This window comes from Methylacidimicrobium sp. AP8, from assembly GCF_903064525.1.
Taxonomy (GTDB): domain Bacteria; phylum Verrucomicrobiota; class Verrucomicrobiia; order Methylacidiphilales; family Methylacidiphilaceae; genus Methylacidimicrobium.
In genome coordinates, this window is record NZ_LR797830.1 from 1348371 (window position 1) to 1459560 (window position 111190).

At 64.5% G+C, this 111190-nt stretch carries 105 protein-coding genes, 3 tRNA genes, 6 pseudogenes, 1 CRISPR repeat array and 1 riboswitch (2 of these 116 only partly in view); of the genes and pseudogenes, 45 read left to right on the plus strand and 69 right to left on the minus strand.

Translation table 11 applies throughout. The features are described from left to right. Positions 1-1273, plus strand: partial view of a type I-U CRISPR-associated helicase/endonuclease Cas3 gene (gene cas3u, locus MTHMO_RS06270; protein WP_202214023.1) — the final stretch only. Its footprint begins 1688 nt before the window's first position; the window shows 1273 of its 2961 coding nt (coding positions 1689-2961); its start codon lies off the left edge, out of view; it ends in the stop codon at positions 1271-1273. Between the two features lie 11 nt (positions 1274-1284). Continuing rightward, the gene (locus MTHMO_RS06275) at positions 1285-2271 is read left to right on the plus strand and encodes a hypothetical protein (protein ID WP_202214024.1); all 987 of its coding nucleotides are present in this window, start codon (positions 1285-1287) and stop codon (positions 2269-2271) included. A gap of 306 nt (positions 2272-2577) precedes the next feature. On the opposite strand, the gene MTHMO_RS06280 is transcribed toward MTHMO_RS06275, so the two are convergent. Continuing rightward, on the minus strand, positions 2578-3717 hold the full coding sequence (locus MTHMO_RS06280; RefSeq protein ID WP_370568361.1) for an ISL3 family transposase: 1140 nt from the start codon (positions 3715-3717) through the stop codon (positions 2578-2580). Between the two features lie 59 nt (positions 3718-3776). Between MTHMO_RS06280 and MTHMO_RS06285 the strand changes: the two genes are divergently transcribed. Beyond that, entirely contained in the window at positions 3777-4106 is a 330-nt protein-coding gene (locus tag MTHMO_RS06285; RefSeq protein WP_255535447.1) for a transposase, read from the plus strand. Then, complete coding sequence (locus MTHMO_RS06290) at positions 4106-4963, plus strand: IS3 family transposase (RefSeq protein WP_237394804.1); 858 nt, start codon at positions 4106-4108, stop codon at positions 4961-4963. The genes MTHMO_RS06285 and MTHMO_RS06290 overlap by 1 nt, the downstream gene beginning before the upstream one ends. Here the strand turns inward: MTHMO_RS06290 and MTHMO_RS06295 are convergent. Then, on the minus strand, positions 4960-5454 hold the full coding sequence (locus MTHMO_RS06295) for a TetR/AcrR family transcriptional regulator (protein WP_202214027.1): 495 nt from the start codon (positions 5452-5454) through the stop codon (positions 4960-4962). The genes MTHMO_RS06290 and MTHMO_RS06295 overlap by 4 nt on opposite strands. A 45-nt stretch (positions 5455-5499) precedes the next feature. On the opposite strand from MTHMO_RS06295, the gene MTHMO_RS06300 reads away from it, so the two are divergent. Beyond that, complete coding sequence (locus MTHMO_RS06300) at positions 5500-7173, plus strand: NAD(P)/FAD-dependent oxidoreductase (RefSeq protein ID WP_202214028.1); 1674 nt, start codon at positions 5500-5502, stop codon at positions 7171-7173. Here MTHMO_RS06300 and MTHMO_RS06305 read toward each other — a convergent pair. After that, a complete protein-coding gene (locus MTHMO_RS06305) occupies positions 7149-7835 on the minus strand; it encodes a dienelactone hydrolase family protein (RefSeq protein ID WP_202214029.1) in 687 nt (228 codons plus the stop codon). The genes MTHMO_RS06300 and MTHMO_RS06305 overlap by 25 nt on opposite strands. A 199-nt stretch (positions 7836-8034) precedes the next feature. On the opposite strand from MTHMO_RS06305, the gene zwf reads away from it, so the two are divergent. Continuing rightward, positions 8035-9543, plus strand: a complete 1509-nt coding sequence (zwf, locus tag MTHMO_RS06310) for a glucose-6-phosphate dehydrogenase (RefSeq protein ID WP_202214030.1) — start codon at positions 8035-8037, stop codon at positions 9541-9543. A gap of 14 nt (positions 9544-9557) precedes the next feature. Here zwf and MTHMO_RS06315 read toward each other — a convergent pair whose 3' ends face one another. The 4 genes from MTHMO_RS06315 to MTHMO_RS06330 are packed head-to-tail and all read right to left on the minus strand — an operon-like array spanning position 9558 to position 13535. Then, positions 9558-10754 (minus strand): argininosuccinate synthase, encoded by a 1197-nt coding sequence (locus MTHMO_RS06315; RefSeq protein ID WP_202214031.1) that lies wholly within the window; start codon positions 10752-10754, stop codon positions 9558-9560. Positions 10755-10805: 51 nt separating this feature from the next. Beyond that, positions 10806-12695, minus strand: coding sequence for a 1-deoxy-D-xylulose-5-phosphate synthase (gene dxs, locus MTHMO_RS06320; RefSeq protein WP_202214032.1), 1890 nt, complete (start codon positions 12693-12695; stop codon positions 10806-10808). A gap of 3 nt (positions 12696-12698) precedes the next feature. After that, positions 12699-12989 carry an exodeoxyribonuclease VII small subunit gene (xseB, locus tag MTHMO_RS06325; RefSeq protein WP_202214033.1) on the minus strand — a complete coding sequence of 97 codons (291 nt, stop codon included), beginning with the start codon at positions 12987-12989 and terminating at the stop codon, positions 12699-12701. 15 nt (positions 12990-13004) lie between these two features. Then, entirely contained in the window at positions 13005-13535 is a 531-nt protein-coding gene (locus tag MTHMO_RS06330) for a hypothetical protein (RefSeq protein WP_202214034.1), read from the minus strand. Between the two features lie 75 nt (positions 13536-13610). On the opposite strand from MTHMO_RS06330, the gene MTHMO_RS06335 reads away from it, so the two are divergent. Both MTHMO_RS06335 and MTHMO_RS06340 read left to right on the plus strand, forming a co-directional pair. After that, complete coding sequence (locus MTHMO_RS06335) at positions 13611-14645, plus strand: deoxyribonuclease IV (RefSeq protein ID WP_202214035.1); 1035 nt, start codon at positions 13611-13613, stop codon at positions 14643-14645. Between the two features lie 7 nt (positions 14646-14652). Further along, positions 14653-14991: a glutaredoxin gene (locus tag MTHMO_RS06340; protein WP_202214036.1), complete on the plus strand. Its 339-nt coding sequence runs from the start codon at positions 14653-14655 to the stop codon at positions 14989-14991. On the opposite strand, the gene MTHMO_RS06345 is transcribed toward MTHMO_RS06340, so the two are convergent. Continuing rightward, positions 14981-15769 carry a uracil-DNA glycosylase gene (locus MTHMO_RS06345; protein WP_370568264.1) on the minus strand — a complete coding sequence of 263 codons (789 nt, stop codon included), beginning with the start codon at positions 15767-15769 and terminating at the stop codon, positions 14981-14983. The genes MTHMO_RS06340 and MTHMO_RS06345 overlap by 11 nt on opposite strands. Before the next feature lie 10 nt (positions 15770-15779). Further along, entirely contained in the window at positions 15780-16265 is a 486-nt protein-coding gene (locus MTHMO_RS06350) for a nucleoside deaminase (RefSeq protein ID WP_202214037.1), read from the minus strand. A 393-nt stretch (positions 16266-16658) separates the two neighbouring features. Between MTHMO_RS06350 and MTHMO_RS06355 the strand changes: the two genes are divergently transcribed. Beyond that, positions 16659-17384, plus strand: coding sequence for an HAD family phosphatase (locus MTHMO_RS06355; protein WP_202214038.1), 726 nt, complete (start codon positions 16659-16661; stop codon positions 17382-17384). Positions 17385-17478: 94 nt separating this feature from the next. Here MTHMO_RS06355 and MTHMO_RS06360 read toward each other — a convergent pair whose 3' ends face one another. Together MTHMO_RS06360 and MTHMO_RS06365 are read right to left on the minus strand one after the other, a co-directional pair. Next, positions 17479-17637, minus strand: a complete 159-nt coding sequence (locus tag MTHMO_RS06360; protein ID WP_202214039.1) for a hypothetical protein — start codon at positions 17635-17637, stop codon at positions 17479-17481. 217 nt (positions 17638-17854) lie between these two features. Beyond that, a complete protein-coding gene (locus tag MTHMO_RS06365) occupies positions 17855-18424 on the minus strand; it encodes a hypothetical protein (RefSeq protein ID WP_202214040.1) in 570 nt (189 codons plus the stop codon). Positions 18425-19042: 618 nt separating this feature from the next. Then, a riboswitch (SAM riboswitch) is annotated at positions 19043-19162 on the plus strand. 59 nt (positions 19163-19221) lie between these two features. Between MTHMO_RS06365 and thrC the strand changes: the two genes are divergently transcribed. The 3 genes from thrC to MTHMO_RS06380 are packed head-to-tail and all read left to right on the plus strand — an operon-like array spanning position 19222 to position 21070. Then, positions 19222-20490, plus strand: coding sequence for a threonine synthase (thrC, locus tag MTHMO_RS06370; protein ID WP_202214041.1), 1269 nt, complete (start codon positions 19222-19224; stop codon positions 20488-20490). Between the two features lie 29 nt (positions 20491-20519). Then, positions 20520-20816, plus strand: coding sequence for a MoaD/ThiS family protein (locus tag MTHMO_RS06375; protein WP_202214042.1), 297 nt, complete (start codon positions 20520-20522; stop codon positions 20814-20816). A gap of 5 nt (positions 20817-20821) precedes the next feature. After that, on the plus strand, positions 20822-21070 hold the full coding sequence (locus MTHMO_RS06380) for an NIL domain-containing protein (RefSeq protein WP_202214043.1): 249 nt from the start codon (positions 20822-20824) through the stop codon (positions 21068-21070). An 87-nt stretch (positions 21071-21157) separates the two neighbouring features. On the opposite strand, the gene rplQ is transcribed toward MTHMO_RS06380, so the two are convergent. The 8 genes from rplQ to rpsT all read right to left on the minus strand — a co-directional run bounded on the left by rplQ (position 21158) and on the right by rpsT (position 25735). Next, the gene (gene rplQ, locus MTHMO_RS06385) at positions 21158-21577 is read right to left on the minus strand and encodes a 50S ribosomal protein L17 (protein WP_202214044.1); all 420 of its coding nucleotides are present in this window, start codon (positions 21575-21577) and stop codon (positions 21158-21160) included. A 16-nt stretch (positions 21578-21593) separates the two neighbouring features. Beyond that, entirely contained in the window at positions 21594-22622 is a 1029-nt protein-coding gene (locus tag MTHMO_RS06390) for a DNA-directed RNA polymerase subunit alpha (protein ID WP_202214045.1), read from the minus strand. A 95-nt stretch (positions 22623-22717) separates the two neighbouring features. Next, positions 22718-23323 (minus strand): 30S ribosomal protein S4, encoded by a 606-nt coding sequence (rpsD, locus tag MTHMO_RS06395; protein ID WP_202214046.1) that lies wholly within the window; start codon positions 23321-23323, stop codon positions 22718-22720. Positions 23324-23359: 36 nt separating this feature from the next. Beyond that, positions 23360-23866: a 30S ribosomal protein S11 gene (rpsK, locus tag MTHMO_RS06400; protein ID WP_202214047.1), complete on the minus strand. Its 507-nt coding sequence runs from the start codon at positions 23864-23866 to the stop codon at positions 23360-23362. A 41-nt stretch (positions 23867-23907) separates the two neighbouring features. Beyond that, positions 23908-24303, minus strand: a complete 396-nt coding sequence (rpsM, locus tag MTHMO_RS06405; RefSeq protein WP_202214048.1) for a 30S ribosomal protein S13 — start codon at positions 24301-24303, stop codon at positions 23908-23910. A gap of 27 nt (positions 24304-24330) precedes the next feature. Then, positions 24331-24447: a 50S ribosomal protein L36 gene (gene rpmJ / locus MTHMO_RS06410; protein ID WP_202214049.1), complete on the minus strand. Its 117-nt coding sequence runs from the start codon at positions 24445-24447 to the stop codon at positions 24331-24333. Between the two features lie 96 nt (positions 24448-24543). Continuing rightward, on the minus strand, positions 24544-25368 hold the full coding sequence (map, locus tag MTHMO_RS06415; RefSeq protein ID WP_202214050.1) for a type I methionyl aminopeptidase: 825 nt from the start codon (positions 25366-25368) through the stop codon (positions 24544-24546). A gap of 73 nt (positions 25369-25441) precedes the next feature. Beyond that, the gene (gene rpsT / locus MTHMO_RS06420) at positions 25442-25735 is read right to left on the minus strand and encodes a 30S ribosomal protein S20 (RefSeq protein ID WP_202214051.1); all 294 of its coding nucleotides are present in this window, start codon (positions 25733-25735) and stop codon (positions 25442-25444) included. Positions 25736-25767: 32 nt separating this feature from the next. Between rpsT and MTHMO_RS06425 the strand changes: the two genes are divergently transcribed. The 6 genes from MTHMO_RS06425 (at position 25768) to MTHMO_RS06450 (ending at position 31535) form a co-directional block, all read left to right on the plus strand. After that, complete coding sequence (locus MTHMO_RS06425) at positions 25768-26502, plus strand: hypothetical protein (RefSeq protein WP_202214052.1); 735 nt, start codon at positions 25768-25770, stop codon at positions 26500-26502. 39 nt (positions 26503-26541) lie between these two features. Next, a complete protein-coding gene (gene argS, locus MTHMO_RS06430; RefSeq protein ID WP_202214053.1) occupies positions 26542-28278 on the plus strand; it encodes an arginine--tRNA ligase in 1737 nt (578 codons plus the stop codon). A 62-nt stretch (positions 28279-28340) separates the two neighbouring features. After that, a complete protein-coding gene (locus tag MTHMO_RS06435) occupies positions 28341-29468 on the plus strand; it encodes a PAS domain S-box protein (protein ID WP_202214054.1) in 1128 nt (375 codons plus the stop codon). Next, positions 29465-30151: a response regulator transcription factor gene (locus MTHMO_RS06440; RefSeq protein ID WP_202214055.1), complete on the plus strand. Its 687-nt coding sequence runs from the start codon at positions 29465-29467 to the stop codon at positions 30149-30151. Before MTHMO_RS06435 ends, MTHMO_RS06440 begins: the two co-directional genes overlap by 4 nt. Positions 30152-30197: 46 nt before the next feature. Continuing rightward, a complete protein-coding gene (locus tag MTHMO_RS06445) occupies positions 30198-31367 on the plus strand; it encodes a hypothetical protein (RefSeq protein WP_202214056.1) in 1170 nt (389 codons plus the stop codon). A gap of 96 nt (positions 31368-31463) precedes the next feature. Beyond that, positions 31464-31535: transfer RNA gene (locus tag MTHMO_RS06450), tRNA-Glu, on the plus strand. Positions 31536-31687: 152 nt separating this feature from the next. Here MTHMO_RS06450 and MTHMO_RS06455 read toward each other — a convergent pair. From MTHMO_RS06455 to MTHMO_RS06465, 3 genes and pseudogenes are all read right to left on the minus strand, one after another. After that, positions 31688-32080, minus strand: coding sequence for a DsrE family protein (locus MTHMO_RS06455; protein ID WP_202214057.1), 393 nt, complete (start codon positions 32078-32080; stop codon positions 31688-31690). 39 nt (positions 32081-32119) lie between these two features. Beyond that, positions 32120-33748 carry a transposase gene (locus MTHMO_RS06460; protein ID WP_202214058.1) on the minus strand — a complete coding sequence of 543 codons (1629 nt, stop codon included), beginning with the start codon at positions 33746-33748 and terminating at the stop codon, positions 32120-32122. After that, positions 33741-34302 (minus strand): annotated as a pseudogene (locus MTHMO_RS06465) (IS607 family transposase). Before MTHMO_RS06465 ends, MTHMO_RS06460 begins: the two are co-directional and overlap by 8 nt. A 216-nt stretch (positions 34303-34518) precedes the next feature. Between MTHMO_RS06465 and MTHMO_RS06470 the strand changes: the two are divergent. Both MTHMO_RS06470 and MTHMO_RS06475 read left to right on the plus strand, forming a co-directional pair. Further along, positions 34519-35346, plus strand: a complete 828-nt coding sequence (locus MTHMO_RS06470; RefSeq protein ID WP_202214059.1) for a type IV toxin-antitoxin system AbiEi family antitoxin — start codon at positions 34519-34521, stop codon at positions 35344-35346. A gap of 80 nt (positions 35347-35426) precedes the next feature. Further along, a complete protein-coding gene (locus tag MTHMO_RS06475; protein WP_237394805.1) occupies positions 35427-35684 on the plus strand; it encodes a nucleotidyl transferase AbiEii/AbiGii toxin family protein in 258 nt (85 codons plus the stop codon). A gap of 20 nt (positions 35685-35704) precedes the next feature. Here MTHMO_RS06475 and MTHMO_RS06480 read toward each other — a convergent pair whose 3' ends face one another. The 3 genes and pseudogenes from MTHMO_RS06480 to MTHMO_RS06490 form a co-directional block, all read right to left on the minus strand. Then, on the minus strand, positions 35705-37000 hold the full coding sequence (locus MTHMO_RS06480) for a transposase (protein ID WP_237394806.1): 1296 nt from the start codon (positions 36998-37000) through the stop codon (positions 35705-35707). A gap of 326 nt (positions 37001-37326) precedes the next feature. Continuing rightward, positions 37327-37888 (minus strand): annotated as a pseudogene (locus MTHMO_RS06485) (IS607 family transposase). Between the two features lie 61 nt (positions 37889-37949). Next, a pseudogene (locus MTHMO_RS06490) lies at positions 37950-39064 on the minus strand (alkene reductase). A gap of 110 nt (positions 39065-39174) precedes the next feature. On the opposite strand from MTHMO_RS06490, the gene MTHMO_RS06495 reads away from it, so the two are divergent. The 5 genes from MTHMO_RS06495 (at position 39175) to MTHMO_RS06515 (ending at position 44046) form a co-directional block, all read left to right on the plus strand. Then, a complete protein-coding gene (locus MTHMO_RS06495) occupies positions 39175-39447 on the plus strand; it encodes an arylamine N-acetyltransferase (RefSeq protein ID WP_370568266.1) in 273 nt (90 codons plus the stop codon). 437 nt (positions 39448-39884) lie between these two features. Beyond that, positions 39885-40136, plus strand: coding sequence for a transposase (locus MTHMO_RS10955; RefSeq protein WP_255535448.1), 252 nt, complete (start codon positions 39885-39887; stop codon positions 40134-40136). Between the two features lie 117 nt (positions 40137-40253). Further along, on the plus strand, positions 40254-42473 hold the full coding sequence (locus tag MTHMO_RS06505) for a circularly permuted type 2 ATP-grasp protein (protein WP_237394808.1): 2220 nt from the start codon (positions 40254-40256) through the stop codon (positions 42471-42473). Continuing rightward, a complete protein-coding gene (locus tag MTHMO_RS06510; RefSeq protein WP_202214061.1) occupies positions 42470-43339 on the plus strand; it encodes a transglutaminase family protein in 870 nt (289 codons plus the stop codon). The genes MTHMO_RS06505 and MTHMO_RS06510 overlap by 4 nt, the downstream gene beginning before the upstream one ends. A 254-nt stretch (positions 43340-43593) precedes the next feature. Then, positions 43594-44046 (plus strand): VOC family protein, encoded by a 453-nt coding sequence (locus tag MTHMO_RS06515; protein ID WP_202214062.1) that lies wholly within the window; start codon positions 43594-43596, stop codon positions 44044-44046. On the opposite strand, the gene MTHMO_RS06520 is transcribed toward MTHMO_RS06515, so the two are convergent. Further along, positions 44043-45041, minus strand: coding sequence for a DUF6607 family protein (locus MTHMO_RS06520; protein ID WP_202214063.1), 999 nt, complete (start codon positions 45039-45041; stop codon positions 44043-44045). The genes MTHMO_RS06515 and MTHMO_RS06520 overlap by 4 nt on opposite strands. Before the next feature lie 352 nt (positions 45042-45393). On the opposite strand from MTHMO_RS06520, the pseudogene MTHMO_RS11120 reads away from it, so the two are divergent. From MTHMO_RS11120 to MTHMO_RS06545, 6 genes and pseudogenes are all read left to right on the plus strand, one after another. Then, positions 45394-45537, plus strand: a pseudogene (locus MTHMO_RS11120) (cytochrome ubiquinol oxidase subunit I); the annotation flags it as partial. Between the two features lie 67 nt (positions 45538-45604). Beyond that, the gene (locus MTHMO_RS11125) at positions 45605-45952 is read left to right on the plus strand and encodes a cytochrome ubiquinol oxidase subunit I (RefSeq protein WP_255535357.1); all 348 of its coding nucleotides are present in this window, start codon (positions 45605-45607) and stop codon (positions 45950-45952) included. A gap of 3 nt (positions 45953-45955) precedes the next feature. Continuing rightward, positions 45956-47110 (plus strand): cytochrome d ubiquinol oxidase subunit II, encoded by a 1155-nt coding sequence (gene cydB, locus MTHMO_RS06530; protein WP_202214064.1) that lies wholly within the window; start codon positions 45956-45958, stop codon positions 47108-47110. Positions 47111-47221: 111 nt separating this feature from the next. Next, the gene (locus MTHMO_RS06535) at positions 47222-48157 is read left to right on the plus strand and encodes a cupin domain-containing protein (RefSeq protein ID WP_202214065.1); all 936 of its coding nucleotides are present in this window, start codon (positions 47222-47224) and stop codon (positions 48155-48157) included. A gap of 75 nt (positions 48158-48232) precedes the next feature. Beyond that, entirely contained in the window at positions 48233-48982 is a 750-nt protein-coding gene (locus MTHMO_RS06540) for a hypothetical protein (protein ID WP_202214066.1), read from the plus strand. Then, positions 48979-52551, plus strand: a complete 3573-nt coding sequence (locus MTHMO_RS06545; RefSeq protein WP_202214067.1) for an FtsK/SpoIIIE domain-containing protein — start codon at positions 48979-48981, stop codon at positions 52549-52551. Before MTHMO_RS06540 ends, MTHMO_RS06545 begins: the two co-directional genes overlap by 4 nt. Before the next feature lie 177 nt (positions 52552-52728). Here the strand turns inward: MTHMO_RS06545 and MTHMO_RS06550 are convergent, their stop codons facing one another. Then, positions 52729-53568, minus strand: coding sequence for an SDR family NAD(P)-dependent oxidoreductase (locus MTHMO_RS06550; RefSeq protein ID WP_202214068.1), 840 nt, complete (start codon positions 53566-53568; stop codon positions 52729-52731). A 143-nt stretch (positions 53569-53711) separates the two neighbouring features. Here MTHMO_RS06550 and MTHMO_RS06555 point away from each other — a divergent pair, with 143 nt between their 5' ends. Continuing rightward, positions 53712-54212 (plus strand): MarR family winged helix-turn-helix transcriptional regulator, encoded by a 501-nt coding sequence (locus MTHMO_RS06555; RefSeq protein WP_202214069.1) that lies wholly within the window; start codon positions 53712-53714, stop codon positions 54210-54212. Positions 54213-54228: 16 nt separating this feature from the next. Further along, entirely contained in the window at positions 54229-54846 is a 618-nt protein-coding gene (gene wrbA, locus MTHMO_RS06560; RefSeq protein ID WP_202214070.1) for an NAD(P)H:quinone oxidoreductase, read from the plus strand. 67 nt (positions 54847-54913) lie between these two features. Here wrbA and MTHMO_RS06565 read toward each other — a convergent pair whose 3' ends face one another. The 4 genes from MTHMO_RS06565 to MTHMO_RS06580 all read right to left on the minus strand — a co-directional run bounded on the left by MTHMO_RS06565 (position 54914) and on the right by MTHMO_RS06580 (position 59424). Next, the gene (locus tag MTHMO_RS06565) at positions 54914-55567 is read right to left on the minus strand and encodes a M48 family metallopeptidase (RefSeq protein WP_202214071.1); all 654 of its coding nucleotides are present in this window, start codon (positions 55565-55567) and stop codon (positions 54914-54916) included. A gap of 99 nt (positions 55568-55666) precedes the next feature. Next, positions 55667-56860, minus strand: coding sequence for a serine hydrolase (locus MTHMO_RS06570; protein ID WP_202214072.1), 1194 nt, complete (start codon positions 56858-56860; stop codon positions 55667-55669). Positions 56861-56975: 115 nt separating this feature from the next. Continuing rightward, positions 56976-57983 (minus strand): NAD(P)-dependent alcohol dehydrogenase, encoded by a 1008-nt coding sequence (locus MTHMO_RS06575; protein WP_202214073.1) that lies wholly within the window; start codon positions 57981-57983, stop codon positions 56976-56978. 292 nt (positions 57984-58275) lie between these two features. Continuing rightward, positions 58276-59424, minus strand: coding sequence for an ISNCY family transposase (locus tag MTHMO_RS06580; RefSeq protein WP_237394810.1), 1149 nt, complete (start codon positions 59422-59424; stop codon positions 58276-58278). Between the two features lie 201 nt (positions 59425-59625). Between MTHMO_RS06580 and MTHMO_RS06585 the strand changes: the two genes are divergently transcribed. Then, on the plus strand, positions 59626-61233 hold the full coding sequence (locus tag MTHMO_RS06585) for an inorganic phosphate transporter (RefSeq protein WP_202214075.1): 1608 nt from the start codon (positions 59626-59628) through the stop codon (positions 61231-61233). A gap of 295 nt (positions 61234-61528) precedes the next feature. Here the strand turns inward: MTHMO_RS06585 and MTHMO_RS06590 are convergent, their stop codons facing one another. Together MTHMO_RS06590 and MTHMO_RS06595 are read right to left on the minus strand one after the other, a co-directional pair. Further along, positions 61529-62878, minus strand: coding sequence for an IS1380 family transposase (locus MTHMO_RS06590; protein WP_202214869.1), 1350 nt, complete (start codon positions 62876-62878; stop codon positions 61529-61531). Positions 62879-63012: 134 nt separating this feature from the next. Further along, the gene (locus MTHMO_RS06595) at positions 63013-63342 is read right to left on the minus strand and encodes a hypothetical protein (RefSeq protein WP_202214076.1); all 330 of its coding nucleotides are present in this window, start codon (positions 63340-63342) and stop codon (positions 63013-63015) included. Between the two features lie 249 nt (positions 63343-63591). On the opposite strand from MTHMO_RS06595, the gene MTHMO_RS06600 reads away from it, so the two are divergent. Continuing rightward, positions 63592-63674, plus strand: a tRNA-Leu gene (locus tag MTHMO_RS06600). Between the two features lie 724 nt (positions 63675-64398). Beyond that, a CRISPR array of direct repeats spans positions 64399-66428; the repeat unit is 34 nt; unit sequence GTGTCCGTCGATCAGGCCTGCGCCGACCCGAACC. A 320-nt stretch (positions 66429-66748) separates the two neighbouring features. On the opposite strand, the gene cas2 is transcribed toward MTHMO_RS06600, so the two are convergent. The 3 genes from cas2 to cas12b form a co-directional block, all read right to left on the minus strand. Beyond that, on the minus strand, positions 66749-67039 hold the full coding sequence (gene cas2 / locus MTHMO_RS06605; protein ID WP_202214077.1) for a CRISPR-associated endonuclease Cas2: 291 nt from the start codon (positions 67037-67039) through the stop codon (positions 66749-66751). A 16-nt stretch (positions 67040-67055) separates the two neighbouring features. Next, positions 67056-68774 carry a CRISPR-associated endonuclease Cas1 gene (gene cas1, locus MTHMO_RS06610; RefSeq protein WP_202214078.1) on the minus strand — a complete coding sequence of 573 codons (1719 nt, stop codon included), beginning with the start codon at positions 68772-68774 and terminating at the stop codon, positions 67056-67058. 78 nt (positions 68775-68852) lie between these two features. Next, positions 68853-73157, minus strand: a complete 4305-nt coding sequence (gene cas12b, locus MTHMO_RS06615) for a type V CRISPR-associated protein Cas12b (protein WP_202214079.1) — start codon at positions 73155-73157, stop codon at positions 68853-68855. Positions 73158-73600: 443 nt separating this feature from the next. Here cas12b and MTHMO_RS06620 point away from each other — a divergent pair. Continuing rightward, a pseudogene (locus MTHMO_RS06620) lies at positions 73601-74568 on the plus strand (IS481 family transposase). 225 nt (positions 74569-74793) lie between these two features. On the opposite strand, the pseudogene MTHMO_RS06625 reads toward MTHMO_RS06620, so the two are convergent. Together MTHMO_RS06625 and MTHMO_RS06630 are read right to left on the minus strand one after the other, a co-directional pair. Continuing rightward, positions 74794-75944: pseudogene (locus tag MTHMO_RS06625) on the minus strand (IS3 family transposase); the annotation flags it as partial. 84 nt (positions 75945-76028) lie between these two features. Further along, positions 76029-76994, minus strand: a complete 966-nt coding sequence (locus MTHMO_RS06630) for an IS481 family transposase (RefSeq protein ID WP_202213921.1) — start codon at positions 76992-76994, stop codon at positions 76029-76031. Positions 76995-77657: 663 nt separating this feature from the next. Here MTHMO_RS06630 and MTHMO_RS06635 point away from each other — a divergent pair. Next, a complete protein-coding gene (locus MTHMO_RS06635; RefSeq protein ID WP_202214080.1) occupies positions 77658-78242 on the plus strand; it encodes an RNA polymerase sigma factor in 585 nt (194 codons plus the stop codon). Continuing rightward, on the plus strand, positions 78239-80527 hold the full coding sequence (locus MTHMO_RS06640) for a VWA domain-containing protein (protein WP_202214081.1): 2289 nt from the start codon (positions 78239-78241) through the stop codon (positions 80525-80527). The genes MTHMO_RS06635 and MTHMO_RS06640 overlap by 4 nt, the downstream gene beginning before the upstream one ends. Before the next feature lie 180 nt (positions 80528-80707). Here the strand turns inward: MTHMO_RS06640 and MTHMO_RS06645 are convergent. After that, positions 80708-80792 (minus strand) — tRNA-Ser (locus MTHMO_RS06645). Positions 80793-81294: 502 nt separating this feature from the next. Here MTHMO_RS06645 and MTHMO_RS06650 point away from each other — a divergent pair. Then, positions 81295-82017, plus strand: coding sequence for a hydrogenase expression/formation protein (locus MTHMO_RS06650; protein ID WP_237394811.1), 723 nt, complete (start codon positions 81295-81297; stop codon positions 82015-82017). Positions 82018-82041: 24 nt separating this feature from the next. Here MTHMO_RS06650 and MTHMO_RS06655 read toward each other — a convergent pair whose 3' ends face one another. Then, entirely contained in the window at positions 82042-83172 is a 1131-nt protein-coding gene (locus tag MTHMO_RS06655) for a DUF763 domain-containing protein (RefSeq protein ID WP_202214082.1), read from the minus strand. A 166-nt stretch (positions 83173-83338) separates the two neighbouring features. Here MTHMO_RS06655 and MTHMO_RS06660 point away from each other — a divergent pair, with 166 nt between their 5' ends. Beyond that, positions 83339-84934, plus strand: coding sequence for a DEAD/DEAH box helicase (locus MTHMO_RS06660; protein WP_202214083.1), 1596 nt, complete (start codon positions 83339-83341; stop codon positions 84932-84934). 11 nt (positions 84935-84945) lie between these two features. Here MTHMO_RS06660 and pgm read toward each other — a convergent pair whose 3' ends face one another. The 3 genes from pgm to MTHMO_RS06675 all read right to left on the minus strand — a co-directional run bounded on the left by pgm (position 84946) and on the right by MTHMO_RS06675 (position 89387). Beyond that, complete coding sequence (gene pgm / locus MTHMO_RS06665; protein ID WP_202214084.1) at positions 84946-86589, minus strand: phosphoglucomutase (alpha-D-glucose-1,6-bisphosphate-dependent); 1644 nt, start codon at positions 86587-86589, stop codon at positions 84946-84948. A gap of 139 nt (positions 86590-86728) precedes the next feature. Next, on the minus strand, positions 86729-87583 hold the full coding sequence (gene purU, locus MTHMO_RS06670) for a formyltetrahydrofolate deformylase (protein WP_202214085.1): 855 nt from the start codon (positions 87581-87583) through the stop codon (positions 86729-86731). A gap of 127 nt (positions 87584-87710) precedes the next feature. Beyond that, positions 87711-89387, minus strand: coding sequence for a Na/Pi cotransporter family protein (locus MTHMO_RS06675; protein ID WP_202214086.1), 1677 nt, complete (start codon positions 89385-89387; stop codon positions 87711-87713). A 289-nt stretch (positions 89388-89676) separates the two neighbouring features. Between MTHMO_RS06675 and MTHMO_RS06680 the strand changes: the two genes are divergently transcribed. Continuing rightward, positions 89677-91137, plus strand: a complete 1461-nt coding sequence (locus tag MTHMO_RS06680; RefSeq protein WP_202214087.1) for a cellulose synthase family protein — start codon at positions 89677-89679, stop codon at positions 91135-91137. A gap of 6 nt (positions 91138-91143) precedes the next feature. On the opposite strand, the gene MTHMO_RS06685 is transcribed toward MTHMO_RS06680, so the two are convergent. After that, positions 91144-91809, minus strand: coding sequence for a phosphopantothenoylcysteine decarboxylase (locus MTHMO_RS06685; protein ID WP_202214088.1), 666 nt, complete (start codon positions 91807-91809; stop codon positions 91144-91146). Positions 91810-91876: 67 nt separating this feature from the next. Here MTHMO_RS06685 and lipA point away from each other — a divergent pair, with 67 nt between their 5' ends. Then, the gene (gene lipA / locus MTHMO_RS06690; protein ID WP_202214089.1) at positions 91877-92749 is read left to right on the plus strand and encodes a lipoyl synthase; all 873 of its coding nucleotides are present in this window, start codon (positions 91877-91879) and stop codon (positions 92747-92749) included. A 46-nt stretch (positions 92750-92795) separates the two neighbouring features. Here the strand turns inward: lipA and secY are convergent, their stop codons facing one another. The 25 genes from secY to MTHMO_RS06815 all read right to left on the minus strand — a co-directional run bounded on the left by secY (position 92796) and on the right by MTHMO_RS06815 (position 108049). Then, positions 92796-94292, minus strand: coding sequence for a preprotein translocase subunit SecY (gene secY, locus MTHMO_RS06695; protein WP_202214090.1), 1497 nt, complete (start codon positions 94290-94292; stop codon positions 92796-92798). A gap of 120 nt (positions 94293-94412) precedes the next feature. After that, on the minus strand, positions 94413-94856 hold the full coding sequence (gene rplO / locus MTHMO_RS06700) for a 50S ribosomal protein L15 (RefSeq protein WP_202214091.1): 444 nt from the start codon (positions 94854-94856) through the stop codon (positions 94413-94415). Then, entirely contained in the window at positions 94853-95566 is a 714-nt protein-coding gene (gene rpsE / locus MTHMO_RS06705; protein ID WP_237394812.1) for a 30S ribosomal protein S5, read from the minus strand. Before rpsE ends, rplO begins: the two co-directional genes overlap by 4 nt. A gap of 58 nt (positions 95567-95624) precedes the next feature. Next, a complete protein-coding gene (gene rplR, locus MTHMO_RS06710) occupies positions 95625-95978 on the minus strand; it encodes a 50S ribosomal protein L18 (RefSeq protein WP_202214092.1) in 354 nt (117 codons plus the stop codon). Between the two features lie 31 nt (positions 95979-96009). Next, on the minus strand, positions 96010-96552 hold the full coding sequence (rplF, locus tag MTHMO_RS06715) for a 50S ribosomal protein L6 (RefSeq protein ID WP_202214093.1): 543 nt from the start codon (positions 96550-96552) through the stop codon (positions 96010-96012). Positions 96553-96600: 48 nt separating this feature from the next. Continuing rightward, on the minus strand, positions 96601-96987 hold the full coding sequence (gene rpsH / locus MTHMO_RS06720; RefSeq protein WP_202214094.1) for a 30S ribosomal protein S8: 387 nt from the start codon (positions 96985-96987) through the stop codon (positions 96601-96603). 21 nt (positions 96988-97008) lie between these two features. After that, positions 97009-97194: a type Z 30S ribosomal protein S14 gene (locus MTHMO_RS06725; RefSeq protein WP_202214095.1), complete on the minus strand. Its 186-nt coding sequence runs from the start codon at positions 97192-97194 to the stop codon at positions 97009-97011. A gap of 15 nt (positions 97195-97209) precedes the next feature. Next, complete coding sequence (rplE, locus tag MTHMO_RS06730) at positions 97210-97779, minus strand: 50S ribosomal protein L5 (protein WP_370568362.1); 570 nt, start codon at positions 97777-97779, stop codon at positions 97210-97212. A gap of 5 nt (positions 97780-97784) precedes the next feature. Then, on the minus strand, positions 97785-98111 hold the full coding sequence (gene rplX / locus MTHMO_RS06735) for a 50S ribosomal protein L24 (protein ID WP_202214097.1): 327 nt from the start codon (positions 98109-98111) through the stop codon (positions 97785-97787). Next, complete coding sequence (gene rplN / locus MTHMO_RS06740; protein ID WP_202214098.1) at positions 98108-98473, minus strand: 50S ribosomal protein L14; 366 nt, start codon at positions 98471-98473, stop codon at positions 98108-98110. The genes rplX and rplN overlap by 4 nt, the downstream gene beginning before the upstream one ends. Next, positions 98470-98820 (minus strand): 30S ribosomal protein S17, encoded by a 351-nt coding sequence (gene rpsQ / locus MTHMO_RS11130; RefSeq protein ID WP_255535360.1) that lies wholly within the window; start codon positions 98818-98820, stop codon positions 98470-98472. Before rpsQ ends, rplN begins: the two co-directional genes overlap by 4 nt. After that, a complete protein-coding gene (gene rpmC, locus MTHMO_RS06750; RefSeq protein WP_202214099.1) occupies positions 98817-99068 on the minus strand; it encodes a 50S ribosomal protein L29 in 252 nt (83 codons plus the stop codon). The genes rpsQ and rpmC overlap by 4 nt, the downstream gene beginning before the upstream one ends. Beyond that, on the minus strand, positions 99065-99490 hold the full coding sequence (gene rplP / locus MTHMO_RS06755) for a 50S ribosomal protein L16 (protein WP_202214100.1): 426 nt from the start codon (positions 99488-99490) through the stop codon (positions 99065-99067). Before rplP ends, rpmC begins: the two co-directional genes overlap by 4 nt. Before the next feature lie 15 nt (positions 99491-99505). After that, entirely contained in the window at positions 99506-100153 is a 648-nt protein-coding gene (rpsC, locus tag MTHMO_RS06760) for a 30S ribosomal protein S3 (protein WP_202214101.1), read from the minus strand. A gap of 9 nt (positions 100154-100162) precedes the next feature. After that, positions 100163-100510 carry a 50S ribosomal protein L22 gene (gene rplV / locus MTHMO_RS06765; RefSeq protein WP_370568269.1) on the minus strand — a complete coding sequence of 116 codons (348 nt, stop codon included), beginning with the start codon at positions 100508-100510 and terminating at the stop codon, positions 100163-100165. 26 nt (positions 100511-100536) lie between these two features. Continuing rightward, complete coding sequence (gene rpsS / locus MTHMO_RS06770; protein ID WP_202214102.1) at positions 100537-100818, minus strand: 30S ribosomal protein S19; 282 nt, start codon at positions 100816-100818, stop codon at positions 100537-100539. 9 nt (positions 100819-100827) lie between these two features. Further along, positions 100828-101676: a 50S ribosomal protein L2 gene (rplB, locus tag MTHMO_RS06775; protein WP_202214103.1), complete on the minus strand. Its 849-nt coding sequence runs from the start codon at positions 101674-101676 to the stop codon at positions 100828-100830. A 28-nt stretch (positions 101677-101704) separates the two neighbouring features. After that, on the minus strand, positions 101705-101992 hold the full coding sequence (gene rplW / locus MTHMO_RS06780) for a 50S ribosomal protein L23 (protein ID WP_202214104.1): 288 nt from the start codon (positions 101990-101992) through the stop codon (positions 101705-101707). Then, on the minus strand, positions 101989-102612 hold the full coding sequence (rplD, locus tag MTHMO_RS06785) for a 50S ribosomal protein L4 (RefSeq protein WP_202214105.1): 624 nt from the start codon (positions 102610-102612) through the stop codon (positions 101989-101991). The genes rplW and rplD overlap by 4 nt, the downstream gene beginning before the upstream one ends. A 29-nt stretch (positions 102613-102641) precedes the next feature. Next, positions 102642-103346, minus strand: coding sequence for a 50S ribosomal protein L3 (rplC, locus tag MTHMO_RS06790; RefSeq protein ID WP_202214106.1), 705 nt, complete (start codon positions 103344-103346; stop codon positions 102642-102644). A 36-nt stretch (positions 103347-103382) separates the two neighbouring features. Next, complete coding sequence (gene rpsJ, locus MTHMO_RS06795) at positions 103383-103691, minus strand: 30S ribosomal protein S10 (protein ID WP_202214107.1); 309 nt, start codon at positions 103689-103691, stop codon at positions 103383-103385. 15 nt (positions 103692-103706) lie between these two features. After that, on the minus strand, positions 103707-105875 hold the full coding sequence (gene fusA, locus MTHMO_RS06800) for an elongation factor G (RefSeq protein ID WP_202214108.1): 2169 nt from the start codon (positions 105873-105875) through the stop codon (positions 103707-103709). A gap of 151 nt (positions 105876-106026) precedes the next feature. Continuing rightward, positions 106027-106491 (minus strand): 30S ribosomal protein S7, encoded by a 465-nt coding sequence (gene rpsG, locus MTHMO_RS06805; protein WP_202214109.1) that lies wholly within the window; start codon positions 106489-106491, stop codon positions 106027-106029. Between the two features lie 17 nt (positions 106492-106508). Then, complete coding sequence (gene rpsL / locus MTHMO_RS06810; RefSeq protein WP_202214110.1) at positions 106509-106937, minus strand: 30S ribosomal protein S12; 429 nt, start codon at positions 106935-106937, stop codon at positions 106509-106511. A gap of 251 nt (positions 106938-107188) precedes the next feature. Beyond that, a complete protein-coding gene (locus MTHMO_RS06815) occupies positions 107189-108049 on the minus strand; it encodes a diacylglycerol kinase family protein (protein WP_202214111.1) in 861 nt (286 codons plus the stop codon). Positions 108050-108090: 41 nt separating this feature from the next. On the opposite strand from MTHMO_RS06815, the gene MTHMO_RS06820 reads away from it, so the two are divergent. The 3 genes from MTHMO_RS06820 to MTHMO_RS06830 form a co-directional block, all read left to right on the plus strand. Beyond that, complete coding sequence (locus tag MTHMO_RS06820; protein ID WP_202214112.1) at positions 108091-109434, plus strand: AsmA-like C-terminal region-containing protein; 1344 nt, start codon at positions 108091-108093, stop codon at positions 109432-109434. A gap of 28 nt (positions 109435-109462) precedes the next feature. Then, positions 109463-110011 (plus strand): RsmD family RNA methyltransferase, encoded by a 549-nt coding sequence (locus MTHMO_RS06825; RefSeq protein WP_202214113.1) that lies wholly within the window; start codon positions 109463-109465, stop codon positions 110009-110011. Between the two features lie 371 nt (positions 110012-110382). After that, a protein-coding gene (locus tag MTHMO_RS06830) for a molybdopterin-dependent oxidoreductase (RefSeq protein ID WP_202214114.1) crosses the window boundary here: on the plus strand, positions 110383-111190 show its 5' portion. Its footprint extends 506 nt past the window's final position; 808 of the gene's 1314 nt are visible here — the first part of the coding sequence; it begins with the start codon at positions 110383-110385; the stop codon falls past the right edge of the window.

A 111190-nucleotide genomic window follows, 5' to 3' on the forward strand; every position in this document is an offset into this window, starting at 1 on the left:
GCCGCTCTGGGCGGTGCGCCGTTGGTTGGAGGAACGCGGGCAAGCCCTGGCCGATCTGGCCGACATTCCTACCGCCGGGCCGGAGGGAAGGGACGACGGCGCCCGAGGGGAAATGAGGAGAGCCTTTCGCTGGACAGGGGATACCGAACGTTCACGTTGGATTACGCCTCCTGAGCTTCGTCCAGGAGATACAATCGTCGTGCCCGCTTCTTATGGCGGTGTCGACCAGTTCGGCTGGAACCCCGCGTGCCAGGAACCTGCCACGGACGTTGGGCGAAAGGCCGCCGAACCTTTCTCCGGGCGCCGATTTGCGGTTCGCGTAGCGCCCGGTCTCCTGGAAGCATCCGTAACCGGGGATGCATTGGCCGACGCGTTGGCCGGTGCCGTCTCGGAGCAGTGGCAGGATTTGCGGGCCGCTCTCTTCGATCTCGATCTGCCGGAAAAAGTCCGGAGCGATCTCGAGGTGCTCGACAACGCCAATCGGAAGGAAAGCGTTGCTGCGTATCTCGACCTTTATGGAGAGGAGGATGGTCGCCCGCGTGGCGTGGTCTTTGTGGCGCCGTTCGGAATCCGAGGCTATCGGCAAGAAGAAGACGGCCGCCCCAACACGACTGAGGACGACACGACCGGTTCCCTTTTTGGTTTCCCCTTATCCCTTCGACAGCACAGCCAGGATGTCGAAAAGAAGGCCGAAGCTTTCGCCCAAGCCGCCGGCCTCCCAGGGGCACGTGTCGCGGACCTCAAACTCGCCGGCTTCCTCCATGACATCGGCAAGGTCGATCCTCGTTTTCAGGCATGGCTGAATTCTGGCGACCCCCTGGGGCCGGACCCCGAGGAACCGGAAGCCATCCTCGCCAAATCCGGTCGTCCCCTGCCGCGGGCGGCGCATGCCGCTTCGGGCCTACCGGAAGGATGGCGGCACGAAGCGTTTTCGGTACGGCTGTCTCGCTATATTGCGCGCTTCACGGAAGCCAAGGATCAAGATCTCAAACTCGTGCTCTGGCTTGTCGGCACCCACCATGGGCATGGAAGGCCTTTCTTCCCGCATTCGGACCCGGCCGACTCCCTGTCGCAACGCTTCCCCTCCGTGCTTGGCCTGCCTTCTCTATTGCCGCCCGGACCAGGACCCCAATCGCTTGCCTTCGACTGGCAGGGCCTCGACTGGCCGATGCTCTTCGCGCGGCTCAAAGCTCGCTATGGCACATGGGAACTCGCCAGGATGGAGGCCATCCTGCGGCTTGCCGATCATCGCGCATCCGAAGAAAGCGCCTAGGAGAAGTGCGAATGACTGCTGACACCTCCCACCGGCTTGACGGTCTGGAGCCGGACAATCTTCTGGCCTTCCTGGCCCTCCTCGGGCTTTTGCGGGCACTGCAGGCTGCCGATAGCACGTTATCTCCCCGCGCCGCCTGGGACATCCACACCCCGCCCTTAAGGCCCAGGCTCATTCTGGCACGCGCCCTCACGCAGGAAGAAGTGACCGAAAGCGCGGTCAACGGCGTCAATGCGCTTTCGGTCAGCTATGGCTTCGGAAACCGGAAAGACTTGAACTATTCGCGGGAAGAGTGCCGCGCGCTTCTGGAGCAGGAAGCCAGAGCTGCCCGTTTCGATGCGCGGGAACGTGCCGATCTGTTAGCGGCCTTGATGAGCGACGCCGCCGCCAAATCGGACAACGAAGAACTCATCGATCCGACGCCGCTCTGCCTGCTGCTCTCCCAGGGTCATCAGCATTTTCTGGAACGACTGGCCAGGGTGCCGCGGGAGTTGGCGCCGCCTCTGCGCCGGAGGGGGAGAAGGACTGTTCGATTGTCCGCCTCCAAATGCTTGGGCGAAACCCTGTTTGCGCCTTGGCGTCGCAACGACCCGACCTCGTGTTCTTCCTTCCGTTGGGATCCGGAAGAAGATGTTCGCTATGCCCTGATGGCGGGCGATCCCACACAATCGGCATACAAGAAGGGTACCCAGCTTGGCGCCAACTGCCTCGCCGTGCTCGGTCTTGCAGGGCTCACTCTCGTTCCGGAAACCCGAGCCGGCCGCGTGCGTCCCAATATTGTTGGGGGCATACCCGGAGCGGACGGATTTTCCTTCGCTTGGCCGATCTGGCGTGACCCGGCGACGTATGCTGCGATCCGCGCGTTGCTCGCCCATCCCCATCTGCTCACGCCCGGCGCGCTCGCCCACCTTGGAGTCGACCACGTGATGGTCGCCCGGCGCATCTTCGTCGCCCGGTACTGGAATTTTTCCCGCGCTCGGCCCTTGTCGTCCCCGTAGATCGAGCCAATCCACACAACCGATTGAACGGATCCCCCTCTGTCGCCCTGCGCCGCCCGTAGCCCGACCGGACGCTGGTGCGGGGCGCGCGGTTCGTGAGCGAATTTGCTCATTCCCCGTGCCCCGGCTACCGGATTGGAGACCCAGGCGGAACGGCGGAAAGTGGTGACGTAGTCGAGGGTCGGCCTGCCCATGAACGCGGTGTCAGAGCCGTCTTCCTCGGTGGCGAGGGCACCCGCTTCAATGAGGCCGAGGCGCGAACGCCTCGGATACCGTGGCAAACTGAAAAAAGGCCTCTTCGCTATTTCATGTGGCCAAGGCGGGAACATCCAACCTCAGCCTTCCGGCTTTGAGGAAAGCGGCGATCCGCAAGCACCGGAAGCTTCGGAAGCCTCTGGCCATCCTTTTGGCAAGCTGGATGAGTCCGTTGATCGCCTCGATGAGACCATTGGTCACCCGGCTCTGGAGGAAAGCAAGGACGCCGTCCAGATGGTCTTTGATCGTCTTGGAAAGCTTTCGGAAGGGAGCAAGCCGACTGCGGTGGGCCCACTGGAACCACCAGCGGAGCTCTTGGGGATCCTCTTGGGCGAGGATCTCTTGCAGAGCCTCCCGCAACCCAATGGCTCTTCCCAGTCGGGGGTAGGCGGCGCAAAGGGAAGCGCGCAGACTCTTCTGCTCCCTGCTTCGCGTCCATTCGTTGCCTCGCAGTGCCCAGAGGCTTCCCTTCGGCAGCAGCCCCTGACGCACGAACTCCTTACGCACCTGGTCGACCGCCTCCCCCGCCATCTGCATGAGGTGGAAGCGGTCAAAGACGATCTGCGCCTTGGGGAAGTGCTCCTTGGCTCCGCAAATGTAGGAAGGGCTCATGTCCATGCAGATTAGCTCGATCTGCTCGGGACTCGCTCCATGCTCGCGCATCTCCTTGGCAAATGCCTCCAAGGCCTCCTTCCCTTTGCCTTCCGCGAGGAAGAGGAGCTTCCGGCTCTCCGCGTCGGTAACGGCGGTCACGTAGCGGTGACCCCGCTTGCTGCTGGTCTCGTCGACCAAGATCCGCTTCACCCCGCTCCAATCCTCCTTCCGATAGGCCTTTTCCACGTAATGCTCCAAGATTCTCCACAGCCGGGTGTCCTGCTCCTTGAGCATCTTGGCCACCTGGGAAACCGGCATCTCCTGGGAAAGCATCAGGATGACCGCCTCCATCATCAGGGTAAACCCGCTCCCCGGTCTGGCCCAGGGAACTTCCGCCAACCGCACTCCGTGCTCCGGACAGTCCACCCGAGGAACCCGCGCCACCAGCTCGGTCTTGTACTGCCAGAAGTTCATGTGCCTCCACCGCTTCTCCACCGTGTCGTGCGCAGGAGAAGGACGCCCGCATTCCGGACAGGGGAACCGATGGCCCTCGCGAAAATCGAGCCAGATCTTCAAGGTGTGATCCACCGCAGACAGTTTGAAGTTTCTTCGATTTTGCGGACAGGGGCTTTGGGGGTTAGAAAGGAAAACTCCAAATAAACAACGGAAAGAGCAGCAGCAAGTTCGCGCGGCGTTATGACCGCGAGTGTAAAGAGAATGCGGTGGCCCTGGTGCGAGGGGGGCGTTCGATTCACGAGGTAGCTCGCGATCTGGGCGTTTCCCATTGGTCGCTGAATCTGCGGGTCAAGGAAGCCCAAGGCGGTCGGGCTTTCAGCGATCCCAAGACGTTGGCGGCCGAATCGCCCGAGCAGCGCGAGCTGCGGAGGTGGCGCCAGGGAAACGACTATCTGCGCCCTCAGCGCGACATTTTACAAAAAGCATTGGGCATCTTGTCGGCCGAGATGCCTGCCAGCGATATGCGGTGATGCAAAAAATGACCAAAGATTATTGCCTCACCGAATTGGCCGAAGCTCTGGAGGTTTCCCGGAGCGGCTTCCATGCTCACCGGCACAAGGACCGGGGAAGCCGTCTACAACGGGACAAGCAACGGCTTGCGGCCATCCATTCAGTTTTCCTGGAAAGCCGGAGAAGCTATGGCAGCCCGCGCATCACCTGGGCACTGCGTAAGGCCGGAGAGCCTTGCGGCAAAAATCGCGTGGCCCGCTTAATGCGGGAGCTCGGTCTGCGCGCGAAACAAAAACGCCGCTTCCGTCCCCAAACCACCGATAGCGCCCATCGCCTTCCGGTCGCCGACAACTGGCTGGCCCGGATGCCCGCGCCGGATCGCCCCAACCAGATCTGGATCGGTGACATCACCTCCATCCTCACCGCCGAGGGCTGGCTTTATCTTTCCGCCATCCTCGATGCTTGTTCCCGCCGGTGTGTCGGCTGGCATGCCGAGGACTCGCTCTCTACCTCTTTGGTGACAAGAGCCTGGAAGAAGGCCTGGAAAAGCCGACGCCCCGGCCCAGAGCTCTTGCACCATTCCGATCGCGGCGTCCAGTATGCCAGCGGAGAGTTCAACGCGCTACTGCACTCCTGCGGTGCCGTCGCCTCCATGAGCCGCAAGGGACAGTGTTATGACAATGCCATGATGGAATCCTTCTGGGCCACGCTCAAAACCGAGTGCTTCGGCTCCTTCCTCCCGAAAACAAAACAAGGGGCCAAGATCGTGATCTTCGATTACATCGAATGCTTCTACAACCGCCGCCGCCTTCATAGCGGCCTCCATTACCAATCCCCGCTGGACTTCGAAAATAATCTCGCTAACCTAAACAACTAAACCCTCCGAAGCCCCGTCCACGTTTTCGAAGAAAGATCAAGGAGAGCGAAGGCACGGTCCGCCGCCTCGTGGGCCTCCGGGTGGCGTTCGATCTCCGCAAGCTCCGGCCCGAACATCAGGCGGAAGTGGTCGGGATGGCTCATGGCGAAGGAGACATAGACGCGACCCAGGATGCAGAGCTGCTCCCACGCATCGGCAATCCGGGCGCCCGCCTCTTCCATCTCTCGGGGCATCTCGACAAATCGCTCCGCCGCCAGGGCCGCTAACAGGCCCTCCTTGTTCCGAAAGTGGCGATAGGGCGCGGTCGGCGACACCCCTACCCGCGCGGCGACGGCACGAAGGCTCAGGCCCTTCGGCCCGCCGAGCCGGATTTCTGCCAAGGCGGCCTCACTCAGGGCCTCACGCAGGCGGCGGTGGTGATAGGCGCGCGCGGTGGACGGCGGAGCACGCTTTCCTCGATGTGGGGTCGACCCGCAATTCGGCTCTTCCATAGACGGAGAATGGAGAGAAATGTTGATTATGTTATCGCTGATTACATGAGCGCTCCTGATCGTTTCCGCACTCTTCGGAATCATACTTTCGATGTCATCGTGATCGGCGCCGGCACCGGTGGCTTGACGGCGGCCGCTCTTCTCGCCCGAAGAGGGAAACGGGTGCTGGTTCTCGACCAGCACACGGTCCCCGGAGGGAATGCCACGACCTTCTCGAGACCCGGATATACTTTCGACGTCGGCCTCCATTACCTTGGAGGCTGCCACCCAAATGGCCTTATCCCCCGCATCCTGCGGGCGGCGGGAGCGGACCCGGTCTTCTTCGAAGAGATGGATCCCGACGGCTATGACATCCTGCTCTTCCCCGATCTGGAGTTCCGGGTACCCAAGGGGATCGAGGCGTTCCGGGAACGGCTGCGAAACGCCTTCCCCGGCGAGCGGCGGGGGATCGACCGCTACTGCTCTCTTCTCCGGTCGCTCGAGCGGCTTGTGCACGAGTCGGCAAATCCCGCCAAAACCCTTTGGAACCTCTTGCGCTCACCACTCCTGCTCCGCTGGGCCAACCGCTCGTTTGCAGACTTCCTCCAAAGCTCTACCCGGGACGTCCGGCTCCGGGCGCTCCTTGCCGGCCAACATGGCAACTACGCACTTCCTCCCAGTCGAGCCTCCCTGCTCATCGGCGCGGGAGTCGCCGAGCACTACCTCGAGGGAGCCTACTATCCCCGCGGCGGCGGCCAGATCCTTTCCGACTGCCTGGCCGCGTCGATCGAGGCGGTGGACGGGAATATCCTCCTCCGGAGTCGCGCCCAAGAGATCCTGGTCCGAAACGGAAGGGCCGTCGGCGTCCGGTTCCAGAACCCCTATCTAGGCGTCCAGGAGGTCGGGGCCCGGTATGTCCTTTCCAATGCCGATGTAAAGGAAACACTCTTACGGCTGATCCCCGAGGGGGTGCTCCCCTCGCGGACCCGGGAGCGAGCCCGCCGCTGGGAAATGGCACCCGCCCTCTTCGTCGCCTATCTCGGAGTCCGCCGCGCAGCCTTGGAGAACCGGCAGACCCGGAGCAACTATTGGATCCACTCCACCTACGATCACGAGGCGCAATACCGGCAGGCCGCGCGGGGAGAGTTTCCGGAAGCGCCTTCGGTATTTGTTTCGATCGCTTCGCTCAAGGATCCTAGGAACGATTCCCTGGCACCCGCGGGGATCGTCAATCTTCAACTCATGGCGGTGGCTCCCAGCCGACCGGAAGCGTGGGGAGTCTCCGCGGAGGCCGAAAGCGGCAGCCGCTACCGGAGCAGCGCCCTATACCGGGAGAGAAAGGAGGCCTTCGGCCGGAGGGTCATCGAGCTGACACGCCGCGCATTTCCCTGTCTGCCCGAGGAGATCGTCTATCAGGAGTTCTCCAGCCCGCTCACGCATAGCCGCTACACGCTCTCGACGGGCGGTACCGGATATGGGATTGCCGCCAGCCCGGGGCAATTTCTCTTCGGCCGCCCGGGGTCACGGACGAAGCTGCCCGGCCTGCTTCTTTGCGGAGCGAGCTGTCGCACGGGCCACGGAATTGCGGGAGCCATGATGTCGGGCTTGATGGCGGCTGCGGCCATCCTCGGTCCGCGCCTGATGCTCGAGGTGCTGGGAAAGGCCAACAGCGTGGGGCGCTGCATTCCCGACATCGCCACCGTCCCACCACGGGTTTACGACTCGGAACGGACGGGATGACTCTTGGGCCAATGGCGGCGAAACCAGTCGGCGGCCAGGCGGGCGACCTGCTCAAGAGCGCCCGGCTCCTCGAAGAGATGGGTCGCCCCGGGAACGACGGCCAGCTCTTTTTCACAGCGCAGCTCCTGAAGCGCTTCGCGATTCAAGCGGAGGACCGGCGAATCCGCTCCTCCCACGATCAGCAGGGTCGGGCACCTCACGCGGGCCAACGCGTCCCCGGCAAGATCGGGCCGACCTCCCCGGGAGACGACGGCCGCGATCTCCGAGCCCTCTCGGGCGGCGGCGACCAGGGCCGCACCACCGCCCGTGCTCGAGCCGAAATAGCCGAAAGCGCGCCTTGGCTCTCCCAGGAAGTCCCGCAGCCACCGCGTGGCGCCGAAAAGCCTCTCGGCCAGAAAGGCGATATCGAAGCGGAGAGAGGCGGTCCGCTCGTCCTCCTCTTCCTCTTCGGGAGTCAACAGGTCAAAAAGCAGCGTGCCCGAGCCGTTCTCCTGGAGGAAACGAGCGACGAAACGGTTTCTCGGGCTAAACCGGCTCGATCCGCTGCCGTGGGCGAAGAGGACGATCCCGTCGGCCTCGGGAGGCACCTCGAGCGTCCCGGGCAAACAGATCGCGTCGATGGTGATCTCGACCTCCTCCTTCCATTCCGACTTTTTTGACATAAGGGACTGAAAACCCGCCGCGACATTTGGTAAAAAGGTTAGCTTTAGATCTGCTCCTCCGCAAGCCGCTTCCCGGCTTGCGCTGTCCGGGGCCGATCCCGTAATCTTCGCGAAACCGGCCGGAAGAGAAGCGCCGGTATGGTCGTCCGCCGGACGGCCGCGCCGGAGCCGGCATCAATCACCAATAAGGAGCCCCTTCATGAATCGCACCTCGCTCTCTCCCACCGTCTTGGTTATCTTTGGCGCCGCCGGGGACCTGACTTGGCGCAAGCTGGTGCCCGCCCTCTACTCCCTCTCGGCAGAAGGTTGGCTTCCCGAGAAGTTCGCCGTCATCGGTGTCGATCGAAAGGAAATGACCAAGGACGAGTTTACCGCGCATCTCCGTTCCGGGGTGGAATCCTTCTGCCGCCGGAAGCTCGACGACGCTTCCTGGTCGGCGTTCGCTGCCTTGCTTTGCCAGTACCATTCCGGGGACCTCACCCATCCCGACACCTTCGAGATTCTGGCCAAGGCGATCGCCGACCTCCGCCAGCAGTGGGGCGGGGACGCCAACCCTGTCTTCTACTTAGCCACCTTGCCCTCGCTCATTCAGGCCATCGCCACCGAACTGGGCAAGGTAGGGCTGGGGAAAGGCACCCCCGGGAGCCGCATCGTCGTCGAGAAGCCCTTCGGACGAGATCTCGCCTCGGCCCAAGCGCTCAATCGCTCTCTGGCCGAAGTCTTCGAGGAGAAGCAGATCTTCCGGATCGACCACTACCTCGGCAAGGAAACCGTTCAGAACATTCTCGCGCTCCGTTTCGCGAACGCCTGGTTCGAGCCCATTTGGGACCGGCGCTATATCGACTCTGTCCAGATCACGGTCGCGGAAACGATCGGAGTCGAACAGCGAGGAAGATACTACGATCAAGCCGGCGCCCTGCGCGACATGGTCCAGAATCATCTGCTTCAGCTCTTGTGCACGGTCGCTATGGAGCCGCCTGTCTCGTTCGAGGCAGAAGAGGTGCGCAACAAGAAGACCGACGTGCTCCACGCGATCCGCCCTTTTCCCACCGAAGCCGTCCACCGGCTGGCCGTGCGCGGCCAATACGGCGCCGGCTGGGTGCGCGGCCAGCATGTGCCCGCCTACCGGAGCGAGCCCGATGTCTCCCCGGACTCCTTGACGGAAACCTTCGTCGCTCTCAAGGTCTTCGTCGACAACTGGCGCTGGCAGGACGTTCCTTTCTATCTACGAACAGGCAAGAGGCTGCCCCAGCGCATCTCCCAAATCGTGATCAGCCTTCGGCCCGTCCCTCACCAGGCCTTTCCTGAAATCGCGGTCGATCAGTGGCATCCCAACCGGATGATCCTCAACATCCAGCCGAAGGAGAGCATCCTGCTTAGCTTCCAGGCGAAACGGCCCGGACCGACCATCCGGCTCACCCCGGTCGACCTCCGCTTCTCCTATTCCGAAGCCTTCAAGTCCGAATCGCCGGAAGCTTACGAAACCCTCCTCCGCGATGTCATCCTCGGAGACGGCACGCTCTTCATGCGCGCCGATCAAGTCGAGGCGGCCTGGGCGCTGGTCGACCCGATCCTCCAGGTCTGGGAATCCAATCCCCCGACCGATTTCCCCAACTATTCGGCCGGAAGCTGGGGACCGGAGGCGGCACAGGTTCTGATCGCCCGCGACGGCAGGAGCTGGTACGAAAGCCCGGAAGACGGGGAGTGAAGGGTCGGCCGCGGCTAGGAAGCCCGCCCTCGTCGCGCCGCCGTCCGCAGCCGGAGGGCATTCAGCCGGATGAAGCCGCCCGCATCGCGCGGATCGTACGCCCCGTGATCGGCCTCCATGGTCGCCAGCTGCGGGCTGTAGAGGGAGTAGGGACTCTTGCGCCCCAACGTTTGCAAAGCTCCTTTGAAGAGCCGGAGGCGGACCGTTCCGGTTACGTACCGCTGGCTCTGCTCGATCGCCGCTTGGAGAAACTCCCGCTCCGGCGAAAACCAGAAGCCGTAATAGACCAGCTCGGCATAGCGCGTGACCAGAGAATCCCGCAGATGCATGACCTCCCGATCGAGCGTCAAAGTCTCTACTTGGCGGTGGGCGAAGCGGAGGATTGTCCCCCCCGGGCATTCATAGACTCCGCGCGATTTCATTCCGACAAAGCGGTTTTCGACGATGTCGATACGGCCGATCCCGTGCCGGCCCCCGATCTCGTTGAGCGCGGTCAGGACTCCCGCCGGGGATAGGCTCTTCCCGTTGACGGCTACGCAGTTCCCGGATTCAAAGTCGAGGTCCACCGTCTCCGGCTCGCCCGGGGCGTGCTCCGGATCGCACGTCAGCCGGAAAAGATCGGCCGGGGGAGGTTGCCAGGGGTCTTCGAGGATCCCGCTCTCGTAGCTAATATGAAAAAGGTTGCGGTCCATGGAGTACGGCTTGGCCTGCGTGACGGGCACCTCGATCCCGTGCGTTTCCGCATAGCGGATTAGATCGGCCCTTCCCGCAAACTCCCACTCCCGCCAAGGAGCGATGACGCGCAGATCCGGAGCCAGCGCCGCGAAGGTCAGCTCAAAGCGTACCTGGTCATTGCCTTTGCCGGTTGCCCCGTGCGCGACCGCGTCGGCCCCGAGCTCCCGCGCGATCTCGACCTGCTTCTTGGCGATCAGGGGACGAGCGATCGCGGTGCCCAAAAGGTACTGCTCCTCATAAAGCGCCCCCGCCCGTAGCATGGGGAAGACGTAATCCCGGACGAATTCCTCCCGGAGATCGGCGATGAGGCAGCGGGAAGCGCCGCTGCGGCGCGCCTTTTCCTCAAGACCGTTCAGTTCCTCCCCCTGGCCGATGTCGGCGCAATAGGCGATGACGTCGGCCCGGTAGCGCTCCGCCAGCCACTTGAGGATCACGGAGGTATCGAGTCCACCGGAGTAGGCGAGAACGATCTTCATGGAAGCTTCCGTCGCAGACACCGCGCCTTTTGCGAGCCGGCGGGTTTGCGCCTACGCGATCTCCCCGAAGGACCGTTGCCTTCCTTTAAGGATGGGACGCAGTTTTTCCAGAGCCGCTTCGACGGTCAGGCCGTATTTTTTCCGCAGCTGATCGACCTTGCCGTGCTCGATGTACTGGTCCGGCCAACCGATCCGGACGACGGGAACCGCAATCCCCATGTCGGAGAGCGCCTCGAGAACTAGGGATCCGAAGCCTCCGGCCAAGACGTGATCCTCGATCGTCACGATCGCCTCGACCCTGCGTGCGAAGAATTCGAGGGTTCCCCGGTCGAGCGGCTTCACGGTTCGAGGATTGATCACCGCCGCCGAAACCCCCTCGGCTTCGAGGGCATCGGCAAGCGCGCGGGCCATCGGAATCATCATGCCCAGTCCCAGGATCGCCACATCCCGGCCATGCTGGAGGACTTCGGCCCTCCCGATCGGGATCAGTTCGGGGAACGGCTTGACGGTTGCGCCCGGACCGGCTCCGCGCGGATAGCGGATCGCGACCGGTCCCGGATGATGCATGGCCGTGAAGAGCATGTCGGCCAGCTCGTCCTCATCCTTGGGATGGAGAATCGTGATGTTGGGCACGCAGCGGAGGTAGGAGATGTCGAAGAGGCCGTGATGGGTCGGCCCGTCGTCGCCGGATAGCCCGCCCCGGTCCATGCAGAAGACCACGGGCAGATTCTGCAGGCACACGTCATGGACGATCTGGTCAAAGGCGCGCTGCAGGAAAGTCGAATAGATCGCGCAATAAGGCTTGAAGCCCTTGGTCGCCAGCCCGGCTGCAAAAAGCACGGCGTGCTCCTCGGCGATTCCGGTATCGAAATACCGGTCGGGGAACTTCGGCTGGAAGCGGTCGAGTCCGGTTCCGTTCGGCATGGCCGCCGTGATCGCCACCACCTTGCGGTTCTGATCGGCAAGCTTGATCAGGGTGTCGGCGAAGACCTGGGAGCAAGTCACGGTTTCGCTCTTGGGCGTCTCTCCGGTCACCGGATGGTAGGGACCGAGGCCGTGGAACTTCTTCTGCTTCTCCATCGCCGGCGCGAAGCCCTTCCCCTTTTGGGTGAGCACGTGGAGCAGGACCGGATGTTCCTGCTGCTTTAGGAACTCGAACATCGAGATCAGCATCCCCACATCGTGGCCGTCGACCGGACCGTAGTAGGTCAGACCGAGCTCCTCGAAAATCACGCTCGGCAGCAGCAGGCTTTTTACCGCCTCTTCCGCCTTCCGCGCCGCCCGAAGGACCCCGCGATTGGGAATCTTCTTGAGGAACTCCTCCGCCCGGTCGCGAAGCCAGGAGTAGGCCGGGTGGCTGACGATCCGGCTGAAATAGCTCGCGATGGCTCCGACGTTCTTGTCGATCGACCATTCGTTATCGTTGAGGACCACGATCAGCCGCCGGGTCTGCTCGCAGACGTTGTTGAGGGCCTCGTAGGTGATGCCGCAGGTAAACGCCGCGTCTCCGCAGACGGCGATCACGTGCTCCTTTCCCCCACGGCGGTCGCGGCCGACCGCCATGCCCAAGGCGGCGGAAAGAGCGGTGCCCGCATGGCCGGCCCCGTAGCAGTCATGTTCGCTCTCCGCACGGTTGAGGAACCCCGACAGCCCGTTGGGCTGGCGGATCGTCGGAAAGAGTTTCCGGCGGCCCGTCAAGAGCTTGTGGACATATCCCTGGTGGCTAACGTCGAAGACGATGTTGTCTTGCGGCGTCTGGAAGACGTAATGGAGCGCGATGGTCAGCTCGACGACCCCGAGGTTAGGCCCGATATGGCCGCCGTTCTTCGCCAGGACCGTGATCATCTCCTGGCGAATCTCCTCGGCCAAGCGAGGCAGCTCTCCGATCGGAAGCTTTTTCAGATCCGCCGGCGAATCGATCTCATCGAGTAGACGTCCCAAGGATTACCCCTCTTTTTCCTCTTCTCCTCGGAGGGCGGAGCCCTTCGGATCCGCCTGCGGCGTTCCGACCGCCGGCTCCTGGCCCCCGGGCCCTTGCCCCAAAACGGTGATCTTTTGCTCCGCCAGGGAAAGTTTGTCACTACAAAACTTCACAAGCCGCATCCCTTCCTCATAGCGATCCAGCAGGTCCTCGAGAGCCAGATCTCCGCTCTCCATCCGGGTCACGATCTCCTGCAGCCGCCGAAAGGCCTCCTCGAAGGAACCGGCATTCTCTGCCGCATCCGTTTTCGCCATGAAGAGCCCCCCTCGCTATCCTCTGGCCTCCGCGGCTTCCGTACTTTCTCTTCCGATCCGTAGCCGCTCATCGCCCGAAAGGATCTCCTCGAGGCCTTCCCAACCGACCTCATCGATCTCGTTGAAGAGCCGGAGGTAAATGGCGACGTCTAGCCGGGGGAAGCAGGCGAGAAGCCGCTCGAGCGCCTCCCGCAGCTTTTCCGGGGAGGGCTCCTCCCCGAACTTCTCTACGACCCCCCGGCCATCATGGGGGATCTCGAGGGCATCCAGCCAGGCGCAGAGCATCGGCGCGCGCGTGTGCACCAGCCAGCAGGTGAAGAGATGGGAGGAGATCTCCTCGCTCTGCGGCAGGGAGAGCACCCGCCGGGCGAGCTGATGCCTCTGCGCCTTCGGCATTTCCAGGAGCTTCCCCTGCCGGATCCCCAGGCGGCGGCTCGTCAGCTCGATGGCGACCCGGTAGAGCCGCTTATCGGAGTCGCGAACCGCGAGGAGGATCTCGTGAACCCATTCATCCGGAATCTCCCGCCAAAGAGTCCACGTGGCCATGCTCGTCGTCCAAACTCATCTTGCCCCCGCCGCTTAAAAAGACAATCGTTTTTCACAAGTCCTCGGAACCCAACGATGCCGGGAAGTTCAAGGAAGGAAGCGGAGGGAGCCGCCCCGCCATCGCGAGGACGGCAGCCTCCCGTTTGCCCCCTATCCGCCCCCGAGCTTCGGGGCCGGCTTCTGGGTGCGCACGTCTCGATCGCCGGGGGGATCGAACGTGCAGTGGAGCGTGCGGCCCAATGCGGTTTTTCCGCCGCGCAGATCTTCCTCAAGAACTGCCGGCAATGGACAGCCCCTGCTCTTGGAGCCGAAGAAGCCTTGGCCTTCCGCCGGGCCGCTTCCGCTTCCGGCATCTACTTTTTTGCCCATGCCGGCTACCTCCTCAACCTGGCCGCCTCTTCGGATCCCCTGGCCGAGCGATCCTCGGAAGCGCTCCGCGAGGAGGTGCGGCGCGCGGCGCGGCTGGGCCTTCCCTTCCTCGTCCTCCACCCCGGCGCCGCAGCGCCCGGCGAAGATCCCGACGCGGCCCTGGCCCGGCTCGTCCGGCGGCTCCGAGCTCTCTTTCCGAAAGAGGCATCGCCGGCGGGCGTGCGCATCGCCTTGGAGACCATGTCCGGACAAGGAAACCAGCTCGGATGGCGGCTGGAGCAGCTGCGCCGGGTTCTTGAGGAGCTGGACGACCCGGAGCGGTTCGCCATCTGCCTCGACACCGCCCATCTCTGGGCGGCCGGCTATCCCCTTGCGACTCCGACCGGATACCGGGCCTTCATCGGGATGCTGGAAGGCCTGGGGCTCGCCGATCGGGTCTGCGCTATTCATCTCAACGACTCGGCGGCCGCGTTCGGATCCCGGCGGGACCGCCATGAGCACCTGGGCAAAGGATCGCTAGGGCTCGCCGGCTTCGGCCCGCTTCTTCGGGACCCGCGCTGGTCGCGGATTCCGATGGTTCTGGAGACTCCGAAGGTGGAGGGCGTAGAGGACGATTGCCGCAACCTCCGCGCGATTCTGCCGTTTCTCTCCGGAACGAGACCGGAGCCGCTGCGGAAAGGGCCGGAAACGGACCCCGTAGCGGAAAAAAGCATTGGCGTTCCTCCGACTGCCGACCTATAGGATAAACATGAGCCAACCCAAGATTATTGCCTATCTGAAGCCCACCTGCGGCTGGAGCCAGGGCGTGCGGGCGATCCTAAGGAAATATCAGCTCTCCTATGAGGACCGCGACATCATCAATGTCCCGGCGTATCGGGAAGAGATGATCCGGAAAAGCGGACAGCCTTTCTCTCCGTGCGTCGAGGTGGACGGAGAGATGCTTGCCGATATCAGCGGCCAGGAGCTCGAAGAGTGGCTCATCGCCAAGGGTCTGGTCCAAGCCAGCGATCGTCCGGTGGACGTTCCGACCGACCAAGGGTGCTCGGGCGAGCATCATTCCGAGATCCCCGTCCGCATCAACTTTTGACGCTTTCGCCGCCGGAAAGGGTTCCTTCGCGGCCGGCTTCGAGCAGCGCACGCGCGCGGGAGAAGACCGCGTCGAACATCGCCTCGGTCAAGCGACCGGTGAAGGTGTTCTGCTGGCTCGGGTGGTAGGAGGCGAGCAGGGTTCGCCCTTCCGGGAGGGTGAATTCCGCTCCGTGGGCGAACGTAGTCCGGCTGCGCGGCAAGGAGGAGGCCGCCTCCTCCGGCCAGCGCTGCCGCACCCAACGGAGCAGGGTTGCGAAGGCCAATCCGCCTAGTGCGATCAAGACCCGGATTCTGACGAGGGCGTCGAGTTCCCGAGCGAGAAAGGGATAGCAGTTGCGCCGTTCGGCGGGTGACGGCCGGTTCTCCGGCGGAGGGCAACGGACGGCGGCGGTCACGAAGCAGTCGAAGAGTTGCAGGCCGTCGTCGCGGTCGCGGGAGATCGCTTGGTTCGCAAAGCCGAAGCGATGGAGAGCGCGAAAGAGCCAGTCTCCGCTCCGATCTCCGGTAAAGATCCTGCCGGTCCGGTTTCCACCGTGAGCCGCGGGAGCCAAGCCGACCAAGAGAAGGCGGGCCTGCGGGTCGCCGAATCCCGGAACCGGCCGGGCCCAATAACGGAACCCTGCATAGCGCTTGGGAGGGTGCGCGGCCGCCTCCTCCCTCCACGCGACCAGACGCGGGCAGCGGCGGCAGGCGACCACCTCCTTTTCGATCTCCGCGATACACGAAGTGGGCGGAGCCCCCTCCCCGAGCCGCCGCCGCTCCGCCTCTCCCCGCACCCCCGCTTCCTCACAAGCCGGAAATCAAGCCGCCCGCCCGCTCGTCCGCGACAAGCCCGATGTCCTCATCCCACGCGGCGGGCGACCGGCGGATGAATTCGGCGAGCAGCCCCCGGCACTCGGCGTCATCCCTCACCTCGATAATCACGCCATGCCGGCGCAGCAGCTCTTCGGAGCCGGGGAAGGTGCGATTCTCTCCAATGACGACCCGCGGAATGCGGTAGAGGAGGATCGCCCCCGCGCACATCGGACATGGCGAGAGAGTGGTGTAGAGGGTGCACGACCGATAGAAGGAGGCGGGCCGGCGCCCGAGATTTTCCAGCGCGTCCATCTCGCCGTGGCGGATGACACTTCCCCACTGGATCCTTCGGTTCCTACCGCTCGCCAGGATTCGACCGCCATGGACGATGACGGCCCCGACGGGGATCCCGCCTTCCGCCAGCCCTGCGCGCGCCTCCGCGATCGCTGCCTCCAGAAACGGATCTGGCTCGGGCATGGTCCCTCTCCTGCCGACTTCTCCCTAACAGCGAAAGCTATGCCAAGAAGAGAGGCGATGAAAATCCTTTCGTCCTTTCGGCTGCCTTTCTCTTGCTTCGTGCGGTTTCGCCGGTCGTTTCCCTTAGCCGGACCGATCCGGCTCCCAAGCGATTGACCGGGCGCGCTCGTTGACGATATGCTCCTGATCAAGCGACCTCGGCAAACCGGGGCGCCCGCTCGCTTCCACCCGATCCGCAGCATTCGGAACGCAAGGAGCATCTCTAGTCTTGCTCCGGATCGCGTTCTTGTTTCTTTCCGGACCCCGGTGGGAACGTTCTGCGGTGGAGCCCCGAGCCTTTTCCGGCGACCGCGCCCCGGGTCGAGACGAACCGATTCAGAGAGGGAGAAAGCCATGAACGAAAAGGAACGACAGCAGACATCGGCGCAGGCGGACGGCTCGGCGACCGGAGCCCCCGGCAACCGGGACTGGGCGGCCATCTTCGACTGGGACGGCGTGCTGGTGAACTCGGCGGCCGCCCACTTGGAAAGCTGGCGCCGGCTCGCCCGGGAGGAGGGGAAACCGCTTCCTCCCGACTTTTTTCTTCCCTCCTTCGGCAAGAAGAACGATTGGGTCATTCCGCATCTGCTGCACTGGACGGAGGACCCTGCCGAAATTCGCCGAATCAGCGAGCGGAAGGAAGAGCTCTATCGCGCGATCGTCGCGGAACGAGGCATCGATCTTTATCCCGGAGGGATGGCGCTGTGCGCATCCCTCGCGGAGCGATCGGTCCCGATGGCCATCGCGTCGTCCACCGCCCGAGCCAATATCGAGCTCACCCTCCACCAGGCGAATCTCCGCCATCGCTTTCGGACGGTGATTTCCGCCGAGGACGTGCATCGGGGCAAGCCGGATCCGGAAGTCTTTCTTCTTGCCGCCCGCCGCCTAGGATTCCCACCCGAGCGATGCGTCGTTTTCGAGGACGCCCCCGTCGGCGTGGAAGCGGCCAAGCGGGCGGGAATGCGGGCGGTCGCCGTCACCACGACCAATCCCGCCGAGGCCTTGCAGCTGGCGGACCGGACGCTGCCAGATCTCGGGATGGCGACCCCCGAACGGATCGCGCAATGGTTTTTCTCCTGAGCGGAAGCCAACCTCCGGGCATCCCGATCCGGTCTCCGGCCGAGCGGTTCCCGGGCACGGCGCCGGGCGCCCGGGCTCCTATTGGCGGCGCGGCTTACGCGGCGGCGTTCCCTTGGAACTTCCAGCCCGTCCCCCGAAGGAACTTCTCTTCCGGAATGGCTCCGCGATTCCTCTCGATCTCCTCGATCAAGTGCGGAGAGCGCTCCTTGACGAGCTGGTTGAGGAGGCGCATCCCGGTCGCATAGATCGCCATAGCCCGAACCTCCTTGTTTATCCCTGCTCAGATGGAAGGGCATATCCGCGATGAAGTGGACCGCCTCGTTGAACCAGGAGAGCGTCGCCACGTCTTCCTGCTCCGCGTGCCGGGAGAGGATGCCTTCCAGAGTTTCTGCAATGCGGTCGTACTTCTCGCAGGCGGGGGTCGGCAGGAATTGGAGGTCGACATCGACTCTCTTCTGCGTGTTCGCCTCCTAGTCCAAGCGAAACTCTCCCCGGGGGATGAGGTCATGCTTGCCGCGAGCGGAGTGGTAGAGCTTTCCGGCGGCGTACCAGGGATCGCACAACTCGTAGCCGCGGGGATCGGCCGGGCCGAACGAGCCGGTGTTCCGATCCACCAGGATGGTATCGAAGTGGAGGTCTCCATGGGCGAAGGGAGAGACCCGCTTCGGCCTTAGCCGCCGGCGGAGCGGCTCATCCTTCTCGAGGGCCAGGAGGATCGCCGGCGCGTTGTAGCACTCCTCTCCTTGGATCGTAATTCGATCCGCGTAGATGACCCTTGCAAAAAGGGGCGCCTTCCGGATCCTTTCCGAGAAGCGCGCCCAGGCGCGCAGGAAGTGGAGCTGCTCCCAATCATCCTCCGGAGGCTGTGTTGCAGCCCGGTCGTACGCGTGCTCGAAAAGGAAATCGAGGATTCGCTGAAGCCATGCGATGGCCTCCTCGGCGCTGGCGTTCTCCTCGCCGAGGATCTTCCGCAAGGTCGGCATCGCGATGAACTCCTGCTCCATCGCGACCGCCGAGGACGATGCGTAATACCGAACCACCCTGGGGAATTTTTCCGCCAAGTCTGCGGGAAGCTGTTGCAGGAAACGGACTTCGTCCCGGAGCTTACGGGCGCCGTCCCCCTTGGCCTGCTTATGCAGGTACGAGATGACCTTGGTCCCGGCATGCGACCCCCCAGATTCTCCCGATGCCTCCGTGGATCCGGTCCGCAAGCAGCTGCTTTTCTTCGAACACACCGTCACCCACCTGGACTTTGATCATCGGATTCTCCGTCTTCTTCGGCTTGGTTGCCGAGATCCTTAAGTTTCCGAAACGGATGCCTTCTCTTTCCGGAATTCCTCCACGACGCGAGCGATCGAGTCGCGCAAGGGACGGAACCGAACCGGCCGCAAATGGCCTGGAGGAACTTCTCGTTCGAAAGCCGCATCGAGGGCGGCCGAGGAGCCCGCGCGCCCCCGTGACCAGGATTGGCTCCGCGCTGCGCCGATGGCCTTCTTTGTCTCTTTTCATGCCGGCTTGCACTTCCTGCTGCGCTTTTCTTTCTTTTCGTCCGGGCTCGGCTCTCCCCGCCGCCGAGGAGCAGAACTTGCCGGTTCGGGTTTGTGCAAATCCGCTCTTTTGCATTGACCCCCGGCCAAGTGCGGATATCGTTACGACGACTCTTATCGAGAGCGGCGGAGGGATCTGGCCCTGCGAAACCGCGGCAACCGGGGTGAGGCGAAAGCTGATCCCGTCAGGTGCCAATCCCAGCTCCGGGCGGCCTCGGAGAAGGATGAGAGGGATGAAAATCCCTACCTATCCTGGATTGTCGCATCGGTGAGAGCCAGAAAGGCAGCCGATGCAATCCGACTTGTTCACGAATCTCCGGTGCCGCGAATGCGGGCGGCTCTATCCCAAGGAGGCGATTCACGTCTGCGAATGGGATTTCGGGCCTCTTGAAGCGGTATACGACTACGATGCCATCCGCCGGCGGATCTCCCGCAGCCGGATCGAGTCCCGACCTCCCACGATGTGGCGCTACCGGGAGTTTCTCCCGCTCGACGGAGAACCGAGCGTTGGGATCCAGGTCGGCTTTACCCCGCTCGTCCGTGCGGATCGCCTGGCAAGGGCGCTCGGCGTTCGGGAAGTCTACATCAAGAACGATACGGTCAACTATCCGACTCTCTCCTTCAAGGATCGGGTCGTGGCGGTCTCCCTCTCGCGAGCCAAGGAGATGGGGTTTTCGGTTGTCGCCTGCGCGTCGACGGGCAATCTCGCTAACAGCGTTGCCGCCAACGCGGCGAGCGCCGGCCTCGAAAGTTACGTTTTGATTCCGGCCGACCTCGAGGCCTCGAAGGTGTTGGGAAGCCTCGTGTACGGAAGCCGGGTGATCGGAATACGCGGGCCGTATGACAAGGTTAACCGCCTCTGCTCGGAGATCGCCGGAAAATACCGGTGGGCCTTCGTCAACGTCAACCTCAGGCCCTACTATGCCGAGGGATCCAAGACCATGGGCTTCGAAATCGCCGAGCAGCTCGGCTGGCGGCTGCCTGCGCATACCGTGATCCCCATGGCGAGCGGCTCCCTCTTAACGAAGATCGCCAAAGCCTACAGGGAGATGATCGATACCGAGCTGGTCGAGGAGATTCCCTTTGCCATCCACGGCGCGCAAGCTGCGGGGTGCAATCCGATCGCCGACGCCTTTCGGAAGGGAACGGAGCTGATTCGCCCGGTGCCGAAGCCGCAGACTATCGCCAAGTCGCTTGCGATCGGCACTCCCGCCGACGGATACTATGCGATCCAGACGATCCGGAAAACCGGGGGGGCGGCGGAGGATGCCACGGATCCGGAAATTCTTGAAGGCATTCGGCTCTTGGCGGAGGCCACGGGAATCTTTGCGGAAACGGCCGGAGGGGTGACGGTGGCCTGCGCCCGCAAGCTCATCGCCTCCCGGAAGATTCCGGAAGACTCTTCAGTGGTGCTCTGCATCACCGGACACGGGCTGAAGACGGCCGAGGCGCTTTCGGGGTTCTTGCCTTCTCCCCGCGTGATCGATCCCAGCTTGCGGGAATTTGATCGCCTGGTCTCCTCCGACATGACGCCTTCTCCCCTTCCCAAAACAACCTAGTCGGTACATGAGAAAGGAAAAACAAAGCCATGAGTGAAGCAACGACGCAGCGTACGATTCCCGTGAGGATTCCCACCCCCTTGCGGGGACTGACCGGCAACAAGGATCAGGTGAGCGGGCGGGGCAGCACAGTCGGAGAACTCCTCAAGGATCTCCAAGCTCAGTTCCCGGGCATCGGCGAACGGCTCTTTGACCAGACGGGCGCGCTCCGCCGGTTCGTCGCGGTCTACGTCAACGGCGAGGACATCCGCTTCCTGCAAGACCAGCAGACTCCGGTCGGCCCGGAAGACGAGGTCAGCATCGTCCCGGCGGTGGCGGGAGGCTGAAAATCGTGGCAAAGGAAAAACAGCGACTCTGGCTGACCTTCGACGAGGCGCTCTGCCAAAGGCCGATCATCTGGGAGCTCGGCCGCTCGTTCGAGTTGGTCTTCAATATCCGAAGCGCGCAGGTTACCCAGACAACCGGCATCGTCGCGATCGAGCTCGAAGGAGAGCGGGAGGTCCTCAAGCGGGCGATTCAGTGGCTCGAAAATTTGGGGGTTATCGTCGAGCCGGTCGAGCTCAGCACGATCGAGGGATAGTCCGCCGATTTCCCGAGCCGGTCGGCCTATGCCGAACGGCTGACCGGCGGCTCGAGGAGAATGGCTACAGCCGGACCGAGCCCGTGCTCATGTCTCGGCCTTTTCGGAAGAGGCCGTCTTCGACGGCTTTCCGCCTTCTTTCGCCGAAGCCATCGGCTCGGTCCACTCGATCACCGCCATTCGCGCCGCGTCGGAAAGGCGATGCCCGATCTTCGTCACGCGGGTATACCCGCCGGCGCGTCCGGCGAATCGCGGTCCGATTTCCCGAAACAGCGTTTGCACCGCCTCCTTGCCATACAGGCGGGCGGCCGCCAGGCGCCTGTGATGGAGTGAACCCTTCTTGGCCAGGGTGACCAGCTTTTCCGCATAAGGCTGCAATGCCTTGGCTTTGCTCAGCGTAGTCTTCAGCCGGTTGTGCCGGATCAGGGCGGTCGCCAGATTAGCGAGAAGCGCCTCCCGATGCTTCGAGAGTCTTCCCAGCTTGCCGCGTCGTTTTAAATGGCGCATACGTCGTCTCTCCGGGTTATTCCTCGCTTCTCGCTTCCGAAGACGAAGACGTAGGAGCTTCCGATAAAAGTCCCGGATCGAATTTCATTCCGAGCGATAGGCCAAGCTGGGCCAGCTTGCATTTGATCTCGTTCAGGGACTTCTTCCCGAAGTTCCGATATTTGAGCATCTCCGCCTCGGTCTTTTGCGCAAGTTGGCCCACCGTGGCAATATTGGCGTTATTGAGGCAGTTTGCGGCCCGAACCGAGAGCTCGATTTCATTCACGCTCATGTTCAATATCTTACGAAGCCGGCTCTCCGCTTCCTGAACGGGCGGCTTCGGTTTTTCGAACTCTACTGCTTCCTTGCCGTAGCTGACAAAAAGATCAAGGTGGTGGCGCAGGATCGCCGCGGCCTGCACGAGCGCGTCGTCCGCAGCGATACGACCGTCGGTCCAGACTTCCAAAATCAACCGGTCATAATCGGTCCGCTGACCGACGCGGGTGTTCTCCACCTCGTACTTGACGCGGCGCACCGGCGAGAAGAGGCAGTCGATCGGGATGACGCCGATAGCCTGATCCGCCTTCTTATTCTCGTCCGCGATCAGGAAGCCTCGGCCCACCTTGACTTCCAGCTCCATCCGCAACGCCTGCTTCTTGTCGAGGGTGCAGATGAGCTGCTGCGGGTTCACGATCTCCACGCCGGTCTGAAGCTGGATGTCCCCAGCGACTACCGGTCCCTCCTTGACCACCTCGAGCGTCAACGAACGAGGATCCCGGGAAGCCATCCGGAACAGAATCTTTTTGAGATTCAACACGATCTCGGGAACGTCCTCTACGACACCCGGCAGGCTCGAAAACTCGTGGAGAGCCCCTTCAATCTTGACCGCCGATATAGCCGCACCTTCCAGCGAGGAAAGGAGGACCCGTCGCAGGGAGTTCCCGATCGTCTGCCCGTAGCCGGCCTCCAGCGGCTCAACGACATACCTTCCATACGTCTCCGTGGAAACTGCTTCATCCTTCGCCAAGGATTGGGGCATTTCAAAACGTCCTAAGCGCACTGCCATAGAACCGATTACCTCCTAGATCCAGCCGACTTCCTGCCCCGGCAACGTCGAAGAATCCCGTGCCGGCGGCGACCGGACTCCGATCTTTGCGAGCGTTACGAATAGAACTCTACCACCAGCTGCTCGTTGGCGATCGGCCGCAACTCCTCCTTGCTGGGGAGTCGCTTCACCTCGCCGCGAAGCTTCTCCTTTTCCAGCACGAGCCAATCCGGGACTCGAGCGGCCTGCATAGCCTCGAGGTTTCGCAAAGCCAGCTTTCGCGATTGCGGCTGATCGCGCACCTCGATCCGGTCGCCCGGGCGCGTCCCGAAGCTCGGCGTCGTCGTTCGGCGGCCGTTCACTTGCACATGACCGTGCACGATCATCTGGCGCGCACCGAACCGCGTGGTTGCAAAACCGAGCCGATGGACGATGTTGTCCAGCCGGGATTCGAGTAGCTGGAGCAGCACTTCCCCGGTGACACCCCGTTTCTTCAAGGCGGCCGCGAAGTAGCGCCGGAACTGACGCTCCGTCACCCCGTACATGAGCCGCAGCTTCTGCTTTTCGGCCAGGGCGAGCGCGTAATCGGACTGCTTGCGGCGGCTCTTCTCCCCGTGAACGCCCGGCGGGTATGGCCGCTTCTCCAATGCCTTGCACGGCCCGAAAAGGGCGACGTTGTACCGGCGCGCCTTCTTCGCCCGGGGACCAAGATATCGTGCCATAGAAATTCTTCCGTTACGCTGGCCGAACGCTCCGCGCTAGACTCGTCGCGGTTTCCGCGGCCGGCATCCATTATGCGGCACCGGCGTAACGTCGAGGATCGCCGTCACCTCGATCCCGACCACCTGCAAGGCCCGAATCGCCGACTCCCGACCCGTCCCCGGCCCCTTGACCTTGACGATCACTTCGCGCATCCCCTGCGCAACTGCTTGCCGCGCGGCGTCTTGAGCCGCCAGCTGTGCGACATAGGCGGTCGATTTCCTCGATCCGTGGAACCCGCACCGGCCGGCGCTCGACCAAGCGATCGTCCGCCCGTTGAGGTCGGTAATCGTGATCACCGTATTGTTGAAGGTGGCCAAAATGTGCGCGATGCCGGAATGAATCCCCTTGCCGCCCTTGCCCTTGTGTCTCCTTTCCTTTTCCTTATCCGCCGGCTCGGCCGTCGCCTTCTTGGCCTCCGCGTTTTTTACCGCAGCGTTGGCGGAGGGCTCCGCCGGTCGCCCCGCTTCTTCCGCAGCAGGCTTGGCCTGTTTTTCGTCCGCCATAAAATTTCTCCTCCGCAATCTACCGGCAGCAAGCCGAAGCCCTACACCTTGCCCTTCTTTGCTTCCTTCCTCCGCACCACTCCAACCGTCCGCCGCGGACCCTTGCGCGTCCGCGCGTTGGTCGAGGTCCGTTGTCCCCGAACCGGCAAGCCGCGGAGATGCCGGATCCCCCGATAACACTTGATCGCTTGCAAGCGTTTGATGTTCTGCTGGATCTCCCGGCGTAGATCGCCTTCGATCACGAAGTTGTTTTCCTGGATGATCTGCACGATCCGATTAATCTGCTGATCCGTCAAATCCTTGGCTCGTAAGCCCGGATCGATCTCGGCCAGCTCGCAGATCAACTTCGCGCGCGAAGGGCCTATGCCATAAATATAGGGCAGAGCCGCGACGGTCCGCTTGGCCCCGGGGATTTCCACTCCAAGGATACGAGGCATGTTTCTATTCTCCCTGACGCCCGAATCTTATCCCTGCCGCTGCTTGAGCCGAGGGTTCTTCTTGTTGATGATGTAAATCCGCCCTTTGCGGCGTACGACTTGACAGTTGGCGGTGCGGCGGCGGACGGAAGCCCGAACCTTCATGAAGCTCCTGTTGTTGGCAACGTCGACTGGTTTCTCATCGCTAACACGATGAAGAGGTCGATTTAAATCGGAGCGCCGTGTGGTTGACAAGTCTTTTTATTTCCGAGCCGCCTCCGCACCCGCCCCCTCCTTCCGTCCGACGGCCGCCGTCCCTTTGCTTGTCACCGAGTCGCTCCCGCAATCGGTGAGGACTTCGGGCTCCCCGGCCGTGATGAGCACGGTGTGCTCGAAGTGGGCGGACCGCCGCCCGTCGCTCGTCACGACCGTCCAACCGTCTGCGAGGAGCCGGACCGCCGCCCCGCCGGCGTTCACCATCGGCTCGATGGCGAGGGTCATGCCCGCCCGCAAGCGGGCGCCGGCTCCCGCCCGACCATAGTTGGGCACTTGCGGATCTTCGTGCAGCTTTCGACCCACGCCATGACCGACAAATTCCCGGACCACTTCGAACCCTTCCGCGCGGACGCAAGCCTCGATCGCCGCACCGATGTCCCCGATCCGATTGCCCGGATAGGCCTGCGCGATTCCTTCCCACAGCGCCCTCTTCGTAACCTCGATCAGCTTGAGGTCTCCGGGCTCCGCCATCCCGACCGGAAAGGTGACCGCGGTGTCGCCGACCCAACCGTCCTTGACCACACCCACGTCGAGCTTCACCAAATCCCCATACTGCAGTACCCGATCGCCGCCAATTCCATGGACGACTTCTTCATTGACCGATATGCAGATGCTTCCCGGAAATCCCCGATACCCCAGAAAGGCGCTCTTGGCGCCGCGCGCCGCGATCAACTCCGCGGCGTAGCGATCGACCTCGCTCGTCCGGATGCCGGGGACGAGAATCGAGCGCAAGGCATTCACCACTTCGGCCACAAGGCGGCCGCTGCGGCGCATTCCTTCGACCTCTTTCCCTCGCTTGATCGGGATCATAGCGACGATAACGAAAGCGAAACAGCCGGCCCCCCAGACGGAGCTGTAGGCGGAGTCCTCACGGGAACGAAACTTACTCCCCCGTCACGCTCTCCCCCCCGGAAGGGGCAGAAACGAAGAGTTTCCTGGCTACCCGCTGCTTCCGCCGGGCGGCCGCACGGGGCACGAGCCGTCCGCGCTTGACAAGCCGATCCAAGAGGGACTGGTACTGGGAAAAAAAGCCGATGGCATCCGCCTTGTCTCCGGAAGCCATCTTTTCGCGCATCTGGCGCGTGGCCTGCTGCAGCTCTCTTTTGGCCCTCAAGTTGTATGCTCGTTTGCGGAGGCTCTTCCGCGCTTGTTTTGCCGCTGACCGAGTGTTAGGCATAAGGGTGTTTTAATAAGAAGCTTCTATCGGCGGTGTCAAGCCTAGCGAAGATCTTTACCTTTTTCCTCGGCCTCTGCGCCTTACCCCTGATCGCGGCCGAGCTTCTTCTCCTCAAGGATATTCTCGAAAGCTATTTCCGGGAGGGACGGTGGACGTCCACGCCCGTAGCGAGCTTCGGCGGGGGTCTGCTCCTTTGGTCCGCCGTCTACTTCTTCGGAAGGCTTCCCAAGCGCCCGTACATCTTCGCCCACGAGCTGACCCACGCCCTCGCCGTTTTCCTCCACGGTGGCGACGTTTCCCGGTTCCGGGTCGGCAGTCGAAGCGGCAGCATCCGCTGCAACCGTTCGAACCTATGGATTGTTCTCTCCCCGTACTTCGTACCCTTCTATATGCTGCTCTGGCTCGGCTTGTGGACCATCGTTGACTTTTACCGGCCGATCCGATCCCATGAGTGGCTCCTGTACGCAGGAACTGGGTTCACATGGGGGTTCCATCTTTTCTTTACCGTAGAAGCCGTCCATCGGGAACAGCCGGATCTCCACGTGGCGGGATGGTTCTTCTCGCTTGTGGTAATCGCAGCGCTCAATTTCGGCATCCTATCCCTCCTCCTAGGCTTCCTCTCGCCGACGTGGACTCTTCCCCGTCTTCTTACGCGTTTCGGGGATCATCTCTACTGCAGCTACCGGCTTTGCGGTCAGGGATTCGCGACCCTCTACTCCTGGGCAAGCCGCTCGACGCCGGTGTCCGCACCCGCAGGTCATCGCTGATCTTCCCGTAACGCGCGCCTCTTTCTCCTGGGTTTCACCATGCAGTTTCCCGCCGACTTCCTACGAAATCAGCTGGTTTCCGTTCTCGAACGCCGCTTCGGCGAACGTCCGCCCGAGCCCCTCATCGAGCCTTGCGCGGATCCTCGATTCGGCGACCTGCAGAGCAACGCGGCCCTGGTTCTCGCCAAGCGCGTGGGGATCGAGCCGCGCGCGCTCGCCGCCGAGCTGGCCGCCGCCGTGGGCCAGACCGAATGGTCCCTGCCCCCCGAAGTCGCCGGTCCGGGGTTCCTCAACTTCCGCCTCAAGCCCGAGCGCTGCGCAAAGGCCTTCTTTTCTCTTCTTGGGGATCCCCGGCTCGGCATTGAAAAGGCGGACAAGCCGCAGACGGTGGTTGTCGACTACTCGAGCCCCAACATCGCCAAGGAGATGCATGTCGGCCACTTGCGGAGCACGATCCTCGGCGAGGCCCTCGCCCGCGTCTATCGTTTCCTGGGGCATCGCGTGATCACCGTCAACCATCTAGGCGACTGGGGCACCCAATTCGGGATGGTTCTCCTCGGCTTCAAGCGGCGCGGAGAGGAAACCGGACTAGAAAACGGCCCTCTCGAATACCTGGAAGAGATCTACCAGGAGATTCAGGCATCGGCCAAGGCGGATCCGACGATCCGCGAGCAGGCCAAGGCGGAGCTTCGCAAGCTCCAAAACGGAGATCCGGAGAATCTCGCGCTCTGGAGCCGGTTCGTCGAGGCTTCGAAGGCGGAGCTCGCCCGCATCTACGAGGAGCTCGGCGTCCGTTTCGACTTCACGATGGGAGAGAGCGCGTACCGCGACCAGCTCGCATCGGTCATCCGCGAGCTTTGTGCCGCCGGCATCGCCAAACCGAGCCAAGGAGCGATCTGTGTCTTCTTCCCGAACGATCCCGAGTTGCAGGACAAACCCTTCCTGATCCGGAAGAGCGACGGAGCCTATCTCTACGCGACGACCGACCTGGCGGCCCTCCGCTTCCGGGTCAAAGAATGGCGGGCCGACCGCATCCTCTACGTCACCGACGGCCGGCAACGTCTCCACTTCCGGCAGCTGGCCGCAACGGCCAGGCAATGGGGCTTGCCCGTGGTGATCGAGCACGTCTGGTTCGGATCGGTGCTGGGCGAAGACAACAAGCCGCTCAAGACCCGGGAGGGGAAGCCGATCAAGCTGCGGGAGCTGCTCGCCGAAGCCGTGCGGCGCGCCTACGCGATCATCGCGGAAAAAAGGCCGGATCTGCCGGAAGCCCGAAAGATGCAGATCGCGCGCGCCGTCGGCATCGGGGCCCTCAAGTACGCAGACCTTTCCCAGAACCGCAATCTCGACTATGTGTTTCGATGGGAAAAGCTCCTCTCCTTCGAAGGGAATACTGCGCCCTACCTGCTCAACGCCTATGTCCGGATGCGGGCGATCCTCCGCAAGGCGGAGGCGGCGGGATTTTCCCCCGGTCCGGGTCCCCTCTCGTCGGAGCCCGAGATGCGGTTAGTCAAGCTCCTCCTCGACTTTTGCCCGACCCTGGAACGGGTCGAAAGCGAAGGGCGCCCGCACTTTCTCTGCACCTACCTCTATGAGGTCGCTCGCGCCTTCCACCGGTTCTACGAATGCTGCCCGGTCCTGCAACCGTCCCCGCAGGCGGGCGGGGAAGGGACGGAGAGCCTGCGCGCGGCGCGCCTGGCGCTCTGCCAAGGAGCGGCCGCCACCTTGGGCACGGGTCTCGACCTTTTGGGGATTGAGCGCTTGGAAGAAATGTAGGCCCGGCGCGAGGAAAATCTTGCGGCAGGCAACTTTGGGTGGAAACGATGGCTTCAGCAGCCATGGATGAGAACACGAGGCAATTCGGCGAGGAGAATTCGGGGCGTCGCCCTTGTCGTCTTTCGATCGCCAACTGCCTGGGCCCCAACCACCTGCAAGGCTATTGCTCCATCGCCGGATGGATGCAGCAGATGCTCGACCAGATGCTCGAAGGGATGCTCGTTTTGGACACCGCGTTCTCGATCGAGATCGTCAACCGCGCAGCGGCGGACATCTTCGGCTATCTTCCGGGCGAGCTCTTCGGCCGTCCCCTGGCCACGCTCCTGCACACGCCGGATCAGATCGTCCCCTCGTTCGGCCTGCCGCATCGGCCAGACGGGCATGCCTCCTTCGCCAGGGGGCGCCACGAGGCTCTTGGACGGCGGAAGAACGGGGAGGTGTTTCCCCTCGAGCTATCGCTTAGCCAATCGGCCGTGGAAGGGGGCTCCGCGATCACCGTCCTCGTGCGGGACCTGAGCGAACGGAGAGCCTTGGAACGGGCTCTCTTCGAAGCGGAAACGAACGAACGGCTGCGGATCGGACAGGACATCCACGACAGCCTCTGCCAGATGCTGATCGGAATCCACTACCAGGCGGAGCTCCTGCAATCGCGGCTCCGGGACCGTTCCCTGCCGGAATCGGCCCTCGCCTTGCGGATCGGGGAACTGGTGCGGGAAGCCGGCGACTGTGCGCGAACCCTTTCGCAAGGGCTGATGCCGCTGGCCATCTCGCCCGCCGAGTTGCCGCAGGCGCTCGCCGATTTCGCGCGAAAGAGCGAAGAGCGCTCGGGAATCCGCTGCCGTTTCGCGCTCCTCGGCCAGCCGTCGCTTCAGGATTCGGCCACCGCCGTCCACCTCTACCAGATTGCGCAGGAGGCGGTCCATAACGCCATCCGGCACGGAAGGCCCCGGCGGATCGAAATTGTCCTGGGCGAACGAGCCGATTCGACTTATCTTCTTGTGGCCGACGATGGGGAGGGGATGGGACCAAAAAGCGCGTCTCGCCCGGGCCTGGGTATGCGGTCGATGCGGTACCGAGCCGGACTCATCGGAGGCGTGATCCGCTTTGAATCGAAGCCGAAAGGAGGAGTTACCGTTCTCTGCACGGTTCCTGCCGGCAGGCGGAGGATGAAGAAAGGCAGCCGGAAATGAACGAGCCCAAGGGCAAGTCGGGACCGCCGAAAAAGGTGCTTATCGTGGACGACCATGCGCTGGTGAGCGAAGGGATCGCGCAGCTCATCGGCACGAAAGGAGGACTTACGGTCTGCGGAACCGCGGCGACCGCGCGCGAGGGATTCGATCTGGTCACAAAGACGAAGCCCGACTTGGTCATCGTCGATCTCTCTCTACCGGGGAAAAGCGGCTTGGAACTCATTAAGGATATCCACGCGGCTTATCCCGAGGTGGCGATCCTCACCCTTTCGATGCACGAGGAATCGATGTATGCGGAGCGGGCCCTCCGGGCAGGAGCCAGAGGCTATCTTATGAAGAGCGAGGGGGGGCAAAGGCTCCTCGAAGGCATTCAGCGCGTGCTCGAAGGCGGAATCTTCGTCAGCGAATCGGTCGCCTCCCGAGTCCTCGAGCGGTTTTCCGGTCGGCGGGCCAAGCCCACGCTAAACCCGGTGGAAGCGCTCAGCGACCGCGAGTTCGAGGTCTTCCTGCTTATCGGACGGGGATTCGCCACCCGACAGATCGCCGAACAGCTCCACTTGAGCGTCAAAACCGTCGAAGCCTACCGGGGCAGCCTCAAGGAAAAGCTCAAGCTCGCTTCCGGACCCGAGCTCGTCCACTACGCGATTTCCTGGCAGCATTCCCAGGCCATCCCCTCCGCCTGACGCTTTCGCCGGTATTTTTCCCGCACGCGGTCGCAATCTTCCTCTCATGGATGCGCCAAACTGGGTGAGCGAAGGCGTCCTCAAGTCCGCCCGCTCCCTCGGAGAAGCTTGCTGGCTGGCCGGCCTACTCGGACGGTTCACCTTTTGGGAGCCGATCGAACGGAGCTTCAGCAAACGGCTGCCCGCCAACGCCGCGCCCTTGACGGAGAGAGCCCTCGTCGCCTTCCTCGCCCTCGGGGCCATCCCGGTCTTGGCTTCCCTCATTCCCGCCTTCGGGAGAAGTCCCGCTCCGGCGACCTTCGGCGCCTTCCTTGGCGGGCTTTTCGGCTTCGGATTCCTCCTGTCCTTGCCCCTGCGGAAACCGACGGTTCCCTGGTCGGCCCTCCGATGGGCACTCTGGGGCTTGCTCGGGTGCACCCTCCTTCTTGATCCCGCCGGGAAGCCCGCCGCCCTCCCGGGGCCGGAAGCACCCCTGCTCTGGCGGGCGCTCCTGCGGCTTCTTCTCCTCTCCCTCTCCCTTTGGCTGGCTACCCTCCTTGCCGAGCTGCTGATCCTAACACCGGTCCTGGCGCGCACCGGCAGGCGCGATCCCTTCATTTTACTCCTCGGGACCGGATCGCTGGTGAACAGCTATGCGATCACCGTCTTCGGAGCGAGCGGGCTCGGGTTGGCCTGGCTGCTCGCCCTCCATCCCCTCTCTTCCTCTCTGGGCGCTTCGGGGTCGCTGGGGAAGGCGATCGGAGCTTTGGCGCTCTTCGCCCTCCTTCTTCGGTCTTTCCACCAGGTCTTGGCCGAGCCGGCGGCGACAGCCGTGCTGATGCGCCCCCGGGCCTGCCGCTCCCCGGAAGCCGCCCCATCCGCGTGTCGCCTCCCGCTCACCACCCATGCCCTCGAGCTCTTCGCCGTCGCCGGGACCCTGATCGCGGGCAACTTCCTGGCCGCGCAATCGGCGGCGAGCCCGCCTTCGGCCGTGGCGTTCCGGCGGATCGACCTTCTCTTCCTACCTCTGCTGGCTCTCCTCGCTGCCGGCGGCCATCGACTTTTCCGTTTCAGCCGGCAGCTTGTCGACGCCTGTCTCGATCTGCCGCCCGCCGAGGACCCCCGCCGGGTGCCCCCGGTGCTGGTCCAGCTCGGATGGCGGCAATGGCTCTGGGCTGGAGGGGTCTTTTCCCTGACCGCGCTGGCAATCCTGCTGGTGACAGGCCTTCCGCATTGAAAGGGAAAGCATCCGGCCGCCGCCTTTCCCGCTTGCCGCTCCCGGCCCGATCTGCTTTGCTCCATCCGTAGGCGTTCGCGCAAGCAGACCCGGACCGACCCCATTGTGTAGTGGTTAGCACACCACCCTTTCAAGGTGGTAGCACGGGTTCGAATCCCGTTGGGGTCGCGAGCCCCGGCGATACGCCGGGTGCTTGGCCCCGCAGCCGTGGCATCGAGCTCCTTGCGTTTTCCGAACGCGGCCGGAGGTGCCGCCGCGGCTTCGCGGCGAATCCGGAACAAGGGCGTTTCGTCCGCTATCGGCTTGAAGGCGATCGTTCCTTAAAAAGTGAGCACCGTCGCGCCCTCGCCGATACATCGCCGAATTTCCACGGCTCCTTTCACCAGCCTCGCCGGAAGCATCCGATCCGCCTCGACCCCGTAGGCTTCCAAGGAAACCTCGCAGGCCGTAATGTCGACTCCGCATCGGCGCAGGTGATCCAGCGCCTCCGCAATGATCGGAGGCGATTTCTGGTTCGAACGCAGCAATTCGACTCCCGGACCCAGCAAGAGAAACTCGACCTGGGTGTTCGGCTGATTCGCCAAAACTCCCGCCATGTGCAAAAGCGAATTCGCCCGCGGAAAGGCCTCTTTCCCCGTTGTTACCACGATCAGTAGCGCCTGCTTCGAGCTGGCTGCCGCCGGCCCTCCTGGATCCACACCGCTCTTACTCATGATCGGGAACCGTTCCTAAAACCATAGACAACCGTTCCCCTACCAGGGAAGATCGTCCAGGACGTCGGCCGAACAGTGCTGCCGACGGTTCGCGTGCCGGGGTTTCGCCGGCAAAGCCCGCGTAGCGCCCAATGCCCGCGATTTCGGGAGCAGAGGCGCGGGAGGCAAGCGATTGCCTCCCGACCGGGCATGCGCTGCATGCGCCGCTTTGAGCCCCTTCCGAACGACCGCCCAGAACGACCATACATGCTTCGTCCGATTCCTCGCGGGTAGGGCGAAGGTGAGATGGCCGCCATTGCGGGTCGGCACGACCGCCTCCCGCACGGACGGGCGCTCGGATAGGCCCAATCCTCTCCGGGCGACGGCGTAGGCCGCGCCCTGGTGAGAACCGATGCCATGACGGCGCGCGTGGTTGACCGCGCCGATCACGGAAGTGTAGGCCGGGTCGACTTCGATCCATTTGACTCCGGCACGAAAGGAAGCCGCCTTGAGCATGGAGATCGTCTTGGCGTAGGCGAAGGATGAGAGCGAGCGAGCCCGGACGCCATCGACCGCCTCCAGCTCGGCCCTCCGCTTGCGAAGATCCAATCGCTCGATCACGAGCGGCTTGCCCGATTCGGCGCAGGCCCGGGCGATCTGCCGGCACGCATCGCCGATCGCGGCTTTCGCTTGCTCCTCGCTCTTCCCATAGAGATGCAATCCGATCCGGCGGACTTCCACGAGGTTGCCGAAGCGGTCGGTTTCGGCTACGGCCAGATGGTCCTCGTTCATGTCGATGCCAATCGCCCCAGCCAGATGGCTCGTCCTCAATAAGACCGGTTGCGCCTCGACGCTTGCGAACAGCCGCCAGCCCTTCCGGTCCCGCACGAAGCGGTAGCTTACGGCAGCTCCCTCCCGCTTGCGGAAGAGCTTCCCCGTCTTGGTTTGTGCGGTCACGACCCGGCCGGCGGAGAGGGCCTGGAGGATTTCCTCCTGGCCGTAGGCCAAGCGCACGCCCTCGAGCACCAGGTGTTTGCTCGTGCTTCCCCATCCGTACGGCAGCCGCAACCGCAGCCGCAGGCTGCCGTCCGGAGCGACTGCGGCTTGGCAGGACTGGTTGCCCGAGGCCTCGTCCTTCGATCCGAGCACGAAGAACTGGCTGCTCCGCTCCGCCTGCCAATCCTTCTTCCATGCGGCATGGTCCGCATAGCCGTTCTCTTCCCGGGAAAACTGCTTGCGGAAGAGGCGTCGGGAACCGAAACAGAGCCGGACCCGGCCGGACTCCTGATCGGCCAGAAGCGCCTCGAGCTTCGCCCGCAGGACGGCAAGCCGCCGCTTTTTCTGGTGCACGACATTCGATCCCGGATGCTTCTTCTCCAGCCGGCCGACCGCCTCTTCCGCTTTCCGGATCCGCCATTTGGCTTCCTCGATCAACTCGGGCCGCCTTTCCCGGATCGAGGCGATCTTGCCCTCAAGCTCGACCCGAATGGCGTTGAGCTGCCGGGCGGTGAGGCCGAATCGGCGCAGGAACGACCGCTTGAGCTCGTTTAGGGGAACGCCCGCCCGCATCCTGGCCAAAAGAGTCCGCTGCGCCCGCCCGTAGAGCGCCGTATAGGCGTCAAGACACGAAGTCTGCTCATGCGTCAACCTCAACCGGGTCTGGTAGGTGAAAACAGGGCGCTTACTCATGGATCGCTTCAAGCGCCTTCTCGGCGCGGTCCTGAGCGGATCGCTTCCCGTAAAGCCTGGCACACATCGAAACGATGACCTCATGCAGGTCGCCCACGATGTCATCAGTCCTGTCGTCCGACTCCACCACCAGGACCGATCGGCTCTGCGCGGCCAATGCCGCTTCCACGTACTCCAAGCCGAAGCGCATCAGCCGGTCGCGATGCTCGACCAGGATGACGCCGATATTGGGATCACGGAGCAGCTCGATCAGGCCCTTCCGATGGACGTTCATTCCGGAGCCGACCTCCTTGACGGCCTTGACGATCGGCAACCGTTTGCTTGAGCGCGAACTCGGTCAGCCGAGCCAATTGCCGGTCCAGATCCGCTTTCTGATCGGAGCTCGATACCCGTGCGTAAAGGGCGACCCCATTGGGTTGTGAGGGCTCCGCATGCACGATCACCGTTCCGGTCGGCAACTGCTCGGCCGGGACGGGCAAACGCCCTTCCTTCCACATCCGCCAAGCTGTCTTGTAGCAAATGCCCTGCCGCTTGGCCCAGACACTCAACTTCACTCGGACATACTGCCATTAAACTTGCTATGTGTCCATATATTTTTTAGCTGCTGGCAACCCCTTAGTGGATTGGTGGCGACAGGACCACTGCTCTCGCGGGATCTACTCAGCTTCGCTGCGGTGGCGCATCGTTCCCGCCACCCTACCATTGCTAGCCTTGTTAGCCCGCGTATCTTATATATAAGCGCGAAACGCACCCTTCGGAGAAACGAAGCGATGACACACAGCGCACCCCTCAAGACCTTGGGCGCCCAGTCGGCCAGGCTGGTAACTGAGCTCCACGAGCGGAGACGAATGATCTTCCGTCTGGACGATGTCCGGGAGATCACGGGATTGTCCAGGAACTCCGCCAGAAGCCTTACGCACAAGCTCGTGGCTCGCGGCGTGGCCGATCGGCTCAGATCAGGCCTCTACATCCTGGCGCCGTCCGAGACCGGCGAGCATCATTATTTCGGAGATCCCTTCGTCGTCGCCCGCGAGCTCATGCGCGGGGAGGATTACTACATATCGCATGGCAGCGCTCTGGAATTTCACAACATGACGACGCAGCCTCAACTGGTGATTACGGTCAGCATACCACATCCCAGACGGGCTATATGGATTTCCGGAGTGGAATTTCGCTTCGTGCGCTGCCCTCGCGAGCACTTCTTCGGAATCGTCGAGGATTGGTCAACCGCGGAGGAGAAGGTGCGCGTAAGCGATCTGGAGAAGACGGTCGTCGACGGGCTCAAGCAGCCACAGCACTGCGGCGGGCTGACGGAAGTGGCCAAGGGCCTCTGGATGCGGCGTGATGACATCAGCGTTGACCGCCTCATCCAGTACGCTCAAAGGCTCGGCGTCGGAGCCGTCGCGCGCCGGCTGGGGTATGTGCTGGAGACCTATGAGATGGCGTCGGAGACGGATCTGGCCCGCCTGCGCGCCGGCTTGACCGAGACTTACGTGCTTGTCGATCCAATCCGCCCGCGCGAGGGGAGACGCCTGCATCGGTGGCGTCTCGTCTTGAACGTCGAGCCGGAAGAACTTGTCGCGGTTGTCAGCACGTAATCATGATCACTTGTCGCGCTCTTTCGGAGATCTCAAAACGCATATCCAAGCAAGGCGGCCGGCAGATCGCGGAAGGCGTCTTGGAGCACGATTACTGCCTCGCGTGGATTCTCGTCGGGATTGCGCGCAGCCCGTTGCGCGACATCCTCGCGTTCAAGGGAGGGACGGCGCTTAAGAAGTGCTACTTCGCGGACTACCGGTTTTCCGCGGATCTCGACTTCACCTTGCTTAAGGAAACGCCATGGGCGGAAATCCAGTCTCTCCTCGCGACAGTGGCTAACGATGTGGAGCGCGCATCCGGCATGGAGATCCGCTTCGACCGTCTCGACCGTTCCTAAAACCATAGACAACCGTTCCCCTACCAGGGAAGATCGTCCAGGACGTCGGCCGAACAGTGCTGCCGACGGTTCGCGTGCCGGGGTTTCGCCGGCAAAGCCCGCGTAGCGCCCAATGCCCGCGATTTCGGGAGCAGAGGCGCGGGAGGCAAGCGATTGCCTCCCGACCGGGCATGCGCTGCATGCGCCGCTTTGAGCCTCTTCCGAACGACCGCCCAGAACGACCATACATGCTTCGTCCGATTCCTCGCGGGTAGGGCGAAGGTGAGATGGCCGCCATTGCGGGTCGGCACGACCGCCTCCCGCACGGACGGGCGCTCGGATAGGCCCAATCCTCTCCGGGCGACGGCGTAGGCCGCGCCCTGGTGAGAACCGATGCCATGACGGCGCGCGTGGTTGACCGCGCCGATCACGGAAGTGTAGGCCGGGTTGATCTCGACCACTTCAACACCAGCGCGAAAAGAGGCCGCCTTGAGCATCGCGATCGTCTTGGCGTAGGCGAAAGAAGAGAGCGAGCGAGCCCGAACGCAATCGACCGCCTCCAGCTCGGCCCTCCGCTTGCGAAGATCCAATCGCTCGATCACGAGCGGCTTGCCTGCTTCAACGCAGGACTGTGCGATGTCCCGGCACGCATCGCCGATCGCGGCTTTCGCCTGCTCCTCGCTCTTGCCATAGAGGGATAATCCGATCCGGCGGACTTCCACGAGGTTGCCGAAGCGGTCGGTTTCGGCTACGGCCAGATGGTCCTCGTTCATGTCGATGCCAATCGCCCCAGCCAGATGGCTCGTCCTCAATAAGACCGGTTGCGCCTCGACGCTTGCGAACAGCCGCCAGCCCTTCCGGTCCCGCACGAAGCGGTAGCCCACGGCAGCTCCCTCCCGCTTGCGGAAGAGCTTCCCCGTCTTGGTTTGTGCGATCACGACCCGGCCGGCGGAGAGGGTCTGGAGGATTTCCTCCTGGCCGTAGGCCAAGCGCACGCCCTCGAGCACCAGGTGTTTGCTCGTGCTTCCCCATCCGTACGGCAGCCGCAACCGCAGCCGCAGGCTGCCGTCCGGAGCGACTGCGGCTTGGCAGGACTGGTTGCCCGAGGCCTCGTCCTTCGATCCGAGCACGAAGAACTGGCTGCTCCGCTCCGCCTGCCAATCCTTCTTCCATGCGGCATGGTCCGCATAGCCGTTCTCTTCCCGGGAAAACTGCTTGCGGAAGAGGCGTCGGGAACCGAAACAGAGCCGGACCCGGCCGGACTCCTGATCGGCCAGAAGCGCCTCGAGCTTCGCCCGCAGGACGGCAAGCCGCCGCTTTTTTCTGGTGCACGACATCCGATCCCGGATGCTTCTTCTCCAGCCGGCCGACCGCCTCTTCCGCTTTCCGGATCCGCCATTTGGCTTCCTCGATCAACTCGGGCCGCCTTTCCCGGATCGAGGCGATCTTGCCTTCGAGCTCGACCCGAATGGCGTTGAACTGCCGGGCGGTGAGGCCGAACCGGCGCAGAAACGACCGCTTGAGCTCGTTTATGGAAACGCCCGCCCGCATCCTGGCCAAAAGAGTCCGCTGCGCCCGCCCGTAGAGCGCCGCATAGGCGTCAAGACACGAAGTCTGCTCATGCGTTAACCTCAACCGGGTCTGGTAGGTGAAAACAGGAAGCTTACTCCTGGATCGCTTTGAGCGCCTTCTCGGCGCGGTCCTGAGCGGATCGCTTCCCGTAAAGCCTGGCACACATCGAAACGATGACCTCATGCAGGTCGCCCACGATGTCATCAGTCCTGTCGTCCGACTCCACCACCAGGACCGATCGGCTCTGCGCGGCCAATGCCGCTTCCAGGTACTCCAAGCCGAAGCGCATCAGCCGGTCGCGATGCTCGACCAGGATGACGCCGATATTGGGATCACGGAGCAGCTCGATCAGGCCCTTCCGATGGCCGTTCATTCCGGAGCCGACCTCCTTGACGGCCTTGACGATCGGCAACCGTTTGCTTGAGCGCGAACTCGGTCAGCCGAGCCAATTGCCGGTCCAGATCCGCTTTCTGATCGGAGCTCGATACCCGTGCGTAAAGGGCGACCCCATTGGGTTGTGAGGGCTCCGCATGCACGATCACCGTTCCGGTCGGCAACTGCTCGGCCGGGACGGGCAAACGCCCTTCCTTCCACATCCGCCAAGCCGTCTTGTAGCAAATGCCCTGCCGCTTGGCCCAGACACTCAACTTCACTCGGACACACTGCCATTAAACTTGCTATGTGTCCATATATTTTTTTAGCTGCTGGCAACCCTCATGCCCCGATCTCATCGAGGGTCGGATAGTCGGTATATCCCTTTTCTCCGCCGCCGTAGAAAGTCGACGGATCCGGAACATTGAGCGGCGCGCCGCGCCGGAATCGCTCCGGCAAATCCGGGTTGGCGAGAAAGAGCTTGCCGAAGGCGATCGCATCAGCGATCCCGGCCGCGATCGCCGCCTCGGCCCGCTCGGCCGTATACCCGCCGCAAAAGACCAGGACGGAAGAAAAGGTGCACCGCAAGGAGCGCCGTTCCTCCTCGGTCAACGGCGGGCCTCCCGCCCAATCGGGCTCTTCGATATGAAGATAGGCGATCTTCCGCTTATCGAGCTCGGCCGCCACGTAGAGCGCGGCTTCCCAACTCCCTTCGACCTCCATGTCGTTGAACACCCCTTGGGAGAGAGCCGGACGCCCACCCTCTCCCGCCCGATGGCTTCGGCGACCGCATCGACGACTTCGAGCAATAGCCGCGCCCGATTCGGGAGCGAGCCCCCATATTCGTCGCGCCGTCGATTGGCCCGCAGGTCGAGGAACTGGTTGAGAAGGTAGCCGTTGGCCGCGTGGACCTCCACCAGGTCGAATCCCGCACGCCGGGCTCGGAGGGCTGCGGCGGCATATTCCCGAACGATCCTATGGATTTCGGGAATCTCGAGCTCCCGCGGTGTGTCCACCGGGACGCGCGCGGGAGTTCCATCCGGGAGCACGACGAAGCATTCGGTCTTCTCGGCCCGGACCGCCGAGGGCCCGACCGGCGGCCGCCCCCCCTCCTGAAGAAGGTGGTGGGAGACTCGGCCCACATGCCAGAGCTGAAGGGCCATGCGTCCCCCGGCGCGGTGGACCGCTTCGACGACCTGCCGCCAGCCCGCTTCTTGGGCATCGGTGTAGATTCCCGGCGTCCAAGCATACCCCTGCCCTTCCCGGCTGATCTGGGTCGCTTCGCTGATAATGAGGCCCGCCGAAGCCCGCTGCGCATAGTAGCGGGCGTTCATCTCCGTCGGAACGTCTCCAGGCTGCCCCGCCCGGGATCGGGTCAAAGGAGCCATCCAGATTCGGTTGGGGGTAACCAGAGGGCCGACGGTGAGGGGAGAAAAGAGATGGACTAGAGATGACATGATGAGAATCTCCCTGGTTGGATCACCAACCATCGGAAATTGTTCTAACGACTTTACCCGGTCGGAGGCAAGCGCCGAGCGGCAGGACGTTCAGAGGATCTGCTTCCCCTGTGCCTCCCGCATTCCTCGACCGCTACTTCGCCCGCATCGGCTATGGCGTTCCGGCAAGCGCTACTCTGGATACCCTGAGCCGGCTTCACGCTCTTCACCCCCAGGCCATCCCGTTTGAAAACCTCGATCCGCTGCTCGGCCGGCCGGTCCGCCTCGACCTCGACTCGATCGAGCGAAAGCTCGTTCTCGCAGGCCGCAGGGCTACTACTTCGAGCACAATTTTCTTTTCGCCGAAGGCTTGCGCACGCTCGGCTTTCCGGTCACCGGCCTAGCGGCCATTTCTCACAAGCTTTCTCCTACGGCTTGCAAAACGGGCTCGTCTGCTTCGCTCCCGCTTGGTTTTCCATCCTCGCAGTATGTCTTCATACAGCTCCGGTGGAAAACCTGCGCCCGCCTCGCACCCAAGCCCATTTGCGGCGCCTCGGCTACGAAATTTGTGAGAAATGGCCGTTAGCGGAGGGCAAAAAATCCGACAAAAGGGCATAGGAAAGGCCGTCTTTCCCTAGTATAAGTGCGTTAACGACACGTTATTACAACCAGAAAAAAGAAACGGCCTTCCCTGGCAGGGTGTAGCCAAGAGACCTTTGTTGCGTTTACAGCGCATGTTTCGCGACGGGTGGAAGCGGGATGTACCGCGGGTCGGATCTCCAGCGATGGGGGCGCGATCCTGTTGCGGGAAGCCGATCGGAAGATCGGTTGGTGAAGACGGCTGGAGGGCTGCTTTCGGGATCGACGCCATCCGAAACGCATTGTGCATCGGCTACGGGAGATGCTTGCCCAGCGCGTCTTCGGGATTGCGCTGGGCTACGAAGACCTCAACGATCATGAGCAGTTACGGACCGATCCGCTGGTTGCTCTCCTGAGCGGGAAAAGGTCGTACGGAAGTTCGTATCCGAGAAGCCGCCGGCGAGCCTGGATGCCAGGGCCAATTCGAGTTCCCCGCGGAGCTGTCTCCAGATAGGGCGAGAAGAACCCTCGGCCGCGTCCATGGCGCGAGCCGCAAAAACAGGATGGTTCAGCGCGGCTGGAGCCGGTTTTTTGGATCGGCACCGGCGCGGGGCTTTGTTAAGCGGGTTGGATGCAGCCACCGGAGGCACGAGCAGGACAGGACGAGACGCTCGATGCCCACGGGCGCCTTCGCGACGTGTGGAGGCCGGTGATGGCGGCAGTCCACCGGCTGGGGCCGGAGGAGCTCGCTCGGCGCGCTACGGCACTCAACCGGATGACCGGCCTGGCGGGACCGTTCGGCGATGCGCCGCGCCTCATTTATGACCCGCTGCCGGTTCTGCTGACCGCCGGCGAGTTTGCCGAACTGGAGGGCGCGATCCGGCAGCGCGCCCGCTTGCTGGGCGCGGTGTTGGAAGACCTCTACGGCCCCCAGAGGTTGCTTCGAGAGCGGTGGATCCCTCCCGCGCTTGTGCTCGGAGACCGCCGTTTCTTGCGCGGCCTCCACACTTCGGCCCCGTTGGCCTACCCGCGCCTGGCGCTCTACGCCGCCGACCTGATCCGCACCCCGGATGGATCCTTCCGGCTGCTCCGTGAGCATGCCGGCGCGATTTCCGGTCTGGGCCACGCGCTGAGCCTCCGCCGCTTGGCCGCCGCCACCCTTCCGGAGATCTTTCCCGCCGGCGGCTTGCGTTCTTTGCGCCCGGCACGCGAGATGCTGGTCGACCGGCTCTACCGAGGAGCCGAAGGAAGGCTCGTGGCGGTCCTTTCGGCCAGCACCGCTTCCTCCCGCCCGAGCCCGGCAGCGGTCGACGAGGCCCTGCTCGCCCGCTCCCTCGGTCTGCTGCGGATCGGGCCCAGCGACATCGCCACGCGCAAGGGCGCCTTGCACATGAAGACGCTAAGCGGCCTCCTTCCGATCGCAACCTTGATCCGCGGGATCTCCGGCATCGACCTCGATCCGCTGGAGCAGACCGGCCGCCTGGCCCTGGGCGTTCCCGGCGCCTTCGGCGCGCTGCGCGCCGGAGTCCTCTCCATGTGGAACGCCCCCGGGACGGCCCTGGTGGAGGCGGCCGAACTCCTCCCCTTCCTCGACCGGCTCTGCGAGCCGTTGCTGGGCGAGGATCCGCTGCTCCGGCGGGCCACCGAAGAGGATCGGGCGCTGGCTTCCCGAGCGGCCTTCGCAGGCGGCCCGCAGCTCGTTTCGCTTCCGATCGCCTTTCGGTTCTTCGCTTGGAATGACGGAGAGCAATGGCGGGTGTTGCCCGGCGGGCTCGGCCTGCCGCTCGAGGCTTCCGCAAGCGATTCTCCGTCCTTCGGCTGCAAGGACATCTGGGTGCTCGAACCGGAGGAGGAGGAGGATTACCGCATCGTCGGTCCCCCTCCGGTGGAACCGCCGAACCTCGGCTTCTTCCTAGCGGCCGCTCACCTCCCCTCGCGGTTGGCCGACAATCTCTTCTGGCTCGGACGTTCGGTCGAGCGGCTGGAGGCCGCCTGCCGGCTGCTGATGCTCGCTCTGCCCCGGCTCGAATCGGGCACCTCGCTGCCGCGCGATATCGCCGAGCGCACCCTCCTCATCCATTGTCTGGCCCGGGCCGGGCTCATATCCTCGGAGATCGCCGGCGGCACCGTCTCCGGCCGCCTGCTGCGGCAGACCTTGGCGCGCGGCCAGCGGATCGGCGGACTGGTCGCGGAGGTCGACCGGCTGGTCGATGCCTCCTCCGAGCGGCTTTCGCCCTCGATGCTGGCGACGGTCCGCTTCGCCCTCCGCCAGGCGACCGAGAGCCTCCCCAAGGAGGAGATGGCGCTCCCCGTGCTGTTGAGCTTCACCGCCACCTTCGCGGGCATCGCGGCGGAGAACATGTCCCGAGACGGCGGCTGGCTCTTTCTAGAAATAGGTCGCCGGCTCGAGCGGGGAGTAACCATGGCCGAGAGCTTCGCCATCCTGCTCGACGCGCCGCCCGAGCGGCTCGAGCCGGGCATGGCGCTCAGCATCGAGCTTGCGGATTCGGTGCTTAGCTACGATCTGCGCTACGCGGGCATCCTCTCCCCCGGCCCTGTCCTCTCGATGGTCCTGGCCGACCTCTTCAACCCGCGGTCGCTCGCCTTCCAGTGCGCCGCGCTGCGCGCTTGCCTCGAGCGGTTGGCCGCCGAGGACGAAGCCGAGTCCGCCTACCGGCTGCAGCGCGAGGTCACCAACCTGGTCGGAGCCGCCTCGAATCTGGGGGAGCCTCTCCGGGAGGTCGCCGCCAAGCTCCGCCTCCTCTCCGATCGGATGCACCGGCGCTTCTTTGCCCTGCTCCCCGAGCCGCGCTCCCTGGAGGAAGACGAAGTGGCCAATTCCGCGCCATGACGTGCTACCGGCTCCACCATGTGACCGTCTACGAGTACAGCGAAGCGGTGGTCCTGGGGACGCATTTCCTCCATCTCCTGCCGCGCGAACGACCTGGCCAGAGGGTCCTCGCCGCCCGGCTCGAGATCTCGCCGGCTCCCGACACCCGCCGGGACGAGATCGATCATTTCGGGAACTTGACCACTACGGTCTCGATTACCGGAGAGCACCGGGAGTTCCGGGTGGCGATGAGCGCCACGGTCGAAGTCGAGCTGCCGCCCCTTCCCGCCACGACCCCGGCCTGGGAGGAGATCGCCGCCTGCGGCTTGGACGATGTGGACCTAGTGGAGTTCTGCTTGCCCAGCCCGCTGGCCGCACCCGACGGGGAGATCGCAGCCTATGCCGCCGCCAGCTTTCCGGCGGGCCGACCGATCTTGGAGGCGCTCCTCGACCTGGGCGGGCGCCTCTACGCCGACATGAGCTATGTGCCCGGGGCCACCGGCAGCGCCACCACCGCTTCGGAGGCCTTCGCCGGCCGCCGGGGCGTCTGCCAGGATTACGCCCACCTCATGATCGCCTGCCTCCGCGCCCTCCGGCTGCCGGCGCGCTACGTCTCCGGCTACCTGCGCACCCAGCCGCCGCCCGGACAGGAGAAGCTTCGCGGGGCCGATCAGTCGCACGCGTGGGTTTCCGCATGGGCCGGACCGGAGGCGGGCTGGATCGACTTCGACCCGACCAACCGCCTCCTGGTCCGGGACGAGCATGTCACCCTCGCCTGGGGGCGCGACTTCCAGGACGTCTCTCCCCTGCGCGGCGTCATCGTGGGCGGCGGCTGCCACACGGTGCGGGTCGCCGTCGACCTCGATCCGCTGCCGCTCCCTCTTTAATCGATGAAGAAAGCCCCCTTCCGAAGCGATCCCGCCCGGCCGACTCTCTTCCGGAAAACCCGGATTCCCCTGGAGACCCACGCCGCGCGCACCCAGGGCGGACTTCCTCAGCCGGGCTCTCTTTCCGGAACGAGTGCCCCACTTCGGGGCTCCCCGGCCGTGGGGAGGATCCGGGGCCGTCCCGGGTTGCCTTTCGTCCGGTCCGCAAGCAAGATCGCTCCCGCATGCGCCTTGACGGCAGAGCGAGTGAAAGGATGGAGTCGGCAGAAAGCCCGCTGCTTAGCCAGATCAACCTGATCGTCCGGGAGATGGACGCCTCTATTGCCTTCTACCGGCGGCTGGGGCTGGACATCCGGAGGGCGAGCGCGCCCGATTGGGCACCTCACCATGCCGAGGCCGTTCTGCCGGGCGGGGTGCGGCTCGAGATCGACACCGTCGCCGGAGCGCGCCGGTGGAATCCCGGCGGGCGGCCGACGCCCGGCGGAGGGAACCTCCTCTTCTTCCGCGTTCGGTCCCGCAGGGCCGTCGACGACCTCTTTGCTTCCCTGACCGGGGCGGGCTACCGGGCGCAGAAGGAGCCCGAAGACGGATTCTGGGGAGCCCGCTACGCGATCCTCGAGGACCCCGACGGCAACCCGGTCGGCATCATGAGCCCGGTCGATCCCGCCCTTCGGCGGCCGCCCCCTCCCGCCCCGCCGACCGGTTAGGGGGGGGTCGATTCGGATTTCTCCTTGGGCAGGAGGAAGCAGTGCTCCCGGATGCACCCGAGGATTTCGCTTTCGGCCTGCTCCCGGCTTTCCCGGGCCGGATCGAACCGAGCCGCTGCCGCGCGGAGGCTTTCCGCCAGCTCCCTGGCGTCCTCCTTTCCCTTGTAGCCGACCTCCCGGTTCTCCTCGAGAATCCGGTCCCAAGCGGCACGGACCGCCCCCCAAAACGGACCGGTCTTTTCGAGGTACCGCTCGGCGGCCCGAAAGTCGGCTCCGCCTCCCTTGCGGTAGGAAATCACCCCGATCTCCCGCGCGAGCATCGTTTCCCGGCCTCCGCTCCCGCTCACCTTGTCGTTCTCCTCTTCCAGGATCCAACCGTCCCCGAAGACGATCTGATGCATCACCGACCGGAGCCAATCGTAATCCCTTCTCCGGCCCAGCTCGCGCTGGGGCAGCGGACGCCGCAAAGGGCGGGAGACCCATTCCGAAACCCCTTCTTCATGGCGCCACCGCCCGTACCCCGCGTACCGCGGAGCGTCATCGACGTTCCAGACCGTCTGGGTCCAGCATCCGGCGACCTCCTTGGGGTCGACCGCGAAAAAACGCCATCTCCCCCGCCCGGCATACTCCCAGAAGGAACTCCTCTGGTAGTCCCAATCCTGCCGCCAGTGCTTGACCACCTCTCCCTTTGCACCCACCAGCAGGTGCTGGAGGCCGATATGCCCGCCCTTATCCTCGAGGACGCACACCGCTTCCCATCCCCGGATCGTGTAGGGAGGACGGAGGCGATAGCCGGGTCGCCAAGAGAGGATTTCCTCGAACCGGTAGACGACCCGCCATTTGCCGGCCATCGAGAGAATGGCCCGGCGATCCGCGGCAAACGACGCGTCTTCGGATGCCGAGGCCGCGGGAGGAGGCGGTTCCGCGGCGCCCGGTTCCGGCGCGAGAGTTCCGAGGAGAAGAAGCCAGCCGAGAGCCGAAGCAGAACAGCCCACCCCTCCATCATACGTTGCGGGGGCCGGCCGACGCCAAAAATTCCCGATCGCGGCCTTTTCTCGCCGCGCTCCGGTTTCGAACCGGCCCTTCCTCGAGCCGCAGCCGCCGGCACCCGGAACCGACAGGCTCTTCACGGGCGACCGCCACTTTCGCCTCGCCCGGGAGAGAGCGATCCTTTAACGGCCATTTCTCACAAGCTTTCTCCTACGGCTTGCAAAACGGGCTCGTCTGCTTCGCTCCCGCTTGGTTTTCCATCCTCGCAGTATGTCTTCATACAGCTCCGGTGGAAAACCTGCGCCCGCCTCGCACCCAAGCCCATTTGCGGCGCCTCGGCTACGAAATTTGTGAGAAATGGCCGTTAAAACCGCAAAGGGAGCTCCCCTGATCCTGATCGGCCAGCCCAACTTGGAGTCCGAGTCGTTGGACAACCCGATCCTGGTGCCGAAGCTCCTGAGCTTCCTCACCTACCACCGCTTCGCGGCCGACGTCAAAGGGCTCGACGCCTTTCCGCGGAGCGACTGGCCCGACAACATCCCGCTGGTCTACTACGCCTACCTATATCATGGTCGGGCTCGGGACGGTCTTTGTCGCCGTCATGCTCGCGGCCGGAATCGCGCTGGCGGCGGGGCGGCTTGGAGAGAGCCGCTGGCTTTTGTGGACGCTCCTGCTTTGCGCCCCCTTTCCCTATATCGCCACGACGGCCGGCTGGATCACCGCCGAGGCGGGGCACCAGCCCTGGCTCGTCTACTCCCTCTTCCGGACGGCGCACGGCGCCTCCCCGGGGGTCAACGCGGGAAACGCCCTCTTTACCTTTTTGGGGTTCCTCGGGCTCTATCTTTTCCTGGGACTCCTCTTCGCCTTCCTGATCGGGAAGCGGATCGTCGAGGGACCGCCGGACCGATCGGCATAGGCGATGGAGACCCTCTGGTTCGTTTTCCTGGTCTTCCTGGTGGGCGGCTACGTCATCCTCGACGGGTTTGACTTCGGCACGGGAATCCTCCTTCCCCGGCTGGCGCGGACGGAGGAAGAGAAGCGGACCTGCTATCGGGCCGTCGGCCCGGTTTGGGACGGCAACGAGGTCTGGCTGATCGCGGCCGGCGGCCTTCTCTTCTTCGCCTTTCCGAAGGCCTACGCCTCGGCCGCCAGCGGCTTTTACCTGGCGATCATGATCTTCCTCTGGCTGCTGATCCTGCGGGGGATCTCGCTCGAGATCCGCTCCCAGCTCGCCCATCCGCTCTGGCGGAGCTTTTGGGACGGGGTCTTCTTCCTGGCCAGCCTGTCGGCCGCGCTCCTTCTCGGCGGCTTTCTCGGAAACCTGGTGACAGGCGTTCCGATCGACGCGAGCCCGGACTGGTTCCTCCCGCTGTGGACCTACTTCCTCCCCTCCTCCCGCCACGGGATCTTCGACGCGCTCACCCTCCTCTTCAGCCTGCTGGCCGCGGTGAGCCTCGGCCGGCACGGAGCCGCCTTCCTGCTCGTGAAAACCGACGGCGCGATCCGGACGAGGAGCCGGCGGATCGCGCTCCGGCTCTGGCAAGGGGAGGCCGCCCTCCTCCTCCTCTCGGTGGTCGTCATGGTTTGGACCCGCCACCCGGTCCTCGCCCGCTGCGCGCAGCGGCCGCTCGGGATCGGCGTTCTCGCGTTGGCCGCGCTCTCCTTCCTCCTGATCCCCTTCTTTCTCCGGACCGAAAAGGGGCTCTCCTCCTCCCTCTGCTCCTCGCTCTTCCTGCTTTCCGCCCTCGGAGCGACCGCAACCGGCCTCTATCCCTACCTCTTGCTCTCTTCCGTGAACCCGGGACAAGAGCCTGACCGTCTTCAACGCGGCGGCCGGCTCGCCCACGCTCCGCATGGGGCTTCTCTGGTTCGGGATCGGCGCCCTGCTGCTCCTCGCCTACACCTCCCTTTCCTATTGGAGCTTCCGCGGCAAGGTGCGGAGCCAGGCGGAGGGATATTGAGGCTGCCGCCCGCCGAAACACGCCGGATCGGAAATCCGGGAGGACTTCCCGGATCGCCCTCCGGGCCCGGCAGCAAGGCTTCCGGAGCTCCCCGCGGAGGCTTCCTTTCTTGAGGCGTTTATGCGTGATAGATTCTTTTAAAAAACCGGAACCGCGGCCCGCCTCCGGAGAGCGAACGATCCCGGCCCCGCCGGCCGCGCGAGGGACCCGGCACGGAGAACCCGATGAACGCCCAAGAGACGCAGGAACCGCTCTCCGAGGAGAGGCTCGAAACGGATTCGCTTCTTCTCGAGTACAGCCGGGCGGCCGATCCGATCGGCTCGGGCGCGACGCCGAACGTTCCGGTGAAGCAGTTTCTTCCCGAGGCCTACTTCCTCGGAAAGACCGGTCTGGCTTCCTTGGATCTTTCCGGCGAGCTCGGGGTTTCCTATCCGGCGACAAGCCCGAGCCTGCTCGCGGGCTTTGCCGAGATTCGCGGCGGGGAGCGGCTGGCGACCTCCCCCGAGGCCACCAGCCAGCTCTTCTATGTCATCGACGGCTCGGGAGCCACCGAAACCGAGCGGGGAAGCCTTCCCTGGAGGAAGGGGGATATCTTCGTCCTTCCGAGCGCTCCGGCCGTCCATCGCGCGGAGAGCGACGCCCGCTTGTATGTCGTCGACGACAGCCCGCTGCTAGCCTACTTGGGCGTGACCCGGAGCAAAAGCCGCTTCGCTCCCCTCCGCTTCCGCGCCGAAGCGATCCGCCAGGCGCTGGCCGAGGCGGAGGCCGACCCCGAAGCGGCGCGGAGGAGCCGGGTGAGCGTGCTCCTGGCCAACCGGCGGTTCCCGCAGACCCTCACCGTGACGCACTCGTTGTGGGCCATGTTCGGGATCATCCGGCCCGGGACGCGGCAGAAGCCCCACCGCCACCAGTCGGTGGCGCTCGACTTCGTGGTCGAGGGGAGGCCGGGAGTCTACACCCGCGTCGGCCGCGAGCTCCAAGCCGACGGATCGATCCGCGACCCGGTCCGCGTCGACTGGGTGAGCCACTCCGCCTTCGTGACCCCTCCGGGCTACTGGCATGAGCATGGGAACGCGTCGGATGGGCCCGCCTACATCCTGCCCATCCAGGATGCGGGACTTCACACCTACCTCCGGACGCTCGACATCCGGTTTAGCTGACGGCCGGAGCGGAGAAGCTCGGCGAAGAAAGGCTTGCCACCCCCGGGCGGGCTGCGCTAGCGGGATTTCCATCCGATGAACCGATCCGGGAGGAAAGTATCCGGGCGGAAGCCGGTCTCCGGCTCCGACGAGCGGACGCGCATCCTGGAAGCGCTCCGGAAGGCCGGGAGCGGCGGTCTTTCCCGAAGCCGGCTCGGACCGGCCCGAAAGCGGGAGATCGACCGGATCCTCGAGGCTCTCCTCTTGGAAGGAAGGATCGTCCGGCTGGGGCCCCTTTCGCAGGCTCTCTACTTCCCGGCGGGCTCCGCCCCCACACCCGCGGCAGCCGCCGAAGCGATCGACCGGGGTGCGGCCCAATATCCCGCTCGGCTCTTCCTCGGCAAGGAGCTCGCCCGGTTCTGCCCGCGCGCGCAACGGTTCTTCTGCGAAGAAGCGATCGAGCAGCTGGTCCGGGAAGGGGTCCTCCTTCGACTGACGCGGGGCAAAAGCTTGTACTACACCCATCGGGAGGGGTGTGCGCCCGGGGTCGGGCGCGACGGGGAACCCCGCTTCGACCCCAAGAAGGTCCGGGAGGCCTACGCGGTGCTGGTCCACACCCGCGGATTCCTCGACGTCCAGATCGCCGCGCTCGCTTCCGAGGCGCGGGTTCCCCTTGCCGATCTGCACGCTTGGCTAAAGGAAGAGAGCGCCGCCGGCCGGGCGCACCTCTCCCGCGGGGATTGGTCGCTGTCCACCGAAGAGGAGCGAAAGGCGGCGATCCTCCTCGACGGCGAGCCCCATCTGCGAGTTCGGATCGATAGCCAGGCAGCGGGCGCATCCCGATGAACCCCTTTTCGGCGCAACGGATCCGTGACCCTTGGGAAGATGAGCCGGCCGTTGCCGACCTCAACGACCGTCCGCTCGAGGCCCTCCTCTCCTTTTTCGAGCAGCTGGAGCGGCAGGGCCGCTTGGAACATGCCCTTGTCGTTCTCTCTCCGGAACCCGGCTACGGGAAAACCCACCTGCTTGGCCGCCTCTTCCGGAAGCTCCAAGGAAGAGCGACCCGGATCTATCTCCAGCCCTTCGAGGCGGTCGACCGGTGCTGGGAACGGATCCTCGGCCAGATCCTCCGCGAACTGGATCGGAGCGATGCGCCCGCGCCCGACCCCGGCCGGACCCAGCTCGCCCAGCTTGCGGCGCTGGCCATCGGCCACTTGACCGCCGACCTCTTCGACCGGGGCCTTGTGTCGGAAGCCGAGCTTCCCTGCCGATGGCGGAACGGTTCGGACGAACTGCGGCGGCTGCTCCGCGCCGACCCCCTCAGCCTTTGGGAGGGGCCGGATGCGGCCTCCTGGATCGAATGGATCCGCCGGCCGACGACCTTCACCTGCCTCGACCAATGTCTGTGGAGCCGCCGTATCGAGCTCGGCTCGGTTTGCAATCCTCACTCCTGGCTCAAGGTGCTCCTGGGCTATCTCGCCCACCGGCTCGATCCCGATCGGCGACGCCTCTGCCTCGACTGGATGCGGGCGACGAGCCTCGATCCGGAAGAGGCGGCGTTTCTCGGACTTCCCCGAGCCGACATCCCCGCCGCGGACAGCGATCCCGAAGACGCCAACGAGCTCGCCAAGGAGCGGATCCTCGACTTCTGCCGGCTCGCCCGCTTCGCGCGTCCCTTTCTCTTTTGCTTCGACCAGACGGAGGCTTTCGCCCAGGACTCCCGGTGGGCCGCGCGATTCGGCTATGTCGTGGCCACGCTTGTCGACCGCGCGCCCAACCAGATGCTAGTGGTCACCGCCAATCTCGAGCCGTGGGAGAAGCGGATCCTGCCGGCGATCGAAGAAGCGTACCGCGACCGGATGCGCTACAAGGATCCCGCCCTCCACCTTTCGGGATTGAACGAGAGCCAGGCACGCCTCCTCGCGGAAAGCCGGCTCCGCCGCGCAGGGGTCGAGCCGGAAAAGGCGAAAGGCTTTCTTTCCGGTGCTTGGCTTCCGGACTTCTTCCGCTCGGCCAAGACTCGGGGCGTCCGCCGTTTCCTCATGCAAGCCGAAGAGCAGTGGGAGCGGCGCGTCAACCGATCGCGGCCCGAGCCGACCTCCCTCCGGCAATGCTACGAAGAAATCCTTACCCGCATGCGCCAGGGGCCGCCCCCGTTCGCTCCCGACACGCTCCAGTGGCTCCTGCGGGAAGCGGGGCGCTCCCTTCCGGGTTGGGAGCCCGAAGAGCCCTACCTCGGGCGCAAGAAGCATCTTTTGCTCCGGTGGCTGGGAAACGGCTGGAGCGTCGGCTTCGGCCGGGAGGCGAGCTCGAATTGGAAGCGGTGGGAGGCGATCGCCCGGGAAGCGGTCGAAGAAGCCAAGCGACCCCGCGGCTGCCGCCGCTCGATCTTCCTCCGGTCCTGGGACGACCCCCCGATCCCGGGCCCTCGATGGAAGGCGGCGGAGGCGATCCGGGAGGCTTGCGGCGGTCCGCTGCGCATCCTCGTCCTCGACCCGGAAACCTGGATCCCGCTGGCCGCCCTCTACGAGCTCCACGCAAAGGTGCTCGAGGGAGATCTCGAGTTCCCCCGGGAGGAGGCGCTCGCCTTCGCCCGGGAGCGGCTGCGGCCGTGGGCGGAGCAGCTGGTCCGGGAAACGCCCGCACAGCCCACGGACACGCGCGAATCGCGCCTCACCGTCGGCGAGCTCGTGAAATTATGCCTCCAAAACGACTCCCCTCCTCCTGCCGAGCCCGTCGAGCTCGGCACGGTCTTCCACCGGATCGTCGCGGCATTTGCCGGGGAGCTCCTCCGGACGCCGCACAGCCGCCGGACCCCGGAGGAGTATGGGAAGGCGCTGCAGGATCTGGCCGAGCCCGAGATCGCGGCGCGGCGGGCCCGGGGCGCGACCGGGGAGGCCGAACGGCTCGCGGCGGCGCTGCGCGCCTTCCACGAAAACCTCGAGAGGATCGCCGCCTCGGGCCCGGTCTCCTCCTGGGCCGATCTCTTCGAGGGGAGTGAACTCCCGGTCGCCGGCGTCTTTGCTGGCGAGGGAGGCCGCGCCGTTCGGATCGAAGGGCGCGTGGACGCCCTGCGCCGTCATCCGACGGAGGGGCGGCAGCTGGTCGACTACAAGCTTTCCGAGCCTTCCGATGCGCCGCAGGACCTCCTGCAGCTGGCGATCTACGCCGAGCTGCTCCGCCGGGATCCGACGGCCTCCCCCGTTTCCGGGGTCCTGGAATACTACGGCCCTTCCCTGACCGCGCGCACGGTCTCGGAAGGGGAGCTCCGGGCGATCTTCTCGCGCCAGATCCGTCCGGTGCTCGAAGAAAGAATCCTCCGGCAAAGCGCAAGCGGTCCGGAGAGTCCTCTGGAGCCCGGAACCGGCTCGGAGGATCCCCGGATCCGGGAGACGGCGCGCAAGCTCGAAGAGTTCTTCGCCTCCCACGGCTTCCCGCTCCGATCCGCGGGTGCGGTGCGCTCCCACCAGCTGCTTCGCTTCCGCTTCCGGTTTCCGCAGGGGATGCGGATCGAAAGGGTCCTCTCGCTCGCCCCGACCCTCCGCGTCCACCTCGGCCTCGACTGCGAGCCCTCGATCCTCGGGATCCCGGGCTTTATCGCCGTCGACCTCCCCAACCCGGAGCCGTTTTGGCTTCCGTGGGAAGAGGCCTACCGGGGCATGCCCGCAGGGCTGACGCTGCCCCTGCTGGTCGGAGAGGCCGTGGAGGGACAGATCCTGGCCCGGGACCTGGCCGATGCCAACTATCCCCACGTGCTCGTCGCGGGGACCTCCGGGAGCGGGAAGAGCATGCTGCTGATCTCCATCCTGGCGACGCTCTGCCGCGCCCTCTCCCCGGAGCACCTCGAGCTGCTCCTCATCGATCCGAAGATTCTCACCTTCGGGCCCTGGAAGGAGATCCCGCAGCTGCGCGGCCGGGGGCTGCTCACCGAGCCGGAAGAAGCGCTGGCGGCCCTCGAGGAGAGCGTCGAAGAGATGGGGCGGCGCTACCGGATCCTCGCGCGCGAAGGTTTCGACTCCCTGAGCCGGCGGATCGCCGCCGGAAAGACCGAAATCCCCTACCGGGTGATCTTCTTCGATGAATTCGCCGACTGGCTGCTCGGGGACCGGCAGACCCGGCGCCGCTTCGAGCGGAGCATCGAGCGGCTGGCCCAGAAGGGACGGGCCGCCGGCATCCACCTCATCCTGGCCACCCAGCGGCCGGAACGGCGGGTGGTCACAGGCCTCATCCACGCCAACCTCCCCGTCCACCTCTGCCTGCGGGTCTCCAGCGCGATCGACTCCCGGATGGTGCTGGGAGAGAGCGGCGCGGAAAAGCTCTTGGGCAAAGGGGATCTTTTAGGCAACCTCGGGCCGGGAGGCGCTCTCCTCCGCGCGCAGGCCCCCTTTCGGGCAGGCCCGCTCCCGGCCGCTTAACGGCCATTTCTCACAAATTTCGTAGCCGAGGGCCGCAAATGGGCTTGGGTGCGAGGCGGGCGCAGGTTTTCCACCGGAGCTGTATGAAGACATACTGCGAGGATGGAAAACCAAGCGGGAGCGAAGCAGACGAGCCCGTTTTGCAAGCCGTAGGAGAAAGCTTGTGAGAAATGGCCGTTAAGAACTCCTCCCTCCGCCGGGAGGCTCCGATCCGCCCTCGGGCGCAGCGGCGCCGATCCGCCCGCCGATGTATCCGAGCAGGGCGGTCGAGGTCGGCTGCCCCCCGTCGACGCCGATCACCTGGCCGGTGATCCACGAAGCGCGCTCCGAGCAGAGAAAGGCCACGACTTCGGCGATCCACTCCGGCTCTCCCAAGCCGCCCAGCGGGGTCGCGGCAGCGCACCAGGCGAGCAGAGGCGGCGGGAAGACCGTAGCCGCCATCTCCGTCCGGGTGGTGCCGGGAGCGACCGCGTTGACCGTGATCCCGCGGCCGCCCAGCTCGACCGCGTGGCTCCGGGTCAGCGACTCGACGGCGGCCTTGGATGCGGCGTAGACCGATCCTCCGGGAGCGGGCAGCCGTCCCGCAATGGAGCCCAGATTGATGATCCGCCCGCTCCGGCTCCGGGTCAGGCGGACGAACTCGCTCGTAGTGAAGAGGACGGCGGCCACGTTGACCGCGAGCAGGCGGCCGACGGCCTCCCCGGCAAGGTCTTCGACGGCTCCGCCGTCGCCGACGGCCGCATTGTTGACGAGGATATCCAACGCTCCGAACCGGGAGAAGGCGGCCCGGACCACGCTCCGGGCGCCTGCCTCCGTGGAAAGATCGCCGCGGACCGCGGCGGCCTCCCCGCCCCTTCGTCCAATCTCCCGGGCGATCTCTTCTGCCCGTCCGGCCGTCCGGTTCGCATGGAGGACGACCCGCGCTCCCGCCTCGGCCAGCCGGCGCGCGATCGCGGCCCCGATGCCCCGCGAGGAACCGGTGACCAGCGCAACCTTCCCCGCCAACGCATCGCTCATGCGGCGATTCTATCGCCCAATCCCCCCTTTCGGAACCTCCGAAAACCCGAGAAGCCCGGAGGAAGGAGTTCCGCAGTTCGGCTGGACACCCCGCCCGGCCTCCGGCCATATTTTAAACCCAAATCATTTGAATTTCAATTATCATGCCGACCCGATACCAAGGAACGCCTTCCGAGATCCGAGCGCTGGACTGCTTCATCAAGCTCACCCGGGCTTCGGAGACCCTGGTCGCGGCCCTCCGCGGTCCCCTGGCCCGCGCGGGGCTGACGACCGCGCAGCTCGGCGTCCTGGAAGCCCTCTACCATCTGGGCCCGATGAACGAGCGGCTGCTCGGCCGGAAGCTCCTCCGGAGCGGGGGTAACATCACGGTCGTCGTCGACAACTTGGAGCGGAGGAGCCTGGTAGGGCGCCAAAGAAACCCGAGGGACCGGCGCTCGATCACGGTCAGGCTCACCCCGGAGGGTCTCCGGTTGATCCGCCGGGTCTTTCCGGGCCACGCGGCCAGGATCACGGCGTTGCTCGCCGTGCTCAGCCCGGAGGAGCAGGCGGAGCTGGGGCGGCTCTGCCGCAAGCTCGGGCGGGGAGCGGCCGAGCAAGCAGGCACGGAATCGGCCGGGTCCGTGCCGAATCTCGAAAAGCGGTAACCAAAGAAGGGGTGTTATGGCTACGAAAGTACTCATCGTGTTCTACAGCATGTATGGACATGTCTACACGCTGGCCGAGGCGGTCGCCGCGGGGGCGCGGGAGGTGCCGGAAACGGAGGTCGCCCTCCGGCAGGTCGCCGAGCTCGTGCCGGAGGAGATCCTCGAAAAGACCGGGGCCAAGGCGGCGCGCGCGGCCTTTGCGCATGTCCCCTTCGCCCGGGTCGAAGAGCTGGCCGAGGCGGATGCGATCCTTTTCGGCACCCCGACCCGCTTCGGCAACATGGCCGCCCAGATGCGCAACTTCCTCGACCAGACGGGAAGCCTCTGGGCGCGCGGGGCGCTCGTCGGAAAAGTGGGAAGCGTCTTCACCAGCACCGCAAGCCAGCACGGCGGCCAGGAGACGACGATCACCAGCTTCCACTCCACCCTGCTCCACCATGGAATGGTGATCGTCGGGGTCCCCTACACGATCGCCGGCCTCACTAATATGGCGGAAATCACGGGGGGGACCCCGTACGGGGCTTCCACCCTGGCGGGCCCGGACGGCTCCCGGCAGCCGTCGGCCAACGAAAAGGAGATCGCCCGCTTCCAGGGACGCCACGTTGCGGAGATCGCCAAGCGGCTGCGGGGCTGAACGCCGAGCGGGGAGCGCGGGCGAGCGGGGAGCGGTGGGAGCAAGCCGGCCCGAGGGAGCGCCGCGGCTATGCGTTGAGCCGCCGCTGCCGCTCCCGCCAGTCGGGCAGGAAACGGTCGAGGATCGCCCGGAAGCGGCGGTCGTGCCGGGGGACCAGAAGATGGGCCAGCTCGTGGACCACCACGTACTCGAAGCAGTCGAACGGTTTTTTCGCCAGCTCGCTGTTGAGGCGGATCCGCCGGTCGCGGGTGTTGCAGCTCCCCCAGCGCCTCCGCATCTTCTGGACAAAGAGGCGATCGACACGGACGCCCAGGCGCGGCTCCCACTCCTCGATCAGGGCGAGGGCCGCCTCCCGGACCCGGTCCCGGTACCAGCGGGCGAGCAGAGCCTCTTTCCGCTCCCGCGGCGCCCCCGGCGGAACGTGGAGGAGGATCACCCCCGCCGAGAACTCCACCCGGGCCCAACCCGATCCCGCAACCACCCGGAGCGGATACCGCTCCCCCCAAAGCTCGTGGCCTTCCCCCTCCTCGTAGGAAAAGGGGAGCGCGGGAGGCCGCGCGCGGACCTCCGCCTGCTTCCGGCGGATCCAGTCGAGCTTGGACGACACGAAGGCCCGAAGGGCTGCGAGCGGGACCCCGCAAGGGGCCGAGAGGATCGCCCTCCCATCCGGCGGGGAGACCCGCAGGCGGAGGTTCCGGATCCGCTTGCGCAGAAGGACCACCTCGATCTCCTCGAACCGGAGCCGGGCCGGCGGCTCCCCGGCGGTCCGTACCCCGGGGAGAAAGCCCTTCCCTCCTCCCCGCGTTCCCCGACGCCCGCCTCACCCGTTCCTCCCTTTCCCCCGGGCGGCATAGACCGCGCTCTCGAAATCCAGATAGCCGCCGGAGGCGGCGGCGTCGCCGAAGGGGAGGACCTGGGTCGCCCAGTAGCCGCCGATCCCGTTCCGGCGATCGATCCAGAAGAAGGTGTTGGCAAGCCCCACCCAACTGAGGGAGACGGCCGGGCGGCCCGTCGAGAGATCTTCTCCGTCGATCAGGAAGCCCAGCCCCCAGGATTTGGACGGCCCCGGCAGATGCTCCGCGAGGCGCGGCCGGCGGGATCCCGCGCCGGGAAACGGGGGGATGTTTCCGGGCCCGATCCGGCTCTGCTCGGCCGTCCGGACCGTTGCCGGCCGGAGAACCCGACCCCGGTCGCCCATTCCGTCGTTGAGCCACATCCGGATCAGCCGCAGAAAGTCGCCGACCGTCCCGTAGAGGCCGTGGCCGCCCATCTCGACCTCCGGGTCGGCGGGCAGCGCGAAGTCGGTCGGCTGGAGCGATCCGTCCGGAGCCCGCTTGTGGAGCGCGGCCAGCCTCGCCCGCAGGGAAGGCGTCAAGGAGAAGCCGCTGCTCTCGATGCCGAGAGGCGCAAAGAGCTCGGTCCGGAAGACCTCCCCGAGCCGCCGGCCCGCGACCCTCTCGATGACTTGGCCGCACCAGTCCATGCTCGTCCCGTACTCCCACCGCTCCCCGGGGTCGAAGAGGTGCGGGGTCAGGAGGCTCGCCTTGCGTCCGGTCACGCTCGCCGGCTGGCCGCGAGCCCGGTGGAGCCGGGCGTAGACCGGGTTGAAGAACTCGTAGCCGAACCCTGCGGTATGGGTGAGGAGCATGCGGACGGTGATCGGCCGCTTCGGAGGGCGGAGGATCGGATCGCCGCCGGGAGCAAATCCCTCGATCACCGGCAGCTCCCCGATCTGCGGGGCGTACCGCGCCGCCGGCGCATCCGGATCCAGGCAGCCCTCCTCCATGAGCCGCAAGGCGGCAGTGGCCGTGAACGCCTTGGTCGTCGAATAGAAGGCGAAGACCGTGTCGGCCGTCATCGCTTCCGGACGGTCGATCCGGCGCCTCCCCGCCGCCCCTTCGTACAAGCTCCCCCCGCGATCCGTAACCATCGCGACCACGCCGGGTACGCCCGGCCGGGCGGCGACGGCCCGCTCCAGGATCGGATCGAGCGCGCATCGGAAATCGGGAGTCATCGAACCTTGCGGCGGGATTCTGGCCGCCGGGAAGAGAGCGGGCGAACAAAAACCGGGGCTTCGCCAAAGAATCCGCCGGCGCCCCGGCACCGGAGCGCCCTTCGGCAGACCCACCCTAAATCTCGAGGCAGATCTTCCCGAAATGCCTGCCGGCTTCCTGATAGCGGAAGGCGTCGGCGATCTCGGCCAGCGGGAACGTCCGGTCGACGATCGGCCGAAGGCCCGTCGCCTCCACCGCCCGCACCAGGTCGACCTGGTGGCTGCGGCTGCCGACGACGATCCCTTGGAGCCGGATCTGCCGCTGCATGAGAAGGGCCGTCCGGACCGATCCCTCGATGCCGGTCAAGACGCCGATCAGAGCGATCCGGCCGCCGACCCGGCAGGCGCGGATCGACTGGCCCAAGGTTCCCGGCCCGCCGACTTCCACCACGTGGTCGACTCCCCGCCCTCCGGTCCAGCGCAAAACCTCCTCCGCCCACCGCGGCTCCCGCCGATAGTCGATCGCCCGCTCGGCTCCGAGCGCAAGAACCCTCTCGATCTTTGCCTTGGAGGAGGAGGTCGCGATCACGCGCGCCCCCATCGCCTTGGCGATCTGCAGGGCATAGATCGAGACGCCCCCAGTGCCGAGCACGAGCACCGTATCGCCGGCCTTGAGCCGACCTTCGACCACCAGCGCCCGCCACGCGGTGAGGCCCGCCGTCGGCAGCGTCGCCGCTTCGACAAAGCTCCAGCCTGCCGGCGCGCGGGTGAACCAGGAAGCCGGAGCCCTCACCGCCTCCCGGGCGTAGCCGTCGATGCCGTCGCCGGGCACCTGCGCGAAGTCGCCGGCGACCGGCCCTCCGTCCTGCCAGAGCGGGAAAAAGCAGGAGACCACGCGATCCCCGGTCGCAAACTCCGAAACCCCGTCCCCGACGGCCTCGACAATCCCCGCACCGTCCGAGAGCGGGATGCGGTTCTCGGCAATCGGGAGCTTTCCCGTAACCACTAAATAGTCGTGGAAGTTGAGGGAGCTGGCATGGAGGCGGACACGAATCTCTCCCGGTCCCGGGGCCCCCGGGTCCTCCCGTTCGACCGTCCGCAGCCTGTCCAGCCCGCCGGGGCGTTCGAGAACCACCGCTTTCATAGGCACAGCGAGTTTCTCCCTACCCATGGCCGATTCCCGGGCCGGGCGCAAGCGCCGATGCGCCCCGCGGGAAGGCTCGGCCGACGGGCGGCGGCCGGGCCGCCGCGCCCTTTTGCCTTCGCCCCTCTGGTTTCGCCGGCATCCCTCCGCGCGGACCGACCTCGGCCTGTTGAAGACATGTCAAACTGACCGCTTTGGTAACAAGTGATCTGACCGCTCGGGGTATTGGATTGTTCTTTCCTTTGGGGTTCTTGCCCTTGCCCCGGGCCAAGGGCAAAGTTCTGCTCTTCTTTTAAGCCGCCTTGGTTTGCTGTAGCTCCAGCGGCTTGCCCTCCGAGTCGTACCAGCCGACGATCCGGTGGCCGTACCGGACGCTGAGGTTGCCGTCGAGATGCTCACAGACCCGGACGCGGCATTTGGCCAAGCCGCTGCGCCAGCTTTGGGGCAAGATCTGGAGCTTCTTCCGCCCCCAGTGGACCGTGTTGTCGTTGCCGACGATTCGGTCGTCCTGAACGCAGAGGATCCCATCCAGGTCGGCTCCTCCGGCCGGGATAAAGGCGCTCTCCTCTTCCTTGGGCTTTACGGCCAGGGTGCGGTTATGCCAGGGAAGAAACTTCTTCCGGATGTACTCGTTGGCCGCTTCCAGGGTCTGAATGCCCGCGGCCTGGATCTCCCGCGGCAACCGCCCCTGCCAGGTGCCGAAGAAGCGCTCCATCCGTCCTCGGCCCTGTGGACAGTAGCTGGGAATGTGCTCGATGCCCAACTGCGCCAGCGCCCGGCCGACCTGCGTCAACTGCTCTCGGTCTACCCCTTTTCCCGCCTCGGGCGTGTGGAAAAAATGGCTGCCCCGGTCGGTGTAGAGGCTGCAAAAAAGCCCCTCTTTCTCAATGACGCTCCGTAAGCCCGAAAGGATCGCTTTGGTCCCTTCCTCCTCGCACAAAAAGGCCTCGTAGACTTCGCTGGTCGCATCGTCCACAAAGGCGATCAGATCCGGCTGCCATCCCAACCCCGGAATCCAATCATGAGTGCTCCCGTCCACATGCAATAACATCCCCCGCATCGGCCTCCGCTCTCGCTCCAGCCGATGAACCCGCCCCCGCTTCCGCTTCGGCAGCAACCCAGCCGTCTGCAACGCACACTTGACCCAGGAATAGCTCAACTCAATCCCATGCTCCTCCCGAAGCTTCTCGTGAAAATGCCGCCCGTTCCATCCCTCGTAGCGCTCCCGATAGAGCCCAAGAACCTTCTCCACCGTCTCCATCGGCACCCTCCGCGGACTCGGCCTCCGCTTCCTCCGATCAAAAAGCCCGTCGTATCCCCAAATCCGGTACCGAGCGCGCCACCGCCGAAGGGTCCGAGGACTCCATCCCAAAATCTCCGCCGCATCCAACCAACTGATCCGCTTGGCCATCGCCCGCATGATCACCTCCTGAACTTTCATGACCCGCCATCCTTCCGCTTCGCCAAAGCCGTCCATGCCCCCATCTCATGGACACTCCAGCCCCCAATACCCAAGCGGTCACTTCATCTGTCCTCGCGGCGGTCACTTCACTTGCTTACGACAGCGGACCGACCTCGGCCTTGACCAAGCCGCACATCGTGATAGGCTGAGCCCGAACGCACTGCGCGCTCCGGGGGGTGGATGGCTCAGCTTTCGACGCAATACGATCCCCTGCCCAAGCCGACGAATCGGACGATCCCCTGCGGAGGAAAGGGGGGCTTCGCCCTGTTCGGCTTCGCGGTCCTCCTCGGAATTCTCTACACGGCGGTCCACTTTTTCCGGGACCTCTCCGGCTCCCGGCCTCTGGCCTTCCTGCCGTTCGTCCTGCTGGCGGTGGCCCTGCTCACCGCTCTCTTGTTCGAGTTCGTCAACGGCTTCCACGACACGGCCAATGCGGTGGCGACCGTCATCTACACCCGCACCCTCCGCCCCGGGACCGCCGTCATCTGGTCGGGGAGCTGGAACCTGCTCGGAGTCCTCGCCTCTTCGGGAGCCGTCGCATTCAACATCGTCGCTCTCCTGCCCCCCGAGCTCGTCCTCCACGTCAGCAGCCAGACCGGATTCGCCATGATCTTCGCCCTGCTCTCCTCGGCGATCCTCTGGAACCTCGGGACTTGGTACCTCGGGCTTCCCTCTTCGAGCTCGCATACGCTGATCGGCTCGGTGATCGGCGTAGGGCTGGCCAGCCGGCTCTTCTCGGGCCGCGGGAGCCTGTCGGGCATCGACTGGGCGCAGGCGGTCAACGTGGGGAAGGCGCTATTGCTCTCGCCGTTGATCGGATTCGGCATCGCCTGGCTTCTTCTCGTCGCCGCCAAGGCGCTGGTTCGCGACCCGCGGCTCTACCGCCCGCCGCAAGGCGACGAGCCGCCTCCTCTCTGGATCCGCTCCCTCCTGCTCTTGACCTGCACCGGAGTCAGCTTCGCGCACGGCTCCAACGACGGGCAGAAAGGCATGGGGCTCATCATGCTCATCTTGATAGGAGTCGTCCCCACCGTCTATGCCCTTAACCATGCCATTCCGGAACATGAGACCAGGCAGATGCTGACCCAGACCGAGGAATGCATCCGGATCCTCGACCGCTACGCGCCGCCCGCAGCCGTTTCCGAACCGGATCCCGCGAACCGAGCGAGGGCCTTTATCCGGAGCCGGAAGCTCGAGCCGGAGACCATCCCCGCGATCCGGCAGCTTCTCCGCGATGTTGCCGTCCAGCTCCGCTCCTCCAAGTCGTTTGCGGAAGTGCCCGCCGGCCAGGTCGCCAACATCCGGAACAAGCTTTTCGTCCTGGACCAGTCGCTGCATGCGCTCACGACATCGCGCCAGGTCGGCCTGGGCGTCGGCGACCGGGAGGCTCTGACGGCCTATTGCCAAAGGATGAGTCGAGCCATCCAGTTCATCCCGCCCTGGGTCAAGGTGGCGGTCGCCCTCGCCCTTGGCCTAGGCACGATGGTGGGCTGGAAACGGATCGTTGTCACGGTGGGGGAGAAGATCGGAAAGGAGCACCTCACCTACGCCCAAGGAGCCGCCGCCGAGGTGACGGCGATGAGCACGATCGGTTTTGCCGACCTCTTCGGCCTCCCTGTGAGCACGACTCACGTCCTCTCCTCGGGGGTAGCGGGAACGATGACCGCCAACGGCTCCGGGCTCCAGTGGGGCACCGTCAGAAGCTTGGCGGCGGCCTGGCTTCTCACCCTGCCGGCATCGATCCTGCTTTCCGGTCTGCTCTTCAGCCTCCTGCGCTGGTGGGGCTGAACCCGAAAGGGGGATCCGCCCGGGCGGGCGTTCCCCCTTTCGCGTCCGGGCGGGAAACACCGGGCTTAGCCCCCATTTCTCACCAGTACGAGCTTTCGGGCGAGAGAGGTGCCGATCGAGTCGCTTGCGAGCAGTTCCGGCCGCGCAGAGCTCTTCGTGAGGCAGGATCGAGCAAGATTTTCATTCGATTTGCCTTAACGCGAGCGCTGCAAAGCGCAAAAAGCCGGTTGTGGAGCAAGGCTCCGCCCGATCGTAGGCTTTGCGGAAGGAGAAGAGGTGGGGTTTTGATACCTGCTCAACAACGCAGCACTCGGAAGACGTGGGTAAAGAGGCTCTTCCAAGGATAGGCGCTGCTCATCGAGAGGAAGACGCGGCGGACGCTGACTCGGACCAGCGTGCCGATCTTAAAGAGCTTGAGCCGGAGGGTGTCGACCTGGGCCTCGGCCCAGTCCGTTCCTCGCAGAGCCAGCCGTCGCAGCGCTTCGACCAGGGTGTAAGCGAGAGCCGAGAAGTAGAGGCGAAGTTGGTTGCTGGCCATTTGCGCGGTCGAGAGCCGGTCGGCAAAGAGGTGGAGTTGTTCCTTGATCCGATTCTCCATGTCGCCACGAGCACAGTAGAGCTTCTCGTAAAGGTTTTGGGCGGGCCACTCCTCGGTGGAGAGAGAGGTCACGACAAAGCGCGGATTCTCCCCTCTTTCCAGGCACTCGGCTTTGGCGACCACCCGGCGCTCCCTCGACCAGCTGCTCAAGGTGCGGTAGGCAAACTCGGTAAAGAAGCGGGCCGGCTTGCCGCTCGACTCGTGCAGACGACGGGCTTGCTCCATCGACCCCTGAATGGTCCGGCACAAGCGCTCGTTGCGGGCCAAGCCGAAGAGGTAGTCGACTTGATGGGCTTCGCACCAAGCCATGATCTCTTCCCGGCAGAAGCCCGAATCGGCCCGGAGCACGATCCGGACTCCGGGCCAACGGGTACGGAGTTGTTCCACGATCCGGCTCACCTCCGTAAGGGAGCCCGCCGACGCATCCTGGTTCGATGGCCGAAGCCGGACGCCAAGGAGTTGATCGCCAGCAAAGATGTAGAGCGGCAAATAGCAGTAGGAGTCGTAGTAACCATGGAAGAAGCGCTCCGGCTGATGTCCGTAAAGGGGGATGTCGGTCGCATCCAGATCGAGCACCACCTCCTCAGGGGGCTGGGGATGCGATTGGAGGTAGAGATCGACCAGAAGACGGTCGATCGCTTCGGCCGAGTAGTCGATCTTTTGGTAGCGCTCGCTTCGACCCACCAGTTCCAGCCGGTTGAGCGTGCTCTTGCCCGCCAGATCCTCTTCCAGATCGCTTTTCCCGCTCAGGAGAGCAACCAACGGATCGGTCCGCAACTGCTCATGGTCGTTGAGGTCTTCGTAGCCCATCGCAATCCCGAAAATGCGCTGGGCAAGCATCTCCCGTACCCGATGCACAATGCGTTTCGGATGGCGTCGATCCACGAAGCAACCCTCTAACCGTCTTAACAAACCGATCTTCCGATCCGCTTCCCGCAACAGAATTGCGCCCCCATCGCTGGAGATCCGACCCGCGGTAAATCCCGCTTCCACCCGTCGCGAAAAATGATCTGTAAACGCAAAAGTCTCTTGGCTACACTCTGTCAGGGAAGGCCGTTTCTTTTTCCTGGTTGTAGTAACGTCTTCTTAACGCACTTATACCAGGGAAAGACGGCCTTTCCTATGCCCTTTTGCCGGATTTTTTGCCTTCCGCTATGCCTGCCATTGGTGAGAAATCGGGGTTAGAGGCCCAAGTCTTTTTCCGCCTTCCTCAGAGAGCTCCTCTCCTTCTTGCCCTTGTTGTGGAGATGCTTCTTGGCGTTCTTCTCTTCCTTCCTGGCGGCGTGCTCCGACTTCTTCTCCTGTTTCTTGACGTCGTTTTGCGCCTTCTTCTCCTCCCCCTTCCCTTCGTTTTCCGCCTTCTTTTCCTCTTTCCGGGCCTGGCTTTCGGCCTGCTGCTCGAGTCCGGACGCCGAGGGCATTCCCTGCGCCCACGCCCTTCCCGAGATCCCGCACCCGAGACCCAGCAACGCGCCACCGATCACGAACCGCGACAGTACGTTCGCTTTCATTCTGCTCCTGCCGCTCCGGAAGGGTTGATTCTCGGATTCTTCTCCCGAAGAACCCGCTGCTCGGCACCTCGCCCTCCTCGGCGGAAGCGCTTTCCCGGAACGGCTTTCCTTCGTATGAACTCTGTCCTACCCGTTGTCAAACCATCCCCCGTTCCGCTCCTTCCTTGACGAAGGGGAGAGAAACCTGTTTGCTTGATAGCCTATCCTTGGTTCGGGCCGGTTCTGCGCGGAATCGGCCGGCGGAAGCAAGCCGGCGTGGCGGAATGGCAGACGCGCCAGACTCAAAATCTGGTCTCGGCAACGGGGTGTGGGTTCGAGTCCCTCCGCCGGCACCCCTGGAACTGGGCAGGTTCTCCCTGGGGGCCTTTCCCTTCCCTCACACCCGCTGAACGCACGTTCAGGCAAGGAAGAACAACTCCATGAACCGTTAAGCGGGTTTTGTAGGGGTCTCCCGGATTAACCGGGTTTCCAGCAGAATTCCGATTCCATTTTTCCTCTGGTAATCTCGATAGATTCCTTAGATCCTTCCCGAACTGGCGCGTCGCTTCCCTTCCCTGCGCCAACCGGCGCATAGGAACTCCGGGAAAACGACCAAGCACAAAGAGGAATCTCGGCCGGAAATCGAGGAGTTCCCGGCCGTGATGACCAAGCGGATGCACGCGGAAATCCTCCGCGTCTCGATCGGAACGATCGACAACTGGACGGCGGGAGGCTCCTCAGAGCTTTCCGGCCGACGCGGCGCCCGGTTCATCTACCCCCGCTCTTCCTGTCCTTGCTCGGAGCCGAAAAACAAGACCCAGGTTCTGAATGGCCGCCGATACAACCCGGGGCCCTTTTTCCGCCGACGCGAAGGACATTTACCTGGTCGATGACGCCTTAGCTCTTGGACCGTACCCGCATGAGCGGATGGCGCCGCGAGAACCTGGGCCGACATTACGCTGAACAGATCGTTTGCATCACGCAACCGGAGGGAAGACTACATCCGCCCTCCGGTATTTGGCACAGAACTCCACAGCCGGAAGCCGATAGGCCTGGCACAAACTGACCTCATGCGATGTGCCAATCGATCAGGCCTGCGCCGACCCGAACCGCCTCGATCCGCAGATTCATACGCATTTGGTTGTGGGTGTCCGTCGATCAGGCCTGCGCCGACCCGAACCGCGGGTCATCGCCGCGCTCAAGTCGGCAGCCCTGCTGTGTCCGTCGATCAGGCCTGCGCCGACCCGAACCGCGGCCACCGGTGACCGGCTTCACCCTGGCCTGCAGGTGTGTCCGTCGATCAGGCCTGCGCCGACCCGAACCGCAAACGCTGCTGGTCAAAGACTTAAGCGCCTTTATGTGTCCGTCGATCAGGCCTGCGCCGACCCGAACCGCGCAAGCAGTCCACCGACGGCTCCTGGCGCTCACGACGTGTCCGTCGATCAGGCCTGCGCCGACCCGAACCGCACACCTGGGCCGAGAGGCCATTGGGCGCATCGACGTGTCCGTCGATCAGGCCTGCGCCGACCCGAACCGCGGGTCATTGCCGCGCTCAAGTCGGCAGCCCTGCTGTGTCCGTCGATCAGGCCTGCGCCGACCCGAACCGCCGAAGAGACGAAGGAGAAGGAATGTGTCCAGCAAGCGTGTCCGTCGATCAGGCCTGCGCCGACCCGAACCGCCACGTGCCGTCCCTAACCGGATATTGCCATATGCGGTGTCCGTCGATCAGGCCTGCGCCGACCCGAACCACAGCCTGTACGCCTGCGGGTTTGAGAAAGCGTTTGTAGTGTCCGTCGATCAGGCCTGCGCCGACCCGAACCGCTGGTGAGCTTCCGCGCGAATCGCTCGCGGGGCCGATGTGTCCGTCGATCAGGCCTGCGCCGACCCGAACCGCCCGCGCGCCCGTGATTTCCACGTGCCAGCCGCCGAAGTGTCCGTCGATCAGGCCTGCGCCGACCCGAACCGCACCCGCCCCCAAGACAGAAGAACCGCCCACGAAACGGTGTCCGTCGATCAGGCCTGCGCCGACCCGAACCGCGCGATGTCCCTGTACGCGATGGTCCCGCACATGTGTGTCCGTCGATCAGGCCTGCGCCGACCCGAACCGCGTATCGGACGACGAGATGCATACCGCCCGACCCTCGTGTCCGTCGATCAGGCCTGCGCCGACCCGAACCGCAGACGGTCTGACTATCGGGCGGTACCTCGTCAACTGGGGTGTCCGTCGATCAGGCCTGCGCCGACCCGAACCGCATCCTACGGGGAAACCGCTTAGAGGTCCTCTCGAGTGTCCGTCGATCAGGCCTGCGCCGACCCGAACCGCTCCCGGCGTACCGTCCGGCCCTCGATACAATACCGAGTGTCCGTCGATCAGGCCTGCGCCGACCCGAACCGCACGGAACCTGCGGCGGAATATACCACGGGCACGAGTGTCCGTCGATCAGGCCTGCGCCGACCCGAACCGCCTGGAGCGATCGGAATAACATTGAGAAGCTCCCAGTGTCCGTCGATCAGGCCTGCGCCGACCCGAACCGCCCCGGCGTACCGTCCGGCCCTCGATACAGTACCGAGTGTCCGTCGATCAGGCCTGCGCCGACCCGAACCGCTAAAGGCTGAACAAGAACGCGCGCAAAAGTGGTATGTGTCCGTCGATCAGGCCTGCGCCGACCCGAACCGCTCGTCACGTTCTTCATCTTACTTCGTCTCCGTCCAGTGTCCGTCGATCAGGCCTGCGCCGACCCGAACCGCCCGCAGGGACCTGTATAAACGCCCCGCTGCTGGAAAGTGTCCGTCGATCAGGCCTGCGCCGACCCGAACCGCGGACTCCATAAGGCGCAGTTGATCCGAGATTATCTCGTGTCCGTCGATCAGGCCTGCGCCGACCCGAACCGCGCGACGGGGAAATGGTAAGGAATCATGAATACAGGTGTCCGTCGATCAGGCCTGCGCCGACCCGAACCGCGCTGGTAGCGCGGTTTCAAAACATCGTTCCGTTCAAGGTGTCCGTCGATCAGGCCTGCGCCGACCCGAACCGCACCAGGTCGGGCGCGTCGATGACCCCCGTCAGCCTAGTGTCCGTCGATCAGGCCTGCGCCGACCCGAACCGCCGCCGCTTTGTAAGCATTTGCAATACAACCGCTCCTAGGACAGATGCGAGTGCGGATCTTCGCGGCGCACCTGTCTCGTTTGACGTTGCTCTTCCGGAAACAACATGTTTCTCATAGTCAGCGCGTTGTAAGGATGCGAGCATCTCTTGGGGCCCTCTCCGCCACCTCCACGCTCGCCTCCCGATTTCAAAGAACTTGCGCGGTTCGGCGCAAAACTGATCGACGCCAGGTGCTATACCCATCGAAGGGAGAGACACGTACCTGGCGTTCCGGCCCCCTCTAGGGGCCAAACTCCATCTTTACACAGATCCGCCCCGCTGTCAAACAACTACCACACCACCATACTGCTCCGGGAGCGAGTGTCCGATCACCGTCGCCGCCTTCCGTGCCTCTTGCTCGCTTGCCCCGAGGTCCAAGATCACCGCCTGATCTTCGCTCAGATTCATCTGCTCCTCGAGCTCCGACTGCAGTCGGACACGATCGATGTCCTGCAGGACGCAAAAGAACACCGAGAGCTGCCAAGCTTCGCCATATCCTTTGAGAACCTTATGGACGCGCCGCAGACGCTTTGGATCCCGAATGTCATAACAGACTAGGTAGCAGCGACGCATCGATTCCTCAGCACCGTCAGCGAGTGGTCAAGAAAGCCGGAGTCGGAATCTCCCCGACGAACCAAGCGGCTATCATTCGCGCGTGAAGGACGATCATCCGCCGATAGCTGAGGCGATACTCGAACACCGGATGAGTAACCTCCGTGTCCATCCTGCGTCCGTATGCATCAAAAAAAGCTCTGCGCCCCGCGTCTGTAAAAGAGCAACCGGCTGCCGTGCGCAGGAAGTGTCCCTCCGTCAACTCCCTTCGGTTGAAAGCCGCGATAGCCACGGAGTCGGCGATCAAGGGCCGGAACGGCTCCATCACGTCCAGGGCAAGAGCGGGTCGGCCCGGCTTTGAGGTGTGAAAGCCACCAATCGATGGCTCGAGTCGAGCAACCCGAAGCGCCGCGACACACTCATGCGTGAGCATCGCGTAGCCCATCGAGAGGCAGGCGTTTATCGGGTCGGGTGGCGGGCGGCGTCGCCGCCCGTTTGCTTGGAAGTCGGTCGCAAGCGGCGTTTTTAGCATCCCCGCGAAATGGGCAAAGTAGATAGCGGCCGCCTGCCCTTCATGCCCGCGGAGCGCATCGAGAGAGCCGGCGGAGGACGCGCCCTCGGCTTCTCGCAGCAAGCCCATCGAAACGGTCGACGGCAGTGAAGAATGGTTCCGCATGAGCAGCGTTCGCTGGTTCAGGATCTTGGCAGCCACAAGCGAGCGCGAGAGATCGAGGCAGGCATCCGGCCGGTCGAGCTTTCGAATCTGCGCCCGCCGAACCTCGGCGCTAACGGAGTCGAGCGGGTCGATCATCGCGACCATCCGACCCGCAGCGGAGAGAAAGGCAACCGGGATTCCCCGGTCGGCCAAAACATGGACCGCCTGGGTGCTCATCTGCACCGAACCGAGTAGAGAGAGACTCTCGACATTCGCCAGAGGGAGGGTCTTGATCGTTACGCCGTTCTTGTCCGTGACCGTCAGCGTCATCCCATTCACGCCGATCTTCGTACCCTTTTGCTGGGCAACGACCTGAATGCCTTCATGGCGCGGCGGCCAGATTTTCCTCGGCGGCAGCTTCTCCGGCACGGCCGGCAAACGTTGGTGATTCACCTCATCCGGCAGGCAGATGGGTTGCAGGGAACATCGGAGGCAACGCGGGTCGTTCACCAGAGGCAGGGGCCTTGGCCCCCTAGCGCACTCCTTCGCCGCCTCCAGGACTGCCAGGGCCTCAGCCTTGAGATTCGCGTCAACGGCCAGCTTCAGACGAAGCTTCTCCTCTGCGTAGTAGAGGACAGCCTCCGAAACCCTGTAGCCGTTTTCCTCAAGAAGCACAGCCTGGAGTCCGACTTGAATCCGATCGGTCGGCCAAGCCTCCTTGACCGAAAGAGGAGGATTGTCGGCCTCTCCTGGATCGTCCGGCGGCGGGGCCATGGTCGTCCGCTTCGGCCGGCCTTTGCGGTATTCAACAGGAACGGCAACCTCTCCTGCGATCTCTGCGATGTCCAGCGTCGCGGTAAAGCCGAGCTTCAAGCTTGTGAGGGCAAGGCTTCGCACCACTCGGGGCCGATCGGGGTCGGCGGTCGACCCGTCCTGATCGTCCCGTGCCGCGCTGGGCTTATCCACCCTGCGATGAAGCGCGACGCCCTTCTCGGTGTCGCTGCTCGGCAGGAAGACGCCCTCGACCTGCATGTAGTAAAAAAGGCGCGGGCAATAAGCATATTCGGCGACGTTTCGCGCCGACCAAAGGCTCTCGTCCACAACGCCGCTCCGCTTCTCCGTCGCTTATCGGCGTCCTCCCCGAAAGGGGGGCGCATCCTCCTTACGAACAACTGCAAATCAACTATCGAGACCGTAACTCCGTAGGAGCAACCGGACCACCCGCGACTGAACAGCGTTCCAGTATGCCCGGGTAGGCCTCCAGATACCCTTATCCAAGCCATCGGCTGAAGGATCCCGCCAGAGGTTCTCGACTTCTCGAGTGCCCGTGCGGCCTTTATCGGCGGGCGGAGAGGAAGCGCCGCCGTCGACCGGAAGCTTCCTCTGTATGCCCGCAAAAGCCGCAGATCCCTTGATCTTATCCATTATAGGCTCCGACGTGCCGCCCCTACAGGGCACATACCACCATCGCCCGGCCCAATCCGGGTCAAGCAACGCCCGAAGGCCGATGTTGGCGGCAGCATTCAAGTCGGCCTGGAGCGCTGGTTCGGAGACGCCGGCGAGATCCGCGTCCTGCGGGGGCGCTGCGAGGAAGAGATCGCCGCCTTGTTGAGGAACGAGCACGGTGGATGGGAAGAGGAAGAGCTTTTGATCCGCTGCAAGCTTCTTCAGCCGATCGGCAAGTTTGATAAGGAAACGGTCCCTGGGATCAATTCCGTTCTTGGCCAGCCTCTTCCGCGCCGCCTCGACCTCCCGCTGCCACCGGCGGGCATGGAGAAATTGGTCCGCGGAAACCCCAACGCATCGCATTCCAGGGAGTCCGGTGCGGCTACACTGACGGCTTGTGTAGTTAGCGGGAACCTCCAGGAAACAAAGGCCGTAAAGCTGGCATTCCTCGGAAAGGTACTTCTGCACTTTGGCGCTGGACCATTCCATCAGGAGACGGTTCTCCCGCCGCAGGCGCAGGTCATCGGGACGGTAATGCCGGAGCGACTCGACGACGACCGCATGACAGGGGGCATCCACCGGATTGCGCGGGCGTTCCGGCAGACGGGGACGTTTTGCCGCGCAGCCTCGCTTCGGGATCTTGATGCGTCCCGCACCCAGCGCGGCCTCGACAATTCGGCTGGCCAATTGCTTAACCCTTTGTTCGCGGAGGCGGTCGCGCACATCCAGCAGGCGTCGATGGAAATTTGCGAGGGCATCGTCGCCCTTCTCCGGAATGTTCTTGCGCAAGTTCTGCGGCTCGGGCCGCATCTTGAAGGCCTTGAGGATCTCATAGAGTTCCGAGATCCTGTTGATGCGGGTGAGCGAAAGCCCGCCGACATATCGGGCGGCGGCGCGCGCCTCCTTCTTGCGTTTCAGACAGCGCGGGGCGATCCATCGCTTCAGCTCCTTGAGCCGGTCGACCCATTCCGCGTCATCCTTCTTCCAGCGATCAGACCAGGATCTGGACCAGTCAGCGAGATCGGTGCTGGCCAATCGTTCCGCATACGGTTTGAAAGCGTCCTCCAGTTGTTTCCGCAGCCCTCGCCGTGCCGCCGGACTTGCGTCCTTTTCTTCCGGGATCGGCACCTCCGATAATCCTCGCTTCTGCCACTCGTGGGCCGCCCACTGATCCTTCCAGCCCTTGGCTGTGAACAGGTCGTGCCAAAGGATGAGGGTTTGCGTAAGGAGTTCAACACGACCAGCCTGGTCGAGCTTCTCCGTGGCCCCGCCCGGCAGAAGCTTCTCGGTCGAGGCGAGGTTGAAGGCGATGCGCGCCCTATCGGCATGGCGGCGCAAAGCTTGCCTGAATGTCCTGACCGCTTCGGACATCAGCTCGTCGACCCGATGAGGCAGGGCGTCCTGCGGATCGGTGCGGTCACGGCCAAGGTCCTGTTCCCATCGAAGGACCTTGTCCGTTTCCTGGCGAGCCGCCCAACGGGCGGGTTCCTCCTCCCCTTGCAGCTTGAGTAAAAATTGCCGCTGCAAACGGGCCCAGGGGGCTGGATGCTCGGATCCATCAGGGAGCTTATCGGGTCCGATGCGGCGGTAGACGTGCGTCCTGGGTTTGCCGTCGCTTCCGGTCTGTTTGACATGGAGGTACATATCGTCAGCACCGGTTCCCCTGGCGCCGAGCCTGCGGATCTGCTCCGCAAACGCATCGGGCGAAAGGGCTTCCCATACGGCACAGGCGGCGGCGAACCGATGGCCGAGATCCACCGCCAGAAGGCGAAGTCCCGGGAGCCGCGAAAGCATCAGCTTGGCGAGCTGCTTGCGGCCCTTGTTTGCGGCGGCGTTGGGGTCACACTTTCCTCTCGGGTTCAGGGCAAACCCGAGGGACCGCGCATACGAGATGAACGGTCCCTTCGGAAGCAACCGCGCCGAGAACGAGAGGAACCAGGGCAGACGGCTTCGCGCGGCTTGAGCGCGCTCTCTATCGCCCTTTTCCTCGAGCTTGGCAATCCGTTCCAAGCCCGCGCGCGGCGCTTGCAACCGCCCATTCCAGTCTTTCTCCTGGAAGACGTTCATGACGACCACCGGGCCGACCGCTTTCGATGCCGCCTTCCCCAGCCGATCCGCGCGCGACACCTTCGGAGCGTTTGCGTCAGGCTCGTGGTTGAGCCCTAGATCCGCCGCGAAACGCTTGGAGGACCAGCGCAGATCCACGTCGTCCGCACTTCTTCCGTCCCACAGGCGCATCTGGAGGCCATGGAGGTTCGGATGGCCGCCCTTCTTCCGCCTAGCGGCCCTGCCTTCCTGCTCCGCCTGGCGTGTTTCCTCCTTGCGGTTTTCATGGATGGCAAATTTGATCCTCCACCGGGACTTCCCGAATTCGCAGAAGACCGGATGTCGGAGAGCGTCGGGATGTCGATACGCCGGCACCCTGAATCGCTTCCGGTCGTGCTCCGCCGTGCTGCCCTCCACGTAATCCACTAGGATCGATGGATCGGGCTTCCCGTCGCGCCCGCGCCACACACAGGAGGCTTCGTCCGCTGCAAGATCCTCGAAGAGTTGGATGTCGCCGAACTTTTCCCCCTTCAGCTCATCCTGCATCTGCCGAGCGGCGATGATCCGCTCCTCCTCCGTGCCGCTGCGCGTCCCCGCCCATGCTTTGACGACAGGCTCCCAGCCCGCGATCGCCCGCCTTCGAATTCGGTAGCCGGAGTCGACGCCCGCTCCGGTCGCCGCCGCTCGGTCGGCACAGTACCGATCGAGCCACGCCTTTGCTTGCGGTGCTCGATCCTGCAATCGTACGAGAATTCTGGCGGCCTTTTCAAACTCCCGTCGCCGTTGTTCGGCTTTTTTGATCCACGAATGCGCCGCCGACACCCGCCGGGCGGCGTGATCGAGCATGACCGAGTACTCATCGGTGTGATCGCGATCGGTCCGGAAAGGCATCCCGCAGCATTCCTCAACCCATTGGCGCAGATCCTGCATCCATTGCGGCTTTCCGAGCCCTGCCGACTTCCCCTCCTTCTTTCCGGCTTCTTCGCAAAGCGTCTTCTGCATCCTCTCGATGTCGGTCCGACTCGGATGTTCCGGTAGGCTCTTGATGGCGATGTACCCCTTGGAAGGCCGACCCGTAGACCAGCCGATGCCTCTAACTAGACCGTCGAAATCCACGGTTGTTCCGCAGACCAATTTCGCCATCTCCTCGACCAGTTCGGCTTTGGGACGGCTGCCGAACCGGCTCAGATCGGCCTTCGCCAACAGGCGCAGGTGCCGGCCGATCTTTCCGCAGTCGCTTTTTCTTCCTGCTCCGAAATTGGTGCTGATCCACCGGCGAGCGCGGACACTAAATTCCGTTTCCTCACCGAATACAGCGGCGTCGTCGGATTCGTCGCCGACAGAGAGAGACGGGGTCTCCCTATCTTGATCTTGGACGGGTAGGGTGAGGTACTCTGCTTCCGGCCCGAAGAAGTCCATAATGGTGGACTGAGCGTAATGCCGATCCAGGCCTGCCAGTTCTTTGCTCCGTTTATCGAAGACCTCGCTCCGATTGACCCAGACCGCACCCTCTCGGAGGCGCGCTCCGAGGGACGGCTTGCAATCGCGCAACCACTCTTCGATCTCGTCCTTCGGGACACCCCGCTTTTCCAGAATTGTGCGGAGCGCTTTTTCGACCGCTTGCGCCCGCCGGTTGTCCTCTTCGGTTGCTCTGGCGACTATGTTGGGCGCCCCTCGCTCATCCTCGACGGTCAGCCACGATAGCGCCAGCAAGATCCGCCTGTTGCTCCGCTCCCGGTCTGTGGGTCGCCGCGCCGGCCTCCCCCCCTTCCCCGGCACATCAATATCGATGAGCGTATGGCAGAGACCTCCGCGGAGCGTCAGGAGCCACTCGCCGAACGCCTTGGCTCCCTTGTTGACCGCTTCGTGAGTCTTCCAGAGCCGGTCACGCCAGTCATCGCAAACGCTCCTATGACACGAAGGGCTCTCCGCGGCCCCGCGGCCGAGCCGAAGGGTGTAAGCCCGCTGGACCGGCGGTATGTCCTGCTTCATCTAGCCTGCTCCGCAGTTCCAGCGGCGGTCTTTTCCCTCCACCCTTCGGCTATCTCTTCCCCCAAAAGGAGCGCTCCACCTGCACGAGCGGCGCATACGTCGCGATCGAAGTTCGACGGCAGCAGCTCTGCCTGGACGGAGAAGGTGGCGCACAATCGGAGGAGGAGCCGGGTGTTAAAAAACGCGCCATCAACCAAGGCGCTGCCGGTGCGGCCCGGGACCATGTCTTCGAGCATAAGTTGCCGTATTCCGTGGCGGAATGAAGGCGCTCCCAGCACGGCCGACCGATGGAAGCGGTTTATAGATTGATTTTTGATCACCTCTTCCCTCCCTATTAGGTGTTGGGGTTCGCATGATTACCTTCTAGAAAATCGCCGTCCGTTGCTGATCGGGCGTGCGGTGCTTCGGGAGGTTGTGGCAAGCTGGAAAGCCGAGGTAAAGATATGAGAGTCACCCTGCACAAAAATGCGACGACTACGCCGGCGATCCGCACGGCGATTCTGGCGGGCGAAGGGCAGCGATTACGAGTTGGCGAGGCAGTTTCGCGTGACTCGGGAGACGATTCGTCGGTGGCGGAAGCGGGATTTTGTCGAGGATGCCAGCCACACCCCGCATCATCTTCCGACGACACTCAATCCGGGACAGGAAGAGCTGGTGATCTACTTGCGCACGCAGCTCCGGCTGCCGCTGGACGATCTGCTGGCCGTCATCCGCGAATTTATCGAACCCTCCATGACCCGCTCGGCCTTGGGCCGGCTCCTGCGGCGCCGAGGCCACTCCCGGCTGCCTCAACCGGAAAAACCGGCCAATCCCACTCAACCCTTTAAAGTTTACCTGCCGGGCTACTTTCATGTGGACCTCAAATACCTGCCCCAGATGGCCGACGAGACGTCTCGCCGTTATGTCTTCGTCGCCAAGGACCCGAGCCACCCGTTGGGTCTTCTTGGCGGTCAAGCGTGCAAAGACCCCAGCGGCCGCCCGCAGCTTTCTCCAGGCGCTGGCCAAGGCGGCACCCGTGAAAATCCGAACCATCCTCACCGATAACGGCAAGGAGTTCACCGATCGCGTCTTCGGCCAAGCAGCCAAGGATGCTACCGGAGCCCATGAGTTCGACGCGCTCTGCCAAGCATTGGGAATCGAGCACCGCCTGACCAAGCCAAAGTCGCCTCGCATCAATGGCATGGTGGAGCGCTTCACCGGAAGACTGGCGCAGATCCTCCGTACTCATCACTTCCAAAGCTCCCTCGACCTGAAAACCACGCTCCACCGCTACGCCTGGCTCTACAACGAACACCACCCTCAAAAATCGCTCAATCACCAAACCCCACTTCAGGCCCTAAAAACATGGCAACAATCCCATCCGCATCTCTTCCAAAAAGCAGTACGCAATCATGCGGGACCTGACAATTAGGAATCGAAAGGGCTTGGAAGCAATGGGCCGCTGCCAGCCCCCCCCGGTTCTCTTTTGGGGTTTCTTCCATTACCCTTCAGTGGACCCCGATGGCAAGACAGATTTCCTCTGAATTTAAGCTGCATCTATTCCTTCAGTCGCAGCGGAACAGCGCTGCCCTGTTGTTGCGCGGGGAGAATCTCCTGCGCAGCGTAGCGGAGCAGGGCGTTCTCCCCGCGTTCCGCCGAAATGATCCGGGATGCTGGCCCCTCCTCCATTGCCATCCGCATAAACGGCGTTCGGTGTTCGGTAGCCCAGCGACTGGTGCGGACGCTCGCCGTTGTAGAAGGCAAAATACTCCTCCAGCCCGAGCGTCAACTCGGCCACCGTGCCGTACCCCTTCAGATACACATCCTCATGCTTGAGGCTGCGCCAGAGCCGTTCGACAAAAATATTGTCCAACGCTCGACCCCGTCCATCCATGCTAATCGCAATGCCTGCGCCCTTGAGCATGCCCGTGAACGTAGCGCTGGTGAACTGGGAGCCCTGATCGCTATTGAAGATCTCCGGCTTCCCGTACAGAGCCAGCGCATCCTCCAGGCAGTCGACGCAGAACGAGCTGTCCAGGCTGTTGCTGATCCGCCAGCCCAGTACCCGCCGCGAGTACCAGTCGATGATCGCCACCAGATAAACAAAACCTCGCAGGAGTTGAATGTACGTAATGTCGGAGCTCCAAACCTGATCGGGTCGGCTGACCTCCACGCCGCGCAGCAGGTAGGGATAAACAGCCTGCTCGGGATGTCCCACGCTCGTCGAAGGCCCCGGCGCCATCCCAGCCAACCCCATATGGCGCATCAACCGCTGCACCCGCTTGCGGTTTGCGACATATCCCAGTCGCCCCAGAAAAACCACCATCCGCCGGCTGCCGTAAAACGGCCGCCGCGTGTATTCCTCATCCATCAGCCGGCACAGCAGCAAATCCTCCTCGCTTTGCTCGCCAGACGCCCCCCGCCCGTAGAACGTAGCCCGCGCCACCCCTGCCAGTTCGCATTGCCGCACCACCGCCAGTTCCGCCTCTCGCTCTATCCAGCCTATCCGTGCCTCGCTGCTCATAGTCCGGACTTTTTTTTAAGCCAGTCCAGCTCCATCTTCAGCCGACCAATCTCCCCATACAGCCGATCTTCATCCGCATGCGCAGCCGGCTTCGGCCCTCGCTTCCCTTCAAAAATCGTCGCCGCCCGCTCCAGGAGCTCTTTCTTCCAATGCCCGACCACGACTGGATGCACCCCGTACTGCTGCCCAATCTCGTTGAGCGTCTTCAACCCCCGGATCGCTTCCATTCCCACCTTCGCCTTGAACTCCGCGCTATGTGCCTTGCGCTTCCTGCCTTCGCTCATGCCATCACCCTCCCAAGATGGCAGCTTAAATCCCTGTCTCAAAATCGGGGTCCACTATAATCAAGCCCCTGATGCAGCCGTTCTCTATTTGTCAGGTCCCGCATGATTGCGTACTGCTTTTTGGAAGAGATGCGGATGGGATTGTTGCCATGTTTTTAGGGCCTGAAGTGGGGTTTGGTGATTGAGCGATTTTTGAGGGTGGTGTTCGTTGTAGAGCCAGGCGTAGCGGTGGAGCGTGGTTTTCAGGTCGAGGGAGCTTTGGAAGTGATGAGTACGGAGGATCTGCGCCAGTCTTCCGTTGAAGCGCTCCACCATGCCATTGGTGCGAGGCGACTTTGGCTTGGTCAGGCGGTGCTCGATTCCCAATGCTTGGCAGAGCGCGTCGAACTCATGGGCTCCGGTAGCATCCTTGGCTGCTTGGCCGAAGACGCGATCGGTGAACTCCTTGCCGTTATCGGTGAGGATGGTTCGGATTTTCACGGGTGCCGCCTTGGCCAGCGCCTGGAGAAAGCTGCGGGCGGCCGCTGGGGTCTTTGCACGCTTGACCGCCAAGAAGACCCAACGGGTGGCTCGATCGATGGCGACGAAGACATAACGGCGAGACGTCTCGTCGGCCATCTGGGGCAGGTATTTGAGGTCCACATGAAAGTAGCCCGGCAGGTAAACTTTAAAGGGTTGAGTGGGATTGGCCGGTTTTTCCGGTTGAGGCAGCCGGGAGTGGCCTCGGCGCCGCAGGAGCCGGCCCAAGGCCGAGCGGGTCATGGAGGGTTCGATAAATTCGCGGATGACGGCCAGCAGATCGTCCAGCGGCAGCCGGAGCTGCGTGCGCAAGTAGATCACCAGCTCTTCCTGTCCCGGATTGAGTGTCGTCGGAAGATGATGCGGGGTGTGGCTGGCATCCTCGACAAAATCCCGCTTGCGCCACCGACGAATCGTCTCCCGAGTCACGCGAAACTGCCTCGCCAACTCGTAATCGCTGCCCTTCGCCCGTTGAATCGCCGTGCGGATCGCCGGCGTAGTCGTCGCATTTTTGTGCAGGGTGATTCTCATATCTTTACCTCGGCTTTCCAGCTTGCCACAACCTCCCGAAGCACCGCACGCCCGATCAGCAACGGACGGCGATTTTCTAGAAGGTAATCATGCGAACCCCAACATCTATTGTTGTATTGTAGAACCGGAGGCAGGCGTCGAGCGGCGCTACTCGGAACGCGAAGCCGCCACGCAGCCGCACATGCGTTTTCTATCGATGGCCCAACCGGATGCGGCCGCCCGATCGCTAGCCGACGCAGTAAACACGGAAAGAGGCTTTCCCCGAATCCCGGCAGGCTCAATCGCGGCTTCGGATAGACCACCATTCCGCCGGCGGTTCTCCACCTCCACCAGCCGCCCGATCCGCTCGAAGCGCGCCCGCTCCCACGACGCGACGGCTCGGCTCTCGCCTTCCGGCCGCCAGCCGAAAAATCCGGGCAAATCGTTTCCCCGGGAGGCTTTGGTCCACTACGCCACGCGATGGCGGATCGCGTCAATCTCGATCGGCGATCGACCGCATCTCCCGCCGGGCCGGAAGGCTGCCCGGCCGGCGCAAACCGGAGGCGGGCGCGGAGACCGCCCTCCGGCCCCCGGTTCTCTCCCGAGCGGCGCAGGACCGCGCGCTCTACTTCCTCTTTAGTTCTAAGAAAAAGAGCCGACGCGCGTTTGTCCTATCAAGGGATTATGAATCCGGACACGACGGATGCGATCCTCTTTCAGGAGCTCTTTTCCACATGGGAGAGCAAGCTCCTTCTCTACACGAAATCCCTCGTCGACGATACGGAGTCCGCCCGCGACATCGTCCAAGAGAGCTTCCTCAAATTAGCAAAAGCCCTGCGCCAGCGGGAGCACCCGCCGGCGGGCGACGCCGACGGCGAGGGAGGAGAACATCGGCGACGCTGGACCGCCTGGCTGTTCACGGTCGCGCGCAACGGGGCTTTGGATCATCTGCGGAAACGCAAGCCGCTGATCCGGGAAGAGGCGTTGATGAGCCTACCATCGGTCGGGCCGACGCCCCGAAGAGCGCTCGAGCGGGCGGAGCTGGTCGACCGGGTGCTCCAGTGCCAGAAGCGGCTGACGCGGTCGCAACGGGAGGCGATCCGGCTGCGGTTTCAGGACGAGCTCTCCTACAAAGAGATCGCTCAAGTCATGAATATTTCGGTCACCAACGTCGGCTTTCTGCTCCATGTGGGGCTCAAGCGGCTGCGGGAGCTGCTGAAGGAGGAGCTTCAGGCGGTTCCCTTCGGCAACGACGGAGGAAATCTATGAACGCGGACGATCCGAGAATCACGGCCTTTCTTTTAGGAGAAAGGGAAATCTTCACGCCGGAAGAGATCGAGGCGTTGGAAGGCATCCTTGCCGGCGATCCCGAAGAGAAGGAAATCCGCAAAGCGGTTCGGCTGCTTCGCGAAGGGTTCTCCCGAGAGGAGATCCTCCTGCGGGAGGAGCAGGAACGCAGGCAAGAAACCGCGCGGAGCCGCTTCCGTTTGGATCAGGGCAAAAGGCTGCGGTTCGGCCGATGGATTCCCTCGCTCCCGTGGCGCCTGCCGGGCCCGTTTCCTATACCCGCGCTGGCGGGTCTTTTCTTCTGCGTGCTTGTCGCCGGCCTCCTCCTCGGCCTTCTCGGCTCCTTCCCTCCCTCGCTTTCCCAACGAAGGGAGGATCCGGCGCATACACCGCACGTGCCGGCCGCGGCGGCGGAAACGGAGAGGAGTCCGAGCGGCTCGGTTTCTTCCCCGTCCCGGGCGACGGCGGCAATCACCGGTCCGCCGGCGCCGGCTGTCCGGGCGCGGTCCGGGATAGCCGCGGCTTCCGCGACCTCGCCCCCGCAGGCGGCGGACTCCGGGAGGGGCCGGAACCGGCGGGCGCGGCAGCCGGACGAAGGGAAAGTCGCCGAGGCAGAAGGGTTCGCCGGCGCGACCACCGAAGGAGCAATGACATCGTCCATGGTGCCTTTTGTTGCGGGCGTTCTAGGAAGCGCCAGGGCCTTGCCTGGGCATCTCGGTGCGGGTCAAGCTCCCGTTCCCCGCGCGCGTCCCGGCGTGCTTGCGGCCGGGCAGGAGTCCGACCATGGGGAGGGGGTGAATCGGAATGCCTTCGACGCGATTGCGGAGAACCGGTTCCTGCAGGTCTACGACCACCCGCTGTCGACCTTCAGCGCCGATGTCGACACGGCCAGCTACTCGATCGTCCGGCGCTATCTGCTCGACCGGAAGCATTGGCCGCCGAAAGGAGCGGTTCGGATCGAGGAGCTGATCAACTATTTTCCTTATGATTATCCCGGCCCCAAAGGAGACGAGCCTTTCTCGGTCAACGTCGAGTCCGCCTCCTGCCCCTGGGCCCCGGATCACCGGCTCGTCCGGATCGGGATCAAGGCCAGGGAGCTACCTCGGGAATCGGTTCCGCCCAGCAACCTCGTTTTCCTGATCGACGTCTCCGGCTCGATGGCCATGCCCAACAAGCTTCCCCTTCTGCGGCAAAGCCTCGACTACCTGGTCGATCAGCTCGGGGAGAAGGACCGGGTAGGGATCGTGGTCTACGCGGGGGCCGCCGGCTGCGTCCTCCTGCCCACCGGCGACAAGGAGAAGATCCGGCGAGCGCTCGGCACCCTGGAAGCGGGGGGCTCGACCAACGGGGCTTCGGGCATCGAGATGGCCTACGATCTGGCGGAACGGAGCTTTCTTCCGGAAGGAAACAACCGGGTGATCCTGGCGACCGACGGAGATTGGAACGTCGGCATCACCAGCCAGAGCGAGCTGCTCGATCTGATCGCCAAGAAGGCGAAAAAGCGGATTTATCTTACCGTCCTCGGCTTCGGCATGGACAACCTGAACGACTCGATGCTGGTCAAGCTCGCCGACCGGGGCAACGGCAACTACGCCTACATCGACACCCTGGAGGAGGCGCGCAAGGTTTTCGGAGCGGACCTGCACAAGACTCTCTACACCGTGGCCGAGGACGTGAAATTCCAGGTGGAGTTCAACCCCAGGAAGGTCTCGGCCCACCGCCTGATCGGCTACGAGAAGCGGCGATTGGCCGAGGAGGAGTTCAACGACGACACCAAAGACGCGGGCGAGATCGGCGCGGGCCATACCGTGACCGCCCTCTACGAGATCATTCCCGCGGACGGCAAGGCGCCGTCCCGTTCGGAGGTCGATCCGCTCCGGTATCAGCCCAATCCGCCGGAAAAGGGAGGGGCGGGCGGAGCGGCCGTCGATCCGGCCGTTTCGAACGAGCTGCTCACGGTCAAGATCCGGTACAAGCAGCCCGGCGAAAAGAAGAGCCGGCGGCTGGAATTCCCGTTCACGGATCGCGGACAGTCGTGGGAGGCGAGCTCCGAAGAGTTCCGCTTCGCCGCCGCCGTCGTCGCCTTCGGGCAGATGCTGACCAAGTCGCGCTGGAAAGGCCGGAGCAGCTGGCCGCTGGTGCGGAGGCTCGCGCTCGAGGGCCGGGGCAAGGATCCTTACGGCTACCGGAGCGCGTTCCTCGCTCTGGTGGAAGCCGCCAGCGCCCTGCCGGCGGATGCGCAGGAGGAAGAGGAAATGGAGGACTGAGAATGGCCGGCGGCGGACCTTTCTCCTGGATGAGAACAGGAAGAGGGACGAAGCGACCCGACACCGGCTCCGGCTTTCGGCTCTCATCCGCTCCCCGTGCACGCGCGCCCGTGCTTCTCGGGCGGACCTCCCGGAACGCTCCTTCTGCCTCCGCTCGCGACGGGAAAGGCAGGAAGCCGGCGGACAGGGTGGGATTCGAACCCACGAGCCCTTGCAGGCTAGCGGTTTTCAAGACCGCCGCATTCAACCCCTCTGCCACCTGTCCCCCTCGGGTCCGCGGCGCCGGCGCCGGGAAATTCCGCCGGGAGAGCGGACAGCAAACGAGGGTACGTTTCCCGCGGCGGAACGACAACCGGGATTTCGCGCCGGCTGTCCGCGGCCGGCTCTTCCTTGCCCGGTAGGAAAATGGTCCACGTCCGGGGAAATGCCGCAGTTGCTCCTGGGGTTACCCCGGCGACTTCCGGCTTGCGGCGAGCGAGCCTTTTCTTAAGAATAGCCGAGTCAGCCGTTGGTAATGAACAGTTACTTGCCGCGCGCCGGCCTTCGGACCGGCGCGGAAAAGGTAACGGCTCGCGCGAAGCGGCCGGCCGGCGCCTCTACCCGAAATTCCGGAGGGAGCCGGAATTCTGTCTTGCTCGTGGAGTCCTCCCGTCATGCCTCCTGCAAAAAAACCCTCGACCCCGCCGGCGGACGGCGGCGATAAGCTTCCCCCGCGGCGGCAAAATGCCGGGACGGCAAAGCAAAAGGCCTTGCCTCGGCAACCCGCGATGCCCTCCCCGGATTCGGTTTCGCAAATCGAAAAGGTGTTGTTGGCCCTTGAGCAGGCGCTGCTGAGCCAGCGCCTATGGGAGCGGCCCGCGCAGATCCCGCTCGCGAGCCTCGCTCGCCGGGAGCAGGAGTTGCTGCGGGGAATCCTGGGAGAGGGCGCGACCGTGGTGGAGGCGCCGGGAACCGACGCCCGGACGGCCGTGGCCACGAGCTTCAGCGGGGTGTGGCTCACGGGGAAGCAGAGCGGAGCCGAAGGTCTCTCCTATACAATCGACGTGGGCCTCCTTCCAGCATTCGTGGGCGAAAAGACGGCCGCCCTTCCCGCCTTGGCCCTCCCGCCCTCCTCCCTCGCGTCCGAATCCGTCGCCGCTTGGGCCGTTCTCCGGGAGCTGGTCGAAAAGGCGCGCGCCTGGGAACAGGAGCTCCGCCCCTGCGAGATCAACCTGCTGCTCCACCCGCTCTCGCCGGCCGACTACGAGCAGCTCTCCGGCTTCCTCGGCCGGGGGCCCGTGATCGGCTGGATGGAGGGATGGTGCCGGTGGTGGCTCTTCGCCACGCAGTGGCGCAATGTCTGGCGGATCGAGGTGCGCTCTTCCGCAGGAAGATGCGAAGCTTCTCTTTTGGAGATCGGGCGTTGCCCCGCCGTGTTGACCTTTCCCCAGTCGGCTTTCCTCGTGAGCGCACGGCGGGTGCGGCGGCTCCTCGAGCTTTACGGGGAGTAAGCTGCGGCGCGATCCGCCGATCCGTCAGCCGCCGAGGCGGGCGAGCCGCCGCAACGCTTCAGTCTTTTCGGTATGGCCGAGGCGCGCCTTGCGGACCGCGTCGGTGACAACGGCGATATCCTGGTCGTAGAGGCGCCGGTCGACCGGAAAGGGGTGCCCGTCCTTGCCGCCATGCGCGTAGGCATAGTCCGCCCAGCGGGGCGAGCGGGCCGGATCGCGGCGGGAAACCGGAGTCCCGTAGATGAGCTCGGCCGTCAGCGCCAGGCTCCGAATCGCCTTGGGGCCGATCTGCGGGGTCCCGAGCAGCGTTTCGAAGTCTTGCGGCCCCGCCTGGTGGGCTGCGGAGAGGATTCGGCCGAGCCTCGGCAGGTCGACATCGACGGGAAGAAGGGCGTGGCGGGCCGGCGCAAAGAGGGTAGGACCTTCGATCGCCGCCCGCAGGGTCTCGAGGAGCCGCGCGGGATCGTCCCGGACGAGGGCTGCGCTCGCCTCCCGATTGGGTCCCGCCTCGGCGGCGATCATGTTGAGAAGGACTTCCGGCACCGGACAGGAGGCATCCCGGGACGCGCCGGAGAGGTCGCGGATCGCGGCATGCGGCTCGCAGACGAAGTCGGCGACCGATTCGCCGATCCAGTGGTAGCGGCGGGCTCTGCCGCACTCTGCGTTCATCCCTTGCTGGACCACGCACCAAGCCCCCGCGGGGGTGAAGAAGAAGCTGTGATGGTAGAGCGTGTAGCCGTCCTGGAGCGCGGCGGAATCGACCTTGGCGCTCATCCGCGAGGCGTAGACGAGCCGCTCCCCTTGGGCGATGCCGAGGCGATCGGCAGCGCGGGCGATCTCCTCCGGCGCCTTCCGGCCGCTTCCGCCCTTCCCTCCGGCGGCCACGATGCCCAGCTCGCTCCCATAGATCCGGTACGCCTCCTTGAGCGCGCCGCAGGTCACCGTCGTCACGCCGGAGGAGTGCCAGTCGAAGCCGAGCAGGCAGCCGAAGGCCTGGAACCACCAGGGGTCGGCGAGGCGGCGGAGCATCTCGTCCGCACCATGCTCGTCGACGATCGCCATCACGACCGCTCCGGCTAGGCGCACCATCCGCTCGAAGAGGGCGGCGGGCGCCTTTCCGTCGTGCAGCGGCAGCTCGGCGCAAGCCCGTTTCATCGCGATCGATCCGAAGGCCCGTCCGATCCGCGTCCGGCGGGTCGGCGCGGGCGATCGTGGTCCCCTCCCTATTTATTCCCTTGAGCAAAGAAGGAAAAGGCCCGAACGTTCTCCGTGCCGATTTTGCTCTCCCTTCCGCGGCCTTCCAGCCGCGGCTGACCCTTCGATGCGTAATCTCTACGGAAAACGGATCGACCTCTATCCGTGGCAAGCCGAGGCGCTGGCGCGCGTGGGCGACAAGAGCGCCCTGGTCGCCGCCCCGACCGGGAGCGGAAAGACCGTGGTAGCCTATCGCTGGGCGAAGCTCTGGGAGGAGCGGAGCCGCCGGGTGATCTTCACCGCTCCGATCAAAGCCCTCTCCAACGAACGGTATCTGGAGCTGCGGGCTCTGTTCGGCGACGAGGTCGGCATTCTCACCGGTGACGTGAAGCGGAATCCGGAGGCGCCGATTCTCTGCATGACCCAGGAGGTCTACGCCAACCGCTTCTGCGGCCTGCCGCGGCAGCGCGTGATCATCGACGAGATCCACTACATGGTCCACAATCCCGACCGGGCGCGGGCCTATGCCGAGGGGATCGCCGGCACGCATCCGGAAAGCGATCTTCTTTTCCTATCGGCGACGGTCGATGCCCGCCGCTTCCTCGGCTACCTTTCGCAGCTGGCGGCGCGGCCGCTCGAGCTGGTCGAGCAGAGCCGCCGGCCGGTTCCGATCCACTATCTGGACCGGGAGCCTTCCGCACGGCGGCTCTGGGAAGAGCTGGCACCGGTGCTTGTCTTCGCTTTCTCCTATAAAGCGGTGATGGGGCTGGCGGGGGAACTCTACTCGGCCGCCCACGGGCGGATGCGGGCGCCGCAGCGGGAGCGGGTCCGGGAGCTGGCGAAGCGCTACCGGGTCGACCGGCCCGATCTTCTCCGGATGGCGACCGGCGGAGTAGCCATCTACCACGGCACCCTCCTCTACAAGGAGAAGCTCTTCGTCGAGCGGCTGGCCCGGGAAAACCTGCTCCTGGCCGTCGCGGCGACCGATGCGCTCTCCCTGGGCATCAACCTCCCGGTGCGGACGGTCCTCTTCGCCCAGCTGGCGCGCTACGTAACCGGCCCGATCGCCAAGATGGAGTTTCTGCAGATGGCCGGGCGCGCCGGACGCCCCAACCTCCAGGAAGCCGGCTATGTCGGTTACCTGGAAACGCCGTTCGAGGCGCGCGGCTACGACACCGAGCGGCTCTACCGCTCGCTGCGGAAAAAACCGCTCGAGCCGTTGCGCGTCCGCCCTCTCCCCTCGATCAAGCGGATCCTCAACCGGACGCCGATCGAGGAAGAGCTCGGGCAGGTGGCCGCCCTCTCCTTTCCGGGCCTCCATCCGCAGGAGCTCCTTGCCTTTCGCCGGATGGTCGAGATCGCAATGGAGGAGATCGAGCGGAGCTGCCGGCTTCTGCAAAGACGGGCGCGAGCGGGCGGGCGGCTGCTCGAGGTCCTGCGGCGGATCTATTTCGACGAGTTCACCGTCGCCGAGAACCTCGGCTTGGCCAAGACGCTCGTCCTGGAGGGGAAGATCGACGCCCGCCGGGAGATCCGGCGGATTCGGGAATCGGTCCGAAGCGAGGGGGAGGCCTTGAAGGCGCTCCTCCAGTTCCGCCGCTTCCTCCACTCCCTCGATCCCCAAGAAGTGGAGGGAGCCGAGGCGGTGGAGCAGGCGATCGTCAGCCTCGATGAGTTCGTGCTGCACCCGGAGGCTCTCGAAGCTTCGCGGCCCCCGGCGTAGGCTCCCCGCGCCTACTGGCCGAAAAGCTTGGCGAGCATCGCTTGCGCCTCCTCCTGGATCCGGCGGAGGTGCAGCGCGTTCCGGAAGCTCTCCGCGTAAAGCTTGTAGACCTCCTCGGTTCCGGACGGACGGGCCGCAAACCAGCCGTTTTCCGCGACGACCTTGATTCCACCGATCTCGCCTCCGGAGGGGGCGCGGACGAGGATGGCCGTCACGGGATCCCCGGCGAGGGTCGGCATCGCGACCTCCTCGGGGGTCAGCGCCAGCAGCTTCTTTTTCTGCTCGTGCGTGGCCGGCGCATCGATTCGCTCGTAGAAGGAAGGTCCGAGCCTGCCGGTGATCTCCTGGTAGAGCACCCCTGGATCCTTGCCGGTCCGCGCGGTGATCTCCGCCGCCAAAAGCCCCAGGACCATCCCGTCCTTGTCCGTCGTCCACGGGGTGCCGTCCTTCCGCAAGAGCGTCGCCCCCGCGCTCTCCTCGCCGGCGAATCCGAGCTTGCGCGAGAGAAGCCCTTCGACGAACCACTTGAAGCCGACCGGGACCTCGAAGAGCGGCCGCTTGGCGGCTTGGGCCACCCGGTCGAGAATGCCGGAGCTGACCACGGTCTTCCCCAAGGCGGCATCGGGGCTCCATCCGGGACGTGCGCCTCCGAAGAGGTAGGAGGCCGCCACGGCCAGGAAATGGTTCGGATTGAGGAGGCCGCAGCTCGGAGCGACGATCCCGTGGCGGTCGTGGTCGGTATCGCACCCGAAGGCGACGTCGAACTGCCGGGCTCGCCCGATCAGTCCGGCCATCGCATAAGGCGAGGAGCAGTCCATGCGGATCCGGCCGTCCCAATCGACGGTGAGAAAGCGAAAGGTGGCGTCGACCGCCTCGTTCAGGACGGTGGCGTTCCAGCCGTAGCGCTCGGCGATCGGCTTCCAGTAGTGGACGCCCGCCCCCCCGAGAGGGTCGATGCCGATCCGGATCGAGGAGGAGCGGAGGAGATCGCAATCGACCACCGAGGGGAGGTCGCCGGCGTACCGGTCGAGATAGTCGTGGCGCCGGACGCAGGAGGCGCGGAGGGCCCGCTCGTAGGGCATCCGGCGTATGGCCGAGCCGTTTCCGCGCAGGAGGGAGTTGGCCCGCTCCTCGATCACCCGCGTGACCGAAGTGTCGGCCGGGCCGCCGTGGGGCGGATTGTATTTGAAGCCGCCGTCGGTCGGAGGATTGTGGGAAGGGGTAATCACGATCCCGTCGGCCCGTCCGGACCCGCCGTCTCGGTTGTGGGTCAGGATCGCGTGGGAGATCACCGGAGTCGGCGTATAGCCAAGATCGGGATCGATGCGGACCTCGACCTCGTTGGCCGCCAGGACTTCCAAGGCGGTGGCGAAGGCGGGCTCGGAAAGCGCATGGGTGTCCTTCCCCAGGAAGAGCGGGCCGGAAATCCCCTGCTCCCGGCGGTAGTCGCAAATCGCCTGGCTGATTGCCAGAATGTGCGCCTGGTTGAAGGAGCCGCGGAGGCTCGAGCCGCGATGGCCCGAGGTGCCGAACTCGACCCGCTGGTCTTCGTTCTCCGGGTCGGGAACAATCTCGTAGTAGGCGGAGGTGAGCTTCGCCAAGTCGGTGAGAAGGGATTGAGGCGGCGGCTTGCCGGCCAGGGGGCTGACCTCCATGAGGATTCTCCTTTTTTTCTTGGGGCCGGCAGGGGACGCCGGCCGCCGCGGCGCGGCTTACTTTCCTTTCTCTCTATCCGCCGGCCTTCCTCCGGTCAAGGAGGATGGTTCCGGCCGCCTCTCCCGCCGCAGCCGGCAATCAGGAAAAGACCACCGTCTTCCGGCCGTAGACCAGGATCCGGTTCTCCACCTGCCAGCGGACCGCGCGGGAGAGGACGACCTTCTCGAGATCCTGTCCCTTCCGCACTAGGTCGGGAACCTGATCGCGGTGCGAGATGCGGACCACGTCCTGCTCGATGATCGGCCCGTCGTCGAGGATTTCGGTGACGTAGTGGCTCGTGGCTCCGATCAGCTTCACCCCGCGCTCGTAGGCCTGGTGGTAGGGCTTGGCCCCCGAGAAGGCCGGAAGGAAGGAGTGGTGGATGTTGATGATCCGGTTCGGGAAACGGCCGACCATCGCCGGCGAGAGAATCTGCATGTAGCGGGCGAGCACGACCAAGTCGATCCGGTGCGCCTCCAGAAGCTCGATCTGGCGGGCCTCGGCCTCCTCCCTGCGTCCGGGCACAATCTCGAAACGGTAGTAGGGGATGCCGCAAGCGGCGGCGATCCACTCGCCCTCGGAGTGGTTGCTCACGATCAAGGGGATCTCGCAGGCGAGCTCGCCCGCTCGATGCCGGTAGAGCAGGTCGACAAGACAGTGGATCTGGCGGGAGACGAAGACGGCGACCCGGGGCCGCTGGAAGGAAGAGGCGAGGCGCCACTCCATGCCGAAGCGCCGCGCAATCGGTCCGAAGCGAGCGGGGACCTCCGAGAGATCGAGAGAAAACCCTTCGAGATCCCATTCGACCCGCATCAGAAAAAGACCCAGCTCGGCGTCCTGGTGCTGGTCGGCGTGGAGGATATTGCCCCCATGCTCGAAAAGAAAGTCGGCGATCGCCGAAACCAGGCCCTTTTGGTCCGGGCAGCTGATCAAGAGCACGGCGCTTCCGGCCATTCGGCTGCTTTTCCTCTTTCGGAGCAAACGCGAAAGGGGGGCTCGTCGCCCCCCGCTTCCTTTTTGCCGGAAACGACTCGCCGCCGCCAAGCAAAATGGCGGCCTCGCCGACTTTTCTTCTTTTGGGCTACTTCGCCGCCTCCTCATCCGCGGTCGCGCGGCGGAGCCGGCTCGGCAAAAGCTCTCCCGCCCGTTCCAGAATCGGATACGCCGCGGAGGCCACGATCAAGCCGTTGATCCGCTTGAGCTGCCGCACCACCTTCACTTCGAGGGCGCCCGCGGGATCCGGATCGGCGGGGTTGGCCCGCATCCTTTCGAAATGGGCTGCGGAAGCCCTCGCTTCCAGACCGCGAAAGGCGTCCTTCTCCTCCGCGAGCATCCGCGCGACGCGCAGGTCCGGGGTGACGAAGAGCGCAGCGGCCCGCTGCAGATTGGCGAGAATGCGGTCGAGGATCGAGGAGAGCTCGGCTTGGGCGTCCGGAGGGAGCACGAGGTTCTTTTCGATCCGCTCCACGGCGAGGGCCAGCAGCTCCTTGTCGGCGACTCCCGCGGCCTGCTCCAGGCTGGCCGAGAAGAAGAGGATATCCTCGAGCTTGGAACGCTCCGCCTCGCTCATCATGTCGCGGTCCACGGCGCTCAGATAGCTCCGCGTCGCCTGGTGAATCTTGTCGACGGCCTTGCCGATGCGCTTGATGGAAGCCGGCTGGAGGCGATCTCCCCGCAGAAAGATATCCCGGGACCTTTCGAGCATGCCCTTGAGGAGATCGGCCAGGCGGAGCGCCTCCCGCGCGGCGTTCCCCAAGGCGACGGCGGGGGTGCCCAGGAGCGCCGGATCCAAATAGAGCGGCTGACCCAAGGACTCCTTGTCCTTCCGGTCGGGGAACCACGCGGCCAAGAGCCGTCCATAGGTGGAGAGCCAAGGGAAGAAGAGCAAGGCCAGAGCGAGATTGAAGAAGGTATGAAAGTCGGCGACCGCCCGCGCCGGGTTCGGCTCCCAGGCGGCCAGCCAGGCGGCGGCCTGCGGCAGGAAAAGGAGCCCGCCCACAAAGCCGAACAGACGGTTGAGAAGATTGCCGATCGGCAGCCGCCGGAACGCCGGATCGGTCCCCGTAGTGCTTTCGAAGACCGGGTTGATCGCCGCACCTAAGTTGGCTCCGACGGTCAGAGCCAGGGCGGCGGGAAGCGATACCACTCCCTTCGCGGCGAAGGAGGCAACCAAGAGGATCGCCGCCGCGCTCGAGTGGGCCGCCCACGAGAAGGCGGCCCCGCACAGCGCTTCGAGGAGCGGCTGCCGGGAGGCCGCTTCGAGAAAGCTCCGGAGCGCCGGGGCATCGGTGTAGGAGTCGGCCAGATGCACCATCTGGTGGAGGGCCGAGAGGATCAGGCCGAGCCCGATGAAGACCCGCCCGAGGTCGTGCGCGGTCGTGTTGCGGGATCCGAAGAGAAGGTAGCCCGCCAGAACCGCGGCGGGGGCGGCGGCAAACACCGGGAAGGAGAGAACCTGGACGATGAGGGTCGTTCCGACGTTAGCCCCCAGCATGACCGCAAGGGCGGGGACCAAGCCGACTACCTTCTTGGCGACGAACCCGGTGGCCATGAGAGCCGTCGCGGTGCTGCTCTGCAGGAGCGCGGTGATCAGGATTCCGCCCAGGAACGCGCGCCAGCGGCTACCGAGCGCCTTCCCCATCAGAAGGCGGAGCCGCGGGCCGAACGCGCGCTGCAGACCGGTGCGCACCATCCGCACCCCCCAGAGCAGCAGCGCGGCCAGACCCGCGAGGTCGATGAGGGCGAGGGGGAGTCCCATAGCGGGAAAAAAGGAGCGGTATCGGCTTGGCGGCCGGAGCCATGCTGGTCTATGAACCACCGTCAGGGAGGACCGCAACTCTATTCTGCGGCAGAAGGACTTTCGGCGGGGGAAAAATGCGCTTCTTGGATCGGAAGGTTTCTCTTGATCGCGGTAATTCGATCAGAAAAGATTCGGCGCCTTCCCGCCGCCCGGAGGGGCCCCGCGCGGCCGTCGGCGTCCCCGGAAGCGAGCGCCGGCTAGCGGCGGTGAACGGGACTTCCGCTACCGGAAAAGAGGCAAAGAGCGTATGATCTGGGTCATCTTGTCGGTTATTGCGGTCGCTTTGGCGCCCCATGCGGCACACCGCCTATCGCTTTTAATCCGCCTGCGCCGTCTGCGCAACGAACCTCCCCCTCGCCCGGCCGGTGCGCCAAGCCCCATGGTCACGGTGCAGCTTCCGATCTACAACGAGCGGTTCGTCGTCGAACGGCTGCTCCGTTCGGTCGCCGCGCTCGATTATCCACGCGACCTGCTGGAAATCCAGGTTCTCGACGATTCCACCGACGCCACGAGCGAGGAGATCCGGCGGATCATCGCGGATCTTCTCCCTTCCGGCGTCTCGATCGCCCACATCCGCCGTCCGGCTCGGGCGGGCTTCAAGGCCGGCGCGCTCCAGTACGGCCTGGAGCGGGCCCGAGGAGAGTTCATCGCGATTCTGGACGCCGACTTCGTCCCGCCCGCCGACTTCCTCCGCAAGGCCGTGCCCTATTTTGCCGACCCTCGCGTAGGAATGGTGCAGGCCCGTTGGGGCTTCCTCAATCGCGAGGAAAATCTCCTCACCCGCTGCGAGGCGCTCTTTCTCGACGGCCATTTTCTCCTGGAGCAGGCGGTGCGCGCGCAAAGCGGCCTCTTTTTCAACTTCAACGGAACCGCGGGCCTCTGGCGCAAATCCTGCATCGAGGACGCGGGGGGATGGGACGGCGGGACCCTCACGGAGGATCTCGATCTGAGCTACCGTGCCCAGTTCCGCGGTTGGCGTTTCGTCTACGCGCCGGAAATCGTAGTGCCAAGCGAGCTTCCCGCCCCGATCACCGCCTTCCGGACCCAGCAGCATCGTTGGGCCAAAGGGGCGATCCAGACCGCACGGCGGCATCTGCCCACGCTCTTCACGGGCGCTTTCTCCTGGCGCCACAAGATAGAAGGAGGCTTCCACCTCCTCGCCCATACGATCCATCCCCTCGTGGCCGCCTTAGCCCTCCTCAACCTAGCCGTTCTGCTCGCTCCCTGTCCCTCCTCCTCCCTGCAGCCGGTGGTTTCCTATCTTTTTACGGGCCTCTCTTTCTCCTTCTTGCTCTATCTGCTGGCCGTCCAACGCCTGGAGAAGGGGAAGCTCGACCAGAACGCATGGGCGCTCCTGCCGGCTTCCCTCGCTCTCTCCATCGGCATGAGCTTCGCCAACACCCGCTCGGTGATCGAGGGGATGCTCAACATTCCCAGCGGATTCGTCCGGACCCCGAAACGGGGGGACGGCGCCGCTCGGCCCCCCGGGTGCTCCTATCCGGCCCGTCATGGCTGGCGATTGCCGCTCCTGGAAACCTTGGTCGCCGCATCATTTCTCTGGGCGCTCGTGGTCACGATCCGCCACGGCTGGTGGCTCGCGCTGCCAGGCTGCCTTCTCCACCTTTTCGGCTTCGGCTTCGTCGGCGTCGGCACCTTGACCGCGATCCTCAAGGAGAAACAAGAGAGCGCCGCGGCGACCCTCGCCTGAGGCTCGTCACTCCGGCGGTCGGCACGCTTTCCCCCGGCGGGCGAGCCGCTCCAGCAGCAGCTCGGCCAGGGCTTCCCGGTCGGGGGCCGCGGCCCAGCTCCCGTCCCGCGCCAGAAGCCCGAAACCGCTCCCGTACGCCGGCCCGTTGACGACGCACATGTCGGTTCCCGCCGCAAGGAGCTGCTGCTTGCCCCGGGCGAGGGCGGCGGCGCGGTCCCCGTCCACCTCGAACTTCCAACCCGTCAGGAGCGCCCGGGGAAAGAGCGGGCGCAACTGCGGCAGCAGCTTCGGCGCGGGAAGGAGGAGGAGCCGGTAGGAGGAGTCGCTGCCCAGCTTTCCGGCGGCGACGGATCGCCCGCCCGCGTCCTCGATCGAGCCGACGCGGAAGTCCGACAGCGCGGCGGCGTGAAAAAGCGCATCGACCGGCTGCTCGCGCGCCAGCGCTCGCAGCTCCCGGGCGAGATCCTCCGTCGTGGTGAACGGCCGGATCGGGAAATCCGGCGCGGGAGGCTGGGCCGCGGCTCCCGTCCCCCGGAAGCAGACCACTTGGTGACCGGCCTTCGCAAAGACCGCGGCCAGAAAGAGGCCCAAAGAGCCCGTCGAGGCGTTCGTCAGGCGCCGAACCCGGTCGATGGGTTCGGAGGAAGGTCCGCAGGTCACGACAATCCGCATGATCCCGTTATCCTATCCGCAGAATGCGGGCTTGCGCCAAGGGCAATCGTCCTTCATCTAGGGAGAGATGGATGACCCTACCCGGACTTCGGCTTGGCCCACCGATCGGAAGCCCCCGTGGCTCCGCGCGAAGATCCCTTCGGGGGCCCGCTATGAGGCCCTTCGCCGGCTCGTGGCGGAAAAGAGGCTCCATACCGTCTGCGAAAGCGCGCGCTGCCCCAACCTGGGCGAGTGCTGGTCTCAGGGGACCGCGACGTTCATGATCTTGGGGGAGATCTGCACGCGCGCCTGCCGGTTCTGCGCGGTGTCCACCGGGCGGCCCGGGGGGGTCGATTGGGATGAGCCTCGGCGCGTGGCCGAAGCGGTGGCCGCGATGGGGCTGCGTCACGCCGTGCTCACTTCGGTGGCCCGCGACGAGCTGCCCGACGGGGGTGCGGCGGTCTGGGAGGCGACGATCCGGGCCGTGCGCGAGCGGAACCCCGGCACGCGCATCGAAGTCCTCATTCCCGATTTCCGCGGCAGAAAGGAGGATCTGCTCCGGGTCCTGGCGGCCGCGCCCGACATCCTCAATCATAACATCGAGACCGTTCCGCGGCTGCAGAAGCTCGTGCGTCCGCAAGCCCGCTACGAACGGTCCTTGGGGATCCTGCGCACGGCGAAGCAGGAAGGCTTTCCGACCAAGACCGGGCTTATGCTCGGCATCGGCGAGCGCGAAGAAGAGATCGCCTCGACCCTGCGCGAGCTGGCCGCCGAGGGTGTGGACATCCTCACCCTGGGCCAATACCTGCGGCCTTCGGTCCATCACCTTCCGATCGATCGCTGGGTCACGCCGGAGGAGTTCGCCTCTTGGAAAGCGTTCGCACTCGACCTGGGCTTCCGCTTCGTCGAATCCGGACCGCTGGTCCGCAGCTCCTACCATGCGGAAGAGCAGCTGATTTAGCCTCTCTTCCCCTGCGGGCGGACCCGGAGCGGAGGCCGCCTCGCGGTTAGTGCTTGGCCAGTGAGATCGTCACGCCGGCGATGACCAGCAGGCCGATCAAGGTGTAGAGCCAGACGAGGGTGCGTTCTTGGACGGGACCGGACCGGCTGCCGGGCCCGAAGGCCGACTGTCCCCGAAGCTTTCCTCGCTTGAGGAAGCCGTCGTAGCGGCGCTGGAGGAGGTAGGTCTCGGTCTGCCGCATCGTGTCGAGCATGACGCCGACGACGATGAGAAGGCTCGTTCCACCGAAGAACTGGGCGGTGATCGCCGGAATGCCCAGCAGGCTCTGCACGAGCATGGGGAGGACCGCCAGCGCCGAGAGGAAGGTCGCTCCCGCGAGGGTCAAACGGGTCATCGAGAAGTCGAGGAACTCGGCTGTGGGCTGTCCGGGACGGATCCCGGGGATGAAGCCCCCATGCTTCTTCAGGTCATCGGCGATCTGGACGGGGTTGAACTGGGTCGCCACCCAGAAATAGGAGAAGAAGAAGACCAGCAGCACGGTGATGCCGTAATAGAGCCCTCCGGCGGAAAGAGACGTGGCGAACCGGGCGGCGGCCGGCGAGTTCGGGAAGAGGAAGCCGATAATGGTCGAGGGAAAGAGGAGAATCGCCTGGGCGAAGATCAGCGGCATCACCCCCGCGTAATTGACCTTGAGGGGCAAAAACGTGCTCTGGCCTCCGTAAACCTTGTTGCCGCGGACCTGCTTCGCGTAGTGGACGACGATCTTGCGCACCCCTTGGGTCATCGCGACGGTGGCCGCCACGACCCCGAAGAGGAAGAGGAGGAGCAGCGCGACAAGCAGCGGACTGGAAGCCGAGAGGCTCGAAGGAGAGACGAGCTTCGACCACCCTTGCAAAAGCGCGGCGGGAAGCCGCGCCAGGATGCCGATTGTAATGATCAGCGAGACGCCGTTGCCGATCCCCTTTTCGGTGATCTGCTCTCCGAGCCACATGAGCAGCATCGTTCCGGTCGTCAGGCTCAGCACCGTGACCAGCCGAAAGGCCCAACCCGGATCGGGCACCAGAGGGACGCCGAGCCGCTCGATCACCGAGGTGATGCCGTGCAGGAGCGGGATGCTTTCCGGATTTTCGAACCCGACGGCGAGCAGATAGCCCTGAAAGAGGCAGAGCAGCCCGGTCAGGACGCGGGCGTACTGGGTAAGCTTCTCCCGCCCTCCTTCTTCCCGAGCGAGCTTTCCCAGGGTCGGAATGACCGTGGTCAGCAGCTGGATCATGATGCTCGCGCTGATGTAGGGCATGACGCTAAGCGAGAAGAGGGCGCAATTTTCCAGCGCTCCCCCGCTGAAGAGATTGAGCATGCCGACCACCGAGCCTTGCGCTTGTTGATCGATAACCGTGCGGAAATATTCGCTCAGCACGTTGGGATTGACACCGGGACAGGGCACCGCCGAGCCCAGGCGGACGACGACGATCACCGCAAGGGTGAACAGAATTCTTTGCCGCAGCTCAGGGATCTTGAAGCAGTTGACAAACGCGGAAACCATCGTGTCTTTCTCTTTTGCAGGCTTCCCCGGGCGCATGCGCCCACCGCCCGCCGCCTCCATCCGACCTCTACACGGCCGGGGCGGTCGCCCTTTTCCGCTCCCCCCGTACGGAAGCGCCGCTTAGGAAAGAATCTCGACCTTTCCTCCGGCCGCTTCCACCTTCGCCCGCGCCGCGGCGCTGGCCGCATGCACGACGACCGTGACGGCGCGCGCAATCTCGCCGCCTGCCAGCAGCTTGACCCCCGCCCACCGGCCCTTGACGATTCCGGCCGCCCGGAGGCTTTGCTCATCGATACGGTCGCCCGCGACCTTCTCCAGGTCGCGGAGGTTGACCGGGGCGTAGTCCGCGGAGAAAGCGGCGTTGTTGAACCCTCGGCGGGGCACCCGGCGGATCAGAGGCATCTGCCCGCCTTCGAATCCGATCCGGATGCTTCCTCCGGAACGGGCCTTCTGGCCCTTGTTCCCTTTGCCGCTCGTCTTTCCGTGCCCCGAGCTCTCGCCGCAACCCAGCCGCTTCCTCCGGTGACGTTCCCCTGGCCGTAGACGCAAATCATGCAATCTCATAAGGACCCCTCCGCTTTGGTTTCTACCGCCCGCTCCTGTTCGTTCCTTGCGTTCCGCTTCCCGCGCAACTGCAGCACTTCGTCCGGCGAACGGAGTTGTTGAAGCGCGAAGAGAGTCGCCTTGGCGACATTGTAGGGATTGCTCGAACCGAAAGACTTCGTCAAGGCGTCTTTCACTCCGGCCGCTTCGAGAACCGCGCGGACGGTGACTCCGGCGATTACCCCCGTTCCCGGGGAAGCCGGCTTGATCAGCACCCTGCCGCCGTCGAACTCCCCGATCGCCTCGTGCGGGATGGTCTGCCCGCGGAGCACGATGGTATCCATCCGCTTGCGCGCGCTTTCGGTGGCCTTTTTGACGGCGTCCGCGACTTCATTGGCCTTACCGAACCCGACACCCACCTTCCCTTGCCGGTCTCCCACCACGACCAGGGCCCCGAAGCTGTAGCGCCGCCCGCCCTTGACCACCTTGGCGCACCGGTTGACGTAGACGACCCGATCCATCAGTTCCCCGGCGACCGATTCGCGGCGCTGGCCCTCCGAACCGCCGCGACGCGTCCTTCGCCTTCCCCGCGGGGCGGGTCGTTCCGGCGAGCGCCCGAGCCGCTCCTCGGTCGAGGAGGTGAGAGGCGCCGCCGTGGCCACGCCGGTTTCATTCTGCGGGACGACCTCTTGCTCGTTGCCGCCGCCCGCTCGCGTTTGTGTTGTTTCCATGCCGTCCCTGATCTAATCCGGTCGCAGATTCCTTCGACCGCTCCGCTGCCGTTTCCCTCTAAAATTCCAATCCGGCTCCCCGCGCCGCGTCGGCCAACGCCGCAACCTTGCCGTGATACAGAAAGCCTCCCCGATCGAATACGACCTTTCGGATGCCCTTCGCCTTCGCCTCTTCCGCCAGCCGCGCCCCCACCTTCGTCGCTCCCTCGATATTGGCGCGCAGCCCCGCCAGCGCCTTCTGGCGCGTGGATGCATACGCCAGCGTCCTGCCCTCCCGGTCGTCGATCACCTGCGCGTAGATGTGCTTCCCGGTGAAGCAAACCGAAAGCCGCGGCCTTTCCTTCGAACCCACGACCTTTCGGCGCGTGCGCAGGTGGCGCCTCTTCCGCATCTCTCTTCGTCCCAGCCGCATTTGGTGCTCCTCCGTCCTCTATGCGCCCGGCCTACTTGCCCTGCGCGGTCTTGCCCGCCTTCCGCCGGATCGCCTCGCCCGCATAGCGCACGCCCTTTCCTTTATAGGGCTCGGGCGGATAGAAGCGGCGGATCTCGGCGGCAACCTGGCCCACCAGGCACTTGTCAATTCCTTCGATCAACAACTTGGTGTTTTCGCTTACCGTGATCCGGATACCGTCCGGAATCCGGTAGACCACCGGATGCGAAAAGCCCAGGCTCAGCGTCAGCTCCTTGCCTTGCACCGCGGCGCGGAATCCCACCCCGTGAATCTCCAGCGCCTTCCGGAAGCCGGTATGGACCCCCGTCACCGCGTTGTTGAGCAAGCTTCGGTGGAGTCCGTGGAGCGCACGGCTCTTCCGGTCTTCGCTGCGGTTCTCGATCCTCAGCATGCCGTCGCGGAGCGTGGCGGCCAAGAATTCCGGGAGCCGATGCGCCGCCTTTCCCTTCGGGCCTTCCACGGCGACCGCCTCGTCCTGAATCGCGACCTTGACTCCGGGGGGTACCGGAATCGGCATTCTTCCGATGCGTGACATATTCGGAGCGTTTCCTTTCTTGCTGACTCGATTTCCTGGGCCGGAGGCCTATTCGACCGCGAGCAGAAGCTCCCCTCCCACGTTGGCGCGCTTGGCGCGGTGGCCGGCTAGGATCCCCTTGGGCGTCGAAAGCACGCAGACGCCCAGCCCTCCCAAAATCCTCGGCACCTCCTTGGCTCCGACGTAGCACCGGCAGCCGGGCCGGCTGATCCGGCGCACCTTCTGAAAAGGACTCACTTCCCGCAGCAGGAGGCGAAGCTGCCGGATCCCTTTCCGAACCGTCACGACCTCGATCTTCTCCAGGTACCCTTCCTCCACGAGCACGCGGGCGACGGCCTCCTTGATCCGGGAATGGGGAAGCACCACGACCGGCTTCCTGGCCCGGTTGGCATTTTGCAGCGCGGAGCAAAAATCGGCTAACGGATCGGTTTGCACGTCGATCGATCTCCCGGCCGCCTACCAGCTGGCCTTGGTGACCCCGGGGATTTCCCCCCAGGATGCGAGCTCCCGGAACACGATGCGGCTCACCCCGAACTTGCGCAGATACGCGCGCCGGCGGCCCGAAATCCGGCAGCGGTTGTATCGGCGCACGCGGAACTTCGGTGGCCGCTTCTGCTTTGCTATCCAAGCCTTTGTCGCCATATATCTTTTCCCTCCTTAGGCCGTCGCCGCCCGCTGTTCCCGCCGCATGCCCGCAAACGGGAGGCCGATGCGGGCCAGCAGATCCCGTGCTTCTTCCACCGAGCGCGCGGTCGTCACCATCGTGACGTCGAAGCCGAACATCCGCTTGACGTTTTCGATCTCGATTTCCGGAAAGACGGTATGATCCCGGATCCCGAACGTATAGTTGCCCATCTTGTCGAATCCGTGCGGCGAAAGCCCGCGGAAGTCCCGGACGCGCGGCAAGGCCGCCCAGATCAACCGCTCGACGAACTCGTACATCCGCCTGCCGCGAAGCGTCACCTTGCAGCCGATCTCCTGACCCTTCCGGAGTTTAAAGTTCGAGATGCTCTTCTTGGCCTTCGTCTTCACCGGACGCTGTCCGGTGATGGCGGCGAGGTCGGTCATCGCCTCCTCCAGTGCAGCCTTGATGTCCGGAGCGGAGCCGACACAGCAGTTGATGACCACCTTCTCGAGGCGGGGCACCTCGTTCACATTGGCGTAGCCCCGCGCCGCCCGCATCTCTGGCCGGATCCTCTCTCGATACGTCTTTTCCAAAACCGACAGTTCGCTCATGAGCCCGAGCCCTCCGTCGGGAGCGACGGCTTGGCGCCGCGGCGAACGCTCTTCTGGAATTTAGCCAAAAGCATCACCTTCGAAATGGCAATCGGCGCCTCGCGCTCGGTGAAGCCTCCCTGCGGGTTCTCCTGGCTGGGGCGCGTCGCTCTCTTGACCACGTTCACCCCTTCGACCAGCACGCGGTTCTGCTTGCGCAGCACGCGAAGCACCTTGCCGGTCTTGCCCTTCTGCGTCCCGCTCAGAATCACGACCTCGTCGCCCCGCTTGACGTGAAAGGAGCGCTGCGGAGCGGATGGCTTTCGGCTTCCGAATGGCTTCATACGACCTCGGGGGCTAAGGAAATGATCTTAATAAAGTTCTTGTCGCGCAGCTCGCGCGCCACCGGCCCGAAGACGCGCGTCCCCCGCGGATTCATGTCCTTGTCCACGATGACCACCGCGTTCGTGTCGAATCGCAGGTAGGAGCCATCCGATCGACGGATCGGGTGCTTGGTTCGCACGACGACCGCCCGCACGACTTCGCTCTTCTTCACGGTCCCGTCCGGTGCCGCTTCCTTGACGGTGGCCGTGATCAGGTCGCCTACGCGGGCGGTAAGGCTCTTTCGCCCGATCACCCCGATCATCGTCGCGCGGCGGGCGCCGGTGTTATCCGCAACTTCCACCCAGGAACGGATCTGGATCATAGGGCAGCCTTCCCTTCTTGGGCCGGGCGCAGGATCTCCACCAGCCGCCAGCGTTTCAGGCGGCTCAGCGGCCGGGTTTCCTGTATCTTCACCCAATCTCCCGTCTTGGCCGCTCCCGCCTCGTCGTGCGCGTAGAGCTTCTTGTGCTTGCGGACGATTTTCCGGTAGAGCGGGTGGGCCACACGCCGCTCCACGCTGACGACGATCGTCTTCTCCATCTTGGTGGAGATCACCCGCCCGGTCCGCGTTCTCCCCTTCGGCGACGGTCCCGGCCCCGCCGGCTCCGCCTCCCCGGCGGCCGTCTGCCCCTCCGGGGCACCGGTTCGTTTACGGCTTTGCCTCTTCACGCTTTCTCCTTCTTCTTCCGATCCTTCTTCTCTCCTGCCGGCTTCACCGCCCGCTCGATGCCGAGCTCCGCTTCGCGGAGCAGCGTCTCCACGCGAGCGACCAGCTTCCGCAATTCCAGCAACCGGCTCGGCTTCTCCAGCGAGCCGCTCGATTGCTGGAGCCGAAGCCGGAAGATCTCCTCGCGCGCATCGGCGCCCTTGGCGATCAGCTCCTCCCGGGAGAGTACCCGAAGTTGACTAGTCTTCACGCTCGCAGAGTCCTTTCCCGGGTGATGAAGCGGGTGTGCACCGGCAGCTTGGCCGCCGCGAGCCGAAACGACTCCCGAGCGACATCCTCGGTCAAGCCGTCGAGCTCGAAGAGCACGTTCCCCGGGCGCACCACGGCGACCCAAAATTCGGGCTGCCCCTTTCCCTTGCCCATCCGGGTTTCCGGAGGACGCGCGGTCACGGGCTTATCCGGGAAGATCCGGATCCAGAGCTTTCCCTTCCGTTTCGCATAGCGGGAGATCGCCACGCGCGCCGCTTCGATCTGGGTGTTCTTGATCCATGCCCGCTCCAAGGATTGGAGTCCATAGGCGCCGAAAGCCAGGGAAACCCCCCGGCTCGCATTTCCAGCGCGGCTGCCCCGCTGCGCCTTCCGGTATTTTACGCGTTTTGGTAGAAGAGCCATGTTCCGCCGCTGCTCCTAGAATCCGACCCCGGCCATTTCTTCCTTCCGGCAGAGCCACACCTTGACACCGATCTTTCCAGCGACCGTGCGGGCTTCGGCAAAGCCGTAATCGATATTGGCGCGGAGCGTGTGGAGGGGGACCTTCCCCTCCCGGTAGCCTTCAACCCGGGCGATCTCCGCTCCGCCCAGCCGCCCGGCGCACCGGACGCGGACGCCCAGGGCTCCGGCTTCCCTCGCCATCTGCATCGCCTTCTTCATCGCGCGCCGGTGGGAAATCCGCCGTTCGATCTGAAGGGCGATGTTTTCGGCCACGAGCTGCGCATCGAGCTCCGGCCGCTTCACTTCCTTCACGTCAACGAGCACCTCGCGGTCCTTCGGCACCAGCTGCTGGATCTCCTCGCGCAGCTTGTCGAGCTCGACCGCCTTCCGGCCGATCACCAATCCCGGACGGCCGGTATGGATGTTGACCCGCACCCGGTTGCCGGCCCGCTCGATCACCACCTTCGCGATCGCCGCAGCCGCCAGCTTCGTCTTGATCAGACGGCGGATCTGAAAATCCTCGTAGATGTATTCCGGAAACAACCGTTTGTCGGCGTACCAGATCGACCGCCATTGGCGGTTCACCGGCAAGCGAAAACAGATCGGATTAACTTTTTGCCCCATATCCGTGCCCTATTCCTCTTCCTTTGGTTCCAAGACGATGCGTATGTGGCTCGTCCGCTTGCGGATCGGGCCGGCGCTTCCCCGGGCCTTGGGCTGGAAGCGCTTGATGGTCGTCGCCTCTCCGATCCGTGCTTCCTTTACCAGGAGATCACCCCGGTGCAAGCCATGGTTGTTTTCCGCGTTGGCCAGCGCGGAGGCCAATGTCCGCCGGATGTGGCGCGCGCCTTCCTTAGGAAAGTGGGCGAGCACCGCCAACGCCTCTTCGGCGCGCATGCCTTGAATGCATCGCGCTACGTCCCGGAGCTTGAAAGCCGACATGCGCACGAACCGGTTGATCGCCTTCACCTGCATAAGCATTCCTCGATACGGATTGGTCGTCCTCCCTACTTCGCCGTCGCCTTCTCCGTATGCGCCCCATGCCGCTTGAAAACGCGCGTGGGCGAAAACTCTCCGAGACGATGGCCGACCATGTTTTCGGTGACGTAGACCGGGTGGAAGATCTTTCCGTTATGCACCAGGAAGGTCAGCCCTACGAAATCCGGGATGATCATCGACCGGCGCGACCATGTCTTGATCGGCTTCTTCGACCCCGACTTAAGGGTGGTACTCACCTTCCGAAGAAGGTGTTCATCGACAAACGGCCCTTTTTTTAAGCTACGACCCATGGCAGCTCCCTACTTCTTCCGTTTCCGCGTCCGCCGCTCGAGGATGAACCGATCCGATGGCTTGTTGCGCCGCCGGGTCTTCTTCCCCTTGGCCAGCTTGCCCCAGGGCGACTTGAGCTGCTGCCGACCGCCGCCTCCTTTGCTCTTGCCTTGGCCGCCGCCGTTGGGATGGTCAACGGGGTTCATAGCGACGCCCCGGACGTGGGGGCGCCTTCCGCGCCAGCGGCTCCTCCCCGCCTTCCCGAGCGAGACGTTGAAGTGGTCGGGATTGCTGACCTGACCGACGGTAGCGTAGCAGGCGGCCGCGATCCGCCGCACCTCGCCGGAAGGAAGCCTGACGACGGCATACCCTTGATCGACACCCAAGAGCCAGGCGCTCGAGCCGGCCGCGCGGACGAGCTGGCCGCCGCGGCCCGGCGTCAGCTCGATATTGTAGATGGCAGTCGCCGCCGGGATCCGCTCCAAGGGGAGCGCATTCCCCGGCTTGGCCGGAGCCTCCGGCCCGCTCGTCACCGTGTCGCCCACTTTGAGCTCTTGCGGAGCGATGATGTAGCTCTTTTCCCCGTCGCTGTACCGAAGGAGCGCGATCCGGCTCGTTCGATTCGGGTCATATTCGATGGCCTCGACCGTCGCCGCCATTCCGTGGCGTTGCCGACGGAAGTCGATGAGCCGGTACCTTCTCTTATGTCCGCCCCCGCGGTGGCGGGCGGTGACCCGGCCGTACGCATTCCTGCCTCCGCTCTTCCGGAGGGGCACGGTCAAGGAACTCTCCGGCTCCGACTTGGTGATGTCGGAAAACGAGTCGGTCTGCGTAAAGCGCAGCGAGGGCGTCAGCGGACGAAATTGTTTCAACCCCATGACCTTCTCTTCTCCTTAGCCCCGAAGCTCACGCCGTGAAATCGAGCTTCTCGCCCGGGGCGAGCGTCACGATCGCCTTTTTCCGTGTCGGCGTCTTCCCCATCCTCCCCACTCGGCCCCGCCTGGCTTTCCCCGGGGAGAACAACGTGTTCACCGCGACCACCTTTTTGCCGAAGGCCGTCTCCACCGCCTTCCGGATCTCGAGCTTGGTCGCATCGCGGGCGACCTCGAACAGATACTGGTTGCCCCGCTCGCCGAGGAGGGTGGCCTTCTCGGTCATCCAGATATGCCGCAAAATCCTCCGATGATCCCTCACGACCCATTCCCTCCTTTGGCCAGCCGCGTGTCGAAGACCCGGAGCGCAGGCTCCTCCAGCACGATCCGATCGGGCCAGAGGAGATCCTCCGCATTGGCATCCGCAGCGGTGACGACGGCAATTAGCGGGTGATTCCGCGCCGCGAGCCACACCGGCGACTCGTGCTTCTCGACGACAAGCAGGAGCGTCTCCCTCCGGTCCCAGGAGTCAAGGCGCCGAAGCAGCTCCTTGGTCTTGGGTTGCGGCAGCTCGATCCTCTCCGAGACGAAGACCGCCCCTTCGGCGATCCGGGCGCTCAAGGCCTTTCGTAGCGCTAGCCGCTTCATTTTTTTGGGCAGCTTCTTCGAAAAGTCCCTGGGCTGGGGCCCGAAAACCACCCCGCCTCCGCGCCAAATCGGAGAAGAGACGTAGCCCGCCCGGGCCCGGCCGGTCCCTTTCTGCGCCCACGGCTTTCGGCCCGACGCGCGCACCGTCCCCTTGGTCTTGGTCGCCCGCGTACCCCGGCGGCGATTCGCGCGGTAAGCCACGACGGCCTGGTGAACCGCCTGGCTCCCGCGCCCGTTCCACAAAAGGGGAGTCCGGATCTGCTGCTGGGCCTCCTCGACGGTTAAAACTCTCATGATCGCTCTCCGGCTTGCCGGTTCCCGCCCTACTTCTTCTTAGCCGCTTTCGCCGGCGCCGGCTTTGCGCTCTTGGCTTGCGGCTGCGGCTTCTGCCGCGGCTTCGGCTGCCCTTTGATCGCGCTGCGGATGAGGACAAGTCCGCCGCGCGCCCCGGGGACACTCCCCTGGATCAGGAGCGCGCGGTCCTCCTCGCGCACGGCTACGACCGCAAGATTCTGCACCGTCACCCGAGCATGGCCCAAGTGTCCCGCCATGCCCTGGTTGCGAAAAATCCGCCCGGGGGTCGACCGGCAACCGACCGCACCGTTGCGCCGATGCATCTTCGAGCCGTGGGCGGCCCCTTGGCCCGAAAAGCCGTGCTTTTTCATGACCCCCTGAAATCCCTTGCCCTTGCTCACCCCGATCACGTCCACCCGCTGCCCGGGGCGAAACAGCGTCACGCCGATCTCCTGGCCGGGCTTCCACTCTTCCGACCCATCCACCGGAAACTCCCGCAGAAAGCGCCTCGGCGTGACTCCAGCCTTCGCGAAATGGCCGCGCAAAGGTTTGGAGATCCGCGTTTCCGGAACGGATTCAAAACCCACTTGCACGCTCTTCCTGCCGTCCGCATGCTCCTGGAGACGGACCACCACGTTCGGCTCCGCCCCGACCACGGTCACGGGAATCAGATTCCCGTCTTGGTCGTATACCTGGGTCATCCCCAGCTTCCTGCCTAACAGTCCCATGCTCATCAGCCTGGTCTCCCTTTCCCGCAGGCGCGATCGCCGTCAGATGCGGATCGTAATATCCACCCCTGCCGGCAAATTGAGCTTCTTGAGCTCGTCCACGGTTTTCGCCGTCGGCTCGATAATTTCGACCAGCCGCTTGTGCGTTCGGAGCTCGAACTGGTCCATGCTCTTCTTGTCCACGTGAGGCGACCGGTTCACGGTGAACCGCTCGACCCGTGTCGGCAGCGGGATCGGTCCGGACACCGCGGAACCGGTCCGGCGCGCCGTTTCGGAGATCTCCGAGGCGGCTCGATCCAACAGCCGATAATCGAAGGACTTCAAACGAATCCGAATTTTGCTCGCTGCCATGGCGTCCCGAAGTCCTTACTTCCGCTTCTGCTCGACGATCTGCGCGACGATGGGCGCGGGCACCGGCTCGAAATGCGACGGCTCCATCGTATACGCGGCCCGTCCCTTCGACATCGATCGGATGTCATTGACATAGCCGAACATTTCCGCCAAGGGCACCTCGGCGCGCACGTTTGCGGTCTTTCCTTTGGTCTCGACGTTAAGAATCTTTCCTCTCCGGCGTGTCAAGTCGGCCAGAATATCCCCCTGGTATTCTTCAGGTGTGGAGACTTCGACTTTCATGATCGGCTCCAGAAGGATCGGATTGGCTTTCTTGAGCGCGTCCTTCATCGCGAAGATCGCGGCCATCTTGAAGGCGAGCTCGTTCGAGTCGACCTCGTGGTAGCTCCCGTCCAGAATGTGGACCTCGAGGTCGATCACCGGGCTGCCGTGAATCAAGCCGGCGCCCAAGGCTTCCTGGACCCCTTTGAAGCAGGCGGGGATATACTCCTTGGGGATGTTTCCGCCGACAACCTGGCTTGTGACCACGGTGCCCTTGCCCCGCTCCAGCGGCAGGATCTCGAGGATAACGTGCCCGTACAGCCCGCGTCCTCCGCTCTGCTTGATCAGTTTGCCTTCGCCTTGGGCCGGCCGCGTGATGGTTTCCCTGTAGGCGATCTGCGGAGCGCCGGCGTTGGTCTCGACACCGAATTCCCGGCGGAGCCGATCGCGGATGATGTCGAGGTGGAGCTCGCCCATTCCGGCGATGATCACCTGCCCGGTCTCCTCGTTGGTGCTGACGCGGAAGGTCGGATCCTCCTCCATGAGCCGCTGAAGGGCTAGGCTCATCTTCTCCCGGTCCGCCTTGGTTTTGGGCTCGATCGCCATCGAAATGACCGGCTCTGGAAAGACGGGCGGCTCCAGGATCACCTCGAAACCTTCGGCGACCAGGGTGTCCCCCGTGGCCACATCCCGAATTCCCACCAGTGCTGCGATGTCCCCCGAGTGCACCTCCTGGATGTCCTTCCGCTCATCGGCCTGCACTTGGACGATTCTGCTGATTCTCTCCCGCTTGCGTGTCCGCGGATTATAGACGGTCATCCCCTTTTGCAGCGTGCCGGCATAGACGCGGAAGAAGACCAGCTTGCCCACAAAGGGGTCCGACCAGAGCTTGAAGACCAAGGCGCAAAACGGGGCTTGATCGTCGGGCTCGATCAGAATCTGCTCTCCGGTGACCGGATGCTGGCCCTTGGCCGGCTCGATGTCGACCGGGCTCGGCAGATAATCGATGACCGCATCGATGAGGAACTGAACCCCCTTATTCCGGAAGGCGGCGCCGGCGATGACCGGGACGAACTCATTGGCGATGACCGTGCGCCGGATCGCCCGCTTGATCTCCTCGGCGGTGGGCTCCTTTTCGGCGAGGAAGATTTCTCCCATCTCCTCGTCCTTGTCGGCAAGCGCCTCGATCAGCTTCCGCCGCGCCGCCGCCGCCGCCTCCCGGTACTCTTCCGGAATATCCACGACCTCATAGGTCGACCCGAGCCGGTCGCTGTCCGAGTAGACCACGGCCTTCCGGTTGATCACATCGATCTGGCCGCGGAATTGATCTTCCTTGCCGAGCGGAAGCAGAATCGGCCAAGCGTTGGCCCCCAGCTTCTCCCGGATCTCGCGCACCGCATTCTCGAAGTCGGCCCCCACCCGATCCATCTTGTTGATGAAGGCGATGCGGGGCACCCGGTACCGGTTCGCCTGCCGCCAGACCGTCTCGGACTGGGGCTGGACCCCGGCTACCCCGCAGAAGACCGCGATCACTCCGTCGAGCACGCGCAACGAGCGCTCCACCTCCGCCGTAAAATCCACGTGTCCCGGGGTGTCGATGATATTGATCCGAAACTTCTCTCCCGGGAAGAGCTTGACGATACCCTCCTCGTGCCGCACCGGCCAGAAGCAGGTGGTGGCTGCCGAGGTGATCGTGATCCCCCGTTCCCGCTCCTGCTCCATCCAATCGGTCACGGTGGTGCCCTCGTGGACCTCGCCCATCTTATGGATGGTACCGGTGTAAAAGAGGATCCGTTCGGTCAAGGTCGTCTTCCCGGCATCGATATGGGCGGCGATCCCGATGTTCCGCGTCCTCTCCAACGCATACGGTCGGTGGGCGGAGTTCCGGACTGCCGAAACACTCGCAGACGTCGTTGTCGTCATAGAAAAATTCCTTTTCCGTTACGCCCGTCGCCGCCGAGCAGGCCGGCTACGAACGCGCGGGAGCGCCCCTTGGCGCCCCAAAAACTCGGCACGCCCCTTACGGTTTCGCGCCGTCGCTTTTTTTTCCTACCGCTTTTTTACCGAAAAATCCCTAATACCGCAAATGAGCGAAGGCTCGGTTCGCCTGCGCCATCTTGTGCACCTCATCCCTCTTCTTCACGGCCATCCCCTGGCCGGCCGCCGCTTCCCGCAGCTCATTTTGCAGCGCGACCATCATCGGAATTCCTTTGCGCGAGCGCGCAGCCCGCAAAATCCAGCGCAAAGCCAGAGACACCTGGCGATCGGGAGGCACTTCGACCGGCACCTGATAGGTCGCCCCGCCCACCCGCCGCGACTTGACCTCCAATCGGGGTTTGACGTTTTCGATCGCTTTCTGCAACGTCTCCAGCGGATCGTCAACCTTGCCCTCCATTCCCTCGATCGCTCCATAGACGATCCGCCGGGCGAGCGCTTTCTTGCCTCGCGAGAGGACCACGCTGATCAACCGCTGCACGAGCACCGATTCGTACTTCGGATCCGGCAGGGTCTGGCGCTTCTCGGCTCTTCTCCTTCGCATACCTCGCCCTTTTGCCCCTACTTCTTGGCCTTGGCGGTGGCCGCAGCCCCTTCCTTCGGCCGCTTGACCCCGTACTTGCTCCGGGAGACGTTCCGGTTGGCTTTGTTGGTGTTGCTCGGCCCGACGGCGCCCGCCGCATCGAGAACACCCCGGACGATGTGGTACCGCACCCCCGGCAGGTCCTTCACGCGGCCGCCGCGGATCAGCACGATCGAATGCTCCTGGAGCGAATGCCCTTCCCCGGGAATGTAAGCGATCACCTCCTTGCCGTTGGTCAGCCGAACCTTGGCCACCTTCCGCAAGGCCGAGTTGGGCTTCTTCGGCGTCCTCGTCATCACCTGGATGCACACCCCGCGCCGCTGCGGGCAGCCATCCAGCGCGGGCGCCTTGGTTTTCCGCGCCAGCTCTTCCCGTCCTTTCCGGACCAACTGATTAATCGTCGGCATTGCTTATCTCGCACCAAACCGAATGAAAGGCATCAACTATCGCTAAGAGAAGCCTCCCTGACAAGCCCTTTCCACGAGCCGGGACCACTTTTTTCGGGATCCTGCGCACCTCTCCCGTTCCGGCACCTCGCCCTTCCCGGCAAAGCGTCCTCCGGTTCCCGCGCCCAGCCCACGGACCGAGCGAAAGCGCCGGCTCCGGCCCCCTCTCCGGCCGCCGATGGGTTCGCCGCCGGGAGGAGGCTTCCCCCCCCTTACGGCACGATCACCTCCAGCGCGGCCGGCGAGAGCGAGAAGGCGCACGGGGTATGACCGTAGATCTCTCCATCGACCTCCACGGGCACCGGGCGATCGGATCGGACCGCCAGCTTCTTTGCTTGAAAATAGAACACATCGGAAAAGCGCGTGTGCCGCCGAGAGATCACCCCCTGCACGTAGCGCGCGACGGCTGCGGCGTTGAGCTCGGCGAAAAGACAGCCGTCGAGCAGGCCGTCGTCGAGCTTGGCATCGGGGAATACGGCAAAGCGGCCGCCGTAATAGCGCCCGTTGCCGACCAGCAGAAAGCGGCCGTGCTGCTCCTCCCTTTCATCGATTGTGACCGTCAACACCGGCGCCGGACGCCCCAAAAGGCCGACCGCGGTGAGCAGATAGCTCAGAGGACCGAAGGTCTTTCGCGTCCACCAGTGGGTCCGGGCCAGGATCTCCGCATCCAGGCCGACGCCCGCCAACTGGACGAAGCGCTGCTCCCCCGCGCGGGGCAGGTCGACCTTCCGGGTCTTCCCTCTCCGGATGACCGCCCACGCGGCCTCGAGCTGGATGGGGATGCCCAGCTCCATCGCAAAGACATTGATCGTGCCCAGCGGCAGGATCCCCAGCGTAGCCGCGGCCCCATTGAGGCCGTTGACGACCTCATTCACCGTCCCGTCTCCCCCGGCGGCTACCACGGTCCGATATCCATGTTCGAGCGCCCGCTCCGTTTGCGCTTCCGCGTCCCCCGGAAACTGCGTGACGCGGATCACCGCATCGTTGCCGGCCGCACGGCGCAGCCTGTCGAAGATCCTCCGGGCCTTCTCGCCACGCGCCGCCGGGTTGAAAATTATGCAGACGCGATTCATTTGCTGGAAAATCTTTAAGAATTCTTGCGTAATTACGAACAGTGCGCCTCTTGCGGCATATCGGCGAGTTTGCGATCGGCCTCCTCTTGGCGGCAATCGTCTTTTTTGTCCTGGCCGAACAAGCCCTCAAGCAGTGGGTATCCGGCCGGCGCGCCGCCGTCTATCTGGAGTGGGCGATAGGGGAGGCGCTAGGCGGCTCCGTGCGCTTCTCTTCGGCGGAATGGAAGCCCCCCGCCGAAATCACCTTGGACGATCTCCGGATCGATAACCCGGCGAGCGAGAGCGCTCCCGCGCTCCTCGCCGCCAGGCAGGCCCGCTTCGAATATTCGCTCGCTAGCCTTCTTACCAAAGGATTCTACCTGCACCGCGCGCGCCTGGAAGCCCCGGTCTTCGCCTTGCAGCTTGACAGGAACGGCAGGCTTCTGCTGCCCCTCGTCGACGAGGATCCGGCCAAGCCCGGTTCCCCGCTGCTCCTCTCCCGTGCCCGCTTGTTTCCCTGGCGTGTCGGCTCCCTGGACATCGCCGACGGCCGGCTCGTTCTGCTCTCCCCGGATCGGTCACCCTTCCTCGAGATCGGAGGGATGTCCGCCAACGGCCCTCTCGAGGAAAAGCGAGGCCTGCTCTCCGGGAGGGGCACCGTCACCGCCGACTCGTTACGGATTCTCGACCGCGTTTCCTGCCAGCAGCTCCTCGCCCAGTATGCGATCGAAGCATCCCGGCTGGTCCTTTCCCATTTCCAGGCGACCTCCTTCGGGGGACGCCTGGAGGGCTCCCTCACGCAGCTACCTTCGGATTCCGGGGCCGGGTACTTTCGCGCACGGCTGGCCGCGAACGGCCTCGATTTGCGGGCGCTCCTTTCGGCCATCTGCTACAACCGGCAGACCGCCCAGGGCCGGCTCTCCGCCGAGCTCGACTCCTGCGGCCGGTTCTTCTCTCCCAAAACCTTGGCCGGGCAAGGGTCGTTTTCCGTGAAGGACGGATGTGTCGAAAATATTGCTCTTTTCTCAGCTCTGGCGGCCGCTTTGCGGCAAAGCAGCATCGCGCGGCCCGACTTCTCCGAATGCACCGGGCAGTTCCGCATCCAAGAGGGGACCGTCACCTTCGCCAACCTCCTGTTCCGGTCCCCGAACTTCTCGCTCTCCGGGGAAGGCTCGGTGGCATTCGACTCCTCCTTGCGGCTCGTCCTGCGCGTGCATCTGCAGGATTCCCTCCTGCACCAGCTTCCCGAGATGATCACCCGTCAGCTCCGCTTTCTGCAGGATCGCTCCCAGGCCATCGTCCTTTCGATGCAGGGGACGATCCAGAACCCGGAGGCACATCTCTTCGAAAACCTGGCGCTCCGGTCGGACGCCCCGTTCCGCCTTCCCTGGACCGTGGTTCCATGAGCTCCGGCACGGGAGCTGCTTCTCGCACATGGCCCTTCGGGTGATTTCCGGCACAGCCGGCGGACTCCGCCTGGAAATTCCGCGCGGTGTGGAGATCCGACCGGCGCTCGACCGGGTCAAGGGGGCGATCTTCTCCTCGCTCGGGGATCGGGTCGTCGGCAAGCGGGTCCTCGACCTCTACGCCGGCACGGGCTCGCTCGGCATCGAATCCTTAAGCCGGGGGGCTGCCGAAGCGACATTTGTCGATCTGGCGGGCGCCTGCTGCCGGGCGATCCGGAACAATCTGGCCAAGACGGGATTCTCCGGAAGAGTGGTCGAAGCCGACGCCCTCCGTTTTCTTTCGCGGGATCCGGGTCGGTACGACCTCGTCTTCGCCTCCCCCCCGTACGAGAAGCGGGAGATCCGGATCGACGACCATCCGTTGCTCACTTTGCTGCCGCCGCGGATGGCTCCTCACGGGCTTTTCGTCTGGGAGTTTTTCCGCCGCAACCGGCTCGAGCAGCTCGGCGCCTGGAGCGAGCGGTGGCGGCGAAGGGCCGGAGAAACCCTCGTCGTTATGCTGGAGTGGAAAGGCTGACGGCGGCGGCCGGGCTCCGCATCCGTGTTTTTTTCCGTGCTCCCGCAACCGGCCTGCGCTGGCATGCAATCTGCTTTTCCCACCGCGGTGAAAGAAGAATTGCTGGAGCGACTGCCACAGGAAAAGCCCCGGGGCCGGAAGAGTCCCGCCGAGACCGCGCCCGCCGGAAACCTGCGAAGAGACGCGAGCGCAAAACGCCCGCTGCCGGCCTGGCCGCATCCTTTCCGCCGGTACGTGGAGTAGCTTGCGGCCGCAGGCGGGGAACGGCAGCCGACGGCTTCTCCGTCCGCGGTGCTTTTCCATTCGCAGCCCCTCCTGTCCGGCTCGGTCGGCTTGACTAGCGCGAGGGGGGCCTGTTACCCTCGCCCTTGATGTCATATCAAGAGCATCGATACTCCGATGCGGGCGAGCCTGCCGCTTCCCTCTACTCCCGCCGGCAGGCCATCCGGATCCTGACCGGGCTGCTCGGCACCGGCTTTCCGCTGGCACGCGCGATCGGCTCTGAGAACAGCAGCGCCGATCCTTCCGATCCGCTTCTCCCCGATCCGCACTGGAATCCGGCGCTTCCGCTGGCGCAAATGCCCCAGAAACTCCCGCTCGTTCGCTTCAGCGACCGGCCGATCGTTTTGGGAACCCCGCGCCCCTTCTTCGAATCGATCCTCACGCCCAACGCGGCCTTCTTCGTCCGCTACCATCTCGACGTGATCCCCAATGCGATCGATCTTTCCCGCTGGCGGCTGTCCATCCGCGGCAACGTCTCCCGGCCGCTCGAGTTTTCTTTCGAGGAATTGGTCTCCCGGTTCGAACCCGTCTCGGTGGTCGCCGTCAACCAGTGCACCGGGAACTCCCGCAGCCGCTTCTCCCCCCGCGTCCCGGGAACGCAGTGGGGAAACGACGGAATGGGCAACGCCCGCTGGACCGGGGTTCGGCTCATGGATCTGGTCCGCCGGGCGGGACTGCGGGCGGGGACGGTGGCTCTCCGCTTTCAAGGGCTGGACTCCGGCCGGAGCCCGGAAGGCACCCCGGCTCACTCCTTCGCGAAGTCGCTCGACACCGACGACCCGATCCTCGAGGAGTGCATCCTCGCCTACCTGATGAACGGAGAGCCCCTCCCCATGCTCAACGGCTTCCCGCTCCGCTTGGTCGTGCCCGGCCGCTTCTCGACCTGCTGGGTCAAGC

Bases quoted from the DNA above. Each gene is read 5' to 3' on its own strand.
- MTHMO_RS06340 (WP_202214036.1), top strand. From the start codon at position 14,653: ATGAGCCAACCCAAGATTATTGCCTATCTGAAGCCCACCTGCGGCTGG.
- cas12b (WP_202214079.1), bottom strand. From the start codon at position 73,157: ATGAAGCAGGACATACCGCCGGTCCAGCGGGCTTACACCCTTCGGCTC.
- MTHMO_RS06290 (WP_237394804.1), top strand. From the start codon at position 4,106: ATGCAAAAAATGACCAAAGATTATTGCCTCACCGAATTGGCCGAAGCT.
- cydB (WP_202214064.1), top strand. From the start codon at position 45,956: ATGGAGACCCTCTGGTTCGTTTTCCTGGTCTTCCTGGTGGGCGGCTAC.
- MTHMO_RS06680 (WP_202214087.1), top strand. From the start codon at position 89,677: ATGATCTGGGTCATCTTGTCGGTTATTGCGGTCGCTTTGGCGCCCCAT.
- MTHMO_RS06640 (WP_202214081.1), top strand. From the start codon at position 78,239: ATGAACGCGGACGATCCGAGAATCACGGCCTTTCTTTTAGGAGAAAGG.
- rplC (WP_202214106.1), bottom strand. From the start codon at position 103,346: ATGAGCATGGGACTGTTAGGCAGGAAGCTGGGGATGACCCAGGTATAC.
- purU (WP_202214085.1), bottom strand. From the start codon at position 87,583: ATGGCCGGAAGCGCCGTGCTCTTGATCAGCTGCCCGGACCAAAAGGGC.
- MTHMO_RS06330 (WP_202214034.1), bottom strand. From the start codon at position 13,535: ATGGCCACGTGGACTCTTTGGCGGGAGATTCCGGATGAATGGGTTCAC.
- MTHMO_RS06555 (WP_202214069.1), top strand. From the start codon at position 53,712: ATGCCGACCCGATACCAAGGAACGCCTTCCGAGATCCGAGCGCTGGAC.
- MTHMO_RS06815 (WP_202214111.1), bottom strand. From the start codon at position 108,049: ATGAATCGCGTCTGCATAATTTTCAACCCGGCGGCGCGTGGCGAGAAG.
- rpsM (WP_202214048.1), bottom strand. From the start codon at position 24,303: ATGCCTCGTATCCTTGGAGTGGAAATCCCCGGGGCCAAGCGGACCGTC.
- rplR (WP_202214092.1), bottom strand. From the start codon at position 95,978: ATGCGGCTGGGACGAAGAGAGATGCGGAAGAGGCGCCACCTGCGCACG.
- map (WP_202214050.1), bottom strand. From the start codon at position 25,368: ATGATCCCGATCAAGCGAGGGAAAGAGGTCGAAGGAATGCGCCGCAGC.
- rpsT (WP_202214051.1), bottom strand. From the start codon at position 25,735: ATGCCTAACACTCGGTCAGCGGCAAAACAAGCGCGGAAGAGCCTCCGC.
- cas2 (WP_202214077.1), bottom strand. From the start codon at position 67,039: ATGCGTCGCTGCTACCTAGTCTGTTATGACATTCGGGATCCAAAGCGT.
- MTHMO_RS06455 (WP_202214057.1), bottom strand. From the start codon at position 32,080: ATGAGTAAGAGCGGTGTGGATCCAGGAGGGCCGGCGGCAGCCAGCTCG.
- MTHMO_RS06825 (WP_202214113.1), top strand. From the start codon at position 109,463: ATGGCCCTTCGGGTGATTTCCGGCACAGCCGGCGGACTCCGCCTGGAA.
- rpsG (WP_202214109.1), bottom strand. From the start codon at position 106,491: ATGCGAAGGAGAAGAGCCGAGAAGCGCCAGACCCTGCCGGATCCGAAG.
- rplV (WP_370568269.1), bottom strand. From the start codon at position 100,510: ATGCTTATGCAGGTGAAGGCGATCAACCGGTTCGTGCGCATGTCGGCT.
- MTHMO_RS06360 (WP_202214039.1), bottom strand. From the start codon at position 17,637: ATGGCGATCTATGCGACCGGGATGCGCCTCCTCAACCAGCTCGTCAAG.
- rplB (WP_202214103.1), bottom strand. From the start codon at position 101,676: ATGGGGTTGAAACAATTTCGTCCGCTGACGCCCTCGCTGCGCTTTACG.
- rpsL (WP_202214110.1), bottom strand. From the start codon at position 106,937: ATGCCGACGATTAATCAGTTGGTCCGGAAAGGACGGGAAGAGCTGGCG.
- MTHMO_RS06515 (WP_202214062.1), top strand. From the start codon at position 43,594: ATGGAGTCGGCAGAAAGCCCGCTGCTTAGCCAGATCAACCTGATCGTC.
- MTHMO_RS06375 (WP_202214042.1), top strand. From the start codon at position 20,520: ATGAGTGAAGCAACGACGCAGCGTACGATTCCCGTGAGGATTCCCACC.
- MTHMO_RS06630 (WP_202213921.1), bottom strand. From the start codon at position 76,994: ATGAGAATCACCCTGCACAAAAATGCGACGACTACGCCGGCGATCCGC.
- MTHMO_RS06275 (WP_202214024.1), top strand. From the start codon at position 1,285: ATGACTGCTGACACCTCCCACCGGCTTGACGGTCTGGAGCCGGACAAT.
- MTHMO_RS06335 (WP_202214035.1), top strand. From the start codon at position 13,611: ATGCCGGGAAGTTCAAGGAAGGAAGCGGAGGGAGCCGCCCCGCCATCG.
- MTHMO_RS06550 (WP_202214068.1), bottom strand. From the start codon at position 53,568: ATGAGCGATGCGTTGGCGGGGAAGGTTGCGCTGGTCACCGGTTCCTCG.
- MTHMO_RS06315 (WP_202214031.1), bottom strand. From the start codon at position 10,754: ATGAAGATCGTTCTCGCCTACTCCGGTGGACTCGATACCTCCGTGATC.
- MTHMO_RS06505 (WP_237394808.1), top strand. From the start codon at position 40,254: ATGCAGCCACCGGAGGCACGAGCAGGACAGGACGAGACGCTCGATGCC.
- rpsJ (WP_202214107.1), bottom strand. From the start codon at position 103,691: ATGGCAGCGAGCAAAATTCGGATTCGTTTGAAGTCCTTCGATTATCGG.
- rpsC (WP_202214101.1), bottom strand. From the start codon at position 100,153: ATGGGGCAAAAAGTTAATCCGATCTGTTTTCGCTTGCCGGTGAACCGC.
- rpsK (WP_202214047.1), bottom strand. From the start codon at position 23,866: ATGGCGGACGAAAAACAGGCCAAGCCTGCTGCGGAAGAAGCGGGGCGA.
- rplO (WP_202214091.1), bottom strand. From the start codon at position 94,856: ATGAGATTGCATGATTTGCGTCTACGGCCAGGGGAACGTCACCGGAGG.
- MTHMO_RS06470 (WP_202214059.1), top strand. From the start codon at position 34,519: ATGACACACAGCGCACCCCTCAAGACCTTGGGCGCCCAGTCGGCCAGG.
- MTHMO_RS06635 (WP_202214080.1), top strand. From the start codon at position 77,658: ATGAATCCGGACACGACGGATGCGATCCTCTTTCAGGAGCTCTTTTCC.
- rpmJ (WP_202214049.1), bottom strand. From the start codon at position 24,447: ATGAAGGTTCGGGCTTCCGTCCGCCGCCGCACCGCCAACTGTCAAGTC.
- MTHMO_RS06655 (WP_202214082.1), bottom strand. From the start codon at position 83,172: ATGAAACGGGCTTGCGCCGAGCTGCCGCTGCACGACGGAAAGGCGCCC.
- MTHMO_RS06440 (WP_202214055.1), top strand. From the start codon at position 29,465: ATGAACGAGCCCAAGGGCAAGTCGGGACCGCCGAAAAAGGTGCTTATC.
- MTHMO_RS06660 (WP_202214083.1), top strand. From the start codon at position 83,339: ATGCGTAATCTCTACGGAAAACGGATCGACCTCTATCCGTGGCAAGCC.
- rplX (WP_202214097.1), bottom strand. From the start codon at position 98,111: ATGAAGCCATTCGGAAGCCGAAAGCCATCCGCTCCGCAGCGCTCCTTT.
- rplN (WP_202214098.1), bottom strand. From the start codon at position 98,473: ATGATCCAGATCCGTTCCTGGGTGGAAGTTGCGGATAACACCGGCGCC.
- MTHMO_RS06545 (WP_202214067.1), top strand. From the start codon at position 48,979: ATGAACCCCTTTTCGGCGCAACGGATCCGTGACCCTTGGGAAGATGAG.
- MTHMO_RS06300 (WP_202214028.1), top strand. From the start codon at position 5,500: ATGAGCGCTCCTGATCGTTTCCGCACTCTTCGGAATCATACTTTCGAT.
- zwf (WP_202214030.1), top strand. From the start codon at position 8,035: ATGAATCGCACCTCGCTCTCTCCCACCGTCTTGGTTATCTTTGGCGCC.
- MTHMO_RS11125 (WP_255535357.1), top strand. From the start codon at position 45,605: ATGGTCGGGCTCGGGACGGTCTTTGTCGCCGTCATGCTCGCGGCCGGA.
- MTHMO_RS06305 (WP_202214029.1), bottom strand. From the start codon at position 7,835: ATGTCAAAAAAGTCGGAATGGAAGGAGGAGGTCGAGATCACCATCGAC.
- thrC (WP_202214041.1), top strand. From the start codon at position 19,222: ATGCAATCCGACTTGTTCACGAATCTCCGGTGCCGCGAATGCGGGCGG.
- rplQ (WP_202214044.1), bottom strand. From the start codon at position 21,577: ATGCGCCATTTAAAACGACGCGGCAAGCTGGGAAGACTCTCGAAGCAT.
- argS (WP_202214053.1), top strand. From the start codon at position 26,542: ATGCAGTTTCCCGCCGACTTCCTACGAAATCAGCTGGTTTCCGTTCTC.
- MTHMO_RS06675 (WP_202214086.1), bottom strand. From the start codon at position 89,387: ATGGGACTCCCCCTCGCCCTCATCGACCTCGCGGGTCTGGCCGCGCTG.
- MTHMO_RS06580 (WP_237394810.1), bottom strand. From the start codon at position 59,424: ATGAAAGTTCAGGAGGTGATCATGCGGGCGATGGCCAAGCGGATCAGT.
- MTHMO_RS06595 (WP_202214076.1), bottom strand. From the start codon at position 63,342: ATGAAAGCGAACGTACTGTCGCGGTTCGTGATCGGTGGCGCGTTGCTG.
- rpsE (WP_237394812.1), bottom strand. From the start codon at position 95,566: ATGGAAACAACACAAACGCGAGCGGGCGGCGGCAACGAGCAAGAGGTC.
- MTHMO_RS06390 (WP_202214045.1), bottom strand. From the start codon at position 22,622: ATGGCAGTGCGCTTAGGACGTTTTGAAATGCCCCAATCCTTGGCGAAG.
- rpsD (WP_202214046.1), bottom strand. From the start codon at position 23,323: ATGGCACGATATCTTGGTCCCCGGGCGAAGAAGGCGCGCCGGTACAAC.
- rplF (WP_202214093.1), bottom strand. From the start codon at position 96,552: ATGTCACGCATCGGAAGAATGCCGATTCCGGTACCCCCCGGAGTCAAG.
- MTHMO_RS06350 (WP_202214037.1), bottom strand. From the start codon at position 16,265: ATGCCCGAGCCAGATCCGTTTCTGGAGGCAGCGATCGCGGAGGCGCGC.
- MTHMO_RS06540 (WP_202214066.1), top strand. From the start codon at position 48,233: ATGAACCGATCCGGGAGGAAAGTATCCGGGCGGAAGCCGGTCTCCGGC.
- xseB (WP_202214033.1), bottom strand. From the start codon at position 12,989: ATGGCGAAAACGGATGCGGCAGAGAATGCCGGTTCCTTCGAGGAGGCC.
- MTHMO_RS06725 (WP_202214095.1), bottom strand. From the start codon at position 97,194: ATGGCGACAAAGGCTTGGATAGCAAAGCAGAAGCGGCCACCGAAGTTC.
- MTHMO_RS06535 (WP_202214065.1), top strand. From the start codon at position 47,222: ATGAACGCCCAAGAGACGCAGGAACCGCTCTCCGAGGAGAGGCTCGAA.
- lipA (WP_202214089.1), top strand. From the start codon at position 91,877: ATGGATGACCCTACCCGGACTTCGGCTTGGCCCACCGATCGGAAGCCC.
- pgm (WP_202214084.1), bottom strand. From the start codon at position 86,589: ATGGAGGTCAGCCCCCTGGCCGGCAAGCCGCCGCCTCAATCCCTTCTC.
- MTHMO_RS06685 (WP_202214088.1), bottom strand. From the start codon at position 91,809: ATGCGGATTGTCGTGACCTGCGGACCTTCCTCCGAACCCATCGACCGG.
- fusA (WP_202214108.1), bottom strand. From the start codon at position 105,875: ATGACGACAACGACGTCTGCGAGTGTTTCGGCAGTCCGGAACTCCGCC.
- MTHMO_RS06435 (WP_202214054.1), top strand. From the start codon at position 28,341: ATGGATGAGAACACGAGGCAATTCGGCGAGGAGAATTCGGGGCGTCGC.
- rpsS (WP_202214102.1), bottom strand. From the start codon at position 100,818: ATGGGTCGTAGCTTAAAAAAAGGGCCGTTTGTCGATGAACACCTTCTT.
- MTHMO_RS06460 (WP_202214058.1), bottom strand. From the start codon at position 33,748: ATGAGTAAGCGCCCTGTTTTCACCTACCAGACCCGGTTGAGGTTGACG.
- MTHMO_RS06585 (WP_202214075.1), top strand. From the start codon at position 59,626: ATGGCTCAGCTTTCGACGCAATACGATCCCCTGCCCAAGCCGACGAAT.
- rplD (WP_202214105.1), bottom strand. From the start codon at position 102,612: ATGAGAGTTTTAACCGTCGAGGAGGCCCAGCAGCAGATCCGGACTCCC.
- wrbA (WP_202214070.1), top strand. From the start codon at position 54,229: ATGGCTACGAAAGTACTCATCGTGTTCTACAGCATGTATGGACATGTC.
- MTHMO_RS06570 (WP_202214072.1), bottom strand. From the start codon at position 56,860: ATGACTCCCGATTTCCGATGCGCGCTCGATCCGATCCTGGAGCGGGCC.
- MTHMO_RS06650 (WP_237394811.1), top strand. From the start codon at position 81,295: ATGCCCTCCCCGGATTCGGTTTCGCAAATCGAAAAGGTGTTGTTGGCC.
- MTHMO_RS06445 (WP_202214056.1), top strand. From the start codon at position 30,198: ATGGATGCGCCAAACTGGGTGAGCGAAGGCGTCCTCAAGTCCGCCCGC.
- MTHMO_RS06510 (WP_202214061.1), top strand. From the start codon at position 42,470: ATGACGTGCTACCGGCTCCACCATGTGACCGTCTACGAGTACAGCGAA.
- MTHMO_RS06295 (WP_202214027.1), bottom strand. From the start codon at position 5,454: ATGGAAGAGCCGAATTGCGGGTCGACCCCACATCGAGGAAAGCGTGCT.
- MTHMO_RS06480 (WP_237394806.1), bottom strand. From the start codon at position 37,000: ATGTCGTGCACCAGAAAAAAGCGGCGGCTTGCCGTCCTGCGGGCGAAG.
- MTHMO_RS06575 (WP_202214073.1), bottom strand. From the start codon at position 57,983: ATGAAAGCGGTGGTTCTCGAACGCCCCGGCGGGCTGGACAGGCTGCGG.
- secY (WP_202214090.1), bottom strand. From the start codon at position 94,292: ATGGTTTCCGCGTTTGTCAACTGCTTCAAGATCCCTGAGCTGCGGCAA.
- MTHMO_RS06355 (WP_202214038.1), top strand. From the start codon at position 16,659: ATGAACGAAAAGGAACGACAGCAGACATCGGCGCAGGCGGACGGCTCG.
- rplP (WP_202214100.1), bottom strand. From the start codon at position 99,490: ATGGCTCTTCTACCAAAACGCGTAAAATACCGGAAGGCGCAGCGGGGC.